This window comes from Enterobacter sp. SGAir0187, from assembly GCF_002952735.2.
Lineage (GTDB): Bacteria > Pseudomonadota > Gammaproteobacteria > Enterobacterales > Enterobacteriaceae > Enterobacter > Enterobacter quasiroggenkampii.
The window spans coordinates 3,537,573-3,649,240 of record NZ_CP025034.2 but is presented as its reverse complement, the minus strand read 5'-3'; the positions used below and the strand labels follow the sequence as shown (position 1 = coordinate 3,649,240).

Annotated in this window: 113 protein-coding genes, 5 tRNA genes and 1 pseudogene (2 of these 119 cut by a window edge); 49 read left to right on the top strand and 70 right to left on the bottom strand. The window is 58.3% G+C overall.

From position 1 onward, the window contains the following. Nucleotides 1-283, top strand: the 3' portion of a protein-coding gene (locus CWR52_RS17655; RefSeq protein ID WP_104950282.1) for a nuclear transport factor 2 family protein. 137 nt of this gene lie to the left of the window's left edge; only the last 283 of its 420 coding nucleotides appear in the window; its start codon lies off the left edge, out of view; it ends in the stop codon at nt 281-283. 2 nt (nt 284-285) lie between these two features. On the opposite strand, the gene CWR52_RS17650 is transcribed toward CWR52_RS17655, so the two are convergent. The 3 genes from CWR52_RS17650 to CWR52_RS17640 form a co-directional block, all read right to left on the bottom strand. Beyond that, nucleotides 286-804 (bottom strand): DUF6622 family protein, encoded by a 519-nt coding sequence (locus CWR52_RS17650; RefSeq protein WP_104950281.1) that lies wholly within the window; start codon nt 802-804, stop codon nt 286-288. Between the two features lie 85 nt (nt 805-889). Then, nucleotides 890-2,071: a PLP-dependent aminotransferase family protein gene (locus CWR52_RS17645; protein WP_104950280.1), complete on the bottom strand. Its 1,182-nt coding sequence runs from the start codon at nt 2,069-2,071 to the stop codon at nt 890-892. A gap of 20 nt (nt 2,072-2,091) precedes the next feature. Further along, a complete protein-coding gene (locus CWR52_RS17640) occupies nt 2,092-2,979 on the bottom strand; it encodes a LysR family transcriptional regulator (protein ID WP_104950279.1) in 888 nt (295 codons plus the stop codon). A gap of 97 nt (nt 2,980-3,076) precedes the next feature. Here CWR52_RS17640 and CWR52_RS17635 point away from each other — a divergent pair, with 97 nt between their 5' ends. Further along, nucleotides 3,077-3,679, top strand: coding sequence for a short chain dehydrogenase (locus CWR52_RS17635; protein WP_104950278.1), 603 nt, complete (start codon nt 3,077-3,079; stop codon nt 3,677-3,679). On the opposite strand, the gene CWR52_RS17630 is transcribed toward CWR52_RS17635, so the two are convergent. The 5 genes from CWR52_RS17630 to CWR52_RS17610 form a co-directional block, all read right to left on the bottom strand. After that, nucleotides 3,673-4,407 (bottom strand): class I SAM-dependent methyltransferase, encoded by a 735-nt coding sequence (locus CWR52_RS17630; protein WP_104950277.1) that lies wholly within the window; start codon nt 4,405-4,407, stop codon nt 3,673-3,675. The genes CWR52_RS17635 and CWR52_RS17630 overlap by 7 nt on opposite strands. Nucleotides 4,408-4,481: 74 nt before the next feature. Continuing rightward, nucleotides 4,482-5,480 carry a transketolase family protein gene (locus tag CWR52_RS17625; protein WP_104950276.1) on the bottom strand — a complete coding sequence of 333 codons (999 nt, stop codon included), beginning with the start codon at nt 5,478-5,480 and terminating at the stop codon, nt 4,482-4,484. Beyond that, the gene (locus CWR52_RS17620; RefSeq protein WP_104950275.1) at nt 5,480-6,325 is read right to left on the bottom strand and encodes a transketolase; all 846 of its coding nucleotides are present in this window, start codon (nt 6,323-6,325) and stop codon (nt 5,480-5,482) included. Before CWR52_RS17620 ends, CWR52_RS17625 begins: the two co-directional genes overlap by 1 nt. Before the next feature lie 11 nt (nt 6,326-6,336). Next, a complete protein-coding gene (locus CWR52_RS17615; RefSeq protein ID WP_104950274.1) occupies nt 6,337-7,086 on the bottom strand; it encodes an SDR family NAD(P)-dependent oxidoreductase in 750 nt (249 codons plus the stop codon). Nucleotides 7,087-7,120: 34 nt separating this feature from the next. Continuing rightward, nucleotides 7,121-8,452, bottom strand: a complete 1,332-nt coding sequence (locus CWR52_RS17610; protein ID WP_104950273.1) for an MFS transporter — start codon at nt 8,450-8,452, stop codon at nt 7,121-7,123. A gap of 215 nt (nt 8,453-8,667) precedes the next feature. Here CWR52_RS17610 and CWR52_RS17605 point away from each other — a divergent pair, with 215 nt between their 5' ends. Beyond that, nucleotides 8,668-9,588: a LysR substrate-binding domain-containing protein gene (locus CWR52_RS17605; RefSeq protein WP_104950272.1), complete on the top strand. Its 921-nt coding sequence runs from the start codon at nt 8,668-8,670 to the stop codon at nt 9,586-9,588. Nucleotides 9,589-9,682: 94 nt separating this feature from the next. Here CWR52_RS17605 and CWR52_RS17600 read toward each other — a convergent pair whose 3' ends face one another. From CWR52_RS17600 to CWR52_RS17575, 6 genes are all read right to left on the bottom strand, one after another. Continuing rightward, the gene (locus CWR52_RS17600; protein ID WP_104950271.1) at nt 9,683-11,062 is read right to left on the bottom strand and encodes an amidohydrolase family protein; all 1,380 of its coding nucleotides are present in this window, start codon (nt 11,060-11,062) and stop codon (nt 9,683-9,685) included. Nucleotide 11,063: 1 nt separating this feature from the next. Next, entirely contained in the window at nt 11,064-12,020 is a 957-nt protein-coding gene (locus CWR52_RS17595; protein WP_104950270.1) for a carbamate kinase family protein, read from the bottom strand. After that, nucleotides 12,017-13,597, bottom strand: coding sequence for a xanthine permease (locus CWR52_RS17590; RefSeq protein ID WP_104950269.1), 1,581 nt, complete (start codon nt 13,595-13,597; stop codon nt 12,017-12,019). Before CWR52_RS17590 ends, CWR52_RS17595 begins: the two co-directional genes overlap by 4 nt. A gap of 11 nt (nt 13,598-13,608) precedes the next feature. Then, entirely contained in the window at nt 13,609-15,024 is a 1,416-nt protein-coding gene (locus CWR52_RS17585) for a DUF1116 domain-containing protein (protein WP_201268142.1), read from the bottom strand. Further along, the gene (gene fdrA, locus CWR52_RS17580) at nt 15,024-16,565 is read right to left on the bottom strand and encodes an acyl-CoA synthetase FdrA (RefSeq protein ID WP_104950268.1); all 1,542 of its coding nucleotides are present in this window, start codon (nt 16,563-16,565) and stop codon (nt 15,024-15,026) included. The genes CWR52_RS17585 and fdrA overlap by 1 nt, the downstream gene beginning before the upstream one ends. A gap of 108 nt (nt 16,566-16,673) precedes the next feature. Next, nucleotides 16,674-17,279: an ankyrin repeat domain-containing protein gene (locus tag CWR52_RS17575; protein WP_048029257.1), complete on the bottom strand. Its 606-nt coding sequence runs from the start codon at nt 17,277-17,279 to the stop codon at nt 16,674-16,676. 319 nt (nt 17,280-17,598) lie between these two features. Between CWR52_RS17575 and CWR52_RS17570 the strand changes: the two genes are divergently transcribed. Beyond that, entirely contained in the window at nt 17,599-18,528 is a 930-nt protein-coding gene (locus CWR52_RS17570; RefSeq protein WP_104950267.1) for a LysR substrate-binding domain-containing protein, read from the top strand. Here the strand turns inward: CWR52_RS17570 and CWR52_RS17565 are convergent. Further along, nucleotides 18,525-18,683, bottom strand: coding sequence for a YqaE/Pmp3 family membrane protein (locus CWR52_RS17565; protein ID WP_032645235.1), 159 nt, complete (start codon nt 18,681-18,683; stop codon nt 18,525-18,527). The two genes, CWR52_RS17570 and CWR52_RS17565, sit on opposite strands and share 4 nt — an antisense overlap. A 181-nt stretch (nt 18,684-18,864) precedes the next feature. Between CWR52_RS17565 and CWR52_RS17560 the strand changes: the two genes are divergently transcribed. The 3 genes from CWR52_RS17560 to CWR52_RS17550 all read left to right on the top strand — a co-directional run bounded on the left by CWR52_RS17560 (nt 18,865) and on the right by CWR52_RS17550 (nt 19,954). After that, nucleotides 18,865-19,164: an ArsR/SmtB family transcription factor gene (locus CWR52_RS17560; RefSeq protein ID WP_104950266.1), complete on the top strand. Its 300-nt coding sequence runs from the start codon at nt 18,865-18,867 to the stop codon at nt 19,162-19,164. A gap of 9 nt (nt 19,165-19,173) precedes the next feature. Further along, the gene (locus tag CWR52_RS17555) at nt 19,174-19,695 is read left to right on the top strand and encodes a rhodanese family protein (RefSeq protein WP_104950265.1); all 522 of its coding nucleotides are present in this window, start codon (nt 19,174-19,176) and stop codon (nt 19,693-19,695) included. Between the two features lie 79 nt (nt 19,696-19,774). Further along, nucleotides 19,775-19,954, top strand: a complete 180-nt coding sequence (locus CWR52_RS17550; RefSeq protein ID WP_048029253.1) for a hypothetical protein — start codon at nt 19,775-19,777, stop codon at nt 19,952-19,954. Nucleotides 19,955-19,992: 38 nt separating this feature from the next. Here CWR52_RS17550 and stpA read toward each other — a convergent pair whose 3' ends face one another. Beyond that, complete coding sequence (stpA, locus tag CWR52_RS17545; protein ID WP_104950264.1) at nt 19,993-20,397, bottom strand: DNA-binding protein StpA; 405 nt, start codon at nt 20,395-20,397, stop codon at nt 19,993-19,995. A gap of 494 nt (nt 20,398-20,891) precedes the next feature. Between stpA and alaE the strand changes: the two genes are divergently transcribed. Then, nucleotides 20,892-21,341: an L-alanine exporter AlaE gene (alaE, locus tag CWR52_RS17540; protein WP_023617655.1), complete on the top strand. Its 450-nt coding sequence runs from the start codon at nt 20,892-20,894 to the stop codon at nt 21,339-21,341. Nucleotides 21,342-21,373: 32 nt separating this feature from the next. Here the strand turns inward: alaE and CWR52_RS17535 are convergent, their stop codons facing one another. Then, nucleotides 21,374-21,718: a DUF2002 family protein gene (locus CWR52_RS17535; RefSeq protein WP_023308923.1), complete on the bottom strand. Its 345-nt coding sequence runs from the start codon at nt 21,716-21,718 to the stop codon at nt 21,374-21,376. 160 nt (nt 21,719-21,878) lie between these two features. Here CWR52_RS17535 and CWR52_RS17530 point away from each other — a divergent pair, with 160 nt between their 5' ends. The 13 genes from CWR52_RS17530 (at nt 21,879) to leuA (ending at nt 36,709) form a co-directional block, all read left to right on the top strand. Next, nucleotides 21,879-22,205 (top strand): DUF883 domain-containing protein, encoded by a 327-nt coding sequence (locus tag CWR52_RS17530; RefSeq protein ID WP_008502569.1) that lies wholly within the window; start codon nt 21,879-21,881, stop codon nt 22,203-22,205. A 252-nt stretch (nt 22,206-22,457) separates the two neighbouring features. Beyond that, on the top strand, nt 22,458-22,697 hold the full coding sequence (nrdH, locus tag CWR52_RS17525) for a glutaredoxin-like protein NrdH (protein WP_008502570.1): 240 nt from the start codon (nt 22,458-22,460) through the stop codon (nt 22,695-22,697). Next, nucleotides 22,694-23,104 carry a class Ib ribonucleoside-diphosphate reductase assembly flavoprotein NrdI gene (nrdI, locus tag CWR52_RS17520; protein WP_024907682.1) on the top strand — a complete coding sequence of 137 codons (411 nt, stop codon included), beginning with the start codon at nt 22,694-22,696 and terminating at the stop codon, nt 23,102-23,104. Before nrdH ends, nrdI begins: the two co-directional genes overlap by 4 nt. Further along, nucleotides 23,077-25,221 (top strand): class 1b ribonucleoside-diphosphate reductase subunit alpha, encoded by a 2,145-nt coding sequence (gene nrdE / locus CWR52_RS17515; protein ID WP_104950263.1) that lies wholly within the window; start codon nt 23,077-23,079, stop codon nt 25,219-25,221. Before nrdI ends, nrdE begins: the two co-directional genes overlap by 28 nt. A 9-nt stretch (nt 25,222-25,230) precedes the next feature. After that, nucleotides 25,231-26,190: a class 1b ribonucleoside-diphosphate reductase subunit beta gene (gene nrdF / locus CWR52_RS17510; protein ID WP_104950262.1), complete on the top strand. Its 960-nt coding sequence runs from the start codon at nt 25,231-25,233 to the stop codon at nt 26,188-26,190. Between the two features lie 330 nt (nt 26,191-26,520). Further along, complete coding sequence (proV, locus tag CWR52_RS17505) at nt 26,521-27,723, top strand: glycine betaine/L-proline ABC transporter ATP-binding protein ProV (protein WP_008502574.1); 1,203 nt, start codon at nt 26,521-26,523, stop codon at nt 27,721-27,723. Beyond that, nucleotides 27,716-28,786, top strand: a complete 1,071-nt coding sequence (gene proW, locus CWR52_RS17500; protein ID WP_104950261.1) for a glycine betaine/L-proline ABC transporter permease ProW — start codon at nt 27,716-27,718, stop codon at nt 28,784-28,786. Before proV ends, proW begins: the two co-directional genes overlap by 8 nt. Nucleotides 28,787-28,795: 9 nt before the next feature. Then, nucleotides 28,796-29,791 (top strand): glycine betaine/L-proline ABC transporter substrate-binding protein ProX, encoded by a 996-nt coding sequence (gene proX / locus CWR52_RS17495; protein ID WP_104950260.1) that lies wholly within the window; start codon nt 28,796-28,798, stop codon nt 29,789-29,791. A 166-nt stretch (nt 29,792-29,957) separates the two neighbouring features. After that, on the top strand, nt 29,958-31,142 hold the full coding sequence (locus CWR52_RS17490) for an MFS transporter (RefSeq protein WP_045909302.1): 1,185 nt from the start codon (nt 29,958-29,960) through the stop codon (nt 31,140-31,142). A 313-nt stretch (nt 31,143-31,455) separates the two neighbouring features. Beyond that, nucleotides 31,456-31,986, top strand: a complete 531-nt coding sequence (mprA, locus tag CWR52_RS17485) for a transcriptional repressor MprA (protein WP_061099626.1) — start codon at nt 31,456-31,458, stop codon at nt 31,984-31,986. Nucleotides 31,987-32,112: 126 nt separating this feature from the next. Next, nucleotides 32,113-33,285: a multidrug efflux MFS transporter periplasmic adaptor subunit EmrA gene (emrA, locus tag CWR52_RS17480; protein WP_045909303.1), complete on the top strand. Its 1,173-nt coding sequence runs from the start codon at nt 32,113-32,115 to the stop codon at nt 33,283-33,285. Nucleotides 33,286-33,301: 16 nt separating this feature from the next. Beyond that, entirely contained in the window at nt 33,302-34,849 is a 1,548-nt protein-coding gene (gene emrB, locus CWR52_RS17475; RefSeq protein ID WP_104950259.1) for a multidrug efflux MFS transporter permease subunit EmrB, read from the top strand. 204 nt (nt 34,850-35,053) lie between these two features. Continuing rightward, on the top strand, nt 35,054-36,709 hold the full coding sequence (leuA, locus tag CWR52_RS17470; RefSeq protein WP_104950258.1) for a 2-isopropylmalate synthase: 1,656 nt from the start codon (nt 35,054-35,056) through the stop codon (nt 36,707-36,709). On the opposite strand, the gene CWR52_RS17465 is transcribed toward leuA, so the two are convergent. From CWR52_RS17465 to mltB, 19 genes are all read right to left on the bottom strand, one after another. Then, nucleotides 36,696-37,460 carry an AraC family transcriptional regulator gene (locus CWR52_RS17465; RefSeq protein WP_104950257.1) on the bottom strand — a complete coding sequence of 255 codons (765 nt, stop codon included), beginning with the start codon at nt 37,458-37,460 and terminating at the stop codon, nt 36,696-36,698. The two genes, leuA and CWR52_RS17465, sit on opposite strands and share 14 nt — an antisense overlap. A 54-nt stretch (nt 37,461-37,514) precedes the next feature. Beyond that, complete coding sequence (luxS, locus tag CWR52_RS17460) at nt 37,515-38,030, bottom strand: S-ribosylhomocysteine lyase (protein ID WP_014833019.1); 516 nt, start codon at nt 38,028-38,030, stop codon at nt 37,515-37,517. 153 nt (nt 38,031-38,183) lie between these two features. Further along, a complete protein-coding gene (gene gshA / locus CWR52_RS17455) occupies nt 38,184-39,728 on the bottom strand; it encodes a glutamate--cysteine ligase (RefSeq protein ID WP_045909305.1) in 1,545 nt (514 codons plus the stop codon). Between the two features lie 83 nt (nt 39,729-39,811). Continuing rightward, complete coding sequence (locus CWR52_RS17450; RefSeq protein ID WP_021241956.1) at nt 39,812-40,240, bottom strand: YqaA family protein; 429 nt, start codon at nt 40,238-40,240, stop codon at nt 39,812-39,814. Beyond that, nucleotides 40,237-40,803: a fructose-1-phosphate/6-phosphogluconate phosphatase gene (gene yqaB, locus CWR52_RS17445; protein ID WP_032648006.1), complete on the bottom strand. Its 567-nt coding sequence runs from the start codon at nt 40,801-40,803 to the stop codon at nt 40,237-40,239. The genes CWR52_RS17450 and yqaB overlap by 4 nt, the downstream gene beginning before the upstream one ends. Nucleotides 40,804-40,928: 125 nt before the next feature. Next, nucleotides 40,929-41,005, bottom strand: a tRNA-Arg gene (locus CWR52_RS17440). A gap of 159 nt (nt 41,006-41,164) precedes the next feature. Next, nucleotides 41,165-41,241 (bottom strand) — tRNA-Arg (locus CWR52_RS17435). Nucleotides 41,242-41,402: 161 nt separating this feature from the next. Beyond that, a tRNA-Arg gene (locus tag CWR52_RS17430) sits at nt 41,403-41,479 on the bottom strand. Between the two features lie 64 nt (nt 41,480-41,543). Continuing rightward, nucleotides 41,544-41,620, bottom strand: a tRNA-Arg gene (locus tag CWR52_RS17425). 4 nt (nt 41,621-41,624) lie between these two features. Next, nucleotides 41,625-41,717, bottom strand: a tRNA-Ser gene (locus tag CWR52_RS17420). A gap of 342 nt (nt 41,718-42,059) precedes the next feature. Next, the gene (gene csrA / locus CWR52_RS17415; RefSeq protein ID WP_000906486.1) at nt 42,060-42,245 is read right to left on the bottom strand and encodes a carbon storage regulator CsrA; all 186 of its coding nucleotides are present in this window, start codon (nt 42,243-42,245) and stop codon (nt 42,060-42,062) included. 241 nt (nt 42,246-42,486) lie between these two features. Then, nucleotides 42,487-45,114 carry an alanine--tRNA ligase gene (alaS, locus tag CWR52_RS17410; RefSeq protein WP_104950256.1) on the bottom strand — a complete coding sequence of 876 codons (2,628 nt, stop codon included), beginning with the start codon at nt 45,112-45,114 and terminating at the stop codon, nt 42,487-42,489. A 131-nt stretch (nt 45,115-45,245) separates the two neighbouring features. Beyond that, nucleotides 45,246-45,746, bottom strand: coding sequence for a recombination regulator RecX (gene recX, locus CWR52_RS17405; RefSeq protein ID WP_032640869.1), 501 nt, complete (start codon nt 45,744-45,746; stop codon nt 45,246-45,248). 69 nt (nt 45,747-45,815) lie between these two features. Beyond that, on the bottom strand, nt 45,816-46,874 hold the full coding sequence (recA, locus tag CWR52_RS17400) for a recombinase RecA (protein WP_104950255.1): 1,059 nt from the start codon (nt 46,872-46,874) through the stop codon (nt 45,816-45,818). Between the two features lie 89 nt (nt 46,875-46,963). Beyond that, on the bottom strand, nt 46,964-47,461 hold the full coding sequence (pncC, locus tag CWR52_RS17395) for a nicotinamide-nucleotide amidase (protein WP_104950254.1): 498 nt from the start codon (nt 47,459-47,461) through the stop codon (nt 46,964-46,966). Nucleotides 47,462-47,590: 129 nt separating this feature from the next. Then, nucleotides 47,591-48,469, bottom strand: coding sequence for a metal ABC transporter substrate-binding protein (locus CWR52_RS17390; protein WP_104950253.1), 879 nt, complete (start codon nt 48,467-48,469; stop codon nt 47,591-47,593). A 14-nt stretch (nt 48,470-48,483) separates the two neighbouring features. Continuing rightward, a complete protein-coding gene (locus CWR52_RS17385; RefSeq protein WP_104950252.1) occupies nt 48,484-49,344 on the bottom strand; it encodes a metal ABC transporter permease in 861 nt (286 codons plus the stop codon). Continuing rightward, nucleotides 49,341-49,994, bottom strand: a complete 654-nt coding sequence (locus CWR52_RS17380) for a metal ABC transporter ATP-binding protein (RefSeq protein WP_104950251.1) — start codon at nt 49,992-49,994, stop codon at nt 49,341-49,343. Before CWR52_RS17380 ends, CWR52_RS17385 begins: the two co-directional genes overlap by 4 nt. Before the next feature lie 294 nt (nt 49,995-50,288). Beyond that, the gene (gene mltB, locus CWR52_RS17375; protein WP_201268141.1) at nt 50,289-51,389 is read right to left on the bottom strand and encodes a lytic murein transglycosylase B; all 1,101 of its coding nucleotides are present in this window, start codon (nt 51,387-51,389) and stop codon (nt 50,289-50,291) included. A 251-nt stretch (nt 51,390-51,640) separates the two neighbouring features. Between mltB and srlA the strand changes: the two genes are divergently transcribed. The 7 genes from srlA (at nt 51,641) to gutQ (ending at nt 56,551) form a co-directional block, all read left to right on the top strand. After that, on the top strand, nt 51,641-52,204 hold the full coding sequence (gene srlA / locus CWR52_RS17370; protein WP_023333189.1) for a PTS glucitol/sorbitol transporter subunit IIC: 564 nt from the start codon (nt 51,641-51,643) through the stop codon (nt 52,202-52,204). Beyond that, entirely contained in the window at nt 52,201-53,160 is a 960-nt protein-coding gene (gene srlE, locus CWR52_RS17365; RefSeq protein WP_039025237.1) for a PTS glucitol/sorbitol transporter subunit IIB, read from the top strand. Before srlA ends, srlE begins: the two co-directional genes overlap by 4 nt. A gap of 12 nt (nt 53,161-53,172) precedes the next feature. Then, nucleotides 53,173-53,535, top strand: coding sequence for a PTS glucitol/sorbitol transporter subunit IIA (gene srlB, locus CWR52_RS17360; RefSeq protein WP_104950249.1), 363 nt, complete (start codon nt 53,173-53,175; stop codon nt 53,533-53,535). A 14-nt stretch (nt 53,536-53,549) separates the two neighbouring features. Continuing rightward, nucleotides 53,550-54,329 carry a sorbitol-6-phosphate dehydrogenase gene (gene srlD / locus CWR52_RS17355; protein WP_023294411.1) on the top strand — a complete coding sequence of 260 codons (780 nt, stop codon included), beginning with the start codon at nt 53,550-53,552 and terminating at the stop codon, nt 54,327-54,329. Between the two features lie 67 nt (nt 54,330-54,396). Then, nucleotides 54,397-54,756: a transcriptional regulator GutM gene (gene gutM / locus CWR52_RS17350; RefSeq protein WP_104950248.1), complete on the top strand. Its 360-nt coding sequence runs from the start codon at nt 54,397-54,399 to the stop codon at nt 54,754-54,756. Between the two features lie 63 nt (nt 54,757-54,819). Next, on the top strand, nt 54,820-55,593 hold the full coding sequence (srlR, locus tag CWR52_RS17345) for a glucitol operon DNA-binding transcriptional repressor SrlR (RefSeq protein ID WP_104950247.1): 774 nt from the start codon (nt 54,820-54,822) through the stop codon (nt 55,591-55,593). Continuing rightward, nucleotides 55,586-56,551: an arabinose-5-phosphate isomerase GutQ gene (gene gutQ / locus CWR52_RS17340; RefSeq protein WP_104950246.1), complete on the top strand. Its 966-nt coding sequence runs from the start codon at nt 55,586-55,588 to the stop codon at nt 56,549-56,551. The genes srlR and gutQ overlap by 8 nt, the downstream gene beginning before the upstream one ends. Here the strand turns inward: gutQ and norR are convergent. Further along, a complete protein-coding gene (norR, locus tag CWR52_RS17335; protein WP_104950245.1) occupies nt 56,548-58,062 on the bottom strand; it encodes a nitric oxide reductase transcriptional regulator NorR in 1,515 nt (504 codons plus the stop codon). The genes gutQ and norR overlap by 4 nt on opposite strands. Nucleotides 58,063-58,250: 188 nt before the next feature. Between norR and norV the strand changes: the two genes are divergently transcribed. Both norV and norW read left to right on the top strand, forming a co-directional pair. Continuing rightward, complete coding sequence (gene norV, locus CWR52_RS17330) at nt 58,251-59,693, top strand: anaerobic nitric oxide reductase flavorubredoxin (protein WP_104950244.1); 1,443 nt, start codon at nt 58,251-58,253, stop codon at nt 59,691-59,693. Further along, the gene (norW, locus tag CWR52_RS17325; RefSeq protein WP_104950243.1) at nt 59,690-60,823 is read left to right on the top strand and encodes an NADH:flavorubredoxin reductase NorW; all 1,134 of its coding nucleotides are present in this window, start codon (nt 59,690-59,692) and stop codon (nt 60,821-60,823) included. Before norV ends, norW begins: the two co-directional genes overlap by 4 nt. A gap of 81 nt (nt 60,824-60,904) precedes the next feature. Here norW and CWR52_RS17320 read toward each other — a convergent pair whose 3' ends face one another. From CWR52_RS17320 to CWR52_RS17305, 4 genes are all read right to left on the bottom strand, one after another. After that, nucleotides 60,905-61,927 (bottom strand): HoxN/HupN/NixA family nickel/cobalt transporter, encoded by a 1,023-nt coding sequence (locus tag CWR52_RS17320; RefSeq protein WP_045908512.1) that lies wholly within the window; start codon nt 61,925-61,927, stop codon nt 60,905-60,907. Then, complete coding sequence (hypF, locus tag CWR52_RS17315) at nt 61,905-64,145, bottom strand: carbamoyltransferase HypF (protein WP_104950242.1); 2,241 nt, start codon at nt 64,143-64,145, stop codon at nt 61,905-61,907. The genes CWR52_RS17320 and hypF overlap by 23 nt, the downstream gene beginning before the upstream one ends. Nucleotides 64,146-64,150: 5 nt before the next feature. Then, nucleotides 64,151-64,696, bottom strand: coding sequence for an electron transport protein HydN (gene hydN / locus CWR52_RS17310; protein WP_008499565.1), 546 nt, complete (start codon nt 64,694-64,696; stop codon nt 64,151-64,153). 134 nt (nt 64,697-64,830) lie between these two features. After that, nucleotides 64,831-65,844, bottom strand: coding sequence for a LacI family DNA-binding transcriptional regulator (locus CWR52_RS17305; protein WP_104950241.1), 1,014 nt, complete (start codon nt 65,842-65,844; stop codon nt 64,831-64,833). Between the two features lie 214 nt (nt 65,845-66,058). Between CWR52_RS17305 and ascF the strand changes: the two genes are divergently transcribed. The 3 genes and pseudogenes from ascF to CWR52_RS17290 all read left to right on the top strand — a co-directional run bounded on the left by ascF (nt 66,059) and on the right by CWR52_RS17290 (nt 70,212). Beyond that, nucleotides 66,059-67,510, top strand: a complete 1,452-nt coding sequence (gene ascF, locus CWR52_RS17300; protein WP_104950240.1) for a PTS cellobiose/arbutin/salicin transporter subunit IIBC — start codon at nt 66,059-66,061, stop codon at nt 67,508-67,510. Nucleotides 67,511-67,528: 18 nt separating this feature from the next. Beyond that, the gene (locus CWR52_RS17295; RefSeq protein WP_104950239.1) at nt 67,529-68,953 is read left to right on the top strand and encodes a 6-phospho-beta-glucosidase; all 1,425 of its coding nucleotides are present in this window, start codon (nt 67,529-67,531) and stop codon (nt 68,951-68,953) included. Nucleotides 68,954-69,071: 118 nt separating this feature from the next. Next, a pseudogene (locus CWR52_RS17290) lies at nt 69,072-70,212 on the top strand (IS481 family transposase). A gap of 552 nt (nt 70,213-70,764) precedes the next feature. Here the strand turns inward: CWR52_RS17290 and hycI are convergent. The 9 genes from hycI to hycA form a co-directional block, all read right to left on the bottom strand. Further along, on the bottom strand, nt 70,765-71,220 hold the full coding sequence (hycI, locus tag CWR52_RS17285; protein ID WP_104950238.1) for a hydrogenase maturation peptidase HycI: 456 nt from the start codon (nt 71,218-71,220) through the stop codon (nt 70,765-70,767). After that, nucleotides 71,213-71,623, bottom strand: a complete 411-nt coding sequence (locus CWR52_RS17280; RefSeq protein WP_104950237.1) for a formate hydrogenlyase maturation HycH family protein — start codon at nt 71,621-71,623, stop codon at nt 71,213-71,215. Before CWR52_RS17280 ends, hycI begins: the two co-directional genes overlap by 8 nt. Continuing rightward, nucleotides 71,620-72,387 carry an NADH-quinone oxidoreductase subunit B family protein gene (locus CWR52_RS17275; RefSeq protein ID WP_104950236.1) on the bottom strand — a complete coding sequence of 256 codons (768 nt, stop codon included), beginning with the start codon at nt 72,385-72,387 and terminating at the stop codon, nt 71,620-71,622. Before CWR52_RS17275 ends, CWR52_RS17280 begins: the two co-directional genes overlap by 4 nt. Next, entirely contained in the window at nt 72,387-72,929 is a 543-nt protein-coding gene (locus CWR52_RS17270) for a formate hydrogenlyase complex iron-sulfur subunit (protein WP_008499573.1), read from the bottom strand. The genes CWR52_RS17275 and CWR52_RS17270 overlap by 1 nt, the downstream gene beginning before the upstream one ends. Nucleotides 72,930-72,938: 9 nt before the next feature. Then, on the bottom strand, nt 72,939-74,648 hold the full coding sequence (hycE, locus tag CWR52_RS17265; RefSeq protein WP_045908505.1) for a formate hydrogenlyase subunit HycE: 1,710 nt from the start codon (nt 74,646-74,648) through the stop codon (nt 72,939-72,941). A 15-nt stretch (nt 74,649-74,663) separates the two neighbouring features. Beyond that, entirely contained in the window at nt 74,664-75,587 is a 924-nt protein-coding gene (locus CWR52_RS17260; RefSeq protein WP_104950235.1) for a respiratory chain complex I subunit 1 family protein, read from the bottom strand. A 1-nt stretch (nt 75,588) separates the two neighbouring features. Further along, entirely contained in the window at nt 75,589-77,403 is a 1,815-nt protein-coding gene (hycC, locus tag CWR52_RS17255; RefSeq protein ID WP_104950234.1) for a formate hydrogenlyase subunit 3, read from the bottom strand. Next, nucleotides 77,400-78,008, bottom strand: a complete 609-nt coding sequence (locus tag CWR52_RS17250) for a 4Fe-4S dicluster domain-containing protein (RefSeq protein ID WP_104950233.1) — start codon at nt 78,006-78,008, stop codon at nt 77,400-77,402. Before CWR52_RS17250 ends, hycC begins: the two co-directional genes overlap by 4 nt. Before the next feature lie 70 nt (nt 78,009-78,078). Further along, nucleotides 78,079-78,543, bottom strand: coding sequence for a formate hydrogenlyase regulator HycA (gene hycA, locus CWR52_RS17245; protein ID WP_029739532.1), 465 nt, complete (start codon nt 78,541-78,543; stop codon nt 78,079-78,081). 210 nt (nt 78,544-78,753) lie between these two features. On the opposite strand from hycA, the gene hypA reads away from it, so the two are divergent. The 10 genes from hypA to CWR52_RS17190 all read left to right on the top strand — a co-directional run bounded on the left by hypA (nt 78,754) and on the right by CWR52_RS17190 (nt 88,681). After that, a complete protein-coding gene (gene hypA, locus CWR52_RS17235) occupies nt 78,754-79,104 on the top strand; it encodes a hydrogenase maturation nickel metallochaperone HypA (protein WP_104950232.1) in 351 nt (116 codons plus the stop codon). Between the two features lie 3 nt (nt 79,105-79,107). After that, entirely contained in the window at nt 79,108-79,971 is an 864-nt protein-coding gene (gene hypB / locus CWR52_RS17230) for a hydrogenase nickel incorporation protein HypB (RefSeq protein ID WP_104950231.1), read from the top strand. Beyond that, complete coding sequence (locus tag CWR52_RS17225) at nt 79,962-80,234, top strand: HypC/HybG/HupF family hydrogenase formation chaperone (RefSeq protein WP_104950230.1); 273 nt, start codon at nt 79,962-79,964, stop codon at nt 80,232-80,234. Before hypB ends, CWR52_RS17225 begins: the two co-directional genes overlap by 10 nt. A gap of 2 nt (nt 80,235-80,236) precedes the next feature. Further along, nucleotides 80,237-81,358: a hydrogenase formation protein HypD gene (hypD, locus tag CWR52_RS17220; protein ID WP_104950229.1), complete on the top strand. Its 1,122-nt coding sequence runs from the start codon at nt 80,237-80,239 to the stop codon at nt 81,356-81,358. Next, nucleotides 81,355-82,365 carry a hydrogenase expression/formation protein HypE gene (gene hypE / locus CWR52_RS17215; protein ID WP_104950228.1) on the top strand — a complete coding sequence of 337 codons (1,011 nt, stop codon included), beginning with the start codon at nt 81,355-81,357 and terminating at the stop codon, nt 82,363-82,365. Before hypD ends, hypE begins: the two co-directional genes overlap by 4 nt. Nucleotides 82,366-82,420: 55 nt before the next feature. Further along, nucleotides 82,421-84,493, top strand: coding sequence for a formate hydrogenlyase transcriptional activator FlhA (flhA, locus tag CWR52_RS17210; RefSeq protein WP_104950227.1), 2,073 nt, complete (start codon nt 82,421-82,423; stop codon nt 84,491-84,493). A 154-nt stretch (nt 84,494-84,647) separates the two neighbouring features. After that, complete coding sequence (locus tag CWR52_RS17205) at nt 84,648-85,646, top strand: ABC transporter substrate-binding protein (RefSeq protein WP_104950226.1); 999 nt, start codon at nt 84,648-84,650, stop codon at nt 85,644-85,646. Next, on the top strand, nt 85,646-86,683 hold the full coding sequence (locus CWR52_RS17200) for a FecCD family ABC transporter permease (RefSeq protein WP_104950225.1): 1,038 nt from the start codon (nt 85,646-85,648) through the stop codon (nt 86,681-86,683). The genes CWR52_RS17205 and CWR52_RS17200 overlap by 1 nt, the downstream gene beginning before the upstream one ends. Beyond that, nucleotides 86,683-87,444, top strand: coding sequence for an ABC transporter ATP-binding protein (locus CWR52_RS17195; protein WP_104950224.1), 762 nt, complete (start codon nt 86,683-86,685; stop codon nt 87,442-87,444). The genes CWR52_RS17200 and CWR52_RS17195 overlap by 1 nt, the downstream gene beginning before the upstream one ends. 16 nt (nt 87,445-87,460) lie before the next feature. Continuing rightward, nucleotides 87,461-88,681, top strand: coding sequence for an MDR family MFS transporter (locus CWR52_RS17190; protein ID WP_104950223.1), 1,221 nt, complete (start codon nt 87,461-87,463; stop codon nt 88,679-88,681). Between the two features lie 5 nt (nt 88,682-88,686). On the opposite strand, the gene CWR52_RS17185 is transcribed toward CWR52_RS17190, so the two are convergent. Then, complete coding sequence (locus tag CWR52_RS17185; protein WP_045418265.1) at nt 88,687-89,031, bottom strand: nitrous oxide-stimulated promoter family protein; 345 nt, start codon at nt 89,029-89,031, stop codon at nt 88,687-88,689. Nucleotides 89,032-89,206: 175 nt separating this feature from the next. On the opposite strand from CWR52_RS17185, the gene CWR52_RS17180 reads away from it, so the two are divergent. Both CWR52_RS17180 and mutS read left to right on the top strand, forming a co-directional pair. Next, nucleotides 89,207-89,437: a SymE family type I addiction module toxin gene (locus tag CWR52_RS17180; protein WP_045908493.1), complete on the top strand. Its 231-nt coding sequence runs from the start codon at nt 89,207-89,209 to the stop codon at nt 89,435-89,437. A gap of 113 nt (nt 89,438-89,550) precedes the next feature. Beyond that, on the top strand, nt 89,551-92,112 hold the full coding sequence (mutS, locus tag CWR52_RS17175) for a DNA mismatch repair protein MutS (RefSeq protein WP_104950222.1): 2,562 nt from the start codon (nt 89,551-89,553) through the stop codon (nt 92,110-92,112). A gap of 139 nt (nt 92,113-92,251) precedes the next feature. Here the strand turns inward: mutS and CWR52_RS17165 are convergent, their stop codons facing one another. The 3 genes from CWR52_RS17165 to CWR52_RS17155 are packed head-to-tail and all read right to left on the bottom strand — an operon-like array spanning nt 92,252 to nt 94,503. After that, nucleotides 92,252-92,473 carry a non-oxidative hydroxyarylic acid decarboxylases subunit D gene (locus tag CWR52_RS17165; RefSeq protein WP_003862116.1) on the bottom strand — a complete coding sequence of 74 codons (222 nt, stop codon included), beginning with the start codon at nt 92,471-92,473 and terminating at the stop codon, nt 92,252-92,254. Between the two features lie 10 nt (nt 92,474-92,483). After that, nucleotides 92,484-93,911, bottom strand: coding sequence for a non-oxidative hydroxyarylic acid decarboxylases subunit C (locus CWR52_RS17160; protein ID WP_048029223.1), 1,428 nt, complete (start codon nt 93,909-93,911; stop codon nt 92,484-92,486). Then, nucleotides 93,901-94,503: a non-oxidative hydroxyarylic acid decarboxylases subunit B gene (locus tag CWR52_RS17155; protein WP_008499595.1), complete on the bottom strand. Its 603-nt coding sequence runs from the start codon at nt 94,501-94,503 to the stop codon at nt 93,901-93,903. Before CWR52_RS17155 ends, CWR52_RS17160 begins: the two co-directional genes overlap by 11 nt. A gap of 172 nt (nt 94,504-94,675) precedes the next feature. Between CWR52_RS17155 and CWR52_RS17150 the strand changes: the two genes are divergently transcribed. After that, nucleotides 94,676-95,083 carry a MarR family winged helix-turn-helix transcriptional regulator gene (locus CWR52_RS17150; RefSeq protein ID WP_023294441.1) on the top strand — a complete coding sequence of 136 codons (408 nt, stop codon included), beginning with the start codon at nt 94,676-94,678 and terminating at the stop codon, nt 95,081-95,083. Here the strand turns inward: CWR52_RS17150 and CWR52_RS17145 are convergent. Next, nucleotides 95,080-95,967: a LysR family transcriptional regulator gene (locus tag CWR52_RS17145; protein ID WP_104950942.1), complete on the bottom strand. Its 888-nt coding sequence runs from the start codon at nt 95,965-95,967 to the stop codon at nt 95,080-95,082. The genes CWR52_RS17150 and CWR52_RS17145 overlap by 4 nt on opposite strands. Nucleotides 95,968-96,075: 108 nt before the next feature. Here CWR52_RS17145 and CWR52_RS17140 point away from each other — a divergent pair, with 108 nt between their 5' ends. Next, complete coding sequence (locus tag CWR52_RS17140; RefSeq protein ID WP_104950221.1) at nt 96,076-97,278, top strand: MFS transporter; 1,203 nt, start codon at nt 96,076-96,078, stop codon at nt 97,276-97,278. After that, nucleotides 97,275-97,655 carry a DUF4440 domain-containing protein gene (locus tag CWR52_RS17135; RefSeq protein WP_104950220.1) on the top strand — a complete coding sequence of 127 codons (381 nt, stop codon included), beginning with the start codon at nt 97,275-97,277 and terminating at the stop codon, nt 97,653-97,655. The genes CWR52_RS17140 and CWR52_RS17135 overlap by 4 nt, the downstream gene beginning before the upstream one ends. 52 nt (nt 97,656-97,707) lie before the next feature. Here CWR52_RS17135 and rpoS read toward each other — a convergent pair whose 3' ends face one another. From rpoS to cysG, 13 genes are all read right to left on the bottom strand, one after another. Beyond that, complete coding sequence (gene rpoS, locus CWR52_RS17130; RefSeq protein WP_008499600.1) at nt 97,708-98,700, bottom strand: RNA polymerase sigma factor RpoS; 993 nt, start codon at nt 98,698-98,700, stop codon at nt 97,708-97,710. A gap of 59 nt (nt 98,701-98,759) precedes the next feature. Then, a complete protein-coding gene (gene nlpD, locus CWR52_RS17125; RefSeq protein WP_104950219.1) occupies nt 98,760-99,884 on the bottom strand; it encodes a murein hydrolase activator NlpD in 1,125 nt (374 codons plus the stop codon). A 116-nt stretch (nt 99,885-100,000) separates the two neighbouring features. Next, entirely contained in the window at nt 100,001-100,627 is a 627-nt protein-coding gene (locus tag CWR52_RS17120; RefSeq protein ID WP_008499604.1) for a protein-L-isoaspartate(D-aspartate) O-methyltransferase, read from the bottom strand. Then, on the bottom strand, nt 100,621-101,382 hold the full coding sequence (gene surE, locus CWR52_RS17115) for a 5'/3'-nucleotidase SurE (protein ID WP_021241911.1): 762 nt from the start codon (nt 101,380-101,382) through the stop codon (nt 100,621-100,623). Before surE ends, CWR52_RS17120 begins: the two co-directional genes overlap by 7 nt. Then, nucleotides 101,363-102,412, bottom strand: coding sequence for a tRNA pseudouridine(13) synthase TruD (gene truD / locus CWR52_RS17110; protein ID WP_104950218.1), 1,050 nt, complete (start codon nt 102,410-102,412; stop codon nt 101,363-101,365). Before truD ends, surE begins: the two co-directional genes overlap by 20 nt. Continuing rightward, a complete protein-coding gene (gene ispF / locus CWR52_RS17105; RefSeq protein WP_008499607.1) occupies nt 102,409-102,888 on the bottom strand; it encodes a 2-C-methyl-D-erythritol 2,4-cyclodiphosphate synthase in 480 nt (159 codons plus the stop codon). The genes truD and ispF overlap by 4 nt, the downstream gene beginning before the upstream one ends. Next, nucleotides 102,888-103,598: a 2-C-methyl-D-erythritol 4-phosphate cytidylyltransferase gene (gene ispD / locus CWR52_RS17100; RefSeq protein WP_104950217.1), complete on the bottom strand. Its 711-nt coding sequence runs from the start codon at nt 103,596-103,598 to the stop codon at nt 102,888-102,890. The genes ispF and ispD overlap by 1 nt, the downstream gene beginning before the upstream one ends. Before the next feature lie 19 nt (nt 103,599-103,617). Then, entirely contained in the window at nt 103,618-103,929 is a 312-nt protein-coding gene (ftsB, locus tag CWR52_RS17095; protein ID WP_008499609.1) for a cell division protein FtsB, read from the bottom strand. Between the two features lie 166 nt (nt 103,930-104,095). Further along, nucleotides 104,096-104,422, bottom strand: coding sequence for a DUF3561 family protein (locus CWR52_RS17090; RefSeq protein WP_008499610.1), 327 nt, complete (start codon nt 104,420-104,422; stop codon nt 104,096-104,098). Between the two features lie 58 nt (nt 104,423-104,480). Beyond that, nucleotides 104,481-105,086, bottom strand: a complete 606-nt coding sequence (gene cysC, locus CWR52_RS17085; RefSeq protein WP_021241908.1) for an adenylyl-sulfate kinase — start codon at nt 105,084-105,086, stop codon at nt 104,481-104,483. Continuing rightward, complete coding sequence (cysN, locus tag CWR52_RS17080; RefSeq protein ID WP_104950216.1) at nt 105,086-106,510, bottom strand: sulfate adenylyltransferase subunit CysN; 1,425 nt, start codon at nt 106,508-106,510, stop codon at nt 105,086-105,088. The genes cysC and cysN overlap by 1 nt, the downstream gene beginning before the upstream one ends. Nucleotides 106,511-106,519: 9 nt before the next feature. Continuing rightward, a complete protein-coding gene (cysD, locus tag CWR52_RS17075; RefSeq protein ID WP_006811770.1) occupies nt 106,520-107,428 on the bottom strand; it encodes a sulfate adenylyltransferase subunit CysD in 909 nt (302 codons plus the stop codon). A gap of 9 nt (nt 107,429-107,437) precedes the next feature. Further along, nucleotides 107,438-108,796 carry a siroheme synthase CysG gene (gene cysG / locus CWR52_RS17070; protein WP_048224629.1) on the bottom strand — a complete coding sequence of 453 codons (1,359 nt, stop codon included), beginning with the start codon at nt 108,794-108,796 and terminating at the stop codon, nt 107,438-107,440. A gap of 237 nt (nt 108,797-109,033) precedes the next feature. Here cysG and CWR52_RS17065 point away from each other — a divergent pair, with 237 nt between their 5' ends. Then, complete coding sequence (locus tag CWR52_RS17065) at nt 109,034-110,077, top strand: aminopeptidase (RefSeq protein ID WP_104950215.1); 1,044 nt, start codon at nt 109,034-109,036, stop codon at nt 110,075-110,077. 114 nt (nt 110,078-110,191) lie between these two features. Here CWR52_RS17065 and cysH read toward each other — a convergent pair whose 3' ends face one another. Together cysH and cysI are read right to left on the bottom strand one after the other, a co-directional pair. Continuing rightward, nucleotides 110,192-110,926 (bottom strand): phosphoadenosine phosphosulfate reductase, encoded by a 735-nt coding sequence (cysH, locus tag CWR52_RS17060; RefSeq protein ID WP_104950214.1) that lies wholly within the window; start codon nt 110,924-110,926, stop codon nt 110,192-110,194. 15 nt (nt 110,927-110,941) lie between these two features. Beyond that, nucleotides 110,942-111,668: the 3' end of an assimilatory sulfite reductase (NADPH) hemoprotein subunit gene (gene cysI / locus CWR52_RS17055; RefSeq protein WP_104950213.1), read on the bottom strand. The gene runs 986 nt beyond the window's last position; the window shows 727 of its 1,713 coding nt (coding positions 987-1,713); its start codon lies beyond the right edge, outside the window; it ends in the stop codon at nt 110,942-110,944.

The window sequence follows — 111,668 nt, the reverse complement described above, 5'->3', positions numbered from 1 at the left end:
GGACGGTCACGCCCTTGACTACCGGGGTTTTATTCAGCACCTGAACCACGTTCGCTCGCAGATCCGTGCGATCGCCTTTAGCGTGGCGGAGATAGCCTGTCATGACGAACTTCTGGCTGACCGGCATATCGTGACGGTCACGTATCCTGATGGTCGTCAGGCAGAGATAGAGGTTTACCTGTTTGCCGCGCTGCGTGAAGGGAAAATCTGGCGGATCCATGAAGTCACGCGAGCCCTCAGCGGCGATGCTTCAGATCGCACCCTGGCACACGCGACAGAATAACGTCACTCCGCCGGGCGCGGCGCGGCGCTGTTATACACCCCAACATAGCGCACAAACTTCCCAATAAAGACGCCCGCAAACACACCGCCGGAGACGATCGCCAGCGCACTCATGGCGGGCTGCTGCATCGTCTGGGGAGAGACCGCGCTCATCACGCCCAGCACATACTTCACCCCGAATGCCAGCATCATAAACGGCAACGCGGTGTAGTCTGCCTGGCGGAAAAGGGTGCGCGGCGCCTCTGCGCGGGTGATAACCGCCTGCTTAATCAGGAAATACCCCAGCGCAGTCCCGGCGAGGATCCCCGCCGTCCACAATGCCACGGTCCCGGGAGTCAGCGTGCGGTAGACTACCAGATCGTAAATATCCCAGATAAGAAAGATGCCTGGAATGATGGCAAGCCTCTCCAGCGTAACGGTGGCGGGCCTGCGGGCCTTAATGCCGCGAGAGATGAGAAAGATAAACAGCACCCACACCCAGGCGGGCGTGTGCGTAACGACACCGATCAGAAATTCAAACATGGAACTCACCATGAACGATCGCGGCCCGTGCCGCCCTGAACGCGTATTGCGCATAACGGCATGAAAGCCATTATGCGCAGCTCTTTTAGAGCGATTTTTTCAGGCGTTGAACCGCCTCTTTCAGATCTTCATCCGTTGGCGTCACAAATGACATGCGCAGCGTCGTTGGGTCTGGCTCATTGCAGTAGAAAAACTCGCCAGGCACAAATACTACGCCGTTGCTTAACGTTTTTTCAAGCCAGCGCGTGGTGTTCATGCCGTTGTTCATTTTCGCCCACAGGAACATGCCGCCCTTCGGCTTGTGGAACGACATCACGTCGCCCAGCTCGGCTTCCAGTTCCGTGGCGAAGGTCTGGTATTTCTGGCGATAGGCTTCGCGGATCGTTTTAATCTGATCGGCCAGACGGCCGGTCTTCAGGTACTCATACGTCATCAGCTGCGACAGCGTGCTGGTGTGCAGATCGGTGGTTTGCTTCAGGTTCACCACCGCGCGCTTCAGCCATTCCGGCACCACTATCCAGCCTACGCGAGTGCCCGGCGCGAGGATTTTAGAGAAGGTGGAGGTATACACCACATTCTCTTCATTGCCGATATCCCTGGCATGGGCAATTAACGGACGGAAGACTTCATCGGTATAGTTAATTTCGCTGTACGGATCGTCTTCAATAATCACGAAGTCATAGCGCTTCGAGAGTTCCACCAGCTGTTTACGACGCGCCTCAGAAAGCGTCACGCCGCCAGGGTTACCAAAGGTTGGAACGATATACACCGCTTTAATGGCTTTTTTGGCCACCAGTGCTTCGAGCTCATCCACCTTCATACCGTCGCCGTCGGTGCCAACGGATTCAAAATTCGCCTGCGCCAGGCCGAATACCTGCAGGGCGGCGAGATAGGTTGGACGTTCGACGACGACGATATCGCCCGGGTTAATTAACGCGCGCGCCAGCACATCGAGGGACTGCTGTGAACCGGAGGTCACGACCACGTCATCGGCCTTACAGCGAATGCCACGACCCTCGCAAATGCGCTGAATCTCTTCCCGCAGTCCCGGAACGCCTTCGGTCAGGCCATACTGAAACGCCTCGCCAAAATGCTGAGATAATACGGCATCAGCAGCGATTTTCAGCCCTTCGCGATCGAACAGATCAGGGTTTGGAATACCGCCCCCCAGCGAGATCACGCCCGCCATTTTGCTATGTTTTAATAATTCACGGATGGCAGATGATTGCAGACCCTGCGCGCTGCTGGCGAGTTTACTCACGGACATTCTTTGCTTACCTTCTGTTTTTATAGTGTGCTCAATCTTAGCAGAATATGGGCGATAAATTCCGTCAGCTTAGGCAGCGGCCGCAAATCCTGGCGCCACAGTAGATGCACCGGCCTCGGCGCGGGCGTGAACGGTTCCATTACCCGCACCAGTCTGCCGCTTGCCAGCTCTTCCGCCACCAGCACTTCCGGTTGCAGCAACAGCCCCGCCCCGGCTCGCGCCGCCATGCGTAAGCCGTAGCCGTCGTTGCACCGTAATACGGCATCCCGTTTCCAGCGCACCTCCCCTTCCACGCCCGGCAGACGCCACTCGTTGCGTGCCGTCCACACCGTGTGCGAAAGACAGAGATGATCCACCAGATCGTCTGGCGTTTGCGGCGTGCCGTGTCGCGCTAAATAGTCCGGTGCAGCGCAGATCACCATGTTGTAGGGGCACAGGTATTTCGCCACCAGATCGTCGTTGCGAACGTCGCCAATGCGAATGGCCAGATCGACACCCTCCTCCACCAGATCGACCATCCGGTTGGTGAGATCCAGCTCAATGCGTATCTCCGGGTAGCGCTGTAAAAAGGTGGCCGTCAGCGGGGCGATCACGCAGCCGCCAAACGACGTGGGCGCCGTGACGCGCAGGGTGCCAGACGGCGCAGCGCGCAGCCGTTCAACCGCGCTTTCAGCAATCACGACCTGCTCCAGCACCCGCTTCGCCTCGTCGAAATAGACGCGTCCGGCATCCGTCAGGCTCTGGCGGCGCGTGTTACGCTCCAGCAGGCGGGTGCCAAGCTGGGATTCCAGCAGCGCAACGTACTTCCCTACCATTACCGCCGACATCTCCAGCCGCGCCGCCGCACCGGTGAAGCTGCCGCTTTCCACCACGGCAATAAACGTCTCCATACTGCGGAGCTTATCCATATTCCAAACCTCTGGTTAGCAATCTTCTAACTTTATCCCAGTTTATCCGCATTTTAATTTATTAAAGAATGAAGGCTCACAACATAAGGAGTCGGCTATGAAAATCGTCATTATTGGTGCCAGCGGTACGGTCGGTCGTGCGGTAACGGAAGAGCTGAGTCGCCGCCACGAGGTCATCCGCGTCGGTCGCACGCAGGGCGACGAGCAGGTGGATATCACCTCGCAGTCAAGCGTTCAGGCGCTCTTCGAGAAAATTGGCCAGGTGGATTCGATTGTGTCCGCCAGCGGTGGCCTCTACTTCGGCCCGCTCGCGACCATGAAAGACAGCGACTTTAACCAGGGGTTGCAGGATAAGCTGCTGGGGCAGGTGCGCCTGGCGCTGACCGGCCAGCACTACCTGAATGAAGGCGGCTCGATTACGTTGATAAGCGGAATTGTGGCGCATGAGCCGATTGCGCAGGGCGTGAACGCCACCACGGTGAATGCGGCGCTGGAAGGGTTTGTTCGCGCGGCAGCCTGCGAACTGCCGCGCGGGATCCGCATCAACCTGATTAGCCCGACGGTGCTCACCGAATCCGCTGAAGCTTACGACGGATTCTTCCCGGGCTTTGAGAGCGTTCCCGCCGCGACCGTGGCACAGGCCTACCGCCGCAGCGTGGAAGGGGTGCAGAGCGGGCGGGTGTATAAGGTGGGTTACTGAGCCTTACGCGCGGCGATCAGCACCAGCATGGGGCGTTCCGCCTCTTCGGCCAGCGCAGGCCAGGCGTCAATCTGCGCCTGCGTTGGCCCCCACTCGTTGACGTCGCTTATTGTTAATCCGGCCCCGATCAGCGCGTTAAGCGTGGTGCCCAGCGTGCGGTGATACTTGATCACCCCGTCCGCCAGCCAGTTGCTGACGCGCTGGCCTTCGTCCTGATAATGATTCACGCCCCAGAACCGCTCGCCGTTATCGTCGGTCAGCCAGCCCTGACGGGTGGCGCAGGTGTAGATCGGGTGCTCCATTGAGAACACCAGGCTGCCGCCGGGCTTGAGCGCGCGCTGAACCTTCGCAAACAGGGTATCCAGCTCCGGCAGGTAGTGCAGCGCCAGCGAGCTGTAGACCAGATCGAGGCTGTTCTCGTTGAGCTTAAGTGATTCCAGATCGCTACGCTGATAGTGAATCAGTGGGTCAGCGGTAAGCTCCGCTGCACGGGCGAGCATCTTTTCTGAGATATCCACGCCGGTGACCTCAAACGCGCCAAGCTCACGCGCTGCGCGGCAGAACCAGCCGTAGCCGCAGCCGAGATCGACAACCGATTTACCGGTTAAATCCGGCAGCATTGCCTTAAGGGCGGGCCACTCCGGCGCGCCGTCCAGCCCCTGAACCGAGCGCGGAAGCTGGGCATAGCCTTCGAAAAACGCCGGGTTATCGTAGATGTTTTGTGCCATGACGGTCTCCTGTATTACAACAGAGGCGAGGGTAAAGCAGCCCTCGCCCGTTGACAACGTATCCGTCTGATAAATCAGAGCCTGCGCCGGATTTTCTCCACCATGGCGGCGGTCGAAATCCCGTAGCGGTCGTGCAGGGTGGGTAGCGCGCCGGCGTCCAGGAATGCGTCCGGCAGTGCGACGGTCTCGAAATCCACGTTCACGCGGTGTCGCATCAACAGCGACGCGACAGCTTCACACAGCCCGCCAACGCTGCTGTGGTTTTCCGCCACCAACACCAGCCGCCCCGGCTTCGCGGCCTGGGCCAGGATGGTCTCTTCATCCAGCGGCTTAATGGTGGGCGAATGCAGCACCGCCACGCTGACGTTATCCTTACGCAGCTGCTTCGCTGCCTCCAGCGCGCGCATGGTCATCAGCCCTGAGGCGATAATCAGAACGTCGCTCCCCTCCTCCAGCAGCGCGGCTTTGCCAATCCTGAACCGGTAATCGTACTGGTCCAGCACCACCGGCACCTTGCCGCGCAGCAGCCGCATATAAACCGGGCCATCGTGCGCCGCCATCGCCGGTACCGCCTGTTCGGTGTCTATCGCATCACAGGGATCGATAATCGTCATCCCCGGAATACCGCGCATAATGGCAATATCTTCCGTTGCCTGGTGGCTTGGCCCGTAGCCGGTGGTGAGCCCCGGCAGCGCCGCGCAGATCTTCACGTTGAGATGCTCCTCGGCAATCACCTGATGGATAAAATCGTAGGCGCGGCGGGTGGCGAAGACGGCATAGGTGGTGGCGAAAGGAATAAAGCCCTCTTTTGCCATGCCGCCCGCGGCCCCCATTAACAACTGTTCCGCCATGCCCATCTGGAAGAAACGTTCCGGGTACGCCTGGGCAAAGATATGCAGATCGGTGTACTTCGACAGATCCGCTGTCATGCCGACAACGTCCGGACGCTGTTCTGCCAGCTTGACCAGCGCGTGGCCGAACGGTGCGGCGCGCGTCGCCTGGCCTTCTTCCGCGATAGAGGCAATCATGGCCGACGTGGTTAAACGCGTTTTTTTCTCCGTGGTCTGGCTCATTACAGCACTCCTTCAGGTTTGTTCGCATCCAGTACGGCGAGCGCCTTTTGCCACTCGTCAGCATCCACGCGAATAAAATGGTTCTTGTCACGCTGTTCGAGGAACGGCACGCCCTTGCCCATCAGCGTGTCGCACAAAATCACGCGCGGCTGGTTTTCCGGATAGCGTTTGGCGTTATCAAACGCCGTCACCAGGGCAGAAACATCGTTGCCGTTTACGCGCTGCACGTACCAGCCGAAGGAGGTCCATTTATCCTCCAGCGGCTCAAAGCCGAGGATCGTATGCGAGTTACCGTCTGCCTGCTGGCGGTTAATATCCACCAGCACGATCAGGTTCGACAGTCCATGGTGCGCCGCCGACATCGCCGCTTCCCAGGTGGATCCTTCGTCAAGCTCACCGTCCGACATAGAGTTAACGACCCAGGCTGTGCTCTGCTTATGCTTCAGCCCCAGCGCCATGCCGACACCAATGCTTAAGCCCTGCCCCAGCGAACCGCCGGAGATCTCCATGCCCGGCGTGTAGGTTGCCATGCCGGACATCGGCAGGCGGCTGTCGTCCGCGCCGTAGGTCTCCAGCTCCTCCTCGGGGATGATCCCCGCTTCAATCAGTGCCGCATAGCAGGCAATGGCGTAATGACCGTGGGAGAGCAGAAAACGGTCGCGCGCTTCCCACTCCGGCTCGCCCGGTTTGAGGTTCATCCCGTGGGCAAACGCAGTGGCCAGCACGTCGGCATAGCCCAGCGCCTGCCCGATGTAGCCCTGCCCCTGCACTTCGCCCATTCGCAGGGCGTAGCGGCGAATGCGCCAGGCCGCCGCGGCAACCTGTTGAACTGTGGTATCCGTCATCTTCGGGCTCCTTAATGGATCAGCATGCCGCCGTTCACGTCGAGCGTGATGCCGGTGGAGTAAGACGAAAGGTCGCTACCAAGGAACAGCGCGGCGCGGGCAATATCCTGCGCGTCGCCAAGGCGATTAAGCGGAATACCCGCCAGGATGGAGGTTTTCATCTCATCGCTCAGCTTGCCGGCGGTGATGTCCGTCTGGATAAGGCCCGGCGTGATGCAGTTCACGCGCACGTTATCCGGCCCCAGCTCGCGGGCCATCGCTTTCGCGAGGCCCAGCACGCCCGCTTTTGCGGCGCTGTAGTGGGGGCCGCCAAAGATGCCGCCGCCGCGCTGGGCGGATACCGAAGAAATGCAGACGATGCTGCCCGACTTTTGCGCGCGCATGGTGGGGATCACCGCCTGGGACATCAGCAGCGTGCCGCGCAGGCTCACGTCCAGCACCGCATCGTAATTCTCGCGCTTTATCTCCATCAGCCTGATCGGCTGAGTAATACCGGCGTTATTCACCAGAATATCGATACGCCCGTATTTCCCCAGCACCTGCTCAATAGCAGCGTTGACCTGTAGTTCATTGCTGACGTTCGCTGCCAGGCCCAGATGCTCCTCGCCCAGGCTCGCCGCCGCGGCACGGCTGGCTGCGGCATCTAAATCAATAATCACCACCTTCGCGCCCTGCTCAGCATATAATTTCGCCGTGGCGAAGCCCAAACCGCGTACGGAAGCCGCGCCGGTAATAACGGCGACTTTATCTTTCAGTAGCATATATTTACTCCATTCTTACAAGAGGGATTTTTTATTATTTCGGCTCATCCAGCAGCATAATCATCATTAAGCCAATAGCCGCGCAAATACCGAAATAAATAAACACAGAATTAAAGCTGCCGGTTTTATCCAGCAGATAACCTGCCAGCATGGGTGAAACAAATCCGCCGAGGTTACCGCCGCTGTTAATAATTGATGCGGCGATGGGGTAGGTTTTACTGTCTGCAACCGCCATACCGTAGGCGGTAAATGCAGGCCAGCCGATATTCAGACAGAGGCCGACAAAAAACAGCCCCACGCAAACCGCAACGGTGCTTTGCGGAATATTGAGCATAATGAGCATCATCAACACGGTGCTGATGGCGGTAAACATCATGGTCGGTTTGCGCCGGCGGCCGAGCAGCCTGTCGGAAACGTAGCCGCCGAAAATCGCACCGATAAATCCACCGATGCACGGCATGCTGGCGACCAGCCCCATGCTCATAAACGTAAAGCCTTTCTCTTTCACCAGATAGAGTGGGATCCACGTCAGCAGGCCGTAAAGCACGCTGACCATCATGAAATAGGCCAGACAGTCACCGAGAATATTCTTCGAGGTAAACAGCCCTTTCACGGTACTCACCGGGGCTAACTCCCGCACGCGGATCAGTCGGTCAAGGCGCGCAAAGCGCGGTGAAATGACGATATTTTCCCGTCTGGCGTCCGGCGTCTCCTGACCGGCAGAAATGGTTTCCAGCTCGGCTCTGGAGACGAATGCGCTCTCGGACGGTTTTGTGCGCACCAGCAGATACCACAGAACGGCGATGACCAGACCGGGGATCGCAAAGGAGAAGAAGACCCAGCGCCAGCCCCAGGTCATCGCGATCCACACCGCCAGCGGCGGCACGAGGATCGGCGCAAACATGGTGGCAGCAATGTAGACGCCGGTGGCCGTGGCTTTCTCCTTTGGCGGAAACCAGTTATTGATGGTAGAGGCCAGCCCGACGGGGCACGGCCCCTCCGTTAACCCCAGCCCCAGGCGGATAAACTTCAGACCCAGAACGGAGGTCGCCGTCCCCATCAGCCAGGTAAAGGCGGAGAAGCCGAATATCGACAGCGCCACCATGCCGCGTATGCCCTTTCTGGCGATGAAAAAGCCCGCCGGAATTTGGCTCAGGGCGTATCCCAAAAAGAACATGCTGGCGATGGCGCCGGCTTCAAAATTATTGATATGAAATTCGTCAATGATAAACGGGAGTACTGCGCCAATATTTGTTCTGTCGGCATAGTTAATGGCATAAACAATAAAAATTAATGCCAGCACAACGAAACGGTAATTGGTTTTTTTCGTTTTTATGTAGGGGACAGCTTGTTCTATACGAGACATAACTTACCTCATTATTCGAACAACGTGAGTCGTTTTTATTTTGCGTTCAACGTCAATATATCGGCTCATAAATGAAACACCATGCAATAAAACTCATTTATTGCTGAGATAAATTTGATTCGCGATGCAGCTCAAAAAAATAACATCGGGATAAAATTGCCCGCACGTAATCTCAATGGTATGTTTTTTATCAATAAACCTGAAAGGAGTAGGCTATGCCCGCGCAGGATCGCCAGACGCTATCGCTGCCCTCGCTCAGAAATTTGCAGGCGTTTATCGCCGTTGCTAACGCCTTGAGCATCCATCAGGCGGCAGAGCAGCTTAACGTTACCGCCTCCGCGGTGAGTCATCAGATCGCGTCGCTGGAATCGTGGATGGGCAAAAAGCTCTTCATCCGCAGCGGGAAGGGCGTTCAGCTTACCCCGACGGGAGAGAAGTATCTGCGGGAGGTTTCAGCGGCGATGAGCGCCATCGGGCGAGCCACCGATCAGATTATCAAAGAGAAAGAGAATGCCGTACTTCGCGTGCACTCCTCCCCCACCTTCGGGTTGTCATGGCTGTTGCGCCGTCTGGGTAAGTTCCGCGCCGAATATCCCGATATCACCATCAATCTCACCTGCTCGTATGAAAACCTGCAATTCGCCAGAGACAATATTGATATTGATATCCGCCACGGCATACCGGACTGGGATGCTTACCGGGTGATGACCATTAAAAACGACACGCTGGTAGTGCTGGCCTCGCCGGAATATGCGGAAAAACACCCCATCAGCAACCCTACCGATCTGCTGCAACAGTCGCTCATCTCGTCCACCAGCACTCTGGTGAACTGGGAAAAATGGTTCGCCTGGCACAATATCGACAGGCCCTGGCTCAACTTCAGCCTCAGCTTTGACCGCTCCTATATGAGCTTTGAAGCGGCGCGCATGGGGCTGGGATTTATCCTTGAGAGCAAAATGATGGCGACAGACCACCTGAAAGATGGCTCACTGGTGCAGGTACTGCCGGATGAGATGGGGATTGCCATTAATGCGCATCATCTGGTGATGCCGCACATGAACGAACGCGCCTGGAAGATCCAGCAGTTTGTCGAGTGGATCGACAGAGAGCTGAGATTGTCGGGCTATCATCTGTAACGTCGGGTGGCGGCTTCGCCTTACCCGGTCGACAAACGTGCGGCCTGATGCCCTCACCCCAACCCTCTCCCACCGGGAGAGGGAGAAATGCACCTCAGCCCACAGTCCCCCAGACCAGATTTCCTTTATGGAACGTTGCGGTACGTGGGGAAATGCGCGCCACGGCTTCGGCGGAACAGGAGGCGTCCACCAGCACAAAGCTGGCGTCATCCTGCGCTTTCGGCCACACGCGTTCGCCTTTGTCGTTCAGCGGCAGCACGTCGCCGGTCGCAATCCCCAGCGCGCGGGAGAGCGTTTGCTCGTTCGGGCGGATGTAGAGCTGGGCGTAAAGATTGGCTTTTTCCAGCATGTCCCCCAGACCGTACGGCGACCAGTGGTCTATCACGCTGTCGGTGCCGGTCATCACAAACACGCCCTTGTCCCGCAACTGCTTCAGCGGCATATGCAGGGTGCCAATCGGCACGGTGGAGGCGATGGTTACCTGCTGCGCCGCCATGCGGGTGGCTATCTCATCCACCTGCTGTTCGTTGAGCGTCGCCAGCGCGAAGGCGTGGCTGATGGTGAGTTTCCCCTTCAGCGCGGGCGTTTTCTCCACGGTTTCGACCATGTAGTTCACCGCCGCCACACCCGCCGGGCTGGTTTCGTGCAGGTGAATGTCCACCCCTTTGTCGTAGTCCAGCGCAATCTGGAACATCAGATCGAGGGATTTCTCCATCGCGCCGTCGACGTTGGTCGGGTCCAGTCCGCCCACGTAGTGCGCCCCGGCCTGCATCGCCTCGCGCATCAGCTTTTCAGAATGCGACAGCAGCAGCCCGTGCTGCGGGAAGGCGACGATTTCGCAGTCAAAACCAGGTTTGCGGCGCGCCAGGACCGCCTGCAAATTTTCCAGGTTTTTCAGACCGGAAACCGGCTCAATATTGCAGTGGCTGCGGGCAATGGTGGAGCCTTTCGACTGGATCAGGTCGATAAGCGCCTCGGCACGCTCCTGGGTGTAGGGCTGCAGCTCAGGCAACAGCTTCTGTTCCAGGCGGATCATATCCTGAATCGTGGTGCCCGCCGGGCGGTTGAGCGATCGCCACGGGCCGCCGTAGAAGGTTTTATCCAGGTGGATGTGCATGTCGCGCATTGCCGGGAGCATCAGCTTGTTGCACGCGTCGTAGTGCGGCAGCGTGGCGTCGGCGTGGCGCTTGTTGTCGCGCAGGGCGACAATCTTCCCGTCTTGAATCTCCAGCGTTTTCAGCTCGGTGCGGGTGCTCGTCGCCACGTTGCCGTCAAAATTAAACCCGGCTTCGAGCAGTACGTTGTCCAGATAGTAATGTTTCGCGGTGATATTCATAGGCTTACCGGTCTCGCAGAGTGGCTTTGCGGAGTCAGCAGCATACGCGACGGATCCGGTCGCGCCAAACAGCGCGCAGGCGGTCACCATTTTGCCGCTCTGGCTGATAAATTCACGGCGGCTTTTGTTTTCACTCATCTCATCTTCCTTCATTCACAATATGGGTACCGGTTTCCCCGCGCAGCGCGGCGGGCAGGCAGTCTGGCGAGGTGATGATCACCCGCTTGCCGCCGTGGTGTAAAAATTCCAGCGAGGCGACGATTTTGGGCAGCATGCTGCCCGCCGGGAAGTGACCTTCTTCCCTGTAGCGCGTCATCTCCGCTACGTTGACGGTGTCCAGCGCCTGCTGGTTTGGCTTGCCGAAGTTGACGCACACCTTCTCCACGCCGGTGGTAATCACCAGCACGTCGGCGCGGATCTCGCGCGCCAGCAGCGCGGTGGAGAGATCTTTATCAATCACCGCGTCAACGCTCTGGTAATCGCCCTGCGCCGAGCGCACCACGGGAATACCGCCGCCGCCCGCGCCAATCACCACAAACCCTTTTTGCGTCAGGGTCTTGATCGCATCGGCCTCGACAATGCGCAGCGGCTGCGGAGAGGCCACCACGCGACGATATCCCCGGCCCGAATCCTCAACAAAGTGCCAGTCCGGGTGCGCGCGTTGCAGTTCGTCGCGCTGCGCCTCGCTGAAGAACGCGCCGATCGGCTTCGTGGGGTGCGTGAAACCGGGATCGTTTTTATCCACTTCCACCTGCGTGACGACCGTAACCGCTTTTTGCTCCCCGCGCGCGGCCAGGCGGTTGTTCAGCGCCTGCTGGATCAGGTAGCCGATGCCGCCCTGGGTGTCCGCCACGCAGTTTGCCAGCGGCGTGAGGGGAAGCCCCTCCCGCTCGTGGGCGATTTCAGCCCGGCGCAGATCCAGCCCCACCTGAGGGCCGTTGCCGTGGGTAAGCACGATGTCATAGTCGGAGGCCAGCATTTCGAGCACCGACTCTGCCACCGCTTTAACCGCCTGCGCCTGATGTTCAACCGACTGGCTGGCGTTGTCTTTGATAATGCTGTTGCCGCCAATGGCGACGACCATAAGCTCTTTCATTTTGTTTCCTTTAGAAGGTGCGTTCTGGTGCCCTCACCCCGGCCCTCTCCCACAGGGAGAGGGGGATTAACAGAGGTATCCAGCACATGCTTCACCACAAACATGCCGCCCATCATCAGATACGCGGTGACGAACATCAGCGAACTGCCTTCGGCAAAGCCCACGACCGGAGCGTGGATCACCCCGAACAGCGCCAGCAGCGCCCCGCCCGCCGCAGCCACGGCACCGCGCAGCGGTTTGTTGATGATGGCGAAAATGGCGATACAACCCCACAGCATGCTGGCGAGCGGTGCCCCGTTCCCCAGATGGACTAATCCTTCGTAGTAGATCCCTTTGCTGTGCAGCACGTCGGTACCGATTTTTGCGGCATTCGTGCCCGCCGCGCCCATCACGCTGTTCATCATGGTCAGCGCCCAGTTGGCGATCCACGGGAACAGGCAGATGAAGATCACGGGCACTTCCACTTTCGGCGTTTCCCTCACCACCTGGTTGGCGGTGACCACGCCGATAAACACCAGAATCGGCACGATGGCAGTCATCGGAATGATGGCGAGCATAAACGCCCCCAGCCCGAACAGCGGCACGATGAACATGGTCACGCCAGAGGCCAGCGTGTAGCCGATGCTCGCGCCCATCGCTTTCCAGCCGGGATGGCCGACGTAGACCGTCACCGGGAACGGGTTCCCCATAAGGCAACCGAGCATGGAGGCCAGACCGTTTGCCAGCATGACTTTACGCGTCGGGTATTCATCCCCCGCCGCGTGGGCGCTTTCGATGTTCTCCAGGTCAAAGATGTAGTTCGCCAGCCCCAGCGGCACGGCAGAGGCCAGATACGGCAGCGCATGAGGCAAGCCCTGCAGGAAACCCTCCACATGCACCTGCGGCGGGTTAAAGCCGAACGATGACATGGAGGCTTTGATCGCTTCCGGGCTTTGCAGACCGGAGATCCACGCCAGGGCCGTGCCGGCAATCAGCAGCAGCAATCCGGTGGGGATGCGGGCAAAGATCGGCTTTTTACCGAACCAGTTGATGAAAATCAGCAGCAGCACGATAAACGACACGGTCGGCGCCTCGAACGCCTGCAGCATCGGGTTCATCGCCAACAGCAGCAGACCCAAACCGGACAGGCACGACAGCAGCACGGTGCGCGGGATCATCTTGCGGATGGTTTCCCCTAAAAACGAACCGCCCGCCAGGATCATCGCCTCCACGAAGCACCACACCAGGCCAATCTGGATGGCGAACTCCGCATCACCGGTCTGCTGATAGACCGGCATCAGCACCAGGAAGGTCACGGTAAAAATAGAAGGCGCGCTGGGGCCGGACGGCAGCGCGGTGACGTCCGTTCGCCCGGTGGCGCGCGCCATCTGCATGCCGAACCACGCATAGCAAATACTCGCGGCCAATACCGCCAGCCCGAAGGCTGGCGCAATGCGTCCATAAACAATCTCCTTCGGGATGCCGACGACAAAAATGAGCAACCCCATCATGGTCAGCAAATTGGTCAGGTTGTTGGTCATCAACCCGAAATACGCCGCCCAGTCACCTCTTTTCCACTCCAGTTTCATGTTTTTCATGGATGCATGCCTTATAAAAAGTAGCGATCGCGGAAGGTCAACAGCGCCTTTTCAAAACAGCTAAACGGCGGGTGAACGATGCCCGCCCCAATCATGCCGATGCCCGCGTCTTTGTGGGCAATGGCGGTGTTAATCACCGGCAGAATGCCGCTGCCCGCGACCTTCGTGATGTCAATGGCGGTTGGGATGCCCATAAACGAGAGCAGCGGAATGGTGACGTTCGGGTTTTCGCCGAGGGTGATTTCGCGCATCTGGCGGGAGAAATCGATGGCTTCCTCCACCGTGCCGCCCACCAGCGCCACGATGGCCGGGGCCGTCGCCATCGCAAACCCGCCGATGCCGTAGGTTTCGGTGATGGCGCTGTCGCCGATGTCCAGCCCGGAGTCTTCCGGCTTATAGCCCGCGAACATCGGGCCAATCACCTGCTGCGCCGGGCCGGTGAACCACTGCCCCGGCAGGCCGGAGACGCGCAGGCCGAACTCGTAGCCGTTGCGCGCCATGGTGGTAACGACGGTGCTGTATTCAATGCCGTGGGCGGCGTCCAGGGCGGCTTTACACATCGCCATCCACGTCGGGCCGGAGAAGTAGTCGCTGCTGGCGACAAACTCGAACACCTCGCGCTGCTGCTCAACCGGATAGCCCGACTGGATCAGCCCCGGCGTCAGCGCCTGGATCAGCAGCGTGGTGCCCGCATTGTTGCGGTTGTGGCACTCATCCCCCATGTGCAGCGCCTGGGCCAGCATCAGGCGCAGGTCGATTTCGCCGATACTCTTCATCGCGTCGCGCAGCATCGGGCCGAGCACATCGCGCATCCAGTTCAGGCGGTCGATGACGCTCTGGTCGTTGGCCCCCATGCGCAGGATCTTCGCCATCTGCTCGCTGAGGTTGGTGAACGCCCGGTTGCCGTAGGTTTTGTTCTCAACGATGTGCATAAACATCGACGCGGAGGTGACGCCCGCCATGGAGCCCACGCAGTCATGCTCGTGGCACGGCGAGAAGGTGATCTCCCCTGAGGCGGCAAGCCGTGCCGCGTCGTCCAGATCTTTCGCCAGCCCTTCAAACACCAGCGCCCCGGTGACCGCACCCTTCATCGCGCCGCACATGTTTTCCCAGGAGACTGGCGGACCGGCATGCAGAATGGTGGTGCGGGTCATGCCCGGCACAACGTTAATCGCCTGGTCATAGCCCACCAGCACCGGATGGGACTGAATAATGCGCTCAAGCGCAAGCTTGTTGGCGGCGGCGATCTTCTCCGCCAGCGGTTTTTCCGCCAGCTGGTCGAGCGCTTCAACGACCTGCATATTGCCCTGCCCCGGCGGCGTCCAGTCGAGCTGGGTCACGGGTACGTGCTGCTTTTTAAGATCGTCGCTGAACATCGCGATACCCACGTTAATGACGTTCAGCGGCTGGTTGAATAAGGTCGTCATTATGATTTCTCCCCTTTGCAGACAAATTCGCGTGCCAGTAATCCGGTGTTGGTGCTGCTGCTGGCCCAGATGACGCCTGCGTCGGTCAGCAACTGGCACTGCTGCGCCAGCGACTGCGGATCCTGATCGGTGCCGAGCACGTATCCGAGGATCTCAAGCGGACGGTTATCGGCCTTCGCGATGGCCTGCGCCTCTTTGATCGCCTCGATCATCACCCCTACCGGATCCTCATGCGCGCCAAAGCCCAGCACGAAGTCCATCACGATGACGCCCACTTCCGGATCGCGCGCCTCCTGCAGCAGGCGGCTGATGCGGTTGGTCGGGTCGATCATCGGGTGCGGCTTGCCGTTGGTGAACTCATCGTCGCCAAAGTCGAGGAAGGTGTGGGCTTTACTGACGCTTATGTCGCTCAGGCGCTTAGCCGGATCCGGCTGGATATTGCTGTACACGTCGTCGAATTTCGCAAGCGCCACGAACATCGCTTCGTCGCACAGGGTGCCGCCGCAGAACAGGCCGCGAATGTACTTCTGCTGTGGGGTCAGGCGGGCGCGCACCTCTTCAATTAATGGCCAGTTGAGCGGATGCAGTTCAAGGGACTCTTTTTTGATGCCGGTAAGCAAAACGGCCTTCAGCGCCGCCTCTTTAGTGCCGCGCGCAAACTGCAGGCCGTCTTCATCGGCGGGCGGCTCATTGCGCCCAAGGAAACAGACAATGACGGGCTTGCGGCAGGCGCGCGCGCGGGCCAGCACTTTTTCGGCAACTGTGAGCGCAGGCGGCTTGGAGATGAGTGCAATCACCCGGGTCTCCTCGTCGGCCTCCAGCATGTCGATGGCGTCGAGCATCATCAGGCCGCCAATTTTCTCGCTGAGATCGCGCCCGCCGGTGCCAATCAGCTGCGACACGCCGCCGCCGAATTCATGGATGCGCACGCTTAGCTCCTGGCTGCCGGTGCCGGAGGCGCCGACGATGCCAATCGGCCCGCGACGCACCGCGTTGGCGAAGCACAATCCCGCGCCGTTGATAATGGCGGTGCCGCAGTCCGGCCCCATCATCAGCAGTCCTTTCTGGTGCGCCAGCTGCTTCAGCGCCAGCTCGTCGTCGAGCGAGACGTTATCGGAGAAGAGCATCACGTTGAGATCGTTTTCCAGCGCCTGACGCGCCTCGCGGGCGGCGAAGGTGCCGTTGACGGAGATCACCGCAAGGTTGCTGTCCGGGCGATGGGTTTTGGCGCTGGCAATCGTCGCGTAGCGCGCTTCATGGGAGCCCGCGCTCTCTTTACGCGTAAACAGCGCTTCAATAGCGGCCAGCGTTTCATCATTCGCCGCGTCGCCTTTAATAACGATCATCAGGTCGCCGTTTTTCGCCTCATTTAATTCCGGCGTTAACAGCCCGAGGTTTTTTAATACGCCCTTATTCATTTCCGTTGCCATGGCGATAAAGGCCTGTTCAACGCCCGGCAATTTATTGGCTTTAGTGGAAACGGACATTAATGACACGGAGTCAAAATAGGTGTTCTTTTTTATGACGATTTTTGTGGGCATTATTTTCTCCTGAAAGCGGATAAAAGGGGGCCGCCGTCGAGCAAAATGCACGTCGGTAAAAATGCTTTTTTAAATTAGCGGCCAGCCGGAAAAAGCTGGCCGAATGCGTTACGCGCCCGCCGCCAACAGCAGGTCGGCAATCTCAGTGAAGCCTTTCTCCCGCGCCAGTTCGAGCGGGGTTTTGCCGTATTTATCGGTCATGTGCGGGTTCGCGCCGTGATCCAGCAGCAGCTTCACAATCTCTTGCTGTTTCGCACCGCCGTCGTTTAACACAATGGCTTCCAGCAGCGGCGTCCAGCCGACAAAGTTGGTGTGGTTAACGTTAATGTCGGTTTTTTCCAGCAGCTCGCGCACGATCTCCACGTGCCCTTTTTCACTGGCAGGGGTAATACCCACGCCGCCGAAGCGGGTCAGACGGTCGAGATCCGGATTCGCGGGTAATACCAGCCGCAGGAGGGTTAAATCGTTCGTCAGGCAGCTAATCAGGAAAGGGTTAAAGCAGGTCTGATCCTGTTTATCAATATCTGCCCCGGCGGCAATTAAAAATTCTACGCAGGAATAGTGTTTTTTCAGGCTGGCAATCGTAACGGCGGTTCTTTTCTGGCGGTTAGTGGCGTTAATATCCACGCCTTTTTCCAGACAGGCTTTTAGCGCATCGCTATTTCCCTCTTCTGCCGCCAGCAGAAATTCCGTAACCAGTTCAGTTGCAGACATATTCAGACTCCCGATGTTTTATTGCTCTTGAACCGAGAATAGCAACAGCCTGGACATAAAAGAATCCGCTTAAAAATGATTCATCGACAGTGAATTCATTGTTGAGTTAAATTCAACAGTTCGGTCAAAACGTGCGTCTGTGCAACCTTTTTCTTATGTTTAACCGCGTTTTAGCGCCACAGGCTGCATTATCCTTATGGTTGAAAAAGCCTTGCATGACGGGGCCCTGCGTAAAAAGTCAGAACTGTGATCGACTTCAAATGTGTTGTAAATGCGTTGTTAAAATATGTTCAAAACTGATGACTGAGGAAGCTGTGATATGAATTCCATCTTTACCGAAGAGAACCTGCTGGCCTTCACCACCGCCGCACGCTTCGGCAGCTTCAGCAAGGCGGCTGCCGAGCTGGGCGTCACCACCTCCGCCATTAGTTACACCATCAAGCGGATGGAAACCGGGCTGGACGTGGTGCTGTTTGTGCGTAACACGCGCAGCATTGAGCTGACCGAGTCCGGGTTCTACTTTTACCGCAAAGCCACCGACCTGCTTAACGACTTTCACGCCATCAAGCGCGGGATTGATACCATCTCACAGGGCATCGAGGCGCGGGTGCGCATCTGTATCAACCAGCTGTTGTATACGCCGCGCCATACCGCGCGGCTGCTGCAGGTGCTGAAAAAGCAGTTTCCCACCTGCCAGATCACCGTCACCACCGAGGTCTATAACGGCGTGTGGGATTCCATCATCAACAACCAGGCCAATATCGCCATTGGCGCACCGGACACGCTGCTCGACGGCGGCGGAATTGACTACACCGAGATCGGTGCCATTCGCTGGGTGTTTGCCATCGCGCCGGCGCACCCGCTGGCGTTTGTTCCGGAACCGATAGCGGAAAGCCAGCTGCGTCTGTACCCCAACATCATGGTGGAAGATACCGCGCACACCATTAACAAGAAGGTGGGCTGGCTGCTACACGGACAGGAGGCGATTCTGGTGCCGGACTTTAATACCAAATGCCAGTGCCAGATTCTGGGCGAAGGGATAGGTTTTTTACCAGAGTATATGGCGCGGGACGCGGTGGAAGACGGGCTGCTGGTGACGCGGCGTATCAATAACCCGCGTCAGGACTCGCGCATGCTGCTCGCCACGCAGCATGCCGCGACCGGCCAGGTCACACGCTGGATCAAACAGCAGTTTGGCCCCCAGGGCGTGCTGACCGGGATCTACAGCGACTTACTCTGGCGTGCTTAGTTCTTACTCTGAACCCAAAAGGCATGGATAAGACCCGGGATGTAGCCCAGCAGCGTCAGAATAATGTTGATAATAAACGCCCAGCCGAAACCTTTGCCCAACAGCACGCCCAGCGGCGGCAACAGGATGGTAAAAACAATACGCCAAAAACCCATATCAAAACTCCGTGCAAGCTAATCCATTGAAAATAATAAAGAGAACTATCTCTAAGCATAGCCAGTTTACCTGTCTGCGCCAGTTCTCTCCCCCGCGTTTACCCTCTTTTACGCTTTTGACGCTGGCGTAATGCGCACAATTACTTTAGCATTACCTTAATTAAGTAAATACTAAATTACTATGACTGAACTCGAACAGCTTCAGGCCAGCGCAGAGCAGGCCGCAACTTTTTTAAAAGCGATGAGCAACCCGCGTCGGCTGCTGATCCTCTGCACGCTGTGCGGCGCCCCCGGCACCAGCGCGGGGGAACTGGCCCGCGCGACGGGGCTAAGCCCTTCCGCCACGTCGCAGCATCTGGCGCGCATGCGTGAGGAAGGTCTGATTGACAGTACCCGCGAGGCGCAGCGCATTCGCTATTTCATTAAAAACAATGCGGTGCATCAGCTCATCAGCACCCTGAAAACCCTTTATTGCCCGTAAGGAGGCGCCATGTCACTTCCCCTTATTTCGCCGCGCGAGGCCAATGCCCGCATCGCCGATGGCGCAAAACTGATTGATATTCGTGATGCCGACGAGTACGCCCGCGAGCATATTCCCGCCGCGCAGTCCGTGCCGCTGAATACCCTACCCGGTGGACTTAAAACGCACGCGGGCGAAACGGTGATTTTTCACTGCCAGTCTGGCGCCCGCACCTCAGGCAATGCCGATCGCCTTGCGCAGGCTGCCGCCCCCGCTCAGGCATTGGTGGTCGAAGGGGGCATTCAGGGCTGGAAGCAGGCGGGTCTGCAGACAGTCGAAGACAAAACCCAGCCGCTGCCGCTGATGCGTCAGGTGCAAATTGCCGCCGGGCTGCTCATTCTCTGCGGCGTCGTGCTGGGCTATAGCGTCTCCGACGGCTTTTTCCTGCTCAGCGGCTTCGTCGGGGCCGGGCTGCTGTTCGCCGGTGTGACCGGTTTTTGCGGCATGGCGCGGCTGCTGAAGGTGATGCCCTGGAACCGTCGTACCTCATAAGCAGTAATCGCTGAAATACACTGTACCCGCCGTCATACGTGGGCTAAGGTGAAGATCGCTAAAACGATGAGGAGGTAATATGTTTTCTGTCGGTGATTATGTACAACCGCGTAAAGGCGGCCCGAAGCTGAAAGTGCTTGAAGTGAATGGTGACAGCGTGGTGGCGGTACAGGCCAGCAATGAGCAAGGCGAGAAATACACCCTGAAAGCGGCCGATCTGGCGCCGTATACTGAAGACGGTGATTTCGGCGTCTGCTGAAACGAGTGCCGGGCGGTATGTTCCGCCCGGTTCACGCATTAGATCAGAAAATCATCCAGTGATTTCCCCTCTGCCAGCGCGCTGGCAATAGGCTTCGGCGTACGGCCCTGGCCGGTCCACGTTTTCTCTTCACCGTTCTGGTCAATAAAGCGGTATTTTGCTTCACGCGGCTTACGCTTTTTCGTGGTTTTACCCGCCTGCCCCAGTTCAGAGCCCAGCAGATCGGTCGGTGAAATACCATCGGCTTTCATTCGTTCCAGCAGGGCATTAATTTTCTCCTGCTGCTCAGCCCGCTGCTGCTCTAATTCCGCCAGCTCACTACGTTTCTCTTCAGCAACGACCCTGACCTTTTCCAGCATTTCCTCAAGAACGTCCAGGGATAATTCGCGTGCCATAGCGCGCAGAGTTCGGATATTATTAAGATTCTGTAACGTCAAAGACATATTATTTGAAAACCTTCTCTTTAGGGTAAATAGATAAATCACTGACAGAATAATTCATTTCCGCTGAAATATCTACCCGCGGGGCGTCCCGGCCAATAGCGTAAATATGTTTTACTGCCATCTTTAATATTATCTTATAACGCCTGTGGGATACGCATGGATTCAATCATCCCATCAATATAAATGGTCATCCTTAATCAAAATTTCAGCATCCTGCGCTACCCAAAATCGGGATGACGCCTTCGCCAGTAAAAAGAGACACAACCCACTGATTTACATTAAAAAATCATCACGCGAGATACATTATAACGAAGCGAACAAAAAAGCATCGATTTTAGCGAATTTTGTGGACAAAACGCGTTTAAATAAAAATTAATCACTAGTTGTTAGTTCAAACATAGAGATATACGCTATACACGTCAAACAAACCAACCTAAAGCACTAACCGCTTCGGGAAAATCGTTTCTTTTGTGTTCTTCTCAAGGAGTTCAGACATGTTCTCACCGCAATCACGCCTTCGCCATGCTGTGGCGGATACTTTCGCGATGGTTGTCTACTGTTCCGTTGTGAACATGTTGATCGAAATATTCCTCTCCGGAATGACCTTCGAGCAGTCACTTTCTTCTCGTCTGGTGGCGATCCCGGTCAATATTATTATTGCCTGGCCTTACGGCTTATACCGCGATGCCGTCATGCGTTTCGCACGGCGTATCAGCCCCGCAGGCTGGGTGAAAAACCTGGCAGACGTTCTGGCCTATGTGACGTTCCAGTCGCCGGTTTACGTGGCTATTCTGCTTACGGTGGGCGCGGACTGGCACCAGATCGCTGCGGCGGTCAGTTCGAATATTGTGATTTCAATGCTGATGGGTGCGGTATACGGCTATTTCCTCGACTACTGCCGCCGCCTGTTTAAGGTCAGCCAGTACAGCCAGGCAAAAGCGTGATGTGAAGCGACTGGCGCACGCCAGTCGCGAATTTACTGTACGTCGCCAAACAGTCCCTTCAAAAACCGCTCCAGCGCCATGCGTGAACTGAAGCCATGCGGAATACCATAATGCTCATGCCGTTCACCGCCCAAATAGAGCGGAAATTGCTGATAGTGATCGCAGGTTTTAATATCCGAGGCAGGCTCAGCAAATGACAGACTTCTGTCTTTCAGCGTCGGGTGAATAATGAGAGCGGTACGTCCCATTCTTGCTTCACGATTAACGTAAACATAATTCTCGCCACGGCGATATCCATACGCTTTTGGCGTCACCTCATCCATGGTGAATCCCTCTTTTTCAAGAACGCGCGCCACCTCATCAGGTCGTAAATACATATCTTTTCCTCGTTATCTTTTCCTGCCCGGCAACCTTACAGTATTCAGCATTAGCAGGGCTTTCAGAATAATCCATAAACTGCCGGATAACGCGTGACGCGCTTCAGATATTAAATTTCTGAACTAAACTGAACGGGAACACAAAATTACGGAGGATCGTATGTTTAACAGACCGAACCGAAACGATATTAATGACGATGCGCAGGATATTCGTAATGATGTCAGCCAATTAGCGGACACGCTGGAAGAGGTGCTGAAATCCTGGGGAAGTGACGCGAAGGACGAAGCGGATGCCGCAAAACGTAAGGCTCAGTCTCTGCTCCGTGAAACCCGCGCGCGCTTAAACGGCCGCACGCGCACGACACAGGCTGCCTGCGATGCGGTCAGCTGCGCAACGACCTTCGTGCGCGAGAAACCGCTCTGTACGCTCGGCACGGTAGCGGCAGTCGGGATCTTCGTCGGTGCTCTGCTTAGCCTGCGTAAATAACCCGCTCACGCACCGTTCTCTGCCCCGGTGGTCAGTGGCTGCCGGGGCTTTTCTTTGCCTTCTCGCCTGTAAAACCCGTATAGCCTGCCCTGCCCCGCTGAGCTCATCATCGTGACAACATCAATCTGAATTTCCCATATCTTGTATGGTTGAAACTTAAGATAACTACATCTAGTATTCCTTTTAGCAAGACACACACAACCTGACGCGATGATTCGCGCCGTTCTCTCATTTTAAATGGAAATACGAATCATGAGCATTATTATTTACACTCGTAACGATTGTGTTCAGTGCCACGCGACCAAACGGGCGATGGAAAGCCGCGGCGTGGCGTTTGAGATGGTCAATATTGACCAGCAGCCCGAGGCCGCCGATACCCTTCGCGCGCAGGGTTTCCGTCAGCTTCCGGTGGTGGTGGCCGGGGAGACCAGCTGGTCTGGCTTCCGCCCGGACATGATCAACCGCATCGCCGCGCAGGCCGCACGGGCATGAGCAGACTCGTGTTCTTCTCCAGCAGCTCGGAAAACACGCTCCGCTTTATTGAGCGCGTCGGGCTGCCTGCGGTGCGCATTCCGCTTAACGAGCGGGAGCGCATCCGGGTGGAGGAACCTTACATTCTGGTGGTGCCCAGCTATGGCGGAGGCGGCACGGCGGGCGCAGTGCCTCGCCAGGTGATCCGCTTTCTGAACGATCCTCATAACCGGGAGCTGATCCGCGGCGTCATTGCGGCGGGGAATCGCAATTTCGGCGACGCCTTTGGCCGCGCCGGGGATGTCATCTCTCAAAAATGCGGCGTGCCGTATCTCTATCGCTTTGAGCTAATGGGGACGCAGCAGGACGTCGAAAACGTGCGTAAAGGAGTGAACGAATTTTGGCAACGACAACCGCAGAACGGGTAATGCAGGCGACGCCGGATTACCACGCATTAAACGCGATGCTTAACCTCTATGACCGGGAGGGACGCATTCAGTTTGATAAAGACCGTGAGGCGGTGGACGCCTTTTTTGCCGCCCACGTCCGGCCCAACAGCGTGACCTTCGCGAGCCAGGATGAACGTCTCGACCACCTGGTTAACGAGGGTTATTACGACGCGCGCGTCCTCACCCGCTACGAACGCGCCTTCGTCGTGAAGCTGTTTGAACGTGCCTACGCCAGCGGCTTTCGTTTCCAGACGTTCCTTGGCGCGTGGAAGTTCTACACCAGCTACACCCTGAAGACCTTCGACGGTAAACGCTACTTAGAGAGCTTTGAAGACCGCGTGGTGATGGTCGCGTTGACCCTGGCACAGGGCGATGAAGCGCTGGCGCAACAGCTCACCGACGAGATCCTCTCCGGACGCTTCCAGCCCGCCACGCCCACTTTTCTCAACTGCGGCAAAGCCCAGCGCGGTGAGCTGGTCTCCTGCTTCCTGCTGCGTATCGAAGATAATATGGAGTCGATTGGCCGCGCGGTGAACTCGGCGCTGCAGCTTTCCAAACGCGGCGGCGGCGTGGCGTTTCTGCTCTCTAACCTGCGTGAAGCGGGCGCGCCGATCAAGCGCATCGAAAACCAGTCCTCCGGCGTGATCCCGGTGATGAAGATGCTGGAAGATGCGTTCTCCTACGCCAACCAGCTTGGCGCGCGCCAGGGCGCGGGCGCGGTTTACCTGCACGCGCACCATCCGGATATTCTGCGTTTTCTCGATACCAAACGCGAAAACGCCGACGAAAAAATCCGTATCAAAACCCTGTCGCTGGGGGTGGTGATCCCGGATATCACCTTTAAGCTCGCCAAAGAGAATGCCGAGATGGCGCTCTTCTCGCCGTATGACATCGAGCGAATTTACGGCAAGGCCTTTGGCGACGTGGCCATCAGCGAGCTCTACGACGAACTGGTGGCCGACGAGCGCATTCGCAAAAAAACCATCAACGCCCGCGATTTCTTCCAGACGCTTGCCGAAATTCAGTTTGAGTCCGGCTATCCGTACATCATGTTTGAGGATACGGTGAACCGCGCGAACCCGATTGCCGGGCGCATCAACATGAGCAACCTGTGCTCGGAGATTTTGCAGGTCAATAGCGCGTCAGCCTACGACGAAAACCTGGACTACGCGGAGATCGGCAGAGACATCTCCTGCAACCTCGGCTCGCTGAATATTGCCCACACCATGGATTCCCCCGACTTTGGCCGTACGGTGGAGACCGCCATTCGCGGGCTGACGGCGGTGTCGGACATGAGCCACATCCGCAGCGTGCCGTCTATTGAAGCGGGCAACGCCGCGTCGCACGCCATCGGGCTGGGGCAGATGAACCTCCACGGCTATCTGGCGCGGGAGGGCATCGCCTACGGCAGCCCGGAAGGGCTGGACTTCACCAACCTCTATTTCTACACGATTACCTGGCACGCGCTGCACACCTCGATGATGCTGGCGCGCGAGCGCAACCAGCGGTTCGCGGGCTTTGAGCAGTCCCGCTACGCCAGCGGGGAATATTTCAGCCAGTACCTGGAAGGCGACTGGCAGCCGAAAACCGAAAAAGTGCGCGAACTGTTTGCCCGCGCCGGGATCGTGTTGCCGACGCGCGCGATGTGGCAGCAGTTGCGTGATGACGTGATGCGCTACGGCATCTACAACCAGAACCTGCAGGCCGTACCGCCAACCGGTTCGATCTCCTACATCAATCACGCCACGTCGAGCATTCACCCGATCGTGTCGAAAATTGAAATTCGTAAAGAAGGCAAAACCGGACGCGTTTACTACCCTGCCCCGTTTATGACCAATGAGAACCTGGCTTTGTACCAGGACGCGTATGAGATCGGCCCGGAAAAAATCATCGATACCTACGCCGAGGCGACGAAACACGTGGATCAGGGACTCTCGCTGACGCTGTTCTTCCCGGATACCGCCACGACGCGGGATATCAACAAAGCGCAGATCTACGCCTGGAAGAAAGGTATCAAAACGCTCTACTACATTCGCCTGCGCCAGCTTGCGCTGGAAGGTACCGAAATTGAAGGCTGCGTGTCCTGCGCGCTGTAAGGAGAAAGGATGAAACTGTCACGCGTGAGTGCCGTTAACTGGAACAAAATCCAGGACGATAAAGACCTGGAGGTATGGAACCGCCTGACCAGCAACTTCTGGCTGCCGGAAAAGGTCCCGCTCTCCAACGATATTCCGGCCTGGCAAACCCTGAGCCACGCCGAGCAGCAGCTGACGATCCGCGTCTTTACCGGCCTGACGCTGCTCGACACCATTCAAAATACCGTCGGCGCACCGGCTCTGATGAGTGATGCGCTGACGCCGCACGAAGAGGCGGTGATGTCGAACATCAGCTTTATGGAGGCGGTGCACGCCCGCTCCTACAGCTCGATTTTCTCCACGCTGTGCCAGACCAAAGACGTGGACGCAGCCTACGCATGGAGTGAAGCGAGCGAATCACTACAGAGAAAGGCGGAGCTGGTGCTGACGTATTATCGGGACGACGAGCCGCTGAAGAAGAAGATCGCCAGCGTGTTTCTGGAATCCTTCCTCTTCTATTCTGGCTTCTGGCTGCCCATGTACTGGTCGAGCCGGGGCAAGCTCACCAATACCGCCGATTTGATTCGCCTCATCATCCGGGATGAAGCGGTGCATGGGTATTACATCGGCTATAAGTATCAGAAAATGCTGGAAAAAGTCAGCGAGGCCAGGCGCGAGGAGCTTAAGGGATTTGCGCTTGATTTGCTGATGGATCTGTACGACAACGAGCTGAGCTATACCGAAGAGCTCTACGCTGGTACCGGCTGGGAGGAAGACGTGAAGGCCTTCCTCTGCTACAACGCCAACAAGGCGCTGATGAACCTGGGTTACGAGGCGCTTTTCCCACCGGAGATGGCGGAGGTGAACCCGGCGATTCTGTCCGCGCTGTCGCCCAACGCCGACGAAAACCACGATTTCTTCTCCGGGTCGGGTTCATCGTACGTGATGGGCAAAGCGGTGGAAACTGAGGATGAAGACTGGGATTTTTAATGAACGTTAACGTTCGTTAATTTAATATAAACCCAACAATTTCCTCTCTAATATTTACAAAGCAACTACACTGTCATTTCTGCGTCATATTCGCCTGAATCACCCGATTCAGGCGAAATTCTCCTGCGCCACAGCAAAAAATTGAGAAAAATTCAGATCACGCTCAGCCCTTTACTCATGGGAAATTCAGCCGTTTCGCTTCCCTGAAAATTCACGTCATAAGCAAACCCAGGGTTGTCTCAGATTCTCAGTATGTTAGGGTTATGCCCGTTAACAATTTACCATGGTAATCATATCGACATAAACAAATAACAGGACACTCTCTATTGCATGGCAATTAAATTAGAAGTGAAAAATCTTTATAAAGTATTTGGCGAGCATCCGCAGCGCGCATTCAAATATATTGAGAAAGGCCTTTCGAAAGAGCAAATTCTGGAAAAAACCGGGCTATCGCTTGGCGTTAAAGACGCCAGTCTGGCCATTGAAGAAGGCGAGATTTTTGTCATCATGGGATTATCCGGTTCGGGTAAATCCACTATGGTTCGCCTTCTCAATCGCCTGATTGAACCCACCCGCGGACAGGTATTGATTGACGGCGTGGATATCGCCAGAATATCAGACGCCGAGCTTCGCGAGGTGCGCAGAAAGAAGATTGCGATGGTATTCCAGTCATTCGCGCTGATGCCGCACATGACGGTACTGGATAATACCGCCTTCGGCATGGAATTAGCCGGCACGCCTGCGCAGGAACGTCAGGAAAAAGCCCTTGATGCCCTGCGTCAGGTTGGGCTGGAAAATTATGCGCATGCGTACCCGGATGAACTTTCCGGCGGTATGCGTCAGCGCGTGGGATTAGCCCGCGCATTAGCCATTAATCCAGACATTTTATTAATGGACGAAGCTTTCTCCGCCCTCGATCCGTTAATTCGCACCGAGATGCAGGATGAGCTGGTAAAATTACAGGCTAAACATCAGCGCACCATTGTCTTTATTTCTCACGATCTCGATGAAGCCATGCGTATTGGCGACCGTATTGCCATTATGCAAAACGGTGAGGTGGTGCAGGTCGGCACGCCGGATGAAATACTCAATAATCCGGCGAATGATTATGTGCGCACCTTCTTCCGCGGCGTGGATATTAGCCAGGTCTTTAGCGCTAAAGATATTGCCCGTCGAACGCCAAACGGCATTATCCGTAAAACGCCTGGCTTCGGCCCGCGCTCGGCGCTTAAGCTGCTGCAGGACGAAGACCGTGAATATGGTTATCTGGTTGAACGCGGCAATAAATTTGTCGGCGTTGTCTCCATCGACTCTCTGAAAACCGCGCTCAGCGAAAACCAGGGGATCGATGCGGCGTTGATTGATGCTCCGCTTGCCGTGGACGCTGAAACGCCGCTCAGCGAGTTGCTCTCTCACGTGGGTCAGGCGCCGTGCGCCGTGCCGGTCGTGGGTGAGGAACAACAGTACGTCGGCATCATCTCAAAACGGATGCTGCTGCAGGCTTTAGATCGCGAGGGGGCAAACAATGGCTGACCAAACTAACCCGTGGGGTACCACTGAAGCGGCGGATAACGCTGCACAATCCGCCGACGCGTGGGGTTCCACGCCAGCACCCGCCGACGGCGGCGGCGCGGCAGACTGGCTGAACAGCGCCCCCGCGCCTGCGCCAGAACACTTCAACATTATGGACCCGTTCCATAAAACGCTGATCCCGCTGGACAGCTGGGTCACGGAGGGGATCGACTGGGTGGTGACGCACTTCCGCCCGGTGTTCCAGGGGATCCGCATCCCGGTGGATTACATCCTGAACGGCTTCCAGCAGCTGATGCTGGGCATGCCGGCACCGGTGGCGATTATCCTGTTCTCCCTGATCGCCTGGCAGTTTGGCAGCACCGGCATGGGTGTCGCCACGCTGATTTCGCTGATTGCCATCGGCGCGATTGGAGCCTGGTCGCAGGCGATGATCACCCTGGCGCTGGTGCTGACCGCCCTGCTCTTTTGCATTGTCATCGGCCTGCCAATGGGGATCTGGCTGGCGCGCAGCCCGCGGGCCGCGAAGATTATCCGCCCGCTGCTGGATGCAATGCAGACCACCCCGGCATTCGTCTATCTGGTGCCGATTGTGATGCTGTTCGGCATCGGCAACGTGCCGGGCGTGGTGGTCACCATTATCTTTGCCCTGCCGCCGATTATTCGTCTGACCATTCTCGGGATCAATCAGGTGCCTGCGGACCTGATCGAAGCGTCACGCTCGTTCGGTGCCAGCCCGCGCCAGATGCTGTTTAAGGTTCAGCTCCCGCTGGCGATGCCGACCATCATGGCGGGCGTGAACCAGACGCTGATGCTGGCCCTGTCGATGGTGGTGATTGCCTCGATGATCGCCGTTGGCGGTCTCGGTCAGATGGTGCTGCGCGGCATTGGCCGTCTCGACATGGGGCTGGCTACCGTCGGCGGCGTCGGGATTGTGATCCTCGCCATTATTCTTGACCGCCTGACCCAGGCCGTCGGTCGCGATTCACGCAGTCGCGGCAACCGTCGCTGGTATACCACCGGCCCTGTCGGGTTACTCACCCGCCCTTTCACGAAATCAAAATAAGGAACAACGATGCGACATAACGTACTTTTTGCCACAGCGTTTGCCACCCTTGTCTCCACCAGCACGTTTGCGGCTGAGCTGCCTGGCAAAGGCATTACCGTACAGCCGGTGCAGAGCACCATCTCGGAAGAGAGCTTCCAGACCCTGATCGTCAGCCGCGCGCTGGAGAAGCTGGGCTATACGGTCAACACGCCGAGTGAAGTGGATTACAACGTGGGCTATACCTCGATTGCCTCCGGTGACGCCACCTTCACCGCCGTGAACTGGCAGCCGCTGCACGACGACATGTATGCCGCCGCCGGTGGCGACAAGAAATTCTACCGTGAAGGCACCTTTGTCACCGGCGCGGCGCAGGGATATCTGATCGACAAGAAAACCGCCGACCAGTACCACATCACCAATATCGAACAGCTGAAGGATCCGAAGATCGCCAAACTGTTCGACACCAACGGTGACGGCAAGGCCGACATGATGGGCTGCTCGCCGGGCTGGGGCTGCGAAGCGGTGATTAACCACCAGAACAAGGCGTTCGATCTGGCGAAAACGGTCGACGTGAGCCACGGCAACTATTCTGCGATGATGGCCGACACCATTGCCCGCTTCAAAGAGGGTAAACCGGTGATTTACTACACCTGGACGCCATACTGGGTGAGCGACGTGCTGAAGCCGGGGAAAGACGTGGTGTGGCTGCAGGTGCCGTTCTCCTCCCTGCCGGGCGAGCAGAAAGATATCGACACCAAACTGCCGAACGGCATGAACTACGGCTTCCCGGTGAACACCATGCATATCGTGGCGAACAAAGCCTGGGCCGAGAAAAACCCGGCCGCGGCGAAGCTGTTCTCGGTGATGAAGCTGCCGCTGGCGGACATCAACGCCCAGAACGCGATGATGCACGCGGGTAAATCGTCTGAGGCAGATGTCAAAGGCCACGTCGACGGCTGGATCAAAGCCCACCAGCAGCAATTTGACGGCTGGGTGAAAGAGGCGCTGGCGGCTCAGAAGTAAAAAACAAAACCCTACCCCTCGCCCTAACCCTCTCCCCCAAAGGGGAGAGGGCTGGGATGAGGGGCTAACCGCACAAACACACACATAACAATCCTCCAACATTCACAATCATTCGCTATTATGGTTTCCGGAAAAATAATCACTTAACTAACGATTCCTGAAACTAATGACAAAAACAGCTCAAGGGCTTAGCCCCGCACTCATTCTTTTAATGTCCGTGGCCACGGGTCTGGCCGTCGCCAGCAACTATTACGCGCAACCTCTTCTCGACACCATCGCCCGCGCGTTTGACCTTTCCGCCAGTTCAGCAGGCTTTATTGTCACCGCAGCCCAGCTCGGTTATGCCGCCGGGCTGCTGTTCCTGGTGCCGCTCGGCGATATGTTTGAACGCCGAATGCTGATCGTCTCCATGACCCTGCTGGCCGCCGGTGGGATGCTGATCACCGCCAGCAGCCAGTCGCTGACGATGATGATTATCGGTACCGCACTGACGGGGTTGTTCTCCGTAGTAGCGCAAATTCTGGTCCCGCTCGCAGCGACCCTCGCCTCCCCGGAAAAACGCGGCAAGGTGGTGGGCACCATCATGAGCGGCCTGCTGCTGGGGATTTTGCTGGCGCGTACCGTTGCCGGGCTGCTGGCAAGCCTCGGCGGCTGGCGCACCGTATACTGGGTGGCGAGCGTATTGATGGTCGTCATGGCGCTGGCGCTGTGGCGCGGGCTGCCAAAAGTGAAGCAGGAAAATCACCTGAATTACCCGCAGCTGCTGGCCTCCGTTTTCAGCCTGTTCACCCAGGATAAACTTCTGCGCACCCGCGCCCTGCTGGGCTGCTTCACCTTCGCCAACTTCAGCATTCTCTGGACGTCGATGGCGTTTCTGCTGGCCGCGCCGCCGTTCAATTATTCCGAAGGGGTGATTGGCCTGTTCGGTCTGGCCGGTGCCGCAGGCGCACTGGGCGCGCGTCCCGCAGGCGGGCTGGCCGACAAGGGCAAATCCCACCTGACCACCTCCGCGGGGCTGATATTACTCCTGCTCTCCTGGGCGGCAATCTGGTATGGGCACGTCTCGGTGCTGGCGCTGATCGTCGGTATCCTGGTGCTCGATCTCACCGTGCAGGGCGTTCACATCACCAATCAGACCGTCATCTATCGCGTGAAGCCAGAGGCGCGTAACCGCCTGACGGCCGGGTACATGACCAGCTACTTCATTGGCGGCGCGGCGGGCTCGCTTATTTCCGCCTCGGCATGGCAGCATGCCGGCTGGTCAGGGGTATGTGCGATCGGCGCCATCGTCGCCACGCTTAACCTGCTAGTATGGTGGCGCGGCTACCATCGTCAGGATGCAATTCATTAAGTTTTACATTGCGTTGGCCTCTTAGGGTGTTAAGAGGCCCTTCACTCTGTTAATGTAAACGTAATCATTTATCCCAGAAATTTTAATGTGGGTGACATATTTACAATTGGCATGAATAGTTCAGACCCCCGCCCTCACATCCTCTCTTCAGCGGGTTCACACCCTACGCTTTCTGTGCTCACCGGGTCACGGACTTACCCGGCGCTTTCTGATGGTGACATTAATTTGGCGGATATAACCGCACAAATAATTCATTTACATTATTTGTCACTATCGTTACTATATCGGCTGTAATTAATGAGGTTATGCCCAAATGGATAGTTCGTTTACGCCCATTGAACAAATGCTTAAATTCCGCGCCAGTCGCCATGAGGACTTCCCGTACCAGGAAATTCTGCTGACTCGCCTGTGCATGCACATGCAGGGTAAGCTACTGGAAAACCGTAATAAAATGCTGAAAGCTCAAGGGATTAACGAGACATTGTTTATGGCGTTGATCACGCTGGAGTCTCAGGAAAACCACAGCATTCAGCCTTCAGAGCTGAGCTGCGCGCTGGGCTCCTCCCGCACCAACGCCACCCGAATTGCCGATGAGCTCGAAAAGCGTGGCTGGATTGAGCGCCGTGAAAGCGATAACGATCGCCGCTGCCTGCATCTGCAACTGACCGATAAAGGTCACCAGTTCCTGCGCGAGGTGCTGCCACCTCAGCACAATTGCCTGCACAAACTCTGGTCCGCCCTCAGCACCGCCGAGCGCGACCAGCTTGAGCACATCACTCGCAAGCTGCTCACCCGTCTGGACCAGATGGATGAAGAAGGCGCCGTTCTTGAGGCGCTGCGCTAACGCGACGACACGCTCACCATTCCAGATTCATAAGAAAACCGACAGGCCAGCACGTCACACTGCTGGCCTTTCTGACAACAGGTCGGCTCAGCCGATGTGAAAATAAGAAGATCGTGGAGAACAACAATGAGCGCAAATGCGGAGAGCACTACCCCGCAGCAACCGGCCAACAAGAAAGGCAAACGTAAGAGCGCCCTTCTTCTGTTGACCTTGCTCTTTATCATTATTGCCGTGGCATATGGGATCTATTGGTTTTTAGTACTGCGTCATGCTGAAGAGACTGACGACGCGTACGTGGCAGGGAACCAGGTACAAATTATGGCGCAGGTGTCGGGCAGCGTGACGAAAGTCTGGGCTGACAATACCGACTTTGTGCAAAAAGGCGATGTGTTGGTGACACTCGATCCAACCGACGCCCAGCAGGCGTTTGAAAAAGCACAGACCGCGCTGGCCTCCAGCGTCCGTCAGACCCGCCAGCTGATGATCAACAGCAAGCAGCTGCAGGCCAACATCGACGTGCAGAAAACCGCACTCGCACAGGCGCAGAGCGACCTGAACCGCCGCGTGCCGCTCGGCACGGCCAACCTGATTGGCCGTGAAGAGCTGCAGCACGCCCGCGACGCCGTTGCCAGCGCTCAGGCACAGCTGGATGTGGCCATTCAACAGTACAACGCCAACCAGGCGATGGTGCTGGGCACCAGCCTGGAAAACCAGCCTGCCGTTCAGCAGGCAGCGACTGAAGTCCGCAACGCGTGGCTTGCCCTGCAGCGTACTAAAATCGTCAGCCCAATGACCGGCTATGTCTCCCGTCGTTCCGTCCAGCCAGGGGCGCAGATCAGCCCAACCACGCCGCTGATGGCGGTTGTGCCGGCGGACAACCTGTGGGTCGATGCCAACTTTAAAGAGACGCAGCTTGCGCATATGCGTATCGGCCAGACCGCAACGGTTGTCAGCGACATCTATGGCGATGACGTGAAGTACACCGGCAAAGTGGTGGGTCTGGATATGGGGACCGGCAGCGCCTTCTCCCTGCTGCCTGCGCAGAACGCCACCGGTAACTGGATCAAAGTCGTACAGCGTCTGCCCGTGCGTATCGAACTGGATGCCAAACAGCTGGCGGATCACCCGCTGCGTATCGGCCTCTCCACGCTGGTGACGGTTGACACCGCCAACCGCGACGGTCAGATCCTGGCAAGCCAGGTGCGTAGCAGCCCGGCTTATGAAAGTAACGCCCGTGAAATTAGCCTCGATCCGGTCAACAAACTGATCGATGACATCGTGAAGGCAAACGCCGGTTAATCCGAAGGTGAGCGTTATGCAACAGCAAAAGCCGCAAAAACCGCTGGAAGGCGCGCAGCTGGTCATTATGACCATTGCGCTGTCGCTGGCGACATTCATGCAGGTGCTGGACTCCACCATCGCAAACGTGGCGATCCCAACCATCGCCGGTAACCTTGGCTCGTCGCTGAGCCAGGGGACATGGGTCATTACCTCGTTTGGGGTGGCAAATGCCATCTCCATTCCGATCACCGGCTGGCTGGCAAAGCGCGTCGGTGAGGTGAAGCTGTTCCTCTGGTCCACGGTGGCGTTTGTACTGGCCTCGTGGGCGTGCGGCATGTCCAGCAGCCTGACGATGCTGATTTTCTTCCGCGTCATTCAGGGGATTGTCGCGGGGCCGCTGATCCCGCTTTCTCAGAGTTTGCTGCTGAGCAACTACCCTCCCGCAAAACGTTCCGTCGCGCTGGCGCTCTGGTCGATGACCGTTATCGTCGCGCCTATCTGCGGACCGATTCTGGGCGGGTACATCAGCGATAACTACCACTGGGGCTGGATCTTCTTCATCAACGTACCGATTGGCGCCGTCGTGGTATTGATGACGCTGCAGTCGCTGCGGGGACGAGAGACGCGCACCGAACAACGGCGTATCGACAGCATCGGGCTGGCGCTGCTGATCCTGGGTATCGGCAGTCTGCAGATCATGCTCGACCGCGGTAAAGAGCTCGACTGGTTCAACTCGCAGGAAATTATCATCCTGACCATTGTCGCGGTGGTGTCGTTAAGCTTCCTGATCGTCTGGGAGCTGACGGACGACAACCCGATAGTCGATCTCTCGCTGTTTAAGTCGCGAAACTTCACCATCGGCTGCCTGTGTATCAGCCTCGCCTATATGCTCTACTTCGGCGCGATTGTTCTGCTGCCGCAGCTGTTGCAGGAGGTGTATGGCTATACCGCCACCTGGGCGGGTCTGGCGTCGGCACCTGTCGGGGTGATCCCGGTCCTGCTGTCGCCGATAATTGGCCGCTTCGCCCATAAGCTCGACATGCGTCGGCTGGTGACGTTCAGCTTCATCATGTATGCGGTGTGCTTCTACTGGCGTGCGTATACCTTTGAGCCGGGAATGGACTTTGGCGCCTCGGCGTGGCCACAGTTCATTCAGGGCTTCGCGGTGGCGTGCTTCTTTATGCCGCTGACCACCATCACGCTCTCTGGCTTACCGCCCGAGCGTCTGGCGGCCGCGTCGAGCCTGTCGAACTTCACCCGTACGCTGGCGGGCTCCATCGGGACGTCGATCACCACCACCCTGTGGACGAACCGCGAATCGATGCACCACGCGCAGCTGACCGAAGCGGTGAACCCGTTCAACCCGAACTCCCGCGAAATGTACAACCAGCTTCAGGGAATGGGGATGACGGAGCAGCAGGCGTCAGGTTGGATTGCCCAGCAGATCACCAACCAGGGGCTGATTATCTCGGCCAACGAGATTTTCTGGATATCAGCAGGGATCTTCATCGTCCTGCTGGGGCTGGTGTGGTTTGCCAGACCGCCGTTTGGTGCCGGTGGCGGCGGTGGCGGCGCGCACTAGTCTTGTGCGCGGGTTGCTCGTTCTGTGCGACGGTTGCCCGGTGGCGCTACGCTTACCGGACCTACGAACGTAGGCCGGATAAGGCGTAGCCGCCATCCGGCAAAAAACCGCACCGTGTCCAGAACGCGACAGCCATTGTCAGTGCCGATAAAGCAGCGCGCCTGAAATCGATTCACGATAGTGAAAAGACAACAGGAGCGCATCATGCTGAACACACCCGCCGACAAGTACCAACCCTATCCCACCCTTTCCCTGCCCGACCGTCGCTGGCCGGAACAACGCATCACCCGCGCGCCGCGCTGGCTCTCGACCGACCTGCGCGACGGCAACCAGGCGCTTGCCGAGCCGATGGACAGCGCGCGCAAGCTGCAGTTCTGGGATTTGCTGCTGAGCTGCGGATTTAAAGAGATTGAGGTCGCCTTCCCGTCCGCCTCGCAGACCGACTTCAACTTTGTCCGCCAGCTTATCGAAGAGAACCGCATTCCGGATGACGTCACGATTCAGGTATTAACACAGGCGCGGGAAGATCTCATCCATCGTACTTTTGAATCCCTGCGCGGCGCGAAGCAGGCCACCGTCCACCTGTATAACGCCACCGCCCCGCTGTTCCGCCGCCTGGTCTTCGGCATGGAGAAAGCGCAAATCGTTGAGCTGGCGACGCGCTCGACGCGGCTTATTCGCCAGCTGTGTGAGGAAAATCCCGACACCCGCTGGCAATATGAATATTCCCCGGAAACCTTCTGCTTTACCGAACCAGAGTTTGCGCTGGAGATTTGTGAAGCCGTGGCGGAAATCTGGCAGCCGTGCGACGAGCGGCCTATGGTGATCAACTTACCTGCCACCGTAGAAGTGAGCACGCCGAACGTCTATGCCGACCAGATCGAGTATTTCTGCCGCCACTTCAGCCGCCGCCGCGATGTTTGCATCAGCGTGCATCCGCATAACGACCGCGGTACCGGCGTTGCCTGCGCGGAGCTGGCCGTAATGGCAGGGGCTGACCGCGTGGAGGGCTGTCTGTTTGGTAACGGGGAACGTACGGGCAACGTCTGCCTGGTGACGCTGGCAATGAACCTCTACAGCCAGGGGGTTAGCCCGAATCTGGACTTTAGCGATATGAATCGGGTGGTGGAAGTGGTGGAAACCTGCAATCAGCTGCCGGTGCACCCGCGCCATCCGTGGGCGGGACGGCTGGCCTATACCGCCTTCTCCGGCTCGCACCAGGACGCAATCAAAAAAGGCTTTGATGCCCGCAGGCCTGGCGATCGCTGGGAGATGCCCTACCTGCCCGTCGATCCCCAGGATATCGGCTGCACCTACGAAGCGGTGATACGCGTGAACAGCCAGTCAGGGAAAAGCGGCAGCGCGTGGCTGATCGAACAGAATCATGGTCTGAAACTGCCCCGCGCCCTGCAGCAGGATTTCAGCCAGCACGTGCAGCAGGAAACCGATCGTCACGGAAAAGAGATGACGCAAAATGCGCTGTGGCAACTGTTCCGCACCCGCTACGGCCTGGTGGCAACGCCGCACTATGCGCTGCAATCCTACCGCAGCGATAGCCAACAGGATGGCCAGCTGCGTTTGACGGCCAGCGTCGTCACACAGGGAGGAACGCGCCAGCTGGAAGGTCAGGGCAACGGTCTGCTCTCCGCCGCCGCGCAGGGCCTGAGCCGCTGGGTCACCGCCCCGTTCGTGATTAAAGATTATCACGAGCATACGTTAGGTGAACGCAGCGACAGCCGCTCGGTGGCCTACATCCGCTGTCTGTTCCAGGACGGCAGCAGCCGCTGGGGCGTGGGCATTGACAGCGACGTGGCGCGCGCGTCGCTTCAGGCGCTCTTTAACGCCGTCAGTCGTTCTTAAAGTAATCGCTGGGGGAGACGCCCATCACCCGACGGAACATGGCCGTAAAGGCGCTGTGGCTGCCGTAGCCCAGATCCAGCGCCACGCGTAATACCGGCTGGCCCTGCGCCAGCCGCACTAAGGCCTCCAGCAGACGCGCCCGTCTCAGCCACTCTCCGTAGCTTAAACCCGTCTGCTGCTGAAAATGGCGGTTCAGGGTGCGCTCGCTCATGTTCATCATGCTCGCAGCCTGCGCGCTGCTCCAGCTTTCCCCCGGTTTTTGGCGGATTTGCAGGCACAGGCGACGTAGCGCCTCGCTTTCCGGCTCCGGCAGGTGAAACGGCAGCACCGGCATAGTGCGGATTTCATCGAGAATGAGCTCATAGACGCGCTCATCCCGGCTTCCGGGTGAGTACGATTCAGGTAAAGCAAGGCAGACGAGGATCAGCTCGCGCAGCAGCGGCGTTATCTGCACGATCTGGCAGGTGGCCGGGAGATCGGCCCGCGCCAGCGGATCGATAAACAGCGTTCGCGCCGCCACGTTGCCGGTAATGCGCAGGGAATGCTGCGTGCCCGCAGGCAGCCAGACGCCGCGACCGGGAGGCACAACCCAACAGCCCGATGCGGTATCCACCCGTACCACGCCGCTCAGGGTGTGCAGCAACTGCGCGCAGTCGTGCTTGTGCCAGGGTTCGCTGTCACCATGAACATAATCATGGGCAAACGGAACGAGGGGACGGTGGGTAAAGGAGAAGGTTAAGGTTGTGGTCATGGCATTAAACAACCCTCACCCTACCCTCTCCCTGAGGGAGAGGGAAAAGGTGCACTAGATGTGCAGTTCCTGCAGTTTTTCTTTCGGCAGGGCCAGCTCTTCGTTGCTGTTCACACGAACATCACGCTCGATGATGTGGCGCGCGATCTCCTGCGCTTCTTCCAGAGAGTGCATCTGGTAGGTGCCGCACTGGTAAACGTTCAGCTCTGGGATCTGGTTCTGCTCTTTCACCTTCAGCACGTCCTGCATGGCCGCTTTCCAGGCATCTGCCACACGTTTCTCTTCAGGCTGACCAATCAGGCTCATGTAGAAACCGGTACGGCAGCCCATCGGAGAGATATCAATGATCTCAACGCCGTTGCCGTTCAGGTGGTCACGCATGAAGCCAGCGAACAGGTGTTCCAGCGTATGAATGCCTTTCTCCGGCATCACTTCTTTGTTTGGCACGCAGAAACGCAGATCGAAGACGGTGATCGTGTCGCCGTGCGGGGTGTGCATGGTCTTCGCCACGCGGACTGCAGGTGCTTCCATACGGGTATGGTCGACAGTAAAGCTATCTAATAACGGCATACGTCACCTCCGATAGTGATTTTTTTTAAAATAAACTGAACTCTTCTACAGAATGCGCGTCTGAGTATATGAAAGACGCGCATTTGTTATCATCATCCCTGAATTCAGAGATGTATATTTTGGCCACAGCGATGTGGCCTTTTTCTTTTCTGCTTAAGCCTGCTTCGCCAGAAACGCCTCAAACGACTCGGTATCCGCCGCTTCAACCTCTTTCTGACGCACAACGGACGCTTCGCGTTCCGCGACAAAATCTGCTTCGCTCAGGATTTCTAACGGCTCCTGGATCAGCATCTCACGGTACTCCGCCGAGAGTGAACGCCCCGTACCACCAATGCCCTGATCAATCATAGAACGCAGAATGCGTGCTGAGAACGTCAGTTCCGGGTTATCAAAGCATTCCACCAGCTGGTCGCAAATCTGTTGATACGCATCCCCGCCGTCGATGCTGTCCATCGTCCGGGCAACACGCTTCAGATCGCGGAACAGATCTTTGCCGACTTTCGTCAGCGGGAACTGTGCCGTTTCGCAACCGATACCCAGCGTCAGACCCGGCTTACGCCCTTCCAGTATCACGCGGTTCCAGTTTGTACGGGTACAGAGCAGTTCGTCTGAACTCATTTCCGGCGCATCCGCCAGCACGCACCAGACCATAAACAGATCCAGGAAGCGAATCTGCTGTTCATCAACGCCAATCGGTGAGAACGGGTTGATATCCAGCGAGCGCACTTCAATGTATTCGATCCCGCCGCGCTGCAGCGCATCCGACGGGGTTTCCCCGCTGCGCGTCACGCGCTTAGGACGAATAGGCGCATACAGCTCGTTTTCAATCTGCAGCACATTGCTGTTGATCTGCAAACGCTTACCGTCTTTTTCGAGGCCGATTTTCTCGTACTCTTCTGACGGGGTTTTGATCGCCCGCTTCAATCCTGCCACATATTCGTGCAATTCGTTAAACGTAATACCGAGATTGCTTTGCGATTTATTGGTATAGCCGAGATCGCTCAGGCGCAGAGAGGTGGCGTACGGAAGATAGTACATTCCGCAGTCAGTCTTCTCGAACGGCAGCGTCGTCGGTTTTCCCTGCAGGAAGGATGAGCAAATAGCAGGCGATGCGCCGAACAGATACGGGATCACCCAGCCGAAACGGTAATAGTTTCGGATCAGGCGGAAGTAGCCTGCTGAGATGGCGTCTTTATCCGTTTCACCGCATTTCGCTTCCCAGAAAGCCATCGGCAACGAGAAGTTGTAGTGCACGCCAGAGATGGTCTGCATCAACGCGCCGTAGCGGTTTTTCAGCCCCTCACGGTAAAGCGTTTTCAGCCGGCCGATATTTGACGTGCCGTACTGTGCCAGCTCAATCTCCTGGCCCTGCTCGATATAGCACGGCATGCTGAGGGGCCACATGCGCTCGTCGCCCAGGTTGCGCGCGGTGTAGCGATGAATATCGCGCATGATCGTCAGCATATGATCAATATCACCCTCTACTGGGGTGATGAACTCCAGCAGCGCTTCAGCGAAATCGGTTGTGATCCATTTATGTGTCAGCGCCGAGCCTAACGCCTTCGGGTGACCCGTTGTCGCTAAACTGCCGTCCGCGTTAACGCGCAGCGTTTCACGCTCGAGACCACGCTGAATACCCTTCAATGCCTGAGGGTGGTTTTCCAGCCAGGCCAGCGCCTGAGATACGTCCGGGATCAAATTGACCTCCCGCCTGTCAAAGTAATGTTACTCAGCATAATTGTAATGGTTGACGATTGAAGGTCGCGTATTCATTCCACCAATTAGTGCCACCACGTCATACCCTGCAGCGTTGCCCATGCCACGAGGACATAACGCAACGCCTTGCCAAGGCACAAAAAAAAGAGCACCGGTCCCCAGGAGATGCGCATCCATCCCGCCAGCAGACACAGTAAATCGCCTATTACAGGCATCCAGCTTAATAACAGCGTGGCAGCGCCATAGCGTTTTAGCCAGCCGACTGCCTTTTCCTGCCAGCGCGATTTTTCACGCAGCGGAAAGAAACGCCCAAGAATAACGTTAGTCAGCCCTCCAAGGCTATTACCCATTGTTGCTATTACTACAAGCAGCCAGGGCTGACTCACGCCGGACAACAGCATCGCCACCAGCACCACTTCCGAATTGCCCGGTAACAGCGTGGCGCTGAGAAAACTGCTGGCGAATAATGAGGCAAGTGACAGCGCGTCACTCACAGTAAGCGCACATCCACCGCATCCATTCCAGCATCACGCGCGGCCTGGATGCCGAAATCGGCGTCTTCAAACACGACGCATTTTGCCGCCGGGACGCCCATTAATTCTGCGCAGAGCAGGAAAGTGTCCGGTGCAGGCTTGTGATGTTTAACATGATCGGCGGCAACCACGGCAGAGAAATAGTGGCGCAGGCCAAGATGATTGAGTAATGCCTCTGCAATCGCGCTTTCGCTGCCCGTCCCCACCGACATCGGGCGACGCCCGTGCCACTCTTTTACCACATCAATCAGTGGCAAAGGACGTACGGTATCTAAAAGCATGGCTTTTACCGCATCGGTTTTTTCGCGTGCGAGCAGGTGCGGGTCGAGATCGGCCTGATTCAGTTCAATCACGGCCTGTGCAATACGCCAGGTTGGAGAGCCGTTGAGGGCGATCATCGCCTGAAGGTCGAAACGCATACCGTAGCGGCCCAGGACGTCGGTCCAGGCTTGACGATGCGTGGGTTCGGTATCCAGAAGGGTACCATCCATATCGAAGATCAAACCGTCATACTGTGCGTACATCGTGCTCTCGCTAACCGATTAACAAAGCATTACTTTATCGTAAATGGTGGTTTTTGTCGCTGATTGCGAAATGATAACAACGAGAGTGATTAAGAACTAAACATCGAAGGGAAAGGCAGAAGAGATGGTGCATCCGGGAGGATTCGAACCTCCGACCGCTCGGTTCGTAGCCGAGTACTCTATCCAGCTGAGCTACGGATGCATCGGGAAATGCTTTTAGAAACAGTAATGGTGCATCCGGGAGGATTACTCGGCTGCGCCTCGCCCTTCGGGCCGTTGCTAAAGCAACGTTATCCTCCCTAGTGCTTGCGATTAACCCGCAGACCTTGAAACAATAGCGTGGCTATTATCTCGGAGAATATGGTGCATCCGGGAGGATTCGAACCTCCGACCGCTCGGTTCGTAGCCGAGTACTCTATCCAGCTGAGCTACGGATGCATCAGGGTACTGCTTTCAGAAATAGTAAATGGTGCATCCGGGAGGATTACTCGGCTGCGCCTCGCCCTTCGGGCCGTTGCTAAAGCAACGTTATCCTCCCTGGTACTCGCGGTTAATCCGCAGACCTTGAAACAACAGCCTTGCTGTTATCTCGGAGAATATGGTGCATCCGGGAGGATTCGAACCTCCGACCGCTCGGTTCGTAGCCGAGTACTCTATCCAGCTGAGCTACGGATGCATCGGGATTTACTACTGTACTGCTCGATATTCATATCACTTCGAAAGCAATATGAAGTAATAGATGGTGCATCCGGGAGGATTCGAACCTCCGACCGCTCGGTTCGTAGCCGAGTACTCTATCCAGCTGAGCTACGGATGCAAAATGGCGGTGAGGCGGGGATTCGAACCCCGGATGCAGCTTTTGACCGCATACTCCCTTAGCAGGGGAGCGCCTTCAGCCTCTCGGCCACCTCACCACACAACGCCTCTTTCGAGTGCTCCGAGCAACTCGTTAAGAGCTTCTCGTCGCTGCGTGGCGCATATATTACTTTCTGGGACTTATAAGTCAAACAATTTTCCAAAAGCTTTTATCGTTTGCACAAATCACACGCAATTCGCATGTAAAAGCCGCAAAGAGGGTGTTTTATAAGCGGATTTTGCAGACATCTTCACAGAAAACTGATGCAGAAAGGACAGTGTTGGGACGAGATAAGGGTAGCGGAGTGGTTAAAAAGAGAGCGATTGAAATTAAACGGTAACTTTGAGCAGGAAAAATAGCGGGAGGGTTGCGTCTCGCCCGACAGCGAGACGCGACAATATCAGTAACTGGACTGCTGGGATTTTTCAGCCTGGATACGCTGGTAGATCTCTTCACGGTGGACAGATACTTCTTTAGGAGCGTTAACACCAATACGTACCTGGTTACCCTTTACCCCTAAAACTGTCACGGTGACCTCATCCCCAATCATGAGGGTCTCACCAACTCGACGAGTCAGAATCAGCATTCTTTGCTCCTTGAAAGATTAAAAGAGTCGGGTCTCTTGTATCCCGGCATTATCCATCATATAACGCCAAAAAGTAAGCGATGACAAACACGTAAAGTGTAAGCAGTCACGGCATCACATTCTGTTAAACGTAAGTTTAGCCGATATACACAAACTCAACCTGACTTTATCGTTATCGATAGTGCAGTGAACAAGACGCCATAACGTTACCGCGATGGCGTCTGCTTGTGCTTTGTAGTTATTACAGTTTTGCGCTTACCCAGCTTTCAACGCTGGCCAATGCCGCAGGAAGTGCCGCCGCATCCGTACCACCGGCTTGCGCCATGTCCGGACGACCGCCACCTTTGCCACCCACCTGCTGGGCGACCATACCAATCAGTTCCCCTGCTTTGACGCGGTCGGTCACATCCTTAGAGACGCCCGCAATCAGAGAAACCTTACCTTCTGCCACTGTCGCCAGCACGATAACAGTAGAACCAAGCTGGTTCTTGAGATCGTCGACCATAGTACGCAGCATCTTAGGCTCAACGCCCGCCAGATCGCTGACCAGCAGTTTGACGCCCTTAATGTCTACAGCCTTGCTGGAGAGGTTTGCACTCTCCTGCGCCGCAGCCTGCTCTTTCAGCTGCTGCAGCTCTTTTTCCAGCTGACGCGTGCGATCCAGCGCAACGCGCACTTTCTCGCCCAGGTTCTGGCTATCGCCTTTCAGCAGCTGCGCGATGTCGTGCAGCTGATCGCTCTGCGCATGCAGGCTGGCAATCGCACCTTCACCGGTCACCGCTTCAATACGACGCACACCTGCCGCCGTTCCCGACTCGGAAACAATGCGGAACAGGCCGATATCACCGGTGCGCGAGGCGTGCGTACCGCCGCACAGCTCGGTAGAGAAGTCGCCCATGCTCAGCACGCGAACGCGCTCGTCATATTTCTCGCCAAACAGCGCCATCGCACCTTTTTTCTTCGCGTCCTCGAGATCCATGATATGGGTCTCGATTGGCAGGTTACGACGGATCTGCGCGTTCACCAGATCTTCCACCGCACGGATTTCAGACGGCTTCATCGCTTCAAAATGCGAGAAGTCGAAGCGCAGCACTTTGTCGTTAACCAGAGAACCTTTCTGTGCAACATGGGTACCGAGTACGTCGCGCAGGGCAGCGTGCATCAGGTGGGTTGCCGAGTGGTTCAGACGAATGCGCGCGCGGCGAGCTTCATCAACGTTAGCCTGGACGCCCTCGCCCACTTTCAGAGAACCGGAAACCAGTTTGCCCTGGTGACCAATCGCCTGACCGTATTTTTGGGTGTCGGTCACGCTGAAGCTAAAGCCATTGCCTTTCAGTTCGCCTTTATCGCCAACCTGACCGCCGGATTCGGCGTAGAACGGCGTTTTGTCCAGAATGACTACGGCTTCCTGGCCCGCGCTGATGCTGTCTACGGCTTTACCGTCAACAAACAGAGCGGTCACTTTGCCGGTCAGTTCCAGCGCCTCATAGCCTTTGAATTCAGACGCGCTATCAACGCGGATCATCGCGTTGTAGTCTGCACCGAAACCGCTGGACTCGCGCGCGCGACGACGCTGCTCTTCCATCGCGGCTTCGAAGCCCGCTTCGTCAACTTTGATGTTGCGCTCGCGGCAAACGTCCGCCGTCAGGTCAACCGGGAAGCCGTAGGTGTCGTACAGGCGGAAAGCGGTTTCGCCATCCAGCGTGTCGCCCTTAAGTTTCGCCAGCTCTTCGTCCAGCAGCGCCAGACCGCGCTCCAGCGTACGGGCAAACTGCTCTTCTTCGGTTTTCAGAACCTGCTCTACCTGCGCCTGCTGGCGTTTCAGCTCGTCACCGGCTGACCCCATCACGCCAATCAGTGGCCCAACGAGTTTATAGAAGAAGGTGTCCTTCGCGCCCAGCATGTTGCCGTGACGGATGGCACGACGAATGATACGACGCAGCACGTAGCCACGGTTTTCATTCGACGGAATAACGCCGTCGGCAATCAGGAACGCGCAGGAACGAATGTGGTCAGCGATAACGCGCAGCGATTTGTTGTTCAGATCGGTCGCACCGGTCACTTCGGCAACGGCTTTGATCAGGGTGCTGAACAGGTCAATCTTATAGTTGGAGTTAACGTGCTGCAGTACCGCGGCAATACGCTCCAGACCCATACCGGTATCAACGGACGGCTTCGGCAGCGGCTCCATGGTACCGTCGGCCTGACGGTTGAACTGCATGAAGACGATGTTCCAGATCTCAATGTAGCGATCACCGTCTTCTTCCGGGCTACCTGGAGGGCCACCCCAGATGTGGTCGCCGTGATCGTAGAAGATCTCGGTGCACGGACCGCAAGGACCGGTATCACCCATCTGCCAGAAGTTATCGGACGCGTATGGCGCGCCTTTGTTATCACCGATGCGAATAATACGCTCGCGCGGGATCCCGACCTCTTTTTCCCAGATTTCGTAGGCTTCGTCATCGGTTTCATAGACGGTAACCCACAGACGCTCTTTCGGCAGGTTGAACCAGTTTTCACCGGTCAGCAGTTCCCACGCATACTGGATGGCATCGTGTTTGAAGTAGTCGCCGAAGCTGAAGTTACCCAGCATTTCGAAGAAGGTGTGGTGACGCGCGGTGTAACCGACGTTTTCCAGGTCGTTGTGTTTACCGCCCGCACGCACGCAACGCTGTGAGGTTGTGGCGCGGGAATAATTACGCTTGTCGAGACCAAGGAATACATCCTTGAACTGGTTCATCCCGGCGTTGGTAAACAGCAGAGTCGGATCGTTGTTCGGTACCAGGGAGCTGCTGGCAACAACCTGGTGTCCCTTACTATGGAAAAAATCGAGAAACGCCTGACGGATCTCAGCGGTGCTCTTGCTCATAATTATCCTGAAATCAAGCTAACGAAATGTCGTAGCCAGCCTGTGTCGGTAAACCGTTGGACAGACCAGCTACTGGAAAAAGTGGGAATAAGATAAGTTTTCTTTGGTGGGAAGTAAAATCCCGCATGCGTTCAATCGGCAAAATTACGCCAGATATCCTGAATATCTTCCATCAGAAAGCCGCGGTAGAGCAAAAAGCGCTGGATTTTGACTTTTTCTGAAAATTCACGCGGCAGCGGTTCGCCGTACTTACGAATGGCCTGCTCTTTTGCCAGCTCGCACCAGTCAATGTCGCATTCGCGCATCGCTTTTTCGATGGACTCCCGGGCCACCCCTTTCTGGTTCAGCTCCTGCCGGATGCGCGCGGGCCCGTATCCCTTGCGGCCACGGCTGGCGAGAAACCGCGAGGCAAAACGCTCGTCATCAAGATAGCGATGCTCATAGCACCATGCAATGACGCGGTCATAATCTTCCGCGGTGGCATCAATCTCTTCCGGGCCGTTTTTACTCATCACCGGTGCCGACAGTTTTCGCCGCAGCTCCTGTTCACTGTGGTCACGGACGGCCAGGATGCGCACCGCGCGATCCAGTAGGCGTGCATACGCGGGTCGACGTGTTGTCGGTTCACTCATAAAAAAACCTGCTGATTCAGAAATGCAAAAAGGGCCGCATCAGCAGCCCTTCATCTTTACACGAGAGACTTAAAAGTCTTCGTTGGTTTCTTCAGCATCCGCAGCATCGACTACGAAATCAGGTTTGGAGTCCTGGTTGTTCAGCAGAAGCTCGCGCACCTTCTTCTCAATCTCTTTCGCCGCAGCCGGGTTCTCTTTCAGCCAGGAGATGGCATTCGCTTTACCCTGACCAATCTTGTCACCGTTGTAGCTGTACCAGGCGCCCGCTTTTTCAATCAGCTTCTCTTTCACGCCCAGGTCAACCAACTCACCGAAGAAGTTAATACCTTCGCCGTAGAGGATCTGGAACTCAGCCTGCTTGAACGGCGCAGCGATTTTGTTCTTCACAACCTTGACGCGGGTTTCGCTACCGACGACGTTTTCACCCTCTTTCACCGCACCGATACGGCGGATATCCAGACGGACAGACGCGTAGAATTTCAGGGCGTTACCCCCGGTTGTGGTTTCCGGGTTACCGAACATCACACCAATTTTCATACGGATCTGGTTGATGAAGATCAGCAGCGTGTTCGACTGCTTCAGGTTACCGGCCAGCTTACGCATCGCCTGGCTCATCATACGTGCCGCGAGGCCCATGTGAGAGTCGCCGATTTCACCTTCGATTTCCGCTTTTGGCGTCAGTGCGGCAACGGAGTCAACCACGATAACGTCAACCGCACCGGAGCGCGCCAGCGCGTCACAAATTTCCAGCGCCTGCTCACCGGTGTCCGGCTGAGAACACAGCAGGTTGTCGATGTCCACGCCCAGCTTACGCGCATAAACAGGATCCAGCGCGTGCTCGGCATCGATAAACGCACAGGTTTTACCTTCGCGCTGTGCCGCAGCAATCACCTGCAGCGTCAGGGTAGTTTTACCGGAGGATTCTGGCCCGTAGATCTCTACGATACGACCCATTGGCAGGCCGCCCGCGCCCAGCGCGATATCCAGAGAAAGCGAACCGGTGGAGATCGTTTCCACATCCATGGTACGGTCTTCACCCAGGCGCATGATGGAGCCTTTACCGAATTGCTTTTCGATCTGGCCCAGTGCTGCCGCCAACGCTTTCTGTTTGTTTTCGTCGATAGCCATTATTACTCCTGTCATGCCGGGAGAAGCGACTGTGCTTCACCGTGGATTTCTGTTCTGTTGGTGCAATTATACTGTATGGTCATACAGTATCAAGTGTTTTGTAGAAATTGTTGCCAGAGCGTTTTTAACGCATATTCCGTTGCCTGACGGCGCACGTTTTCGCGATCGCCGCTGAAGCACTCCCGGCGGGTGATGCCTTCGCCTTTAGACGTGGCAAACCCAAACCAGACGGTGCCAACAGGCTTCACGTCGCTGCCGCCGTCCGGCCCCGCGATGCCGCTAATGGAAATCGCGTAATCTGCCCGCGCCGCTTTGAGCGCGCCAATCGCCATCTCGATGACCACCGGTTCGCTGACCGCGCCGTGCTGTTCCAGCGTGGATTCGCGCACGCCAATCATCTGTGCTTTAGCTTCGTTACTGTAGGTCACAAAACCGCGTTCAAACCAGGCGGAACTGCCGGCAATATCGGTAATCACTTTCGCCACCCAGCCGCCGGTGCAGGATTCCGCGGTGGTGATTGTCGCCCCACGCTGCTTAAGCGCCAGGCCAACGATCTCACTAAGCTGCATCAATTCATGGTCAGTCATTCTCGCTCCAGGCATCAGAAAAACGTGCAGCACAAGATAGCACTTTCTCGTCAGATGTGGGGACGCGCTTCGGGTTTTACGAGGGAGCTTCAGAAAAAAGCCGGTGCGGGCGCACCGGCCGTGGAAAAGTTATTTCATGCTGTTGGCGAGCGTATTCACATTGTGGCGAAACGCCTTAACGTAGGTGTCTGCCACCCCGCCTTTGGCCGACAGCGCTTCGGGGTAAAGCTCGCCCCCCGGCTGCGCGCCCGTCGCCGACGCAATTTGCTTCACCAGACGCGGATCGAGCTGATTTTCCATAAACCAGGTTTTTACGCCGTCGGCTTTGATCTGATTGATAATCTCGGCGACCTGCGCCGCGCTGGCCTCGCTCTCAGACGACAGCCCCTGCGGCGCCATAAACCTCACGCCGTAGGCACGGCTGAAATAGCCGAACGCGTCATGGCTGGTCAACACGTTACGCTTCGCCTGCGGGATCTGGCTAAAGCGCGTTTTGGCCCAGCTATCCAGCTGGTTAAGCTGCGTGATATAGGGTTTACCGGAGGCTTCCAGCGCGGCTTGGTCCTGCGGATCGGCTTTCACCAGCCCGTTCAGAATATTTTGTGCATACAGCGCCCCGTTCGCCGCGCTGTTCCACGCGTGCGGATCGGTCACGGTCTTTCCATCTTCCTCAAGCGTGTGGGTTTTCACCCCGGTTGAGGCGACGACCAGCTGTCCTTTGAACCCGGAGGCCTTCACCAGACGGTCAAGCCAGCCCTCCAGCCCCAGGCCGTTTACCACCACCACATCGGCCTTGCTCAGCGCCGCGCTGTCTTTCGGCGACGGCTCGAAGGTATGCGGATCGCCGTCCGGCCCCACCAGCGTCGTCACCTTCACGTGATCACCGCCCACCTCCTGGGTGATATCCCCCAGTATCGAAAAGCTGGTGACCACATTCAGCGTTTTCGCCATGACGCCGTGCGACATCATCCCCAGCGCGAGCGCCACTACTAATCCTGTACGTTTCATCGTTTCCCCTTGCGTTAAAAATACGCCCGCAGACTGCCAGCGAGCCTGCTTCGCGTACCCAATAAAATGGAAATAAAGAACAGCGCGCTGGCGGTGAGCACGATGGATGGCCCGGCTGGAAGACTCATCGCCCAGGAGAGGCTCAACCCCAGCCATGCGCAAAAAATACCGCTGATGCCCGCCATCAGGAGTAACGCCGGTAGCGTGCGTACCCAGCAGCGAGCCGCCACAGCCGGCAGCATCATCTGACCAACGGCCATCAGCGTGCCGAGCACCTGAAAACCGGCCACCAGGTTAAGGACCAGCAGCGCCAGAAACAGTCCGTGCAGCAGGCCGGGCAGCCAGCGGGCGTTCACCTGTAGCCAGGCGGTGTCAAACGCTTCGGTAACCAGCCCGCGATAGAACATCGCCAGCACAATAAGGGTGAACATGCACACGCCCGTGACAAACAGCGCGGCGTCGTTGTCCACGGCGAGGATGGAGCCAAACAGCAAATGCAGCAGATCGACATTCGACCCACGAAGCGATACCAGCGTGACCCCCAGCGCCAGTGAGCCGAGATAAAACCCGGCAAAGCTGGCATCTTCCTTAAGCGGCGTGCGTCGGCTGACCAGACCGGCCAGCAGCGCCACGGTAATGCCCGCGATAAAACCGCCGATACTCATCGCCAGCAGCGACATACCGCTGAGCAGGTATCCCACGGCGACGCCCGGTAAAATGGCGTGCGAAAGGGCATCGCCCATCAGGCTCATCCGGCGCAGCTGAAGAAACACGCCAAGCACGGTGGTGCTGACCGAGAGCGCCAGGCAAACCACCAGCGCGCGACGCATAAAGCCGTACTCGATAAACGGCTGAAAAAAGAGATGCCAGATCATGCCACCCTCACCCGCTCGGTTTTCCATTGAGGAACGTCAGCATCCAGCCGTAACGTCTGCGGGAAATGGCGCGACACGCGCTCGCTGTCGTGCAGTACCGCGAGCAGCGTTTGCCCCTGCATATACATCTCCAGCATCACATCCATCAGCACGTTGCAGGTGGCCTCATCGACCCCGGTAAAGGGCTCATCCAGCATCACCAGCGGCGCCTGCTGCACCAGGACGCGGGCAAACAGCATGCGCTGGAACTGGCCGCCGGAGAGCTCATCGATGGTGGATAACGCCATGGATTCCAGCCCGACCCGCTCAAGCGCGCTGGCAATACGCAACCGCGTTTCGCGACAAAACCCGGAAAGCAGCGAAATGCCCGGCCAGCAGCCCATGCTGACGACATCGCGAACGGTCAGCGGAAACTGCGCCTCCAGCGCGTGGCGCTGTGCCAGCCAGCCAATCACCGGTCGCTTTCCCTGCCAGCGAAAACTGCCGCTGACGGGCGGGATAAACCCGGCGAGCGTTTTCAGTAAGGTGGATTTCCCGCAGCCGTTAGCGCCGACAATCGCGGTCATGCTTCCGCGCTCAATCGTGCCCGAGAGGGGCCGCGTCACGGGCTGGCGATCATAACCCGCGACCAGTTCATTCATCACAATCACGGCAACGCCACCGCCCAGCGCACGGCCAGCCCAATAAAGACAATAAGCACCAGCACCAGCAAAAGCCGAACCGGAGCAGACAGAGAAAAAAGGGACCTTGACATCTCGACACCAATTCAAATGTTATAACATAACAATAATGAAAGATGGTTAAGATGTAAATGGCAGGTTTGAAAAGGGAGTGTGGCGAAATGTTTCTGCAAAACGCCCTCTCCCGTGGGAGAGGGCAACAGGCCGCACCGTGTGCGCAGCCATGCCGGGTGGCGGCGTTGCCGGCCTACCCGTCGGGGTAGCTTACTGACTAAACGGTGACGCCGCCGGCACGCGGGCCTGCGATACCGCCAGTCCCAGCTGCCATACGGCCATCGCATAGTGGGTGCTGTGGTTATAGCGGGTGATGGTGTAGAAGTTCGGCAGTCCGTACCAGTACTGATAGCCCGTTCCGACATCCAGACGCAGCAGGCTCGCCTGCTGTGCATTGCCCAGCGGCTGCGTTGGCGTTAAGCCTGCCGCGGAAAGCTGCGAAATGCTGTAGTTAGTTTTGAAGCCGTTTTCCAGCCCCGGCGCCTGACCGTTCGCCAGCACCGCCACCTGGCCGCCCGGCACCCAGCCGTGCGCTTTGAAGTAGTTCGCCACGCTGCCGATGGCATCCACCGGATCCCACAGGTTGATATGGCCATCTCCGTTAAAGTCGACGGCATACTGTTTATAGGACGACGGCATAAACTGGCCATAACCCATCGCCCCGGCAAACGACCCTTTCAGATCGAGCGGATCGTCCTGTTCGTTACGCGCCATCAGCAGGAAGGTTTCCAGTTCGGAAGAGAAATACTCCGCGCGGCGCGGATAGTTAAAGGAGAGCGTCGCCAGCGCGTCAAGGATGCGGGTTTTGCCCATCACGCGGCCCCAGCGGGTTTCCACGCCGATAATCCCGACGATGATTTCAGGCGGTACGCCGTACACCTGCCACGCGCGGTTGAGCGCCTCTTCATACTGATTCCAGAACACCACGCCGTTTTGCACGTTGTCCGGGGTAATGAACTGTTTGCGATAGCGCAGCCACGCCCCGTTTGGCCCGCTCGGCACCTGGGCCGTCGGCGCCTGTCTGTCCATCAGGCGCAGCACGTAGTCCAGACGCTTGGCCTGAGACAAAATTTCGTGCAGCTGCTGTCTGTCAAAGCCGTGTTTGCTCACCATTTTATCGATGAACTGCTCGGCCGCCGGGTTATTCGCGAAGTCGCCGCCCATCTGCATCATATTGTGCTGCGGCTCCAGCAGGAATCCTCCGGAAGGCGCGCCCGCCGTTTGCTGAACGGCTTCGGTCTTAGGTTTGCTACTACAGGCAGACAGCAGAATAAGCGCAGGCAACAGCGCTGCATAACGACGCTTGAACATGAGACATCCATTTAACGGGTTCGATAAGAACCCAGTATGGTAAAGCATCCTCAACACCTCAAGGAAGCGGTACGCACCTCCCCAACGCAAATCCGTGCTTTTTTCCCCCGAAAATCATTCACCACGTCAATTAACTTTCAAAATAATACATTTTTCTTTCATTGTGAGATCTAACTAACACTTTAAAACCTTTCAAAGTGATTATTATTAGCCGCAGATAGACAAAAACAAACGCCCTACAGGAGAGAAGAATGATAGAAACCATCACCCACGGCGCCGAGTGGTTCATCGGGCTGTTTCAGAAAGGCGGAGAAGTGTTCACCGGCATGGTGACCGGGATCCTGCCCCTGCTGATCAGCCTGCTGGTTATCATGAACGCGCTGATTAACTTTATCGGGCAGCAGCGTATTGAACGCTTCGCCCAGCGCTGCGCCGGAAACCCGCTGTCCCGCTACCTGGTACTGCCGTTCATCGGTACCTTTGTGTTCTGTAACCCGATGACCTTAAGCCTCGGCCGCTTTATGCCTGAGAAGTACAAGCCGAGCTATTACGCCGCCGCCTCCTACAGCTGCCATTCGATGAACGGCCTGTTCCCGCACATCAACCCCGGCGAGCTGTTCGTTTATCTCGGGATCGCCAGCGGCCTTACCACGCTTGGCCTGCCGCTCGGTCCGCTGGCGGTGAGCTACCTGCTGGTCGGTCTGGTGACCAACTTCTTCCGCGGCTGGGTGACCGACCTCACCACCGCCATTTTCGAGAAAAAAATGGGCATCCAGCTTGAACAGAAGGTCCATCTTTCAGGAGCCACAGCATGAACCGGATCCGCATTGAGAAAGGCACAGGCGGCTGGGGCGGCCCGCTGGAGTTCGACGCCACCGAAGGCAAAAAGATCGTCTACATCACCGCAGGGACCCGCCCGGCGATCGTCGACAGGCTGCGCGAGCTGACCGGCTGGGAAGCGGTCGACGGCTTCAAAGAAGGGGAACCACCGGAGGCGGAAATCGGCGTGGCGGTGATCGACTGCGGCGGCACGCTGCGCTGCGGTATCTATCCGAAGCGCCGCATTCCGACGGTAAATATTCACTCCACCGGGAAATCCGGCCCGCTGGCGCAGTACATCCTCGAGGACATTTATGTCTCGGGCGTCAAGGAAGACAACATCACCCTGGTGAAGGGGACGTCTGCACCGCAAAAAGCGGCTCCGCGCGAGTACGACACCAGTAAAAAAATTACCGAGCAGAGCGATGGCCTGCTGGCGAAAGTCGGGATGGGCATGGGTTCCGCCGTGGCGGTGCTGTTCCAGTCCGGGCGCGACACCATCGACACGGTGCTGAAGACCATTCTGCCGTTTATGGCGTTCGTCTCGGCGCTGATCGGCATCATCATGGCCTCCGGCCTGGGCGACTGGATTGCCCATGGGCTCGCCCCGCTCGCCAGCCACCCGCTTGGGCTGGTGACGCTGGCGCTGATCTGCTCCTTCCCGCTGCTGTCGCCGTTCCTCGGCCCGGGCGCGGTAATTGCCCAGGTCATCGGCGTGCTGATTGGCGTGCAGATTGGTCTGGGGAACATTCCCCCGCACCTCGCCCTGCCCGCCCTGTTTGCCATTAACGCCCAGGCGGCGTGCGACTTTATCCCTGTGGGGCTGTCGCTGGCCGAAGCGCGCCAGGACACCGTGCGCGTGGGCGTGCCGTCCGTGCTGGTGAGCCGCTTCCTGACGGGCGCGCCAACGGTGCTGATTGCCTGGTTTGTTTCCGGCTTTATTTATCAATAAGAGGTGCCTGCCATGACCGTGATTTACCAGACCACCATTACCCGCATCGGCCAGAGCGCCACCGACGCGCTGAGCGACCAGATGCTGATCACCTTTCGCGAAGGGGCGCCTGCGGATATCGAAGAGTTTTGCTTCATCCACTGCCACGGCGAGCTGAACGGTGAGCTGAAGGCCGGTAGCCAGCTGGAGCTGGGCGAGGCGCGCTATGCCGTGACCGCCGTCGGCGACGTCGCAGAACAAAACCTGCGCGAGCTGGGCCACATCACCCTGCGTTTCGACGGCCAGCCGCAGGCGGAGTATCCCGGCACGGTTCACGTAACGGGTCCGGTTCCGCAGGCTGTCACCCCAGGCTGCACGTTAAAATTTGTTGCGTAATTAAGGAGAAACACATGAGTCAGGTTGCCGTTGTCATTGGTGGGGGACAAACCTTAGGCGAGTTCCTCTGCCGTGGGCTTGCCGCAGAGGGTTACCGCGTGGCGGTAGTGGACATCCAGAGTGAAAAAGCCGCCCGCGTGGCGGACACCATCAACACCGAGTTTGGTGAAGGAATGGCGTACGGGTTTGGCGCCGACGCCACCAGCGAGCAGAGCGTGATGGCGCTGGCCCGCGGCGTGGACGAGATTTTTGGCCGTACCGACCTGCTGGTCTACAGCGCGGGTATTGCGAAAGCGGCCTTTATCAGCGATTTCGAGCTGGGGGATTTTGACCGCTCGCTGCAGGTGAATCTGGTGGGCTATTTCCTCTGCGCCCGCGAGTTTTCCCGTCTGATGATCCGCGACGGCATTCAGGGGCGCATCATTCAGATCAACTCTAAATCGGGGAAAGTGGGCAGCAAGCATAACTCCGGCTACAGCGCGGCGAAGTTTGGCGGCGTGGGGCTGACGCAGTCTCTGGCGCTGGATCTGGCCGAATACGGCATTACCGTTCACTCGCTGATGCTCGGCAACCTGTTGAAATCGCCGATGTTCCAGTCCCTGCTGCCGCAGTACGCCACCAAGCTCGGCATCAAAGCGGAAGAAGTGGAGCAGTACTACATCGATAAAGTGCCGCTCAAGCGCGGGTGCGATTACCAGGACGTGCTGAACATGCTGCTGTTTTACGCCAGCCCGAAAGCCTCGTACTGCACCGGACAGTCGATTAACGTCACCGGCGGGCAGGTGATGTTCTGATCGAGCGGCCTGATGCCCTCACCCTAACCCTCTCCCACAGGGAGAGGGAATACAATAAGGAGCCGATATGGTCACCGCACTCATCACCGTTGCCGCTCTCGCCTGGCTCTGCCAGATGGCGTTCGGCGGCTGGCAAATCCACCAGTTTAACCGCGCGTTTGATGCCCTGTGTCAGAAAGGGCGCATCGGCGTCGGACGTTCCGGCGGACGCTTTAAACCACGCGTCGTCGTGGCTATTGCGCTGGATGAAAACAACAACGTCTGCGATTCCCTCATCATGCGCGGCATGACCGTCTTTGCCCGTCCGGTGAAAATTCAGGCAATCAACGGCATTTCGCTGCAGGAATTGCAGCCCGATGTGATCTTTCCCCATGATCCACTCTGTCAGAATGCACTATCATTAGCGCTTAATCTGAAACATGGATAATTTCGTTGTGAAAGCTATAGACTTGCGAAATTATCATTTCGCAATCTAAGGAACGAAGCGCCTATGAAACCTCGTCAGCGCCAGGCGGCCATTCTTGAGCATCTGCAAAAGCAGGGAAAATGCTCGGTAGACGATCTGGCCCACTACTTTGACACCACCGGCACGACGATACGCAAGGACCTCGTATTGCTCGAAAACTCTGGCGCCGTCATACGAACTTACGGCGGCGTGGTGCTCAATAAAGACGAAGCCGATCCGCCTATCGATCACAAAACGCTGATCAACACCCACCAGAAAGCGCTGATTGCCGAAGCGGCGGTGAAATTTATCCACGATGGCGACTCCATCATTCTGGATGCCGGCAGTACCGTCCTGCAGATGATCCCGCTGCTCAGCCGCTTTAACAACATCACGGTGATGACCAACAGTCTGCATATCGTTAACGCCCTGTCGGAGTTCGACAGCGAGCAGACCATCCTGATGCCCGGCGGCACCTTCCGCAAAAAATCGGCCTCATTTCACGGCCAGCTGGCGGAGAACGCCTTCGACCACTTCAGCTTTGATAAACTGTTCATGGGCACCGACGGCATCGATCTGAACGCGGGCGTCACGACCTTCAACGAAGTGTTCAGCGTCAGTAAAGCCATGTGCAACGCCGCGCGGGAAGTGATTTTGATGGCAGACTCGTCGAAGTTTGGCCGCAAAAGCCCCAACATTGTCTGTAGCCTGGAAAGCGTCGACAAGCTGATTACCGACGCGGGGATCGACCCGGCGTTCAGGAAAGCGCTGGAAGAGAAAGGCATCGACGTGATTGTAACCGGAGAGAGAGATGAGTGATTTTCTGTTAGAAACGGGCCGCCAGACGCTGATGCTGGAGCTGCAGGAAGCCAGCCGCCTGCCGGAACGTCTGGGCGAGGATTTTGTCCGCGCCGCCAACACCATTATCCACTGCGAAGGCAAAGTGATCGTGGCGGGCATCGGTAAATCCGGACACATCGGCAAAAAGATTGCCGCGACGCTGGCCAGCACCGGCACCCCGGCCTTTTTCGTCCATCCTGCAGAAGCGCTGCACGGCGATCTGGGAATGATTGAGAGCCGCGACGTGATGCTGTTTATCTCCTACTCCGGTTCGGCGAAAGAGCTGGATCTCATTATTCCACGTCTGCAGGAAAAATCGGTTGCCCTGCTGGCGATGACCGGGAAATCCCGCTCGCCGCTGGCGCTGGCCGCCAAAGCAACGCTGGATATTTCCGTTGAGCGTGAAGCCTGTCCGATGCACCTCGCCCCAACCTCCAGCACCGTTAACACCCTGATGATGGGCGACGCGCTGGCGATGGCGGTGATGCAGGCGCGTGGGTTTAACGAAGAAGATTTCGCCCGTTCGCATCCGGCGGGCGCGCTCGGCGCACGCCTGCTCAACAAGGTTCACCACCTGATGCGCACCGACGATGCCATTCCGCAGGTCAAACTCGATACCAGCGTCATGGACGCGATGCTGGAGCTCAGCCGCACCGGTCTGGGGCTGGTTGCGGTGTGCGATGATGACGGGTACGTCAAAGGCGTATTCACCGACGGCGACCTGCGCCGCTGGCTGGTGGGCGGCGGCAAGCTGGACACAAACGTGTCGGACGCCATGACCCAGGGCGGGCTGACGCTGAACGCCGAGAGCCGCGCCATTGAAGCCAAAGAGGTGCTGATGAAGCGCAAAATCACCGCCGCACCGGTGGTGGATGACACCGGCAGGCTGTGCGGCGCCATCAACCTGCAGGATTTCTATCAGGCCGGGATTATCTAACCTTTCAGCCCGAGACGCTTCGCCAGCCGGTGCAGGTTGGCGACGTCCATCTCCAGCGCCCGGGCGCACGCCGCCCAGTTGCGGTTGTTCTGATCCAGCGCGCGGATAATCATCTGACGCTGAAACGCCTCTGTCGCGTCACGCAGGTTTTCGCTCGTTATCTCCGGAGCTGCATGGGCAATCGTCGGTGCGGTTTCATCCTGCAGCGCAAAATGCCGCGCGTGGATCACCACTTCATCACCCGAACGCGTCGCTCGCGCCAGCACCACCGCGCGGTGAATCGCGTGCTCCAGCTCGCGCACGTTGCCCGGCCAGCCGTAGCTCAGCAGATGCGCCCTCGCCCCCGGGCTTAACACCACGCGGGAAAGCCCCATCCTGAGACGGCACTGTTCGCAGAAATAGCCCGCCAGCAGCACCACGTCGTCCCCGCGCTCGCGCAGCGGCGGCACGGTGAGCGGGAACACGCTAAGGCGGTGGAACAGGTCAGCACGGAAGTTTCCGGCAAGCACCGCTTCACGCAGGTCGCGGTTCGTCGCCGCCAGCACGCGAACGTCCACCCTGTGGCTGCGGTCATCCCCCACGCGCTGGATATCGCCGTACTGCAATACGCGCAAAAGTTTGGCCTGTAGCGACAAAGAGAGCTCGCCGATTTCATCCAGAAACAGCGTACCGTTATCGGCCATTTCGAACTTGCCGCTGCGGTTGCTGATGGCGCCGGTAAACGCCCCTTTGACGTGACCAAACAATTCGCTTTCCGCCACGCTTTCCGGCAGCGCGGCGCAGTTGAGGTACACCAGCGGATTGACCGCGCGCGGCGACGCTTCATGAATCGACTTCGCCACCAGCTCCTTGCCAGTGCCGGTCTCCCCGAATATCAGCACGTTCAAATCGGACGCGGCAACAATCTCAATCTCTTTTTTAAGCTGCGCCATGCCCGGAGAGAGGCCAATCATCTCCGTGTGCGTGACCTGCTCAAACGCCGCCGGGCTGCCGGGAAGGATATTCTGGCTCTCCAGCTGTTCAATCAGCAGCGCGTTGTTAAGCGCCCCGGCAGCCAGCGCCGCAATGAGGCGCAACTCTTCATCGCTGAAAGTATCGAACTGGTCCGGCGACAGGCCGTCGAGGGTCAGCGCCCCAATCAGGTTCTGCCCGGCAAACAGCGGCAGGCCGATACAGGCGTGCACCTTCAGGCTCTCCTGTCCGGGGATCAGCCCGTCGTACGGGTCGGGCAAGTCGCTGTCCGCCGGGAAACGCACCACGTCACCCGCGCGGGCAATGGTCTCCAGACGTGGATGGCCTTCAAGGGTAAAGCGCCGCCCAAGCACGTCCTTCGCCAGGCCGTCGATCGCCAGCGGAATAAACTGCCGCCCTTCGTAGCGCAGCAGCGCCGAAGCGTCGCACGCCAGCACGTGGCGCAGCGTGGAGATCAGCCGCTGAAAGCGGTCCTGATGGCCGATACCGGTTTGCAGCTCAATGGCGATCTTCGCCAGCACGTCTACGGAAAAGCTCATGTCTGCCTCGCTGTCATTTTGACAATACATATTGTCATAGTGACACTGTTCTGGATAGTCATAATGACTACCCACTACGGATCACCTAAATATTAATTTATAAAAATCAATAAATTAAAAGTTGGCACGCTGCTTGATATAAGCAAACCATCCTATTTGAAAAACGCGATATTACGCTGAGGTTTGCTATGTCTATTCTGGTTAAAAATAACATTCATTGGGTGGGTCAACGTGACTGGGAAGTGCGCGATTTCCACGGGACGGAATATAAAACGCTGCGCGGCAGCAGCTACAACAGCTATCTCATCCGCGAAGGAAAAAACGTGCTGATCGATACCGTCGATCACAAGTTCAGCCGCGAGTTCGTGCAGAACCTGCGCGGTGAAATCGACCTGAACGCCATCGACTACATCATCATCAACCATGCGGAGGAGGATCATGCCGGTGCCCTGACCGAGCTGATGTCGTATATTCCGGACACGCCGATCTACTGCACCACCAACGCCATCGACTCGATCAACGGTCATCACCACCATCCGGAGTGGAACTTCCACACCGTGAAAACGGGCGACGCGCTGGATATCGGCAACGGCAAACAGCTGATCTTCGTGGAAACCCCGATGCTGCACTGGCCGGACAGCATGATGACCTACATGACCGGCGACGCGGTGCTGTTCAGCAACGACGCCTTCGGCCAGCACTACTGCGACGAGCGTCTGTTCAACGACGAAGTGGACCAGACCGAGCTGTTCGAGCAGTGTCAGCGCTACTATGCCAACATCCTGACGCCGTTCAGCCGCCTGGTGACGCCTAAAATCACCGAGATCCTCGGCTTTAACCTGCCGGTGGAGATGATTGCCACCTCTCACGGCGTGGTGTGGCGTGAAAATCCCACCCAGATCGTGGAGCTGTACCTGAAATGGGCGGCGGATTATCAGGAAGACCGCATCACGATCTTCTACGACACCATGTCCAACAACACCCGCATGATGGCGGACGCCATTGCCCAGGGCATCAACGAAGTGGATCCGAATGTAGCGGTGAAAATCTTCAACATAGCGCGCAGTGATAAAAACGAGATCCTCACCAACGTCTTCCGCTCAAAAGGGGTGCTGGTGGGTACGTCCACCATGAATAACGTAATGATGCCGAAGATTGCCGGTCTGGTCGAAGAGATGACCGGCCTGCGTTTTCGCAACAAGCGCGCCAGCGCCTTTGGCTCCCACGGCTGGAGCGGCGGCGCGGTAGACCGTCTCTCCACCCGCTTACAGGATGCGGGCTTTGAGATGTCCATGAGCCTGAAAGCGAAATGGCGGCCGGATATCGACGCCCTGGAAATCTGCCGCCAGCACGGCCGCGACATTGCCCGTCAGTGGGCGATCGCACCGCTGCCGGAAACCGCCCCCGCCGCGGCGGTTGCGCCGGAAGCCGAAGCAAAAGCTGCCGCTGCCGACCTCGGTCCATGCATGCAGTGCAGCGTTTGCCAGTGGATTTACGACCCGGAACGGGGCGAGCCGCTGCAGGATGTCGCCCCGGGCACGCCGTGGCGCGAGGTGCCGGACAGCTTCCTCTGCCCGGAATGTTCCCTCGGCAAAGACGTCTTTGATGAACTGGCAACGGAGGCAAAATGAACCACGGCATCGTCATTATCGGCTCGGGCTTTGCCGCCCGCCAGCTGGTGAAAAATATCCGCAAACAGGATGCTCACGTGCCATTGACGCTGATCGCCGCCGACAGCATGGACGAGTACAACAAGCCTGATTTAAGCCACGTCATTAGCCAGAACCAGCGCGCCGACGATCTCACCCGCCAGACGGCGGGGGCGTTCGCAGAACAGTTTAACCTGCGTCTGTTTCCGTACACCTGGGTCACCGATATCGACGCCGACGCCCGTCTGGTGAAAGCGAAAGATAAAACCTGGCAGTACGACAAGCTGGTGCTGGCCACGGGTGCCTCTGCATTTGTGCCGCCGGTTGAGGGTCGCGAGCTGATGGTCACGCTCAACAGCCAGCAGGCGTATCAGGCCAGCGAAACGGCGCTTCACGACGCCACGCGGGTGATGATTGTCGGCGGCGGGCTGATCGGCACCGAACTGGCGATGGATTTCTGTCGGGCGGGTAAATCCGTCACCCTGGTTGACCACGCGGCCTGCATTCTGTCGGCGCTGATGCCCGCTGAAGTGAGCAGCCGCTTACAGCATCATCTGACCGACATGGGCGTCCATCTGCTGCTGAAATCGCAGCTGCAGAGCCTGAGCAAAACCGGCAGCGGCATACGTGCAACGCTCGACCGCAGCCGCAGCGTGGAAGTGGATGTGGTGATTGCGGCGACAGGGTTGCGCCCGGAAACGGCGCTGGCGCACCGCGCAGGCGCCGAAATTAACCGCGGCGTGAAGGTAGACTGCTACCTGCAAACCACGCAGCCGGACATTTATGCCCTGGGCGACTGCGCGGAAATTAACGGCCAGGTGCTGCCCTTTTTACAGCCGATTCAATTAAGCGCGCTGTCTCTGGCGAAAAACCTGCTCGGCGGCACTACGCCGGTGAAATTACCCGCCATGCTGGTCAAAGTGAAAACGCCGGCATTACCGCTGCATCTTGCTGGTGAAACGCAGCGTCAGGATCTGAACTGGCAGATTGCCCTTTCGCCGCAGGGCATGGTGGCGCGCGGCATCGATGCTGACGGTCAGATGCGCGCCTTTGTCGTCAGTGAAGACAGGATGAAAGAGGCCTTCGCCCTGCTGAAATCGCTCCCTGCTTAATCCTCGTAATGCCGGGTAGCGCTCCGCTTACCCGGCCTAGATGCAGACCCGTGCAAGCGTCGCGCCACCGGGCTGGGTCGTTCAGGAACGTACCACCAGCGCGTCGTAGCCGCGCCAGCGGTAATTCGCCATGGAAATCAGCCAGCAGGCGACAAACAGACCCACGACGACAAACCCGGCGTTGCCCAGATTGTCGTTCACCGTGCCAATCAGATCCCAGAGGCCGCCGCTGAGGGCAAATTTATCCATCAGCAGACCCAGCGCTTCCAGCCCGCCGATAAACAGCGCCACCACCACGGAGGTGCCGGTGATGGTCATGTTGTAGTAGAGCTTGCGCTGCGGCTTGTTAAACGCCCAGCCGTAGGCGCCGACCATCAGCAGGTTGTCGAGGGTATCCACCAGCGCCATGCCGCTGGCGAAGAGTGCCGGGAAGATCATGATTGACCACACCGACATCCCGCTGGACGCGCTGGCGGCAGAGATCCCCAGCACGCCGATCTCGGTGGCCGTATCAAAGCCGAGACCAAACAGGAAGCCAACCAGGTACATCTGCCAGCTTTTATTGACGAGGCGGAAGGTCTTGCCAAACAGCCAGTTCATGACGCCGCCCTGAGCCGGTAGCGTGATGTCGTCCTGCACGGGCCTGCCGTGTTTCAGCGCCTGAAAACTGCGCCAGACGCCGCGCAGGATCACCATATTCACCAGCGCCATCGCCAGCAGGAAGGTCGCGGAAACGGCGGTACCAATCAGGCTGCCGGTTTCGTGGAACCACGCCATGTTCTTCTGAAACGCCGTGGCGGTAGCGGCGATGGCAATGGAGGCCAGCACTACGATGGTGGAGTGGCCCAGCGAGAACCACGCCCCCACGCCGGACGGGCGTTTGCCCTGCTGCATCATCTTACGCGTCACGGTATCTATGGCTGCAATGTGGTCAGCGTCCACCGCATGACGCAGTCCGTAGCACCACGCCAGCAGGCTTGCCGCCATCAACGCCGTGCTGCCGCTAAAGGTGTGCCATGCCCATCCCCAGGCCAGCAGGTTTGCCATTACCAGAGCCAGCAGCAGGAGCGCGGCGCGAGGTTCATTGCGTAACAGTCGTAACATTTTTAGTCCTTTGTAAACATGACCGGGCGGCGGCGATCGCCGCCTGCCCGAAGGAGATCGCTCCGTCACCTGCGGGCAGGCGCGAAGGAAAAAGAAGCGTAAAGTCAGAAAGATAATGACGCAGACGCGCGCACAGCAGACGGTTGTGTAATACCCCGCCGCTGAGACAGATTGTCGACAGCGACAGGCGCCGGGCATGGAGCGCGGCGAGCTCCGCCAGCCCTTTTGCCAGCGCGTCGTGAAACGCCCAGGCGCGCGCGCCGGGCTCCGCCTGCCAGCTCAGCCACTGCTGCCAGAAAAGCGCGAGGTTATCCACTTCCAGCGTCACCGGATGGTCGACACCCGCGCACTGCGATGCCAGTGCTTCCAGCCGACAGGCGGCCTCACCTTCCCAGGATTGGGTTTCGATACCCAGCGCGCAGGCGACTGCATCAAACAGGCGACCACAGGAAGACGCTCGCGGCGCGTTGAGGCCACGCTGGATCGCCCTCGCCAGCAACGGCCAGTTCTGGCGCTGAACCGCATGGGTTTCGGGGTACTGCTGCCAGTCGGGTACAAACGCCAGGCAGTGGGCGAGCAGATTGCGCCACGGCTGCCGCGCCGCCAGATCGCCACCCGGCAGCGCAACGGCAGGCAGCCCCCCCAAATGCGCATAGTCGAGATAGCTGACCCGCAGGCACTCTCCGCCCCACAGCGCGCCGTTTTCCCCCATACCGATCCCGTCCAGCGTCAGGGCGATAACGTCTCCGCCATCGCGCGGCCAGCCGTTTTCGGCCAGGCACGCCGCGGCGTGGGCGTGATGGTGGTGTACCTCGTCAAGGGGCAACGCCTGCGCCTGCGCCCACTGACGAGCGCGGTACCCCGGATGGGCATCGCACACCACGCGCGCCGGCTGAAAGGCGTAAATGTCCTGCATCACCGACAGCGCGGAACGCCACTGCGCTTCCACACCCTCGTCACCGAGATCGCCAAAATGCTGGCTCAGCACCGCCTGATTCCCACGCACCAGGCAGAAGGTGTTTTTCATCTCCGCCCCGGTGCACAGCATGGCGGGGATATTGTCGAACCCGGCAGGCAGCGTGATGGCATCGGGCACAAAACCGCGCGCGCGGCGCAGCATCGCACCGTCCCGATCCATCACCGAATCGTCCATCCGCTGCAGAATATCGCGGTTATGCAGCAGGAAACCGTCCGCGATGCCGCTGAGCTCATCCAGCGCCTGCCGGTTGGTGATGGCAGGTGGTCTGCCGCTGAGGTTGCCGGAGGTCATCACCAGCGGGCGCTGGCAGTCCACCATCAGAAGGTGCTGCAGCGGGTTCGCAGGAAGCATGATGCCCACGGAATCCAGACCGGGTGCGATACCTTCCGGGAACGCGGGCAGCCAGGCTTTTGGCGTGAGCACAATGGGTGCGGCGGGTGAGCGTAGCAGCGTCTGAACCGTCTCCGGCAGGTCATCCGCATGCGGGATCATCACCGCCAGCGGCTTCGCGGGCCGCTGCTTGCGTGACCGAAGCGTCGCAACCGCCTGCGGGTTACGCGCGTCGCAGACGAGGTGAAAGCCCCCCAGCCCTTTGACGGCGACAATACCGCCGCTTTTCAGCATCGCCACCGACGCGCGCAGCGCAGCCTCGCGCTCAGCATTCACGTCGCCCGCACGCCACATAAGCGCTGGCCCGCAGTCCGGGCAGGCGACCGGCTGGGCGTGAAAACGGTGGTCGACAGGATTGCGGTACTCGGCTTCACACGGCCCACAGAGCGGGAACTGCGCCATTGCCGTGGCCGGGCGGTCGTAGGGCATGGCGCGGATAATGGTAAACCGCGGCCCGCAGTGGGTGCAGTTGATAAACGGATAGCGATAACGGCGTTCGCGTGGGTCGCTCATCTCAGCCAGACACGCCGGGCAGGTCGCCGCATCGGGGACAATCTGGGTGTCCATCGTCCCGGCCGCGCTGTGGCGGATGGTAAAGTCCTCCGGCACGCGCGACCAGGTAAACGGCTGCGCTTCCACGCGGTCAATGCGTGCCAGCGGCGGGCAGTCCTGATGCAGCCTCGCGGTAAAGGCCCCCCCATTACCCGCGAGGCGCACCAGCACGCCCTCTCCGTCATTGCAGACGTCACCGGTCAACTGAAGCGCCTGCGCCAGTTGCCAGACGAAGGGACGAAACCCGACGCCCTGCACTTTGCCGCGCACCCGCAGCTGAACGCCGTTACTGCTCATACGGTTCAGAACAGCAGTGATGACGAGGTGTCGAACGCCGCGCGGCGGCGCTTTTCGGCGCTCATCTGCTCAAGCTTGTCGCGATCCACGCAGACCAGCGCGTGTGTCGGGCAGGCTTCCATACAGGCCGGGCCGGCCTCACGGTGGTAGCACAGGTCACATTTGTTGGCTTCGGCTTTCTCCGCGCGCACGCTCAGCCCCATACCGCTGTTGCGCACTACCGGACGGACCACCACCTCCATCGCGCCATACGGACAGGCGACCACGCAGGTTTTGCAGCCAATGCAGCGCTCCTGCATCACGTGCACAAAGCCTTTCTCGCGTTTAATCGCCCCGTTCGGGCAGACGTTCGCGCACGGTGCGTCTTCGCACTGGCGACAGATGGCGGCGGTGGAAATATTCACGCCTTTGATGACGTGGATGCGCGGCAGGAAGGTGTCAGGGGTAAGCGACGCGCAGTCCTGCTCCGCCTGATGGGAAACCACACACGCCACTTCACAGGTACGGCAACCAATACATTTACTGGCATCGGCCATAATAAAACGGTTCATCTGCTTCTCCAGCATTACAGTTATGCGCGGAGATATTCATAAACCGTGCCAATAATTAACTTATTGATTTTATTTGATTTTAAAAATTAAAGCGGTGCCGTCATCGTCACTTATGACGATGACGGCTGTCGACATCAGCGGTGCGGGCCGTCAATAACCGAGTCGCGCAGGACAAGCTCGCCGCAGAAAATTTGCTGATATTTAAATTCACCGCCGTCGAGCATGAAGATCAGGCGGCTGATGGTCTCTTTGATCATTTCCGTTACCGGGATGCGGACGCTGGAGAGCGACGGCACAATGTAAGGCGCGATGGCCACATCGTCGAAACCGATCACCGACACCGCGTCCGGCGTGGCCACGCCGCTGTCGTGCAGCTGCTTCATGGCACCGATGGCCATATCGTCATTGCTCGCCACCAGCGCCGTAAAGCGCTCACCGCGAGCAAGCAGTTCGGACACCGCCGCCGCGCCGCTGGCGGGGTTCCACTTCCCCTGCGCAATCAGCCCCTCGCGCAGCGGAATACCGTGCTGCGCCAGCGCGTCCTTATAGCCGGAGAGACGCTCTACCCCGGTGGGAGAATCCAGCGAGCCGGTGATAAAGGCGATCTCACGATGCCCTTTCGCAATCAGCTGTGACACCGCGTCCTGGCTGGAGGCTTTATGATCGGACCACACGCTGTGGCTGCTGTTTTTCCGCAGGCGGCGGTTGAGCACCATAATCGGCTGCTCGCATTTCTCGACGATCGCATCCATCTCATCCACGCTCAGAAAACGCGGATAGATGATCACCGCGTCGCAGCGCATATCGAGCAGATACTGGATCGCCTCGCGCTCCTCATCGGCGCTGTGCTTGCCGTCCGCGAGGATCAGCTGTCGCCCTTTCTCTTCGGTCATGCGCGCGGCGTGAAACAGCAGTTCGCTAAAGTAGACGCCGTGATAAAGGGTGTTGGTCACTACCAGCCCCAGGGTCTGGGTACGTTTGGTCGCCAGGTTGCGCGCCAGTAAATTTGGGCGATAGCCGCTCTCTTCAATGGCCTGAAACACCCTGTCTTTGGTCTCCTGGCTGACATAGCCATTGCCCGACAGCACCCGGGATACCGTCGCTTTCGAAACGCCTGCCCGCTTCGCCACTTCAAGCATCGTGGTCATGTTGTTATTCCGTCTGAATCTGATGGAACGCAGTGTACTGCACTGCAGAAAAATTGTCGCAGCGGCGACATCACGCTTTGGGTTCCTGCTGGTGATCGGCGTCACGAAATAAAAAAATGGTCAAAAAGCGATCTTGTTTCATTCATAAAAACTCATGATGATTATGTGGAACCGGTTTCCTACATTTCACACAACGATAACAGGATCACATCCGATGGCCAAAAATTACGCTGCGCTGGCGAACGACGTTATCAGCGCGCTGGGCGGCAAAGAGAACATCGTCGCCGTCACCCACTGCATGACGCGACTGCGTTTTGTTCTGAAAGATGAAAGCCTCACCGACGCCGCGCGTCTGAAAAGCATCAGCGGCGTGCTCGGCGTGGTGCGCAACGACAACCAGTGCCAGGTGATTATTGGCAATACCGTCTCTCAGGCGTACCGCGAGGTGGTAAGCCTGCTGCCCGCTGACCTGCAGCCTGCGGTGCCGGAAGGCCCGCAGAAGCTGACGCTGCGCCGCATTGGCGCCGGGATCCTCGACGCGCTGATCGGCACCATGTCCCCGCTGATCCCGGCGATCATCGGCGGCTCAATGGTCAAGCTGCTGGCGATGATCCTTGAGATGACCGGCGTGCTGCCCAAAGGCGCACCGACGCTCACCATTTTGACGGTCATCGGCGACGGCGCGTTCTTCTTCCTGCCGCTGATGGTGGCGGCCTCGGCGGCGGTGAAATTCAAAACCAACATGTCGCTGGCGATAGCCATTGCGGGTGTGCTGGTGCATCCGAGCTTTATCGAGCTGATGGCGAAAGCCGCGCAGGGTGAGCACGTTGAGTTCGCGTTTATCCCGGTGACGGCGGTGAAATACACCTACACCGTCATCCCCGCGCTGGTGATGACCTGGTGCCTGTCGTACATCGAGCGCTGGGTGGATCGCATTACCCCGGCGGTGACGAAAAACTTCCTCAAGCCGATGCTGATCGTGCTGATTGCCGCCCCGCTCGCCATCGTGCTGATTGGACCGCTGGGCATCTGGATCGGTAGTGCGATTTCCGCGCTGGTCTACACCATTCACGGCTATCTGGGCTGGCTCTCCGTGGCCATCATGGGCGCGCTGTGGCCGCTGCTGGTCATGACCGGCATGCACCGCGTGTTTACGCCAACCATCATTCAGACCATTGCCGAGACGGGCAAGGAAGGGATGGTGATGCCGTCGGAAATTGGCGCCAACCTGTCGCTCGGCGGTTCGTCGCTGGCGGTGGCGTGGAAAACCAAAAACCCGGAACTGCGCCAGACGGCGCTGGCGGCGGCGGCCTCCGCCATCATGGCGGGGATCTCTGAACCGGCCCTGTACGGCGTCGCAATACGTCTGAAACGCCCGCTGATTGCCAGCCTGATCAGCGGCTTTATCTGCGGCGCGGTTGCCGGTATCGCGGGTCTTGCCAGCCACTCGATGGCGGCACCGGGGCTGTTTACCAGCGTACAGTTCTTCGACCCGGCGAACCCGATGACCATCGTCTGGGTGTTTGGCGTGATGGGTCTGGCAGTGGTGCTGTCGTTTGTTCTGACTCTGATACTGGGCTTTGAGGATATTCCGGTCGAAGACGACGCTGAAAAAGCGCGCGCCCTGCAGACCGCACCGGTACAGAACAACGCAGCAAAAGCATAAATTGAAAGCGAGGTAAGAATGTCTGTTTTTCCACAAGGATTTTTATGGGGCGGCGCGCTTGCCGCCAACCAGAGTGAAGGCGCTTACCGTGAGGGCGGCAAAGGGCTGACAACGGTCGATATGATCCCCCACGGCGCGAACCGCCTGGCGGTGAAGCTCGGTAAGGAAAAGCGTTTTTCGCTGCGTGACGACGAATTCTACCCGAGCCACGAGGCGATTGATTTTTACCATCGCTATAAAGAGGACATCGCCCTGATGGCGGAGATGGGCTTTACGGTGTTCCGCACCTCGATCGCCTGGAGCCGCCTCTATCCGAACGGCGACGAACCGCTGCCGAACAAAGAGGGCATTGCCTTTTACCGCGCGGTGTTCGAGGAGTGCAAAAAATACAACATCGAGCCGCTGGTGACCCTCTGCCACTTCGACGTGCCGATGCACCTGGTGACGGAGTACGGCTCCTGGCGCAACCGCAAAATGGTGGATTTCTTTGCCCGCTACGCCCGCACCTGCTTCGAGGAGTTTAACGGGCTGGTGAAATACTGGCTGACCTTCAACGAAATCAACATTATGCTGCACAGCCCGTTCTCCGGCGCGGGGCTGGTGTTTGAGGAAGGTGAAAACGAAGACCAGGTGAAATACCAGGCCGCGCACCACGAGCTGGTGGCGAGCGCGCTGGCGACTAAAATCGCTCACGAGGTTAACCCGGAAAACCAGGTCGGCTGCATGCTGGCGGGCGGTAACTTCTACCCCTACTCCTGCAAGCCGGAAGACGTGTGGATGGCGCTGGAGAAAGACCGCGAGAACCTGTTCTTTATCGACGTGCAGGCGCGCGGCGGCTATCCTGCTTATTCTGCCCGCGTGTTCCGCGAGAAAGGCGTCGTGATTGTTAAAGACCCGGGCGATGACGAACTGCTGAAAAATACCGTCGATTTTGTCTCGTTCAGCTATTACGCCTCGCGCTGCGCCTCGGCGGATATGAACGCAAACAACACCAATGCGGCGAACATCGTCAAATCTCTGCGCAACCCGCACATTCAGGTGAGCGAGTGGGGCTGGGGCATTGACCCGCTCGGCCTGCGCATCACCATGAACATGATGTATGACCGCTACCAGAAGCCGCTGTTTCTGGTGGAAAACGGCCTGGGAGCGAAAGATGTCGTTGATGAAAACGGCGAGATCAACGACGACTACCGCATCAGCTATCTGCGCGAGCACATCCGCGCAATGGGCGACGCGATTGAGGACGGCGTGCCGCTGATGGGTTACACCACCTGGGGCTGCATTGACCTTGTCTCGGCCTCAACCGGTGAGATGAGCAAGCGTTACGGGTTTGTGTACGTCGACCGCGACGACGCCGGGAACGGCACGCTGGACCGCAAGCGCAAGAAGTCGTTCTGGTGGTATAAGAAGGTAATTGCGAGTAACGGGGCGGATCTCGAGTAGCCTGTTGCCCTCACCCCAGCCCTCTCCCATGTACGGTCCGGGGACATAGTGAACACTTGTTCGGGGACATGGTAGACACTTACAACTAAGGCATAAGAACCCGTCTATGGAGTCGCTTATGCCCTGGGATGCGAGAGATACCATGTCATTACGTACCGAGTTTGTTTTGTTCGCCTCGCAGGACGGGGCGAACATCCGTTCCCTCTGCCGTCGCTTCGGCATTTCACCTGCCACCGGCTACAAGTGGCTTCGTCGCTGGATGGAGGAAGGTGCCTCCGGCCTTCAGGACCGCCCGCGCATACCGCACCATTCCCCGAACCGCTCATCTGACGACATCACGGCCCTGCTGCGTATGGCCCATGACCGCCATGAACGCTGGGGCGCACGCAAGATTAAGCGCTGGCTTGAAGACCAGGGGCACCGTATCCGCCTTCAGCACCGTTCATAACCTGATGGCCCGTCACGGCCTGCTGCCGGGCACTTCACCGGGCTTTCCCGCCACGGGACGCTTCGAACATGACGCGCCGAACCGGCTCTGGCAGATGGATTTTAAGGGCCACTTTCCCTTTGGCGGTGGCCGCTGTCATCCGCTCACCCTGCTGGACGACCACTCCCGTTTTTCCCTGTGCCTGGCGCACTGTACCGATGAACGGCGAGAGACCGTGCAGCAGCAGCTGGTCAGCGTGTTTGAACGCTACGGCTTGCCGGACAGGATGACAATGGACAACGGCGCCCCGTGGGGCGACACCACCGGCACCTGGACGGCGCTGGAGCTGTGGCTGATGCGCCTGGGTATCCGGGTGGGGCACTCCCGGCCTTATCATCCGCAGACGCAGGGCAAGCTGGAGCGTTTTCACCGCAGCCTGAAGTCGGAAGTGCTGCAGGGAAAATGGTTCGCGAACGAGGGCGAACTGCAGCGCGCCTTCGACCACTGGCGGACGGTCTATAACCTTGAACGCCCGCACGAGGCGCTGGATATGGCGGTACCGGCCTCGCGGTATCAGCCGTCAGCGCGGCAGTACAGCGGCAGCGTAACGCCACCTGAATACGATGAAGGGGTGAAGGTCAGGAAAGTGGATGTCAGCGGAAAACTGAGCATACAGGGTGTCAGTCTGAGCGCAGGCAAGGCGTTCAGGGGAGAACGGGTCGGGCTGAAGGAAATGCAGGAAGACGGCCGCTACGAGGTGTGGTGGTACAGCACAAAAGTGGGGGTGATCGACCTGAAGAAAAAGTCGATCACCATGGGTAAAGGATGTTAAAAAGTGTTCACCATGTCCCCGAACACCTGTCTACCATGTCCCCGGACCGTACACCCACAGGGCTGAGGGATCCCCAGTAATTTTTTTCCTGAAGCGATGAACATTGTTTCAGAGAAATGAATAAGTTACAGCGATGTCCTGGTCCGGCTGTAAATCGCTGAGGCGTTTGCCTTCCGGCCGGGGCGAGGCGCATGGATGCGCCGAGAGGGCGGGCTTTACAGGGACGTTACCTCCGCCCGCCCCCGACAAGCCGGAAGGAATAAGCCGAAGGCACCGCGAAGCGGCGATTTACCGCCGGGAGCCCGGGTCGCCAGGGCGGCGGCGATTGAGCCGCCCTGGCACGTTCACAGGTCATGTCCTTACAGAGTAGCAAGGAGCATAAAGTGAACGGAATGACCACCAGAGCCGTATGTTCCCCCTCACCCCAGCCCTCTCCCTCAAGGGAGAGGGGGTCGTCCGTGCTGGTATTATTTTGTGGGGATTCCTCAGCCCACAGGGAGAGGGAGATGGGTTTGGTAGGCCGGGTAAGGCGAAGCCGCCACCCGGCACTGCTCAGAGCTGAGAAAAACCTCCATCCCCAACCCACCCGGCTAGTCGTGAATACACCACCTCCACCGCCTCCTTCACCGGCGGCGTCATCGGGTAATAAAACCCTACGATGTCCGGCTGAATGCCCAAAAACAGCACCTCGCCCACGTCACCTTTGATCTGATCCACCAGGTAGTTCAGCGGCATATTGTGGGTAGTCATCATAAACATCTCGGCGATGTCGTCCGGGTCAATCAGGCGGATCTCGCCGGGGTTGAGACCCATATCGGTGGCATCGACGATTAACAGCCTGTCCGGATGCAGCTCGCGGATGGCGACCACGTCGTTTTCCGGCGCGCTGCCGCCGTCGATCACCACCCAGCTGCCCTGCGGGTTCGCGGCGCACATCTCCGCCAGCAGCGGACCCGCGCCGTCGTCGCCCATCATGCTGTTGCCGACACACAGTAAAACGTCAGTCACGTAATCTCCTCACCATCAGGTAGATGGCGCTCTCCTGATGAATATCATGCAGCATGCCGAGCAACGTTTTGCTCCACGCCTGCTGCTCCGGGGTTTGTCTGCCGAGCGCCGCGTCAAAGGCGTTGGCGAGCATGGCAATGTGGTTCGCATCGATCACGATCTCGCCGTACTTCGGTACGCCTTCCATTTTGCGCCGCGCCGTACTGCCCTCCTCCAGCGTGGCGATCCACGCCAGATACTCGCACCACGGACAGCTCAGCGCCGCCTCCAGGCAGTCGATCACCCCGAGGTGATGCCCAATCGCCAGGCTGTAATAGACCACCTGCTGCGCCGCATCCGGCGTGGCATCGTTCTCATCAATAAACTTACGGCTCAGCTGGCTGAACACCACCGTTTCACTCATCGGATACGCGCCTCATCGACGATGCTGTTCAGGTTCGCCACAATCTCATTGAGGCGCGGATCGTTTTCCGCCTCCAGCCAGCGTGCGACCTGATGCTCGCCCTGGCTCAGCAGGCGCAGATAGTCGTCGGCAATCTGACGGCCGTAGCGATAGCCCGCCAGCCTGCGCGCCGTGCGATCGACCTTCACCCGCAGCGGCTGCACCATGTCCGGGTGCAGAATGGCCGCAGCCTGGTTGTCGAGTTCGCCCGGCTCGCGGGCGTGGATTTTCTGCTCCAGCAGGCCAAGCGCCATCGCGAAGCCGTACAGCGTGGCGGCGGGCGTCGGCGGACAGCCCGGAATGTAGACGTCCACCGGCACGATTTTGTCGGTGCCGCCCCAGACGCAGTAGAGGTCATGGAAGATGCCGCCGCTGTTGCCGCAGGCGCCGTACGAGATGCAGATTTTCGGATCAGGGGCGGACTGCCAGGCGCGCAGCGCGGGCGAGCGCATGGCGCGGGTGACGGCCCCGGTGAACAGCAGGATGTCCGCATGACGCGGGGACGGCACCACTTTGATGCCGAAGCGCTCGGCGTCAAACAGCGGCGACAGCGTAGCGAAGATCTCAATCTCGCAGCCGTTGCAGCCTCCGCAATCCACGCGGTAGACGTAGGCCGAGCGTTTGATTTTTTTCAGCAGCGACGCCTTCATGCTGGCGATGGATTCGTCCACCGTCATCGGCACCGGAATGCCGTTAGCGTCGCGTGGGCCAAGTAAATTGTCCATCAGCTGGCCTCTCTCATGTGGCGGGTGATATCAATGCGGTCGGACGGCAGCAGGCACTTCTGTCGCTTGCACGCCGGGCAGGTTTCAAAGCTTTCACGGTGATGCTCCGCGCGGGCGTCGCCGTTGTGCTGCAGCAGCGCAATGGCGTAGTCGATCTCTTTCTGTACGGCGAACGGGCGCTGGCAGACGCGGCAGTGGCACAGGTCAAAGCGCGACTGCTGCAGGAAATCCTCTTTCTTCCACACCGCCAGCTCGTACTCCTGCGACAGGCGAATGGCGACCGTCGGGCAGACCTCTTCGCAGCGGCCGCAGAAGATGCAGCGCCCGAGGTTAAACTGCCAGGCCAGCTCGCCGGTTTTGAGATCCGTTTCCACCGTTAAGGCGTTCGACGGACAGGCGTTGACGCAGGCCGCGCAGCCGATGCACTGCTGCGGGTTGTGTTCCGGCTTGCCGCGAAAGTTTTTATCCACCGGCATCGGCTCCAGCGGATAGCGGCTGGTCTGCGTGCCGGTTTTGATCACTTTTTTGATAAAGGTAAACATGACGAATCCTTATTTCAGCGGCGAGTTCTTACGCTCGATGCTGTAGCGCTCAAGCTCTTTGTACGGCACCACCTGGCTTTTCTTCTTGCGCACGTCCACGACGGTCATGCGGTCGGTGCAGGAGTAGCACGGGTCGAGGCTGCCGATAATCAGCGGCGCATCAGACACGGTGTTACCGCGCAGCATGTAGCGCAGGGTTGGCCAGTTGGCGTAGGTCGCCGCACGGCAGCGCCAGCGGTAGAGCTTCTGGTTGTCGCCGGTCATGCTCCAGTGGATGTCGTCCCCGCGCGGCGCTTCGGCAAAGCCGAGGGCAAAGCGGTTTGGAATATAGGTGAAGCCTTCCACCATCAGCGGGCCGCCCGGCAGGTTGTCCAGACCAAAGTCGATCATGTTCAGCGCGGTGAACACCTCGTTGATGCGCACCTTCAGGCGGGAGATGACGTCGCAACCCTGCTCGCTGTGCACGGTCATCGGCAGCAGGCCGTAGCCGACGAACGGGTGATCGGCACGCGTGTCGCGGGCGTGCCCGCTGGCGCGCACCATCGGGCCGACGTTGCTGAAGTCGCGAGCAATCTCAGGATCGAGGCGGCCAATGCCGACGGTGCGCTGCTCGATGTTGGGCGTGCTGAGCAGCATGTCCACCAGCTCCTGCACGTCGCGACGCATCTGCTGCGCCAGCTGGCGGGTCTGGATCATGTCATCCTTCAGCAGGTCGCGGCGGATCCCGCCGATCAGGTTCAGACCGTAGGTTTTGCGCGCCCCGGTGAGGATCTCCGCCATCTTCATCGACGCTTCGCGCACGCGGAAGAACTGCATAAACCCGGAGTCAAAGCCGACGAAGTGGCAGGCCAGGCCGAGGTTCAGCAGGTGCGAGTGCAGGCGCTCCACCTCCAGCAGGATGGCGCGGATCATCTGCGCGCGTTCCGGCACAACGATCCCCATGCCGTTCTCTACCGAGGTGGTGTAGGCGGTGCTGTGGGCGAAGCCGCAGATGCCGCACACGCGGTCAGAGAGGAACGTGACTTCGTTGTAGCCCATGCGGGTTTCCGCCAGCTTTTCCATGCCGCGGTGGACGTAGAACAGGCGGTAGTCGGCGTCGATAATGTTTTCGCCGTCGACAAACAGGCGGAAGTGGCCCGGCTCGTCGGAGGTGACGTGCAGCGGGCCGATCGGCACCACGTTGTTCTTCTTGCTGCCCAGCTCGTTGATAAACTCGTAGGTTTCGCTGTCGGTAGTCGGTGCCGGGCGCTGGCGGTAGTCCATGCTGTCTTTGCGCAGCGGGTAGAGTTCGTCCGGCCAGTCGTCCGGCAGCACCAGACGGCGTTCATCCGGCAGGCCAACCGGCACCAGGCCATACATGTCGCGCACTTCACGCTCGCCCCAGACGGCAGCGGGCACGCGCGGCGTGACGGACGGGTATTCCGGTTTATTCGGGTCGACCTCGACGCGCACGGTGATCCAGCACTTCTCGCCCTGCTCCATCGACATCACGTAGTACACCGCATAGTTGCCGCACAGCTGGCGCTCGTCGTTACCGAACAGCACCGACAGCCAGCCGCCCTGCCGGTAGTAGAGAAACTCCACCACTTCCGGCAGATAGTTCACCTTTACGGTGACAGTGATCTGGTCTTTGGTTTGCCAGGACTCCTCCAGCACCACGCCGGGAAAAGCCTGATGCAACGCGGCGAGATACTGCTGACCTTTCTTTTCTTCAGACATAAACACTCTCTTTAATCACGCCACCAGCAAGGAGACGAACGCTAAAAATGCAAAACCAAAACCGGCCCAGGTAATGCGTGACGTTTCGACAAAACGCAGACGCGCCATGCTGTTTTCGAACAGGGCAATCACCAGCACGCCAACCAGCAGCTTGAGGACGGCAACCACGACGGCCAGCAGCAGACCGCCCGCGGAGAAGTGCGTCATCTGCCCCCACGGGAAGAAGACGCCGACAAACATCTGCAGCACCACCAGCTGTTTAAGGCTGATGCCCCACTTCAGCACCGCAAAGCCGTAGCCGCTGTACTCGGTGAGCGGCCCTTCCTGCAGTTCCTGCTCGGCTTCGGCCAGATCGAATGGCAGCTTGCCCATCTCGATAAAGGTGGCGAACGCGCAGGCGCAGAGCGCCAGCACCAGCGGGATCGAGCGCGCCACCGGCCAGTGGTACACGGTGTGGGTGATAAAGCTGATGTGGGTGGAACCCGCGACCTGCGCGGCGACCCACAGCCCCAGCAGCAGAATCGGCTCAACCAGCACGCCGAGCATCGCCTCGCGACTGGCACCGATGCCGGTAAACGGGCTCCCGGTGTCGAGACCCGCAATCGCAAAGAAGAAGCGGGCGATGGCAAACAGGTAGATCAGCGTAATCAGATCCCCGAGCGCCGGCAGCGGCGATCCCACCGTCACCACCGGCAGCGCGGTGGCGATGGTGAGCATCACGCCCACCAACACGAACGGCGTCAGGCGGAAGACCCAGCCTGCGGCATCCGGTGCCACGCTCTGGCGAGAAAGCAGCTTGAAGAGATCGCGGTACTCCTGGAGCACGCCAGGCCCGCGACGGTTGTGCATCCGGGCGCGCACCACGCGCGTGATGCCCGACAGCAGAGGCGCGGCGGCAAACAGCACCAGCGCCTGAAGAATTGCCAGTAACAGACTCATGTCAGGCTCCTCGTGAAATCACAACGATCACCAGCACCGCCAGCTCGATAACCGCCAGACGGCGGAACAGCGCGGGTGCGGCAGCGCTCTGCCAGCCGGGTACCCAGCGCACCGGGTTCAGCCAGTGGCGCAGCTTCAGCACGGCGGCAAAGTTCTCTTTCACCGGCATAGCGAAACCGTGGGCGGTGATAACCATCGACTGTTCGTGTTCGTAGCCGCAGGCCCACGCCGCACCGCGAGCGCGGGAGGTGAGCCTGTCGCGTTTGAAGAACAGCATCAGGACGAGCGGCAGCAGCGGTGCGCCAATCAGCAGCAGCGCGATCATAGGCTGAGAGACGGTGGTATTCGCCACGGTCAGCGGCAGTGGAATAGCGTTGCCCAGCAGCGGCAGCAGCCACGGTGCGGCGACGCCGCCCGCGATGCAGCACAGCGCCAGCGCGACCACGCTTACGCCCATCAGTAGCGGTGCGCAGCAGGCGTTCTCAGCCTCACGCGTACGCGGTGCGCCGAGGAAGGTCACGCCATAAACTTTCGCCATGCACATCACCGCCAGCGCCCCGGTAATCGCCAGCCCGACCGCCAGCAGCGGCCCCAGCAGACGGGCGATAAACGCCTCGCTCTGACCGAGGGCGAAGAAGGACTGATAGATCACCCACTCCCCGGCAAAGCCGTTCAGCGGCGGCAGCGCGGCCATCGCCATCAGCCCCACCAGCATGGCGAGTGAAATCACCGGCATCTTTTTGCCAATCCCACCGAGCTTTTCGATATCCCGATGGCCGGTGCGGAACCAGACGCTGCCCGCGCCAAGGAACAGGGTGCTTTTAAACAGGCTGTGGTTGATCAGGTGATAAAGACCGCCGATAAAACCAGCCGCAATCAGCGCCGGTTGATTCAGCGCCAGCCCGGTCACGCCCGCGCCAATGCCGAGCAGAATGATGCCGATATTCTCCAGCGTGTGGTACCCCAGAAGACGCTGGATATTGTGCTCCATCAGCGCGTACAGGCCACCGACGAAGGCGGTGATCATGCCCGCAATCAACAGCATCACGCCCCACCACAGCGGCGGTTGTCCGCCGGTCAGCGTAATCGCCAGGATCCCAAACAGACCAACCTTCATCACCACCACCGAAAACAGCGCGGCGGCGGGCGCGGAGGCATTCGCATGCGCCTGCGGCACCCAGCCGTGCAGCGGGATGATTCCGGCGAGCAGGCCAAAGCCGAGCACGCCCAGCAGCCAGACGTCATTCCCCAGCGGATGTCCGTTAAGCGCAGCGAAGTCCAGCGTGCCGAAGCGCTGCCACACCAGCCAGCAGGCCAGCGCCAGCAGCAGCGTTCCGAGGCGTCCCAGCGCAAACCACAATTTCCCGGAGGCGCTACAGCCCGTCAGGAACACGCCGCAGAGCGCCATGATCTCCGCCATCACCACCAGCGCGCCGAGGTTGCTGGCGGTAACGGTACAGACCGCCGTCGCCATCAGCAGGTTCACCAGCAGGCCGTTGGCTTTAGCGTGCGGGTGGCGATGCCAGTCGATATTGAACAGGCTGATAAACAGCCCGCACAGGCCAAACGTCACCAGCCAGATGGCGTTCAGCGGCGTAATCTCAACGGTGTGGCGAACCAGCGGTATGAGGGTGTCAACGGATTGTCCGCCGAGCAGAACAACGCCGCCTGCCGCTAGCGTCAACAGGCTACCTGCCGCCCCGCCGATCCCGGCAACCCCGCCGCTCAGGGTTTTATGAAAGGAGAAGATCGGCGCCAGAATAGCTGCGGCAATAAAACAGGCTACCGCGCCGGTAATCATTATTGCCGCGTTCATTTCGCCCCCTCGTTAAGCGCCTGTAGCAGAGACAGGTCGCCAAAATCACTGTTGATGGTCAGCTCGCGCTTGCGCTTGCTGGTACGGGCGATGTCGCGAATGTTAACCAGAATCAGCGCTTTCGTCGGACAGGTCCGTACGCAGGCCGGGCCCTGTTCATCGAAGCTGCACAGGTCGCACTTCACCGCCACGGCACGGATGCCGGGCACCCAGTCCAGCAGCGTGCTGACGCGTGCAGGCGCCGGCGGCGCAGGCGGGGCTTTTGGCGAGTTGGCGTTCGCGGGAATGTGCAGCGGACGGCTGCCGGAAAATTCAATCGCGCCGAACGGGCAGGCAATGCCGCACAGCTTGCAGCTTACGCACAGGCTTTCGTTCAGCTGGACTGCGCCATCCACGCGGGTGATGGCATTTACAGGACAGACACCCGCGCACGGGGCATCTTCACAGTGATGGCAGAGCTGCGGGGCAGACTCTTTTTCATTACGCATGACGTGCAGGCGCGGGATGGACTGCAGCCCATGCAGCCGATGCGTTTCCGAACACGCCGCCTCACAGGTTCGACAGCCAATGCAGACCGTCGAGTCAGCAATTACAAAACGGTTCACCGGGTTATCCTCTGGTGATAGTCATTTTTGTCGAAAAGCTGTCTTGTCGACACTTCTCGACACGCATGGGTCAGGCCACGTTCGCTGAGGCATTTCCATCCATCAGCTGCTTCAGGTTGACCGGAAGATCGTGCTCAACGGCGGCGTACAGGCCGTTATAAACCGGCGCGATTTTTTCCAGATAATGCTCCAGCACCTGCTGGCGATCGCGGTTGCTGACGTGGCCGTCCACCATGCCGTCGGCCATCAGTTGCGCCTTCGCAATACACTGTTTTTCGCCGTCTTTTGTCTCGAGGTGATACTCAATGGTGTGGCTGTTGAAGTTATCCGCCAGGGTCACGTTGATCGTGAAATGGCCGAACAGGACAAAGCGCATATCCCCCTGTGCCGCGCAGCTCATCGCGTGGTGAAGACGCGCTTTCGACAAGGTAATGCCCTGAACCAGCGAGTTGCAGTAAAGGTGCCACTGGTCCTGTAACTGTTGATGACGCTGCGCGATGTAATCTGCTTTTTCGCTGATTTCCCAAATAGTCATAGAAGGTATCCGTTTAATGGAGATAGCGGCTGTTAAGCAGATTCCATGCCAGTTTTTATTTTGCTGATTTTAAAGGGATTAAACTGAAAAACCGCTGTCATCACCGCGGTGTCGACGTGTCATTTCGACAGCGTTGACATCGTCACGCCTTAACAAAAATCAAGCTGGCACTGTTATTGCATTACCGGGGCAATTCATTGAGGAGGCGTCATGCACGAAATCACCCTCTGCCAGCGGGCTCTGGAACTTATCGAACGGCAGGCAGTGCAAAACCACGCGAAGCGCGTCACCGGCGTCTGGCTGAAGGTCGGAGCGTTTTCCTGCGTCGAGACCAGCGCCCTGACCTTCTGTTTTGAGCTGGTGTGCCGCGGCACGCTGGCGGAAGGCTGCGAACTGCATATTGAAGAACAGCAGGCGGAGTGCTGGTGCGAGCAGTGTCAGCAGTACGTCACCCTGCTGTCATCGAAGGTACAGCGCTGTCCGCAGTGTCAGAGCGGCGGTCTGCGCATCGTGGCGGATGACGGCATGCAGATCCAACGCCTCGAAATCGAGAAGGAGTAAAGTATGTGTAGTACCTGCGGTTGCGCCGAAGGCAACCTGTATATAGAAGGGGATGAACACCGTCCCCACTCCGCGTTTCGCTCCGCGCCCTTTTCACCCGCCCCACGCCCTGCGGCAGCCCTGACCGGCATTACCTTTGCGCCGCAACGCTCCGATGCGGGCGACCTGCATTACGGCCACGGCGAAGCGGGCACCCACGCGCCGGGCATGAGCCAGCGCCAGATGCTGGAGGTGGAAATCAACGTGCTGGACAAAAATAACCAACTCGCCGCCCGCAACCGCGCCCGCTTTGCCACCCGCAAACAGCTGGCGCTGAACCTGGTCTCCAGCCCAGGTTCCGGTAAAACCACGCTGCTGACCGAAACGCTCAAGCGCCTGAACGGGCGCGTCTCCTGTGCGGTGATCGAAGGCGACCAGCAAACCGTTAACGACGCGGCGCGCATTCGCGAAACCGGCACCCCGGCAGTTCAGGTCAACACCGGCAAAGGCTGCCACCTGGATGCACAGATGATTGCCGACGCGGCCCCGCGCCTGCCGCTGGCAGATAACGGCATCCTGTTTATTGAAAACGTCGGCAACCTCGTCTGCCCGGCGAGCTTCGACCTCGGCGAACGACACAAGGTGGCGGTGCTTTCAGTGACCGAAGGCGAAGACAAGCCGCTGAAGTACCCGCACATGTTTGCCGCCGCGTCCGTCATGCTGCTGAACAAAGTCGACCTGCTGCCGTACCTGAATTTCGACGTGGATAAGTGCCTGGCGTATGCCCGCGAGGTGAACCCGGAGATTGAGATCCTGCTGGTCTCCGCCACGCGCGGCGACGGCATGGACGGCTGGCTACACTGGCTGGAGAGCGAACGATGTGCATAGGCGTACCGGGACAAATTCACGCCATCGACGGTCATCAGGCCAAAGTCGAGGTTTGCGGCATCCTGCGCGACGTCGACCTGACGCTGGTGGGCAGCACCGATGAAAGCGGTGCTTCGCGTCTCGGCCAGTGGGTGCTGGTCCACGTGGGGTTCGCCATGAGCGTGATTAACGAAGCGGAAGCCCGCGACACGCTCGACGCCCTGCAAAATATGTTCGACGTGGAGCCTGACGTGGGCGCGCTGCTGTACGGCGAGGAGCGGTAATCATGCGTTATGTTGATGAATACCGCGCGCCGGAGCAGGTGCTGCAGCTTATCGGCCACCTGAAAACGCGCGCAGCGCGGCTGGACTACACGAAAGAAAGGCCGCTGCGGATCATGGAGGTGTGCGGCGGGCACACGCACGCGATCTTCAAATTTGGCCTCGACCAGCTGCTGCCGGAGAACATTGAGTTTATCCACGGCCCCGGCTGCCCGGTCTGCGTGCTGCCGATGGGGCGCATCGACAGCTGTATTGAAATTGCCAGCCAGCCCGACGTCATTTTCTGCACCTTTGGCGACGCGATGCGCGTGCCGGGGAAAAATGGTTCGCTGCTGCAGGCGAAAGCGCGCGGCGCAGACATCCGGATCGTCTATTCGCCGATGGATGCCCTGACGCTGGCAGCGGATAACCCCGCGCGCAAGGTGGTGTTTTTTGGCCTGGGGTTTGAAACCACCATGCCCGCCACCGCCATCACACTGCAGCAGGCGAAAGCGCGCGGCGTCGAGAATTTTTTCGTCTTCTGCCAGCACATTACGCTCATCCCCACCCTGCGCAGCCTGCTGGAAGAGCCCGGCAACGGCATTGACGCCTTTCTGGCACCGGGCCACGTCAGCATGGTGATTGGCACAGACGCCTACGGTTTTATCGCTGAACGGTACAATCGTCCGTTAGTGGTGGCTGGTTTCGAACCACTTGATCTACTGCAAGGTGTCACCATGCTGGTTGAGCAGAAAATAGCGGCCCTGAGTACCGTGGAAAATCAGTACCGCCGCGTGGTGCCGGATGCGGGAAATGAACGAGCGCAGCAGGCGATAGCCGACGTGTTTAGCGTTGAGGGCGACAGCGAATGGCGCGGCCTGGGGCTGATTGCTGAATCCGGCGTGCGCCTGGCGCCAGCCTATCGCGCGTTCGATGCCGAAGCGCATTTCCGCCCGCAGCCGCAGCAGGTTTGCGACGATCCCCGGGCACGCTGTGGCGAGGTGCTCACCGGCAAATGTAAACCGCATCAGTGTCCGTTATTTGGCAATACCTGTAACCCGCAAACGGCCTTTGGCGCGCTGATGGTCTCCTCCGAAGGGGCGTGTGCCGCGTGGTATCAGTATCGCAACCAGGAGAGTGAAGCATGAATACGGTTGAAATGGCGCACGGCAGCGGCGGACAGGCGATGCAGCAGCTGATTAACCGGCTGTTTATGGAAGCCTTCAACAACCCCTGGCTCGCCGAACAGGAAGACCAGGCGCGCATTGACCTCGCGCCCCTCACCGCCCAGGGCGACAGGCTGGCGTTCTCCACCGACAGCTACGTGATTGACCCGCTGTTCTTCCCCGGCGGCGATATCGGCAAGCTCGCCGTCTGCGGCACGGCCAACGACGTGGCGATCAGCGGCGCTATTCCGCGCTACCTCTCCTGCGGGTTTATCCTCGAAGAGGGATTACCAATGGAGACGCTCACGGCCGTGGTCAACAGCATGGCGCAGACCGCGCGCGAGGCGGGGATAGCTATCGTCACCGGCGACACCAAAGTGGTGCAGCGCGGCGCGGCCGACAAGCTGTTTATCAACACCGCCGGCATGGGGGCGATCCCCGCCGATATTCACTGGGCGGCACAGAAGCTTAGCGTGGGCGACGTACTGATCGTGACCGGCACGCTGGGCTGCCACGGGGCGACCATCCTGAACCTGCGCGAAGGCCTGGGGCTGGACGGCGAACTGCGCAGCGACTGCGCGGTACTCACCCCGCTGATTCAGACGCTGCGCGGTATTCCCGGCGTCAAAGCTCTGCGGGACGCCACGCGAGGCGGCGTGAACGCCGTGGTCCATGAATTTGCAGCAAGCTGCGGGTACGGGATTGAACTCACCGAGCGCAGCCTGCCCGTTAAGCCCGCCGTTCGTGGGCTTTGCGAACTGCTGGGGCTGGACCCGCTCAACTTTGCAAACGAAGGCAAGCTGGTGATTGGCGTTGAACGGGCCGCGGCACAAGCCGTTCTTGAACAGCTGCAGGCTCATCCGTCAGGAAAAGAGGCGGCGATAATTGGTGAAGTGGTTGAGCGCAGAGGGGTGCGCCTGACCGGACTTTATGGCGTGAAGCGCACGCTGGATCTGCCGCACGCTGAACCCTTACCCCGTATTTGCTAGGCCGCGCCACAAGCGGTCAGCATGGATTTTTTGCTCGTTTCTACTGGAAAGCACTATGCCGTATACACCGATGAGCGATCTTGGACAGCAGGGCCTGTTTGACATTACGCGCACACTTTTACAGCAGCCCGATCTCGGTGCGCTGAGCGATGCCCTGACGCGGCTGGTCAGGCAGTCGGCGCTGGCCGACAGCGCCGCGATTGTACTGTGGCATAGCGGAACGCACCGCGCGAGCTACTACTCAACGCGTAACAATGGCAAAACGTTTGAATACGAAGACGAAACGTATCTCGCGCATGGCCCGGTGCGCCGCATTCTCTCCCGACCTGAAGTGCTGCACTGTAACTTTGAGGAGTTCCGGCAGGCGTGGCCGCGGCTCGCGGAGAGTAACCTCTATCAGCCGTTCGGGCATTACTGCATGCTGCCGCTGGCGGCAGAGGGCCAGATTTTTGGCGGCTGCGAGTTTATCCGCACGACCGACCAGCCCTGGCGCGAGGCGGAATACGAGCGCCTGCATACCTTTACCCAGATTGTGGCCGTCGTCGCGGAGCAGATCCAAAGCCGCGTCACCAATAACGTCGATTACGACCTGCTGAGCCGCGAGCGCGACAACTTCCGCATTCTGGTCGCCATCACCAACGCCGTACTGTCGCGGCTCGATATGGACGAACTGGTCAGCGAAGTGTCGAAAGAGATCCACCACTATTTCAAAATCGACGCCATCAGCATTGCGCTGCGCGGCCATCGCAAGGGCAAGCTGAATATCTACTCCACCCACTATCTTGATGAGGCCAACCCTGCCCATGAGCAGAGTGAAGTGGATGAAGCGGGCACCCTTTCTGAGCGGGTCTTCAAAAGCAAAGAGATCCTGCTGCTCAACCTGAACGAACAGGACCCGGTCGCGCCGTACGAGCGGATGCTGTTTAACACCTGGGGCAATAAAATTCAGACCCTGTGCCTGCTGCCGCTGATGTCCGGCAACACCATGCTGGGCGTGCTGAAGCTGGCGCAGTGCGAGGAAGGCGTCTTTACCACCGCCAACCTGAAGTTGCTGCGTCAGATCGCCGAGCGTATTTCCATCGCCCTGGATAACGCCCTCGCCTATCAGGAAATTCATCGTCTGAAGGAGCGGCTGGTGGATGAGAACCTGGCCCTGACCGAACAGCTCAACAACGTGGACAGCGAGTTTGGTGAAATCATCGGACGTAGCGACGCCATGTACAACGTGCTCAAGCAGGTTGAGATGGTGGCGCAAAGCGACAGCACGGTGCTGATTCTGGGCGAAACCGGCACAGGCAAAGAGCTGATCGCCCGCGCCATCCACAACCTGAGCAACCGCAACAGCCGTCGGATGGTGAAGATGAACTGCGCCGCGATGCCTGCGGGACTGCTGGAAAGCGATCTGTTCGGCCACGAGCGCGGCGCCTTTACCGGAGCAAGCAGCCAGCGGCTGGGCCGTTTTGAGCTGGCGGACAAAAGCTCGCTGTTCCTCGACGAAGTGGGCGATATGCCGCTGGAGCTACAGCCGAAACTGCTGCGCGTCCTGCAGGAGCAGGAGTTTGAGCGTCTTGGCAGCAACAAGCTTATCCAGACCGACGTGCGGCTGATTGCGGCCACCAACCGTGACCTGAAAAAAATGGTCGCCGACCGCGAGTTTCGCAGCGATCTCTACTATCGCCTGAACGTCTTCCCGATCTTCCTGCCGCCGCTGCGCGAGCGCCCGGAAGATATTCCCCTGCTGGTCAAAGCGTTTACCGCCAAGATCGCGCGCCGGATGGGTCGAAATATCGACAGCATTCCTGCCGAGACGTTACGTACCCTTTCATCGATGGAGTGGCCCGGCAACGTGCGCGAGCTGGAAAACGTCATTGAACGTGCGGTGCTGCTGACGCGCGGGACTGTCCTGCAGCTCTCCCTTCCTGAAGTGACGCTGCCTGACGTGAGCGTGCCCGCCGCCGAGACAGCGAAAGAGGGAGAAGATGAATATCAGCTCATTATGCGCGTACTCAAAGAGACCAACGGCGTGGTCGCCGGGCCAAAAGGTGCCGCCCAGCGTTTAGGGTTAAAACGCACTACCCTGCTGTCGCGCATGAAGCGTCTCGGGATCGACAAAGAGAGCCTGGTTTAAGCCCTCCAATCCGGCGGTGTTGCTCTGACACCGCCTTTCGTTACCCTGCGCAATTGTCCCTCATTGACACAAAATCGTTTCCTCTGTATAAAATTCCGCCTTAATAATGAGTTTCATTTGCATCAATAATAATATTAATCAAGGGTAGCGTTTCATGAAGAAGGTCATCTGCGCGTTAGGCCTGGCGGTTGCGTCGGTCAGTTCTGCTCTGGCAACCACATATCCTCTGACCATTGAAAACTGTGGCTATAAAGAGACATTCACCAAAGCGCCGGAACGCGTCGTGGCCCTGGGTCAGAATACCGTCGAAATCTTGCTCCTGCTGGGGCTGGAAGATAAGGTGAAGGCCAGCGCCTTCTGGCCGACGAAAGTGTTGCCGCAGCTCGCGGAACAGAACGCAAAAATCAAAACCCTGACGGTTGAAATCCCTACCCTTGAATCCGTGCTTGCGCAAAATCCCGATTTTGTTCCTGCCCAGCTCCCGCTGCTGCTCGGACCAGAAAGTAAGGTTGCAAAACGTGAAGATCTGGCGACCGTTGGCGTAAACAGCTATTTATCACCGGGAATGTGCGCCACCAAAAAAGCCGCAGGCGACATGTACGGTAGCCGCCAGAAGCTGTGGGATATGACCTACCTTTATAAAGAGATTGAAGATTTCGCTAAGATTTTTAACGTGGAAGCGCGTGGCCAGGCCGTTATCGCCGACTTCAAAAAACGTGAAGCCGACCTGCGCCAGGAGTTTGGCAAAAACAAAAAAGACCTCTCCTTTGTTTTCTGGTTCTCAAGCTCCTCGCCTTCGGCTGATGCCTATGTAGGCGGTAAAAACAGCGCATCCGGCTTTATTGCTAACGTGCTTGGCGGGCATAACGCCATCACCTCCGAAACCGAATGGCCAACCGTGGGTTGGGAGAGCATCATTGCCGCCAATCCGGATGTCATTGTGGTCTCCAGCCTGGACCGCAACCGCTGGGCGCTGGATAATGCGGACGAAAAAATCAAATTCCTGAAGAGCGATCCGGCTGTCAGCCAGCTGGACGCGGTGAAAAAAGGCCACATCGTGGTGATGGACGGTCAGGCCATGAACCCGACGATTCGCACGATTTACGGGGCTGAGCAGGTCGGCGAACAGCTCAGAAAGCTGGGGCTGAACTGATGACAATCGCCGTTCTTCAGGCCCGGCAGAGCCTGGTTCTGACGACCTCGTGTATGCTCGCCTTTGTCCTGCTATTTCTGGTTATCGCGCTGAGCGTCAGCGTCGGCGAGCTGTCCATCCCGCTGGATAACGTGTTTTACGCCATCAGCAATAAAATGGGGCTCACCGAGGTTCCGCTCACTCGCATCTACGAGAGCGTCATCTGGGACTTTCGCCTGAGCCGCGCGCTGGTGGCGGCCTGCTGCGGCGCGGGGCTGGCCATCTGCGGTGCCGTATTGCAGAGCTTGCTGAAGAACGCGCTGGCGGAACCCTACGTGCTCGGCGTGTCCGCGGGCGCGTCGACCGGGGCGGTTTCTGTTGTCGTATTGGGGATCGGCACCGGTGCGGTCTCCCTTTCTGCCGGTGCCTTCGCCGGGGCATTCGCCGCGTTTGCGTTTGTCGCGTTTCTGACGAACGGCGCGCGCGGCGAGAATGAACGTACTATTCTGGCAGGCGTCGCCGCCTCGCAGCTTTTCAACGCCATTACCGCCTACACCATCAGCACCTCCGCCAGCGCCCAGCAGGCGCGCGACGTGATGTTCTGGCTGCTGGGCAGCTTCAGCGGCGTACGCTGGCCTGAATTCCAGCTGGCACTGGTCGTGGTGCTGATTGGGTTAGCCATTTGCCTCTACTATTCCCGGGCGCTGGATGCCTTTACGTTCGGTGACGACGCCGCCGCGTCGCTGGGCATTGCCGTTCCCTGGGTGCGCCTGACGCTCTTCACCACCACCGCGCTGATTACCGCAACCATCGTCAGCATGGCGGGGTCAATCGGCTTTGTCGGGCTGGTGGTGCCGCACGTGATGCGTTTCCTGTTCGGGCCGCTGCACCGCACGCTGCTGATTGCCAGCGCGCTGGCAGGCGCGATCCTGATGGTGCTGGCAGACATTGCCTCACGCATGCTGATAGCACCGCAAAGCCTGCCCGTCGGCGTGGTCACCGCGCTGGTTGGCGTCCCCTTCTTTGCCGTGATTATCTACCGTTCAAGGAATAAGTGATGAGCATCTGTGCGGAAAATATTACCTGGAAGGTCGGCAAAAAAGTCATCGTTAATGACGTCTCGCTGAAGGTGTCACGGGGCGAAACGGTAGGACTGCTTGGCCCTAACGGCTGCGGTAAATCCTCTCTTTTACGTATCCTCGCGGGGCTGTGTCGCCCGGATGCCGGCTGCGTCACCCTGGACGGACAGGACATTACCCGCATCGCCAAAAAACAGCTTGCCCGCCGGGTCGCCTTCGTGGAACAGCACGGCATGACTGACGCCAATATGCGCGTGCGCGACGTGGTGAAACTTGGACGTATTCCGCACCACTCCGCCTTTTCCAACTGGAGCACGCACGATGACGAGACCGTCACGGCCGCTCTGCAGCGCGTGGATATGCTGGATAAAAGTGACCAGGGTTGGCTGAGCCTCTCCGGCGGCGAGCGTCAGCGCGTCCACATTGCCCGCGCGCTGGCCCAGACCCCGACGGAAATCCTGCTGGATGAACCGACCAACCACCTGGACATTCATCATCAGATGCAGCTGATGCAGTTGATCAGCGAATTACCGGTCACCAGTATTGTCGCCATCCACGATCTCAACCACGCTTCGATGTTCTGCGACTCGCTGATTGTGATGCAGAAAGGGCACATTGTGGCGACGGGAACACCGCAGGATATCCTGTCCGAGTCGCTGCTCTGGGACGTCTTCCGGGTCAAAACCAAAATTGAGATCTCACCGTTCCATGGCAAAAAGCACATTCACTTTATCGTTTAGGGGCGAGTGAACAACGATGCCCCTTCGCCCTGCCACCACGCTCTGGCCGCCCGTCTTACTGGGTAGCCAGTTTGTTTTTAACATCGGCTTTTACGCCGTTGTTCCCTTCCTGGCGATATTCCTGCGAGACGACATGCTGCTCTCCGGCGGGCTGATCGGGCTGATCCTCGGCCTGCGCACCTTCTCTCAGCAGGGGATGTTTATCGTCGGCGGTGCGCTCTCGGACAGGTTTGGCGCGAAAGTCGTTATCCTGAGCGGCTGTATTGTTCGCGTTGCGGGGTATCTGCTGCTGGCGTTCGGAGGATCGCTGTGGCCGATTATTCTGGGCGCGTGTCTGACAGGCGTGGGCGGCGCGCTGTTTTCTCCATCGATTGAAGCATTGCTGGCGAAAGCGGGCACGCACAGCGAGGCGAAAGGTAAACGAAGTCGGGCGGAGTGGTTCGCGCTCTTTGCGGTCTGCGGGGAACTCGGTGCGGTACTGGGCCCGGTTGCCGGCGCCCTGCTCACCGGCCTGGGCTTTCGCCAGGTGGCGCTGGCGGGCGCAGGGGTCTTTATCGTTGCGCTGGTGGTGCTCTACTTTTGCCTGCCCGCGTCACGCCACGCCTCGCGGACGCTGAAGCTCGTTCCCTGGTGGACGACGTTCCGCCAGCCCCGCTTTGTTGCCTTTATTATTGCTTATAGCTCGTGGCTTTTGAGCTATAACCAGCTCTATCTGGCGCTGCCGGTAGAGATTCAGCGTTCCGGCGGTAACGAGAAAGATCTCGGCCCGCTTTTTATGCTGGCCTCTGTCCTGATCGTAGCGTTACAGCTGCCGCTGGCGCGTTTCGCCCGGCGCGTGGGCGCGGTGAGGATCCTGCCAGTGGGCTTTTTGCTGCTCTCCGCCGCCTTTGCAAGCGTGGCAATGTTTGCGTCGACGGCACCGCCAGAGGGCTGGCTGCGCCTGCTGCCGTCGATCTGTTTCGTGACGCTGTTGACGCTGGGGCAGATGCTGCTGGTACCCTCGGCAAAGGATCTGATCCCAAGGTTTGCCGAAGAGTCCACGCTGGGGGCGCACTATGGCGCACTCGCCACCGCTGGCGGAGTCGCGGTCCTGACGGGGAATTTGCTGTTTGGCAGTCTGTTGGATCGCGCCCTGGTGCCCTCCACGCAGGCGATGCTCCCCTGGCTGCTGCTGGCCCTCTTCCCGCTCTGCAGCGCGCTGGCCATGAACGTGATTTGCCGCCCGCTCAGAAGCTGAACCGGTCACTTTTTCGGACGATACTTTTCCGGCAGTTCCGGTACGGGACGACGGTCATCCATTAGATGACGGACGGTCAGAATGGGGTGACGCCAGAGCATTCGCGGGCCTGCCCAACGCATAATTTGCTTCATCTCTTCGCGTTTGGCAGGCTGGTAGCAGTGGACCGGACACTGTTTACAGGCGGGCTTTTCCTCCCCGAAAACGCATTTATCCAGGCGCTTATCGGCATAGGCATTTAGCGCCTGATAGTGCCCCTCTTCCGCAGAGGCCTGAGGACACTGCTTCTGATACAGCGCGATCATTTTCGCGATGGTCTCTTTTTCGCGTGAAATTCGTTTACCGGACATAGCGACTTACCGAACAATAAAGTGCAAAAATAATACACCTTTCAATGCAGAATTTCAGTTTTTGCATGCGGTTTTCTGAAGCCTGATTCCAGTTTTAGCCCTGCACCGCCCGACAATCACTGGTATTTTATACAGGCATCAGTAATGACTTTTATCCGTGTTGTCGGGAGACCCTATGCAAGAACTTGCTATCAACAAACCCTATCGCCATTTAACAGTGGGATATTTCAGAAAGCGCCATGAAGACCGCAATACCAAGATACCGAAGCGCTACAGCGTGCATGCGGCGCTGAGCTTAAAAGGAGACTGGCTTGAACAGGCTGGGTTTACCACCCACTCCCGGGTTCGCGTGGGCGTTGAGCATGGAAAAATAGTCATTGAGTTAATGTCGGAAGATGCCTCGTAAAGCGACGACATTTTTCTGCGCCGTACCTTTTTTTCATGCGACAATAGAAGGAACAAACGGCCACTGAGCCGCTCAAAACGGTTTATATTCAAAGAAATGGACATCATAACTCCATGAGCACACTCGACAATTTCGACGCACATACGCCGATGATGCAGCAGTATCTGAAGCTGAAGGCACAGCATCCGGAAATCCTGCTGTTTTACCGTATGGGCGATTTTTACGAGCTGTTTTATGACGATGCTAAGCGTGCATCGCAGCTGCTCGACATCTCGCTGACCAAACGTGGCGCATCGGCAGGTGAGCCCATCCCGATGGCAGGCATTCCGCACCACGCGGTAGAAAACTACCTGGCGAAACTGGTGAATCAGGGTGAATCTGTCGCCATCTGCGAACAGATCGGCGACCCCGCGACCTCAAAAGGTCCGGTGGAACGCAAAGTCGTGCGCATCGTCACGCCCGGTACCATCAGTGATGAAGCCCTGCTGCAGGAGCGCCAGGATAACCTGCTGGCCGCGCTGTGGCAGGACGGCAAAGGGTTTGGCTACGCGACGCTGGATATCAGCTCCGGGCGTTTTCGTCTGAGTGAACCGGCCGATCGAGAAACGATGGCAGCCGAACTGCAGCGCACCAACCCGGCAGAATTGCTCTACGCCGAAGATTTCGCCGAAATGGCGCTGATTGAAGGTCGTCGCGGGTTGCGCCGCCGTCCGCTGTGGGAATTCGAAATTGATACCGCGCGCCAGCAGCTGAATTTGCAGTTTGGCACCCGCGATTTGATTGGCTTTGGCGTTGAAAATGCCCCGCGCGGGCTGTGCGCGGCCGGTTGCCTCCTGCAGTACGTGAAAGATACCCAGCGCACTGCCCTGCCGCACATTCGCTCTATCACCATGGAACGCCAGCAGGACAGCATCATCATGGATGCCGCTACGCGCCGTAACCTGGAGATCACGCAGAACCTGGCAGGCGGCGTAGAAAATACGCTTGCGTCGGTCCTGGACAGTACGGTCACGCCAATGGGCAGCCGTATGCTGAAACGCTGGCTGCATATGCCGATTCGCGATACCGCAACGCTGGTTTGCCGTCAGCAGACGATTGCCGCCCTGCAGGATCGTTATACCGAGCTGCAGCCTGTCCTGCGCCAGGTGGGGGATCTGGAACGTATCCTGGCTCGTCTGGCGCTGCGCACGGCGCGACCGCGCGACCTCGCGCGGATGCGTCATGCTTTCCAGCAGTTACCGGAACTCCGTGCGCAGTTGAGCGACGTTGACAGCGCGCCGGTACAGAAACTCCGCGAAACCATGGGTGAATTTACCGAACTCCGCGAGCTGCTTGAACGCGCCATTATTGATGCGCCTCCGGTTCTCGTACGTGATGGTGGCGTGATTGCTCCGGGCTACAACGAGGAGCTGGACGAATGGCGCGCGCTGGCCGACGGTGCGACAGACTACCTTGATAAGCTGGAGATCCGCGAGCGCGAGCGTCTTGGTCTCGACACCCTGAAAGTGGGTTATAACGCGGTTCACGGTTACTACATTCAAATCAGCCGCGGGCAGAGCCACCTGGCGCCGATTCACTACGTGCGCCGCCAGACGTTGAAAAACGCTGAACGCTATATCATTCCCGAGCTGAAAGAGTACGAAGACAAAGTCCTCACCTCGAAAGGGAAAGCGCTGGCGCTGGAAAAACAGCTGTATGACGAGCTGTTCGACATGCTGATGCCGCACCTGGCCGACCTGCAGCTGAGCGCCAGCGCGCTGGCGGAACTGGACGTGCTGGTGAACCTGGCAGAGCGCGCGGAAACGCTGAACTACACCTGCCCGACCTTTACCGACAAGCCAGGCATTCGTATTACCGAAGGCCGTCATCCGGTGGTCGAGCAGGTGCTGAACGAACCGTTCATCGCCAACCCGCTGAGCCTGTCGCCGCAGAGAAGAATGTTGATCATTACCGGTCCGAACATGGGCGGTAAGAGTACCTATATGCGTCAGACGGCGCTGATTGCCCTGCTTGCCTATATCGGCAGCTACGTTCCGGCGCAAAACGTAGAGATTGGCCCCATCGACCGTATCTTTACCCGTGTTGGAGCTGCGGACGATCTGGCGAGTGGTCGCTCAACCTTCATGGTTGAAATGACTGAAACGGCTAATATTCTGCATAACGCGACGGAGCACAGCCTGGTGCTGATGGACGAAGTCGGACGCGGAACATCAACCTATGACGGTTTGTCGCTGGCATGGGCCTGTGCGGAAAGCCTCGCGAATAAAATTAAGGCCATGACGCTGTTCGCCACCCACTACTTCGAGCTGACGCAACTGCCGGAGAAAATGGAAGGGGTGGCTAACGTCCACCTTGATGCGCTGGAGCACGGCGACACCATCGCCTTCATGCACACGGTGCAGGATGGCGCGGCAAGCAAGAGCTATGGTCTGGCCGTTGCGGCGCTGGCTGGTGTACCGAAAGAGGTGATCAAGCGCGCGCGTCAGAAACTGCGTGAACTGGAAAGCCTGTCACCGAATGCGGCGGCGACGCAGATTGACGGTACGCAGATGTCGCTGCTGGTACCGGCGGAAGAGACATCGCCTGCCGTGGAAGCACTGGAAAACCTCGATCCGGATTCACTGACGCCACGTCAGGCGCTGGAGTGGATTTATCGCTTGAAGAGTCTGGTTTAGTTCTCTGCGGTCTTTTGCCCGGTGGCGCTGCGCTTACCGGGCCTACGGTTTTTGTAGGCCCGGTAAGGCGAAGCCGCCACCCGGCAAAAAAGACCGCACGATGTTATCGCCCGGTAAGCGCAGCGCCACCGGGCTTTCTTTACAGCAGCGGCGGGATTGTCGGCACCTGCGGCGCCTCATCGATATCCTTCTGCGTCATGCGGAACGCTTCCGGGTAATGTTCGCGGCTGGTACGACGCAACGGTTCGGTATCGCGCCAGGTATAAAGACAATGCTGGCACTGGTAAACGGTCCAGACCCCTTTCACCGGTGACGTCGCCATTACTTCAATATGCTCATCGGCACAACGTGGACAAATCATCTTTTCCTCCTTATTGGCGTGCAGCCAGCATCGCGGTCAGTTTTTCAGCCCAGGCTTTGGTTTCGGGGAGATCCTGTACCGGCTGGCTATAGTGGCCCCGGGTATCCGGTGCAACAGGCGTGGTCGCATCAATAATCAGTTTGTCGGTAATGCCCGCCGGGCTGGATCCAGGATCCAGTTCCAGCACCGACATGTTCGGCAGCTGCACCAGATCGCCTGCCGGGTTGACCTTCGACGACAGCGCCCACATCACCTGCGGGAGGTTGAACGGGTCGACATCCTCATCCACCATGATCACCATCTTCACGTAGCCCAGGCCGTGCGGCGTGGTCATGGCGCGCAAGCCGACCGCGCGGGCAAAACCGCCGTAACGCTTTTTGGTGGAGATAATCGCCAGCAGGCCGTGGGTGTACATCGCGTTCACCGCCTGCACTTCCGGGAACTCCGCTTTCAGCTGCTGGTAGAGCGGCACGCAGGTGGCTGGCCCCATCAGATAATCAATCTCGGTCCACGGCATACCGAGATAAAGGGATTCGAAAATCGGTTTGGTGCGGTAAGAAACTTTGTCGATACGCACAACCGTCATGTTACGGCCACCGGAGTAGTGCCCGGTAAACTCGCCAAACGGACCTTCAATTTCGCGCTTACGGCCTTCAATCACCCCTTCCAGGATCACTTCAGAACCCCACGGCACGTCGAAGCCGGTCAGCGGCGCGGTGGCAATCGGATATGGGCTTTCACGCAGCGCGCCGGCCATTTCATACTCTGACTGATCGTATTTCAGCGGCGTCGCGCCCATCAGGGTAATGATCGGATCGTTGCCGAGGGTAATGGCAATCGGCAGGTCTTCGCCGCGCTCTTCGGCTTTGTGCAGATGCAGAGCGATATCGTGCATCGGTACCGGCTGCAGGCCGAGCTTGCGCTTGCCCTTCACTTCCATGCGGTAGATGCCAACGTTCTGCTTGCCGAAGTGATCCGGGTCAAGCGGATCGCGAGAGACAACGCACGCTTTATCGAGATAAAAACCCCCGTCGCCGTCGTTCAGACGGAACAGCGGCAGAATATCGAACAGGTTAATGTCTTCACCGTCCACCGTATTCTGCGCCCAGGCCGGATTGGCGCGGCGCTCTGGCGCAATCGGGAATTTATCCCAGCGGCGAATAAACTCGTCGATCTGCTTTTTCACCGGCGTGTTCGCAGGCAGCCCCATCGAGATGGCATGGTTCTGCCAGGAGCCGATGGTGTTCATCACCACGCGGGCATCGGTAAACCCGCGAATGTTGTCGAACCACAGCGCGGGCGCGCCGTCACCGATGCGGCCGGTCGCGTTGGCTGCCGCAGCCAGATCGGGCTCGGCGTTTACCTCTTCCTCAATTTTCAGCAGTTGCCCTTGCTCATCGAGCGCCTGCAGGAAGCTTCTCAAATCATCAAATGCCATCTTTATTCTCCTGTGAAAAATGTTTCGCCTCCCGCAACCCGTTCCAGCGGCGCGCCTTTTTATGCTCCAGACCAAACTGGTCAAGCACGCGGGTCACAATATGCTGGGTAATGTCATCGGCGGTTTGCGGGTGGTTGTAATACGCAGGCATAGGCGGCACCATCGCCACACCCATGCGGGAGAGGGCAAGCATATTCTCCAGATGAATGGTGCTGAGCGGCGTTTCACGGGGCACCAGCACCAGCTTGCGCCCCTCTTTCAGCACCACATCCGCCGCACGGCCCACCAGCCCTTCGGCATAGCCCGCACGGATCCCGGCCAGCGTTTTCATGCTGCAGGGAATGACGATCATGCCGTCGGTACGAAATGAACCGGAGGAGATGGTGGCGGCCTGGTCAGCCGGGCTGTGGACGACGTCAGCCAGCGCAGCAACGTCCTGCGCGGTGTAAGGGGTTTCCAGTTCAATGGTGGTTTTTGCCCACTTCGACATCACCAGATGCGTCTCCACTTCCGGCATTTCCCGCAGCGCCTGCAGCAGCGCCACGCCCAGCGGAGCACCCGTTGCTCCCGTCATTCCCACGATTAATCTCATTCATCACCTCAATTAATTTGTTCGTACACGAACATTATGAGTAAACTACTCCCGGATCGATTTCCTGACAAGATTGTTCGCATACGATCACACGAATTGCTAAAAAATGCCGCGTTAAAATCCAGAGCAAGAGCGGCTATCATAGAGGGAGATTTTTTCCGTCGGAGTGTTCATGGAACTAAGACAAGAGGCGTTCCACCTGTTACGTCAGCTTTTTCAACAGCATACCGCCCAGTGGCAACATGCATTACCGGAGCTGACCAAGCCGCAGTATGCGGTGATGCGCTCCATTGCCGAGCATCCAGGTATCGAACAGGTGGCATTGACTGAAGTCGCGGTCAGCACGAAAGCGACCCTGGCGGAAATGCTCAGCCGCATGGAGGCGCGTGGGCTGGTCAAACGCGAGCACGACCCTGCGGATAAACGCCGTCGCTTTGTCTTCCTCACGCCAGAAGGTGAGGCCCTGCTTGCAGACTGCAAGCCGGTAGGCAATGAGGTTGATGAGGCCTTTTTAGGACGCCTTAACAAGGCCGAGCGGGAGCAGTTCTCGGCTCTCATCAAAAAGATGATGCACGATTAATTCACGCTGGTGCGCATAAAATCGATAAAGGTGCGCACTTTCGCTGACATATGCCGGACATCAGGATAGACCGCATAGATGCCCTGCCGCGCAAAAGTATACCCCGGTAAAACCGTCACCAGCGTTCCCGCATCAAGCGCATCGCGCACCAGCCATTCCGGCAGTAACGCCACGCCACCACCTGCGAGCGCAAAAGCCATAAGGGCCTGAGCGCTGTCGGCAAACAAGCGCGGCGCTTTTTTTATCTCCAGCGTTTCGGGCGCACCGCAGGCATCCTTCACCTGCCAGCGCAGCGGCGAGGCCAGACGCTCGTGAATGATCCAGTCCGCGTGGGCCAGCTGCGCAAGCGTTTCGATCGGATGGTTAACGAGCCACCCGGGCGTCGCGACGAGGAGAATAGAGAAGTGCGAAATCAGCGCGGCGTGGTTGCGCGAATCGACAAGCGTGCCCAGCCGGATGGCCACGTCAAAGCGCTCCGAGATAAGGTCGGCGTGCAAGGACGACGAAACATGTCGTACGCGAAGATCCGGGTGCTGCTGGCTAAACCTGGCCAGCAGCGGCACCACGACCCGGGAGCCATACTCGGGCGTCGTCGTGATCCGCAGTTCGCCAATAAGCCCCGCATGATTCGCGCGGACATCATCCTGCAGCCGTTCGGCGTCCTTCAGTAGCGCCACGCTGCGCTGATGAAACAGTACGCCCGCCTCGGTTAACGTCAGTCGACGGGTGGAGCGCAGCAGCAGCGTAACGCCCAGCTCATCTTCAAGCTGGCGAATATTGAAGCTGACGACCGCTTTTGTCAGCCCCATCGCCTCGGCGGCCGCCGTAAAACTGCCGGTGTCGGCCACCGCGACAAACATCTGCGTCCGCTGTAGGTTAATCATCATCTCGCCCGATACTGTCAAAATATTTTTGACAGTATATCGCGCTTTGTCAGGTTTATCCGTGATTCCCGGATCGATACGATACGCCACCTCACCGGAGGATCCACCATGACGTATCGCAGCAAAATTGCCGCTGTTTATCTGCTGGGCTTTTTTCTTGATTTGATCAACATGTTTATTGCCAGCGTCGCCTTTCCGGCAATGGCCCACGCGTTTAACACCACGCCTTCAGCCCTTGCCTGGGTTAGTAACGGGTACATTGCCGGCCTGACGCTGGTGATCCCGTTCAGCAGCGTGCTGACGCGCCGCATCGGGCCAAAGCGCGTCATCCTGCTCTCGCTTTTTCTGTTCAGCGCAGCCTCCGCAGCGGCGGGCCTGTCTGCAACGCTTGAAGGTCTGATCGCCTGGCGAGTACTCCAGGGCGTTGGAGGAGGCTTACTGATCCCCGTCGGACAGGCGCTGACCTGGCAACAGTTTCAGCCTCACGAGCGCGCCAGACTCTCCTCGGCGGTGATGCTGGTCGCGCTACTTGCTCCGGCATGCTCCCCGGCTGTCGGGGGACTTCTGGTGCAGACGCTAAGCTGGCGATGGATATTTTTCGCCACGCTCCCGGTGGCTATCGTGACCATTGTTTTAGCCTGCCTGTGGCTTAAACACGAAATGCCTGCGATGAACGCGGCCAGACTGCTAAACCTGTCGTTGCTCGCGGACCCACTTTTGCGTTTTTCGATACTTGTCTACTTGTGCGTCCCCGGCATATTTATTGGGGTGAACGTCACGGGGATGTTTTATCTTCAGCACGAGGCGAACATGAGCCCTGCCGCAACGGGAATGCTCATGCTGCCGTGGTCCGTGGCATCGTTTATCGCCATCACGGCAACGGGACGTTATTTTAACCGTATCGGCCCCCGACCGCTGATCGTCATCGGCTGCCTGCTGCAGGCGACGGGTATTCTGCTTTTGATTAACGTCAGTTCGGCTACGCTGCTACCTGCCGTCGCGTTTACCCTGATGGGCGCGGGAGGAAGCCTGTGCAGCAGTACGGCTCAGAGCAGCGCGTTTCTGACAATGCGCCGGGACGAGATGCCGGATGCCAGCGCGCTGTGGAATCTCAATCGTCAGCTGAGCTTTTTTGCCGGTGCCCTGCTGCTTGCGCAGGTGCTGAACCTGGCGCAGACGTGGCTGACACCTCACGCCGCCTGGTACGGGATGTTTATTTTTGCCGCAGGCATGACCTTGCTGCCTGTACTGTACGTTTTTCGTCTAAACAATACGCAGGTGCTCACCCAGCTGCGACAGGAGAATACATGACGCCTTTCGAACACGACATTATCGACCTCCACATTGCGCTTGAAGACTGGTTAGGCAAAGGTGATGGCGATCCGGATGCCCTTCTCGCCCGTTTCCGTCCCGATTTTCTGATGATCCCGCCGGGCGGTGTGCAGATCGACTATCGCGGCCTGGCCAGTTTTCTGGAAAAACAGCGCGGAAGCCGTCCTGGACTGAAGATCGTCATTGACGAATTAACCACGATCCAAAGCGGCGCACAGGGTGCTGTGCTTCACTACCGGGAGACACAAACCCGGCCAGACCTGCCCGTCAACGTGCGCTGGTCAACCGCGGTGCTCAGTCATGAAGGCGATCGGATAGTGTGGCGTCTGCTGCACGAGACGGCGACCCAACCGTAACACAAAAGAAAAAGGCCCGTCTCACGACGGGCCTTTTTTGACGAAAGGTTGCTTATTCGCGGAACAGCGCTTCGATATTCAGACCTTGCCCCTGCAGGATTTCACGCAGGCGGCGCAGACCTTCAACCTGAATCTGACGAACACGTTCACGGGTCAGGCCAATTTCACGGCCGACGTCTTCCAGTGTCGCAGCTTCATACCCCAGTAAACCGAAACGACGTGCCAGCACTTCACGCTGTTTGGCGTTCAGTTCGAACAGCCATTTGACGATGCTCTGTTTCATGTCATCGTCCTGCGTGGTGTCTTCCGGACCGTTATCTTTTTCATCGGCCAGGATGTCCAGCAGCGCTTTTTCGGAGTCGCCACCCAGCGGGGTGTCAACGGAGGTAATGCGCTCGTTGAGACGCAGCATACGGCTTACGTCATCAACCGGTTTATCGAGTTGTTCGGCAATTTCTTCTGCGCTTGGCTCGTGGTCCAGTTTATGGGACAACTCGCGTGCGGTGCGCAGGTAGACGTTCAACTCTTTGACGATGTGAATCGGCAGGCGGATCGTACGGGTCTGGTTCATAATAGCCCGTTCGATGGTCTGACGAATCCACCAGGTCGCGTAGGTTGAGAAACGGAACCCGCGTTCCGGGTCAAACTTCTCAACTGCGCGGATGAGACCTAAGTTGCCCTCTTCAATCAGATCCAGCAGAGCCAGACCACGATTGCCGTAACGGCGGGCAATTTTCACGACCAGTCGCAGGTTACTTTCAATCATGCGACGACGCGAGGCCACATCACCACGCAAAGCACGACGTGCGAAATAGACTTCTTCTTCGGCCGTTAGCAGTGGGGAGTAACCAATCTCCCCAAGGTAAAGCTGAGTCGCGTCCAGTACACGCTGTGTGGCACCCTGCGATAACAGCTCTTCTTCAGCCAAATCGTTATCACTGGGTTCCTCTTCTACTAAGGCTTTTTCGTCAAAAGCCTCTACTCCGTTCTCATCAAATTCCGCGTCTTCATTTAAATCATGAACTTTCAGCGTATTCTGACTCATAAGGTGGCTCCTACCCGTGATCCCTGAACGAGACACCCTGGCTGGCATGCCCCGTCAAATTATCGCTGCGGCAAATACTGCAGCGGGTTTACGGATTTCCCCTTGTAACGAATTTCAAAATGCAAGCGTGTAGAACTGGTTCCGGTGCTACCCATGGTAGCGATTTTTTGCCCCGCCTTAACTTCTTGTTGTTCCCGGACCAGCATTGTGTCGTTATGGGCGTAGGCACTCAGGTAATCATCGTTATGTTTGATGATAATAAGATTACCGTAACCGCGCAGAGCGTTACCGGCATACACAACGCGTCCATCTGCGGTCGCGATGATAGCCTGTCCTTTACTCCCTGCGATATCGATCCCTTTATTTCCCCCTTCGGAGGAAGAGAAGTTTTCGATAACCTTGCCGTCAGTCGGCCAGCGCCATGCAGAAATCGGCGAACTGGAGGTCATACTGCTGGCAGTCGGTTCATTAGAGCTAACCACAGGTGCCGTAACCGGTGCTGTGACAGCAGTCGCAGTCCCTTTATTATTCGGCAACATTTTGTTAGCAGTCTGATCACCTGAATCCTCAGAATACGTAATTACAGGTTGTGAAGCAACCACCGTGGTGGATTTTTGTGCAGGCTTAACGCTGTTATTTTGAGCCGTCACATCGGCCGCTGAAACCGTATTGCCAGGCGTAAGCGGCGTGCCCGTCGCGTTGCCCACCTGGAGCGTTTGCCCGACTTCCAGACCGTATGGGGCCTGGACGTTATTGCGCTGCGCGAGGTCACGGAAATCGTTCCCGGTGATCCACGCAATGTAGAACAGCGTATCACCGCGTTTCACGGTATAGGTGCTGCCACCGGTGTAGCTGCCTTTCGGAATGTTCCCATACTGGCGGTTATAGACTATGCGGCCATTTTGGGTCTGAACAGGTTGTTCAACTGGCTGAACCTGCATTGGCTGTGTAACAGGATGTTGCACAGGCTGAATTTGTGGCGTTTGCTGCGGTGCAGCCGTCCCCATTTTAGGTGGCGGCGTGATTAACATTCCGCCGGACGTGTTACCGGAGCCGCTGTTTCCGCCGACGGAACTGACGGGCGCAGGTGCGTTGTTAGAACTTGTACAGCCTGCCAGCCAGAGCGAAACCAGTGATAATGCCGCAACACGGCTGATGGTGAATTTAGGGCTTCCCGCGCTCATTTATCCCCCAGGAATGTGTTAACTACCAGTGACTTAAAATTTACCGTGATGGCACAAATCTTTCGCGCCACACCATACGCTGAATTTGCCTTAATAACCCTGGATAATTCCGAGTCTCAGGCCAACTCCCCCTTCACCAGAGGCACAAAGCGCACGGCTTCCACGGTGTCGATAATAAACTCGCCGCCGCGCCGACGAACGCGCTTCAACAGCTGCTGCTCGTCCCCGACAGGCAGAACCAGAATGCCCCCCTCGTCCAGCTGCGACAACAGGGCTGCTGGAATTTCAGGCGGGGCCGCCGTCACGATGATCGCGTCAAACGGGGCGCGAGCTTTCCAACCCTGCCATCCATCACCGTGCCGTGTCGAAACATTATGTAAATCAAGTTGTTTCAGGCGACGACGCGCCTGCCACTGTAAACCTTTGATCCGCTCAACGGAGCAAACATGATGCACCAGATGCGCCAGGATCGCGGTCTGATACCCCGACCCGGTGCCAATCTCCAGCACGCGGGAGTCGGGCGTCAGCTCCAGCAGCTCCGTCATGCGCGCCACCATGTAAGGCTGCGAAATCGTCTGGCCCTGCCCGATGGGCAGCGCCACGTTTTCCCACGCTTTGTGTTCAAACGCCTCGTCTACAAATTTCTCACGCGGAACCAGGGCGAGTGCTTCAAGCACGTGCTCGTCGCGGATCCCCTGCGCGCGTAGTTGTTCCAGAAGAGTTTGTACACGTTTGTTTACCATTGCGCGTTCACTCCTGCGCGATCCAGCCAGCCCGACACCACATCATGCGCGCTATACGCGGTTAAATCTACGTGCAGCGGGGTCACCGAAACATAGCCTTCCTCCACAGCGGCAAAGTCGGTATCCGGACCCGCATCGCACTTATCGCCGGGAGGGCCGATCCAGTAAAGCGTGTTGCCGCGCGGATCCTGCTGCGGGATCACCTGATCGGCAGGATGTCGACTCCCGCAACGGGTGACGCGGATGCCTTTAATTTCATCAAGAGGAAGATCCGGCACGTTGATGTTGAGGATGCGTCCGGTACGCAACGGCTCACGGCCGAGCGCCCGCAGGATCGAACAGGTCACCGCGGCGGCGGTGTCGTAGTGCGTGTAGCCGTTCAACGAGACCGCCAGCGCCGGGAACCCCAGATGTCGTCCTTCCATTGCGGCCGCCACAGTGCCGGAGTAAATCACGTCATCGCCGAGGTTAGGCCCGGCGTTAATGCCGGAGACGACGATATCCGGACGCGGCCGCATCAGCGCGTTCACGCCCAGAAAAACACAGTCGGTTGGCGTGCCCATCTGTACGGCAATATCGCCATTTTCAAAGGTAAAGGTGCGAAGCGACGACTCCAGCGTCAGCGAGTTAGACGCTCCACTGCGGTTACGATCGGGTGCCACGACCTGCACATCCGCAAACTCACGGAGGTGTTTCGCCAAGGTCTGAATGCCCGGCGCGTGGATCCCGTCATCGTTACTCAGCAATATTCGCATAATCACCCGAGGTGTTGATAAGTTCCCTGACAACACTGGTGGCAAAGCTGCCTGCCGGCAGCCAGAAGCGTAACTCGACGGTCACGTCATCCCACCAGTTCCAGCTTAACTGCTGCGGATAGAGCAGCATCGCGCGGCGTGCCGCGTCGACTTTTTCCCGCACCAGCAAGGACTGCAATTCTGGCGCATCCGCCACGGCTGACTGCTCGGCGGCCAGGGCCTCCCCCTGGGTTCCCCAGTCGCCCGTACCGGGCAACGCGGCGGTGATCAGCAGCCCTTTTGCGTCCACGCGCGACTGGACATCGGCCATCTCTTCGGCCGTTGCCACAAACCAGCTTCCGCGTCCCGCTAATTGTAGCGCATCGCCAACAACAACTTGATTCGCGTCCGGTTTTTTCAGCCTTTCGCTCACAATCTGATTAAACAACGCACTGCGGGCCGCCGACAACCAAAAACTGCGTTTATTCCTGTCCCGCACCGGCGCGTCGCTTTGCGCCCACCGCAGTGCGCCCTGCAGGTTGCTGCCGCCAATGCCGAAACGTTGCGCGCCAAAGTAGTTCGGTACGCCGCGGTCGCTGATGGCGTTCAGACGTTTTTCAACGTCTTCACGATCAGTCACTTCGCGCAGCACCAGCGTAAACGCGTTGCCTTTCAACGCGCCCAGACGCAGTTTGCGCTTGTGGCGGGCATACTCCAGTACCTTACAGCCCTCAAGCTCAAATTTGCTTAAATCAGGCATCGTATTGCCGGGAACGCGCGCGCAGAGCCACTGTTCGGTGACGGCGTGTTTATCTTTCTGCCCGGCAAAGCTCACCTCGCGGGCATGAATTTTGAGAAATTTTGCCAGCGCGTCAGCCACAAAGCGGGTATTGCAGCCATTTTTCAGAATGCGCACCAGGATATGTTCGCCTTCGCCATCCGGCTCAAAGCCCAGATCTTCGACCACGAGGAAATCTTCAGGGCTGGCTTTCAGCACCCCGTTCCCCTGCGGTTTGCCATGCAGATATGTCAGGTTGTCGAAGTCTGTCATTTGCTCGCCTTCACCAGCAGCGCCACGGCTTCACAGGCAATCCCTTCGCCACGACCGGTGAAGCCCAGCTTCTCGGTCGTCGTCGCTTTGACGTTCACGTCGTCCATATGGCAGCCCAGATCTTCTGCGATAAACACGCGCATCTGCGGAATGTGCGGCAGCATTTTCGGGGCCTGGGCGATAATCGTCACGTCGACGTTGCCAAGGGTGTAGCCTTTCGCCTGGATGCGGCGCCACGCTTCGCGCAGCAGTTCACGGCTGTCTGCCCCTTTAAACGCCGGGTCGGTGTCCGGGAACAGCTTGCCGATATCACCCAGTGCGGCCGCGCCCAACAGCGCGTCGGTCAGCGCATGCAGCGCCACGTCGCCATCAGAATGCGCCAGCAGCCCTTTTTCATAAGGAATGCGCACGCCGCCAATGATAATTGGGCCTTCGCCGCCAAAGGCGTGTACATCAAAACCGTGTCCAATTCGCATTATGCCTTCTCCTGATGGGTCAAACGGGTAAGATAAAATTCCGCGAGCTGTAAATCTTCCGGACGCGTCACTTTAATATTATCAGCACGTCCTTCAACAAGCGTTGGGTGGAAACCGCAGTACTCCAGCGCAGAGGCTTCGTCCGTAATGGTCGCACCTTCGTTAAGCGCGCGCGTTAAGCAGTCGCGGAGTAATTCGCGGGGAAAAAATTGCGGCGTCAGCGCGTGCCATAGATCGACGCGATCGACAGTGTGGGCGATAGCCCGTTTGCCCGGCTCGGCACGCTTCATGGTGTCGCGCACGGGGGCGGCCAGAATGCCACCCACTTTGCTGGTTTCGCTCAACGCCAGCAGGCGAGCGAGATCGTCCTGATGCAGGCACGGACGCGCCGCGTCATGCACCAGCACCCACGGCGCGTTACCGGCAGCCTGAATGCCAGCCAGCACGGAATCGGCGCGCTCGGCACCGCCATCGACAACGGTAATCTGAGGATGATTTGCCAGCGGTAGCTGCGCGAAGCGCGCATCGCCCGGGCTGATAGCGATGATCACCCGCGTCACCCGCGGGTGCGCCAGCAGCGCCGCCACGGCGTGCTCAAGGATCGTTTTATCGCCAATTGAGAGGTACTGCTTGGGACATTCTGTCTGCATGCGCCGGCCAAAACCTGCGGCCGGCACCACGGCACATACGTCCGAAAAAGTTGCTGCCATGTCGTAATCCTGGGCCTGATTATCGATTGTTTTGTGCTGAGCCCTGATTGCGTTTAGACGCATCCGGAACCAGACGATAAAAGGTTTCGCCCGGCTTAGTCATACTGAGTTCATTGCGTGCGCGCTCCTCAATCGCCTCTTGCCCGCCATTGAGGTCATCAATTTCAGCGAAGAGTTGATCGTTTCGCGCCTTAAGTTTGGCGTTTGTTGCCTGCTGAGCCGCGACGTCATCGCTCACCCGGCTATAGTCGTGCAGTCCGTTCTTACCGAACCACAGCGAATATTGCAGCCAGATTAGCAAAGCCAGCAACAGCAGCGTTAGTTTACCCATCCTGCCCCCTGAAAAACGGCATCATCATCCCAAGACTTCCCCAGAGCACTACGCCGGGGTAACAGAGATGCCGCAACATCGCGGGCAAATGTACCACATTTTTTCCGCAGAATCGTCCTGCTCAATATCGTTACACAGTTGGTTACGGTTTGAATTATGGCTGAAGTTAGCCCATGAGCCACAAAAATAACAGACCAAACATCAGAACCACCGTCACAATCGTGACCACGGTACTGTAGAGCAGCTTGCCATTGAGCAGCGAGTGCAGCGCAATGCCGACGACAACCGCCACGGGCATCAGCGCCAGAAAGAAAGGCCAGGTGTAGAGAAAGAAGAACAACGTGTTGCCGCCGTAGATAAGAAACGGGATACCCAGCGCCAGCAACCATGAGACGAAGCCAATGATGGCCCCAGGAAATGACCAGGTCGTTTCGTCGTCGGTCGCAAGCGGCTCCGACCCGGTAGTGGTAATGTAATGTTCACTGTTGCGCATAGCTAGTCCTGTGACCGTGACTCATCGTTCGGGAAGACAGCTCCCGAACGATACCGTCTCAGGATCTGATAATATCGTCCCGTCTGAGCAGGTCTAATAATTGGCTTACTAAATTTGTTACCAATTGTTGACCCTCCAGGTGAATTTCAGGCGATTCAGGCGCTTCGTAGACCGCGTCAATTCCGGTGAAGTTGCGCAGTTCTCCGGCACGCGCTTTTTTGTACAGCCCTTTCGGGTCGCGCGCTTCGCAAACCTCCAGCGGCGTATCCACAAACACTTCAATAAAGCGATCCTGACCGACGCGTTCGCGCACCATCTGGCGCTCGGCGCGGTGCGGAGAGATAAACGCGGTCAGCACTACCAGCCCGGCATCGGCCATCAGGCTGGCGACTTCCCCGACCCGGCGGATGTTCTCTTTGCGGTCGTCGTCGCTGAACCCTAAATCGCTGCACAGGCCATGGCGCACGTTGTCGCCATCCAGCAGGTACGTGCTTACGCCCTGCTGATGCAATGCCTCTTCCAGCGCGCCCGCCACCGTCGATTTACCCGAGCCGGACAGCCCGGTAAACCACAGCACAACCCCACGGTGACCGTGGAGCTGTTCGCGCTGGGCGACGGTGACCGGATGAGGATGCCAGACGACGTTCTCATCATGCGCGGCCATTACTTGCCTCCCAGCAGATCGCGCGCGCCCCAGTGCGGGAAATGTTTACGCACCAGCGCGTTCAGTTCCAGCTCAAAGGCGCTGAATTCAGAGGCCACGGCAGCCTGTTCAATCGGTTCGCGTACCATACCGGCCCCGACGGTAACGTTGGTCAGCCTGTCGATAAAGATAAGCCCGCCCGTCACCGGGTTCTGCTGATACGGATCCAGCACCAGCGGTTCGTCGAAGGTCAGATCGACCAGACCAATACCGTTCAGCGGCAGCTCGGTAACCTCGCGCTGGGTCAGATTGTTGATGTCCACCTGGAACTGAATACCGTCCACGCGGGCGCGGGTCTTCTTGCCGGCAATTTTGATGTCGTAGCTCTGGCCCGGCGTCAGCGGTTGCTCCGCCATCCACACAACATCCACGGAAGCCCCCTGCACGGCGGCCAGGGTTTCCTGGGCATCCACCAGCAGATCGCCCCGGCTGATATCAATCTCGTCTTTCAGCACCAGCGTAACCGCTTCACCGGCGCCCGCCTCCTGGAGATCGCCGTCGAAGGTGACGATACGCGCAATGGTCGATTCCACGCCGGATGGCAGCACCTTGACGCGCTGACCGACCTTCACGGAGCCTGACGCGAGGGTGCCTGAGAAACCGCGGAAATCGAGGTTAGGACGGTTCACGTACTGCACCGGGAAGCGCATCGGCTGGGTGTCGACCACGCGCTGGATTTCAACCGTTTCCAGCACCTCCAGCAGCGTCGGGCCGCTGTACCACGGCATGTTCGCGCTCTGGGAGGCGACGTTATCCCCTTCCAGCGCCGAGAGCGGCACAAAGCGGATATCCAGGTTGCCCGGCAGCTGTTCGGCAAAGGTCAGGTAGCTCTGGCGGATCTCCTCGAACTTCTCTTCGCTGAAGTTCACCAGATCCATTTTGTTGACCGCCACCACCAGGTGTTTGATCCCCAGCAGCGTGGAGATAAAGCTGTGGCGACGGGTCTGATCCAGCACGCCTTTACGCGCGTCGATCAGCAGGATCGCCAGGTCGCAAGTCGACGCGCCGGTCGCCATATTGCGGGTGTACTGTTCGTGCCCCGGGGTGTCGGCGATAATAAATTTGCGCTTCTCGGTAGAGAAATAGCGGTAGGCCACGTCGATAGTGATGCCCTGCTCGCGCTCCGCCTGCAGGCCATCCACCAGCAGCGCCAGATCCAGCTTTTCACCCTGGGTACCGTGACGCTTACTGTCATTATGCAGGGAAGAGAGCTGATCTTCGTAAATCTGGCGCGTATCGTGCAGCAGGCGGCCAATCAGGGTACTTTTCCCGTCATCCACGCTGCCGCAGGTCAGAAAACGCAGCAGGCTTTTATGTTGTTGCGCATGCAGATACGCTTCCACACCGCCTTCTTTGGCAATTTGTTGAGCAATAGTGGTGTTCATGGCGGCTCCTTAGAAATAACCCTGACGTTTCTTCAGCTCCATGGAGCCTGCCTGGTCGCGGTCAATCACGCGCCCCTGTCGCTCGCTGGTGGTCGAGACCAGCATCTCTTCGATGATCTCCGGCAGCGTCTGCGCACTGGACTCCACCGCGCCGGTCAGCGGCCAGCAGCCAAGGGTGCGGAAACGGACCATCTGTTTTTTGATCACTTCGCCCGGCTGCAGGTCGATGCGATCGTCGTCGATCATCATCAGCATGCCGTCGCGCTCCAGCACCGGGCGCTCGGCGGCCAGGTACAGCGGAACGATCTCGATGTTTTCCAGATAGATGTACTGCCAGATATCCAGCTCGGTCCAGTTAGAGAGCGGGAAGACGCGGATGCTTTCGCCCTTGTTAATCTGGCCGTTGTAGTTGTGCCACAGCTCCGGACGCTGGTTTTTGGGGTCCCAGCGGTGGAAGCGGTCGCGGAAGGAGTAGATACGCTCTTTAGCGCGGGATTTCTCTTCGTCACGGCGCGCGCCGCCGAAGGCCGCATCAAAACCGTATTTGTTCAGCGCCTGCTTCAGCCCTTCGGTCTTCATGATATCGGTGTGTTTGGCGCTGCCGTGCACGAACGGGTTAATGCCCATCGCCACCCCTTCCGGGTTTTTATGAACCAGCAGCTCGCAGCCGTAGGCTTTCGCGGTACGATCGCGGAATTCGTACATCTCGCGGAATTTCCAGCCGGTATCCACGTGCAGCAGCGGGAACGGCAGCGTACCTGGATAAAACGCTTTACGCGCCAGATGCAGCATGACGCTGGAATCTTTACCGATGGAGTACATCATCACCGGGTTAGAAAACTCGGCGGCCACTTCGCGGATGATATGGATACTTTCCGCTTCGAGCTGCCGCAGGTGTGTAAGACGTTTTTGGTCCATAACCGTTCCTTAAGCCAAATTTACAACAGAAGAACCAAAGCCTTCTGTATCGGTTGTGTGCTGAAACCAGGCGAGCGTGCTGTGCAGCTGCACCACTTCCCCCACCACGATCAGGGCGGGCATAGGGGCGTCTTTCGCCAGGGTTGCAAGATGTTCCAGGGTGCCCGTCGCAACGTGCTGATCGACGCGCGTGCCGCGAGAAATGACGGCAACGGGCGTCGTCGCCTCGCGACCGTGCTGAATAAGCTGTTCGCTGATGTCCGCCGCCTTCATCGTGCCCATGTATATCGCCAGCGTCTGGCGGCTCTGGGCGAGATGCGACCAGTCAAACGGCGTGCTGTCCGCCTTATAGTGGCCGGTCACAAAGGTGACGCTCTGGGCGTAATCGCGGTGGGTCAACGGGATACCGGCGTAGGCCGTCACCGCAGAGGCCGCCGTGATGCCGGGCACCACCTGGAACGGTATGCCCGCTTCGGCCGCCGCCTGCAGCTCTTCGCCGCCGCGACCGAAGATAAACGGATCGCCCCCCTTCAGGCGCACCACGGTTTTGCCCGCTTTGGCGGCGTCAACCAGCATCTGGTTGGTGTCGTGCTGCGGCACAGAGTGCTCGCCTGCCCGTTTGCCGACGCAGATTTGCTCCGCGTCGCGACGGATCAGCTCGCGCACGCCGTCGGTGACCAGATGGTCGTAGAACACCACGTCCGCGTCCTGCAGCACCTGCAGGCCGCGCAGCGTCAGAAGCCCGGCATCGCCCGGACCTGCGCCTACCAGAATGATCTCCCCGCCGGTGCTGCCGGGGTTATCCAGTTCGTCCTCGAGGATTTTCTGCGCCGCCGTCTCATTACCGGCATGCATCAGGCTGGCAAAGCGGCCGCGAAACACGCGCTCCCAGAAGCGACGGCGTTCCGTCACGCTGGTCAGGCGGGTTTTCAGATGGTTGCGCCAGTAGCTGGCTTTCTCCGCCATCCGCCCGAGGCTGGTCGGCAGCAGCGCTTCGATTTTTTCCCGCAGCACGCGCGCCAGCACCGGTGCGGTCCCGCCGGAGGAGATCGCCACCAGCAGCGGCGAGCGGTCAACGATCGACGGGAAAATAAACGAGCATAAAGGCTGGTCGTCCACCACGTTCACCAGGCGGTAACGGGCCTGAGCGGCGTCGGAGATCCGCCGGTTGAGGTCACGATCTTCGGTCGCCGCAATCACCAGCACGACGCTGTCGATTTGTGACTCGTGAAAATCTGCCTCTGCAACGATCTGCACCTGCGCCCCTGCACGCTGCAGAAACGCAATTTTGCGATCGGCGATTTCACCCGTGCCAACAACCAGCACCGGTTTCTCTTTAATCGCAGCAAATAAGGGCAGATAGTCCACAGGCAACAACTCACTAACAACGAGGAATAGAGGGACTATAGGGGGCGGCTTAGACCGAATGAAATTACGAATTGGAATGAGTAGTTACTCAATGGAATAACGCGATAAAAATGCTAATACCAAAAAGTGCTTAACACGCGATATTTCGGGCATTTAAGAGGAATTCAAATTGTGTATGGACAATCACAGTTTCATACTAGGCGGGTGACTATTTTGCTCTGTTTTTAAGGACTCACTATGTTTTCCGCAACGCGCCACCGTATTGCTGCCCTGGCGCTCGGCGTTTGCTTTATTCTTCCCGCTCAGGCAAAAAACCAACCTTATGGTGAAATCGCCAATATGCAGGCGCGGCATATTGCCACCGTTTTCCCCGGGCGCATGACCGGATCGCCTGCGGAAATGCTCTCCGCAGACTATCTTCGCCAGCAGTTTGCCGACATGGGTTATCAGAGCGATATCCGCTCGTTTCACAGCCGCTACGTCTATACCTCACGAAATAAAACGAAAAACTGGCATAACGTGACCGGCAGTACGGTGATTGCGGCCCACGAAGGCACCGCAAAAGAGCAAATTATTATTATGGCGCACCTTGATACCTACGCCCCGATGAGTGACGCCGATACGGATAATAATCTTGGCGGGCTGACGCTGCAGGGCATGGACGACAATGCCGCAGGCCTGGGCGTGATGCTCGAACTGGCCGAGCGGATGAAAGATATTCCCACCCAATATGGCATTCGTTTTGTTGCCACCAGCGGTGAAGAAGAGGGCAAACTCGGCGCTGAGAATCTCCTTAAACGCATGAGCGCTGAGGAGAAGAAAAATACGCTGCTGGTGATCAACCTCGATAACCTGATCGTCGGCGACAAGCTCTATTTCAATAGCGGGCAGAGTACGCCGGGTACCGTGCGGAAACTGACGCGAGATCGTGCGCTGGCGATTGCCCGCAGCCACGGGGTTTATGCCACCAGCAACCCCGGCGGTAACCCGGATTATCCGCGAGGCACAGGCTGCTGTAACGACGGGGAAGTGTTCGATAAGGCGGGCATTCCGGTGCTGTACGTGGAAGCGACAAACTGGGCGCTGGGCAAAAAAGATGGCTACCAGCAACGAGCTAAATCGAAGGCCTTCCCGGACGGGACGAGCTGGCACAACGTGATGCTGGATAATCAGCAGCACATCGATCGCGTGCTGCCGCAGCGGATTGAGCACCGCAGTCGTGATGTGGTGAAGGTGATGCTGCCGCTGGTGAAGGAGCTGGCGAAAGCGGGGAAAGCCTGAGGCCGTTAAGCATAGTGCGGCCTGATGCCCTCACCCCAACCCTCTCCCACGGGGAGAGGGAGAATTAATCCTTTGTAGGCCCGGTAAGCGCAGCGCCACCGGGCAAAAAGGTTATCACCCTTCGTGCAACCCGCACTCGCGCTTCAGCCCGAAGAATCGCGTCTCTTCTTCCGCCATTCCCGGTTCCCACTTACGCGTGGTGTGGGTGTCTCCCACCGACAGATAGCCCTGGTCCCACAGCGGATGGTATTTCAGCCCGTGCTTTTGCAGGTACTGATACACCGTCCGGTTATCCCAGTCGATAATCGGCAGCACTTTAAACACCCCGCGCTGCACCGCCAGCACCGGTAAGGTTGCCCGGCTACCGGACTGCTCGCGGCGCAGACCCGCAAACCACGTCTGAGCATTAAGCTCTTTCAGCGCCCGGTTCATCGGCTCAACTTTGTTGATCTCATTGTATTTCTCAATGCCCTCAACGCCCTGCTCCCACAGCTTGCCGGAGCGCGCCTCCTGCCAGGCCGCGCTCTCCGTCGCGCGGTAAACTTTGAGGTTCAGCCTGAGCTTGTCCGTGAGCTCGTCGATAAACTGGTAGGTTTCCGGGAACAGGTAGCCGGTGTCGGTGAGGATCACCGGAATGTCCGGACGGATCTGATTCACCAGATGCAGGCTGACCGCCGCCTGAATACCAAAGCTCGACGAGAGCACATACTCTCCCGGCAGGTTTTCCAGCGCCCACGCCACGCGCCCTTCGGCGTCCAGCTTTTCAAGGTGGGCATTGGTTTCTGCCAGCGCCAGAATGCGTTCGACTTTTGGCAGGTCATTTAGGGCGGTTAGATCGAGTACGGACATAATTACCTCTCGTGGTTATTCCCAGAAATCCCTGGCGGGATCGAGCACCGGGCGAATGATGCCCGCACGCACCGTAAAGTCGCCGAAGCCTTCACCCGCTTCGCGCTCTTTCGCCCAGCGCCCGACAAGCTCGTCGATGGAATCAAGAATTTCCGGCTCGGTGATGTTCTCGCGGAACATACGCGGGATGCGCGTACCGATACGGTTACCGCCCAGGTGCAGGTTGTAACGACCCGGCGCTTTCCCCACCAGTCCGAGCTCGGCCAGCATCGCGCGACCGCAGCCGTTCGGACACCCGGTGACGCGCATAACAATATGCTCGTCCGGAATGCCGTGTTTTTCCAGAATCGCTTCCACTTTGTCGGTAAACGACGGCAGGAAACGTTCCGCTTCCGCCATCGCCAGCGGGCAGGTCGGGAACGACACGCAGGCCATTGAGTTTTCGCGCTGCGGCTTCACCGCATCCATCAACCCATGCTCGCGCGCCAGCTTCTCGATCTTCGCCTTCTGGCTTTCCGGCACGCCGGCAATGATCAGGTTCTGGTTAGCCGTAATGCGGAACTCGCCCTTATGGATCTTCGCAATTTCCAGCAGGCCGGTTTTCAGCGGACGCCCCGGATAATCCAGAATACGGCCGTTTTCGATAAACAGCGTCAGGTGCCATTTATTGTCGATACCCTTCACCCAGCCAATGCGATCGCCGCGACCGGTGAATTCGAAAGGGCGGATCGGCTCAAACTTG

What these genes read in the sequence shown, in the direction of transcription:
- CWR52_RS17650 (WP_104950281.1), bottom strand. Translation starts at nt 804, where the DNA reads ATGTTTGAATTTCTGATCGGTGTCGTTACGCACACGCCCGCCTGGGTG.
- CWR52_RS17645 (WP_104950280.1), bottom strand. Translation starts at nt 2,071, where the DNA reads ATGTCCGTGAGTAAACTCGCCAGCAGCGCGCAGGGTCTGCAATCATCT.
- CWR52_RS17640 (WP_104950279.1), bottom strand. Translation starts at nt 2,979, where the DNA reads ATGGATAAGCTCCGCAGTATGGAGACGTTTATTGCCGTGGTGGAAAGC.
- CWR52_RS17635 (WP_104950278.1), top strand. Translation starts at nt 3,077, where the DNA reads ATGAAAATCGTCATTATTGGTGCCAGCGGTACGGTCGGTCGTGCGGTA.
- CWR52_RS17630 (WP_104950277.1), bottom strand. Translation starts at nt 4,407, where the DNA reads ATGGCACAAAACATCTACGATAACCCGGCGTTTTTCGAAGGCTATGCC.
- CWR52_RS17625 (WP_104950276.1), bottom strand. Translation starts at nt 5,480, where the DNA reads ATGAGCCAGACCACGGAGAAAAAAACGCGTTTAACCACGTCGGCCATG.
- CWR52_RS17620 (WP_104950275.1), bottom strand. Translation starts at nt 6,325, where the DNA reads ATGACGGATACCACAGTTCAACAGGTTGCCGCGGCGGCCTGGCGCATT.
- CWR52_RS17615 (WP_104950274.1), bottom strand. Translation starts at nt 7,086, where the DNA reads ATGCTACTGAAAGATAAAGTCGCCGTTATTACCGGCGCGGCTTCCGTA.
- CWR52_RS17610 (WP_104950273.1), bottom strand. Translation starts at nt 8,452, where the DNA reads ATGTCTCGTATAGAACAAGCTGTCCCCTACATAAAAACGAAAAAAACC.
- CWR52_RS17605 (WP_104950272.1), top strand. Translation starts at nt 8,668, where the DNA reads ATGCCCGCGCAGGATCGCCAGACGCTATCGCTGCCCTCGCTCAGAAAT.
- CWR52_RS17600 (WP_104950271.1), bottom strand. Translation starts at nt 11,062, where the DNA reads ATGAGTGAAAACAAAAGCCGCCGTGAATTTATCAGCCAGAGCGGCAAA.
- CWR52_RS17595 (WP_104950270.1), bottom strand. Translation starts at nt 12,020, where the DNA reads ATGAAAGAGCTTATGGTCGTCGCCATTGGCGGCAACAGCATTATCAAA.
- CWR52_RS17590 (WP_104950269.1), bottom strand. Translation starts at nt 13,597, where the DNA reads ATGAAAAACATGAAACTGGAGTGGAAAAGAGGTGACTGGGCGGCGTAT.
- CWR52_RS17585 (WP_201268142.1), bottom strand. Translation starts at nt 15,024, where the DNA reads ATGACGACCTTATTCAACCAGCCGCTGAACGTCATTAACGTGGGTATC.
- fdrA (WP_104950268.1), bottom strand. Translation starts at nt 16,565, where the DNA reads ATGCCCACAAAAATCGTCATAAAAAAGAACACCTATTTTGACTCCGTG.
- CWR52_RS17575 (WP_048029257.1), bottom strand. Translation starts at nt 17,279, where the DNA reads ATGTCTGCAACTGAACTGGTTACGGAATTTCTGCTGGCGGCAGAAGAG.
- CWR52_RS17570 (WP_104950267.1), top strand. Translation starts at nt 17,599, where the DNA reads ATGAATTCCATCTTTACCGAAGAGAACCTGCTGGCCTTCACCACCGCC.
- CWR52_RS17565 (WP_032645235.1), bottom strand. Translation starts at nt 18,683, where the DNA reads ATGGGTTTTTGGCGTATTGTTTTTACCATCCTGTTGCCGCCGCTGGGC.
- CWR52_RS17560 (WP_104950266.1), top strand. Translation starts at nt 18,865, where the DNA reads ATGACTGAACTCGAACAGCTTCAGGCCAGCGCAGAGCAGGCCGCAACT.
- CWR52_RS17555 (WP_104950265.1), top strand. Translation starts at nt 19,174, where the DNA reads ATGTCACTTCCCCTTATTTCGCCGCGCGAGGCCAATGCCCGCATCGCC.
- CWR52_RS17550 (WP_048029253.1), top strand. Translation starts at nt 19,775, where the DNA reads ATGTTTTCTGTCGGTGATTATGTACAACCGCGTAAAGGCGGCCCGAAG.
- stpA (WP_104950264.1), bottom strand. Translation starts at nt 20,397, where the DNA reads ATGTCTTTGACGTTACAGAATCTTAATAATATCCGAACTCTGCGCGCT.
- alaE (WP_023617655.1), top strand. Translation starts at nt 20,892, where the DNA reads ATGTTCTCACCGCAATCACGCCTTCGCCATGCTGTGGCGGATACTTTC.
- CWR52_RS17535 (WP_023308923.1), bottom strand. Translation starts at nt 21,718, where the DNA reads ATGTATTTACGACCTGATGAGGTGGCGCGCGTTCTTGAAAAAGAGGGA.
- CWR52_RS17530 (WP_008502569.1), top strand. Translation starts at nt 21,879, where the DNA reads ATGTTTAACAGACCGAACCGAAACGATATTAATGACGATGCGCAGGAT.
- nrdH (WP_008502570.1), top strand. Translation starts at nt 22,458, where the DNA reads ATGAGCATTATTATTTACACTCGTAACGATTGTGTTCAGTGCCACGCG.
- nrdI (WP_024907682.1), top strand. Translation starts at nt 22,694, where the DNA reads ATGAGCAGACTCGTGTTCTTCTCCAGCAGCTCGGAAAACACGCTCCGC.
- nrdF (WP_104950262.1), top strand. Translation starts at nt 25,231, where the DNA reads ATGAAACTGTCACGCGTGAGTGCCGTTAACTGGAACAAAATCCAGGAC.
- proV (WP_008502574.1), top strand. Translation starts at nt 26,521, where the DNA reads ATGGCAATTAAATTAGAAGTGAAAAATCTTTATAAAGTATTTGGCGAG.
- proW (WP_104950261.1), top strand. Translation starts at nt 27,716, where the DNA reads ATGGCTGACCAAACTAACCCGTGGGGTACCACTGAAGCGGCGGATAAC.
- proX (WP_104950260.1), top strand. Translation starts at nt 28,796, where the DNA reads ATGCGACATAACGTACTTTTTGCCACAGCGTTTGCCACCCTTGTCTCC.
- CWR52_RS17490 (WP_045909302.1), top strand. Translation starts at nt 29,958, where the DNA reads ATGACAAAAACAGCTCAAGGGCTTAGCCCCGCACTCATTCTTTTAATG.
- mprA (WP_061099626.1), top strand. Translation starts at nt 31,456, where the DNA reads ATGGATAGTTCGTTTACGCCCATTGAACAAATGCTTAAATTCCGCGCC.
- emrA (WP_045909303.1), top strand. Translation starts at nt 32,113, where the DNA reads ATGAGCGCAAATGCGGAGAGCACTACCCCGCAGCAACCGGCCAACAAG.
- emrB (WP_104950259.1), top strand. Translation starts at nt 33,302, where the DNA reads ATGCAACAGCAAAAGCCGCAAAAACCGCTGGAAGGCGCGCAGCTGGTC.
- leuA (WP_104950258.1), top strand. Translation starts at nt 35,054, where the DNA reads ATGCTGAACACACCCGCCGACAAGTACCAACCCTATCCCACCCTTTCC.
- CWR52_RS17465 (WP_104950257.1), bottom strand. Translation starts at nt 37,460, where the DNA reads ATGACCACAACCTTAACCTTCTCCTTTACCCACCGTCCCCTCGTTCCG.
- luxS (WP_014833019.1), bottom strand. Translation starts at nt 38,030, where the DNA reads ATGCCGTTATTAGATAGCTTTACTGTCGACCATACCCGTATGGAAGCA.
- yqaB (WP_032648006.1), bottom strand. Translation starts at nt 40,803, where the DNA reads ATGTACGCACAGTATGACGGTTTGATCTTCGATATGGATGGTACCCTT.
- csrA (WP_000906486.1), bottom strand. Translation starts at nt 42,245, where the DNA reads ATGCTGATTCTGACTCGTCGAGTTGGTGAGACCCTCATGATTGGGGAT.
- alaS (WP_104950256.1), bottom strand. Translation starts at nt 45,114, where the DNA reads ATGAGCAAGAGCACCGCTGAGATCCGTCAGGCGTTTCTCGATTTTTTC.
- recX (WP_032640869.1), bottom strand. Translation starts at nt 45,746, where the DNA reads ATGAGTGAACCGACAACACGTCGACCCGCGTATGCACGCCTACTGGAT.
- recA (WP_104950255.1), bottom strand. Translation starts at nt 46,874, where the DNA reads ATGGCTATCGACGAAAACAAACAGAAAGCGTTGGCGGCAGCACTGGGC.
- pncC (WP_104950254.1), bottom strand. Translation starts at nt 47,461, where the DNA reads ATGACTGACCATGAATTGATGCAGCTTAGTGAGATCGTTGGCCTGGCG.
- CWR52_RS17390 (WP_104950253.1), bottom strand. Translation starts at nt 48,469, where the DNA reads ATGAAACGTACAGGATTAGTAGTGGCGCTCGCGCTGGGGATGATGTCG.
- CWR52_RS17385 (WP_104950252.1), bottom strand. Translation starts at nt 49,344, where the DNA reads ATGATCTGGCATCTCTTTTTTCAGCCGTTTATCGAGTACGGCTTTATG.
- mltB (WP_201268141.1), bottom strand. Translation starts at nt 51,389, where the DNA reads ATGTTCAAGCGTCGTTATGCAGCGCTGTTGCCTGCGCTTATTCTGCTG.
- srlA (WP_023333189.1), top strand. Translation starts at nt 51,641, where the DNA reads ATGATAGAAACCATCACCCACGGCGCCGAGTGGTTCATCGGGCTGTTT.
- srlE (WP_039025237.1), top strand. Translation starts at nt 52,201, where the DNA reads ATGAACCGGATCCGCATTGAGAAAGGCACAGGCGGCTGGGGCGGCCCG.
- srlB (WP_104950249.1), top strand. Translation starts at nt 53,173, where the DNA reads ATGACCGTGATTTACCAGACCACCATTACCCGCATCGGCCAGAGCGCC.
- srlD (WP_023294411.1), top strand. Translation starts at nt 53,550, where the DNA reads ATGAGTCAGGTTGCCGTTGTCATTGGTGGGGGACAAACCTTAGGCGAG.
- gutM (WP_104950248.1), top strand. Translation starts at nt 54,397, where the DNA reads ATGGTCACCGCACTCATCACCGTTGCCGCTCTCGCCTGGCTCTGCCAG.
- srlR (WP_104950247.1), top strand. Translation starts at nt 54,820, where the DNA reads ATGAAACCTCGTCAGCGCCAGGCGGCCATTCTTGAGCATCTGCAAAAG.
- gutQ (WP_104950246.1), top strand. Translation starts at nt 55,586, where the DNA reads ATGAGTGATTTTCTGTTAGAAACGGGCCGCCAGACGCTGATGCTGGAG.
- norR (WP_104950245.1), bottom strand. Translation starts at nt 58,062, where the DNA reads ATGAGCTTTTCCGTAGACGTGCTGGCGAAGATCGCCATTGAGCTGCAA.
- norV (WP_104950244.1), top strand. Translation starts at nt 58,251, where the DNA reads ATGTCTATTCTGGTTAAAAATAACATTCATTGGGTGGGTCAACGTGAC.
- norW (WP_104950243.1), top strand. Translation starts at nt 59,690, where the DNA reads ATGAACCACGGCATCGTCATTATCGGCTCGGGCTTTGCCGCCCGCCAG.
- CWR52_RS17320 (WP_045908512.1), bottom strand. Translation starts at nt 61,927, where the DNA reads ATGTTACGACTGTTACGCAATGAACCTCGCGCCGCGCTCCTGCTGCTG.
- hypF (WP_104950242.1), bottom strand. Translation starts at nt 64,145, where the DNA reads ATGAGCAGTAACGGCGTTCAGCTGCGGGTGCGCGGCAAAGTGCAGGGC.
- hydN (WP_008499565.1), bottom strand. Translation starts at nt 64,696, where the DNA reads ATGAACCGTTTTATTATGGCCGATGCCAGTAAATGTATTGGTTGCCGT.
- CWR52_RS17305 (WP_104950241.1), bottom strand. Translation starts at nt 65,844, where the DNA reads ATGACCACGATGCTTGAAGTGGCGAAGCGGGCAGGCGTTTCGAAAGCG.
- ascF (WP_104950240.1), top strand. Translation starts at nt 66,059, where the DNA reads ATGGCCAAAAATTACGCTGCGCTGGCGAACGACGTTATCAGCGCGCTG.
- CWR52_RS17295 (WP_104950239.1), top strand. Translation starts at nt 67,529, where the DNA reads ATGTCTGTTTTTCCACAAGGATTTTTATGGGGCGGCGCGCTTGCCGCC.
- CWR52_RS17280 (WP_104950237.1), bottom strand. Translation starts at nt 71,623, where the DNA reads ATGAGTGAAACGGTGGTGTTCAGCCAGCTGAGCCGTAAGTTTATTGAT.
- CWR52_RS17275 (WP_104950236.1), bottom strand. Translation starts at nt 72,387, where the DNA reads ATGGACAATTTACTTGGCCCACGCGACGCTAACGGCATTCCGGTGCCG.
- CWR52_RS17270 (WP_008499573.1), bottom strand. Translation starts at nt 72,929, where the DNA reads ATGTTTACCTTTATCAAAAAAGTGATCAAAACCGGCACGCAGACCAGC.
- hycE (WP_045908505.1), bottom strand. Translation starts at nt 74,648, where the DNA reads ATGTCTGAAGAAAAGAAAGGTCAGCAGTATCTCGCCGCGTTGCATCAG.
- CWR52_RS17260 (WP_104950235.1), bottom strand. Translation starts at nt 75,587, where the DNA reads ATGAGTCTGTTACTGGCAATTCTTCAGGCGCTGGTGCTGTTTGCCGCC.
- hycC (WP_104950234.1), bottom strand. Translation starts at nt 77,403, where the DNA reads ATGAACGCGGCAATAATGATTACCGGCGCGGTAGCCTGTTTTATTGCC.
- hycA (WP_029739532.1), bottom strand. Translation starts at nt 78,543, where the DNA reads ATGACTATTTGGGAAATCAGCGAAAAAGCAGATTACATCGCGCAGCGT.
- hypA (WP_104950232.1), top strand. Translation starts at nt 78,754, where the DNA reads ATGCACGAAATCACCCTCTGCCAGCGGGCTCTGGAACTTATCGAACGG.
- hypB (WP_104950231.1), top strand. Translation starts at nt 79,108, where the DNA reads ATGTGTAGTACCTGCGGTTGCGCCGAAGGCAACCTGTATATAGAAGGG.
- CWR52_RS17225 (WP_104950230.1), top strand. Translation starts at nt 79,962, where the DNA reads ATGTGCATAGGCGTACCGGGACAAATTCACGCCATCGACGGTCATCAG.
- hypD (WP_104950229.1), top strand. Translation starts at nt 80,237, where the DNA reads ATGCGTTATGTTGATGAATACCGCGCGCCGGAGCAGGTGCTGCAGCTT.
- hypE (WP_104950228.1), top strand. Translation starts at nt 81,355, where the DNA reads ATGAATACGGTTGAAATGGCGCACGGCAGCGGCGGACAGGCGATGCAG.
- flhA (WP_104950227.1), top strand. Translation starts at nt 82,421, where the DNA reads ATGCCGTATACACCGATGAGCGATCTTGGACAGCAGGGCCTGTTTGAC.
- CWR52_RS17205 (WP_104950226.1), top strand. Translation starts at nt 84,648, where the DNA reads ATGAAGAAGGTCATCTGCGCGTTAGGCCTGGCGGTTGCGTCGGTCAGT.
- CWR52_RS17200 (WP_104950225.1), top strand. Translation starts at nt 85,646, where the DNA reads ATGACAATCGCCGTTCTTCAGGCCCGGCAGAGCCTGGTTCTGACGACC.
- CWR52_RS17195 (WP_104950224.1), top strand. Translation starts at nt 86,683, where the DNA reads ATGAGCATCTGTGCGGAAAATATTACCTGGAAGGTCGGCAAAAAAGTC.
- CWR52_RS17190 (WP_104950223.1), top strand. Translation starts at nt 87,461, where the DNA reads ATGCCCCTTCGCCCTGCCACCACGCTCTGGCCGCCCGTCTTACTGGGT.
- CWR52_RS17185 (WP_045418265.1), bottom strand. Translation starts at nt 89,031, where the DNA reads ATGTCCGGTAAACGAATTTCACGCGAAAAAGAGACCATCGCGAAAATG.
- CWR52_RS17180 (WP_045908493.1), top strand. Translation starts at nt 89,207, where the DNA reads ATGCAAGAACTTGCTATCAACAAACCCTATCGCCATTTAACAGTGGGA.
- mutS (WP_104950222.1), top strand. Translation starts at nt 89,551, where the DNA reads ATGAGCACACTCGACAATTTCGACGCACATACGCCGATGATGCAGCAG.
- CWR52_RS17165 (WP_003862116.1), bottom strand. Translation starts at nt 92,473, where the DNA reads ATGATTTGTCCACGTTGTGCCGATGAGCATATTGAAGTAATGGCGACG.
- CWR52_RS17160 (WP_048029223.1), bottom strand. Translation starts at nt 93,911, where the DNA reads ATGGCATTTGATGATTTGAGAAGCTTCCTGCAGGCGCTCGATGAGCAA.
- CWR52_RS17155 (WP_008499595.1), bottom strand. Translation starts at nt 94,503, where the DNA reads ATGAGATTAATCGTGGGAATGACGGGAGCAACGGGTGCTCCGCTGGGC.
- CWR52_RS17150 (WP_023294441.1), top strand. Translation starts at nt 94,676, where the DNA reads ATGGAACTAAGACAAGAGGCGTTCCACCTGTTACGTCAGCTTTTTCAA.
- CWR52_RS17145 (WP_104950942.1), bottom strand. Translation starts at nt 95,967, where the DNA reads ATGATTAACCTACAGCGGACGCAGATGTTTGTCGCGGTGGCCGACACC.
- CWR52_RS17140 (WP_104950221.1), top strand. Translation starts at nt 96,076, where the DNA reads ATGACGTATCGCAGCAAAATTGCCGCTGTTTATCTGCTGGGCTTTTTT.
- CWR52_RS17135 (WP_104950220.1), top strand. Translation starts at nt 97,275, where the DNA reads ATGACGCCTTTCGAACACGACATTATCGACCTCCACATTGCGCTTGAA.
- rpoS (WP_008499600.1), bottom strand. Translation starts at nt 98,700, where the DNA reads ATGAGTCAGAATACGCTGAAAGTTCATGATTTAAATGAAGACGCGGAA.
- nlpD (WP_104950219.1), bottom strand. Translation starts at nt 99,884, where the DNA reads ATGAGCGCGGGAAGCCCTAAATTCACCATCAGCCGTGTTGCGGCATTA.
- CWR52_RS17120 (WP_008499604.1), bottom strand. Translation starts at nt 100,627, where the DNA reads ATGGTAAACAAACGTGTACAAACTCTTCTGGAACAACTACGCGCGCAG.
- surE (WP_021241911.1), bottom strand. Translation starts at nt 101,382, where the DNA reads ATGCGAATATTGCTGAGTAACGATGACGGGATCCACGCGCCGGGCATT.
- truD (WP_104950218.1), bottom strand. Translation starts at nt 102,412, where the DNA reads ATGACAGACTTCGACAACCTGACATATCTGCATGGCAAACCGCAGGGG.
- ispF (WP_008499607.1), bottom strand. Translation starts at nt 102,888, where the DNA reads ATGCGAATTGGACACGGTTTTGATGTACACGCCTTTGGCGGCGAAGGC.
- ispD (WP_104950217.1), bottom strand. Translation starts at nt 103,598, where the DNA reads ATGGCAGCAACTTTTTCGGACGTATGTGCCGTGGTGCCGGCCGCAGGT.
- ftsB (WP_008499609.1), bottom strand. Translation starts at nt 103,929, where the DNA reads ATGGGTAAACTAACGCTGCTGTTGCTGGCTTTGCTAATCTGGCTGCAA.
- CWR52_RS17090 (WP_008499610.1), bottom strand. Translation starts at nt 104,422, where the DNA reads ATGCGCAACAGTGAACATTACATTACCACTACCGGGTCGGAGCCGCTT.
- cysC (WP_021241908.1), bottom strand. Translation starts at nt 105,086, where the DNA reads ATGGCCGCGCATGATGAGAACGTCGTCTGGCATCCTCATCCGGTCACC.
- cysN (WP_104950216.1), bottom strand. Translation starts at nt 106,510, where the DNA reads ATGAACACCACTATTGCTCAACAAATTGCCAAAGAAGGCGGTGTGGAA.
- cysD (WP_006811770.1), bottom strand. Translation starts at nt 107,428, where the DNA reads ATGGACCAAAAACGTCTTACACACCTGCGGCAGCTCGAAGCGGAAAGT.
- CWR52_RS17065 (WP_104950215.1), top strand. Translation starts at nt 109,034, where the DNA reads ATGTTTTCCGCAACGCGCCACCGTATTGCTGCCCTGGCGCTCGGCGTT.
- cysH (WP_104950214.1), bottom strand. Translation starts at nt 110,926, where the DNA reads ATGTCCGTACTCGATCTAACCGCCCTAAATGACCTGCCAAAAGTCGAA.